Annotated in this window: 90 protein-coding genes, 2 tRNA genes and 2 pseudogenes (1 of these 94 running past the window's edge); 37 read left to right on the plus strand and 57 right to left on the minus strand. The window is 73.2% G+C overall.

What is annotated here, in order from left to right; genetic code table 11:
- Positions 1–478: 478 nt before the first annotated feature.
- From AB0953_RS14330 to AB0953_RS14345, 4 genes are all read right to left on the minus strand, one after another.
- Positions 479–874 carry a hypothetical protein gene (locus tag AB0953_RS14330; protein WP_366859968.1) on the minus strand — a complete coding sequence of 132 codons (396 nt, stop codon included), beginning with the start codon at positions 872–874 and terminating at the stop codon, positions 479–481.
- A 92-nt stretch (positions 875–966) separates the two neighbouring features.
- Positions 967–2094: a glutamate 5-kinase gene (proB, locus tag AB0953_RS14335; RefSeq protein WP_366859765.1), complete on the minus strand. Its 1128-nt coding sequence runs from the start codon at positions 2092–2094 to the stop codon at positions 967–969.
- A 102-nt stretch (positions 2095–2196) separates the two neighbouring features.
- Positions 2197–2622: a GtrA family protein gene (locus AB0953_RS14340; protein WP_366859766.1), complete on the minus strand. Its 426-nt coding sequence runs from the start codon at positions 2620–2622 to the stop codon at positions 2197–2199.
- A 2-nt stretch (positions 2623–2624) separates the two neighbouring features.
- Positions 2625–3674: a glycosyltransferase family 2 protein gene (locus tag AB0953_RS14345; RefSeq protein ID WP_366859767.1), complete on the minus strand. Its 1050-nt coding sequence runs from the start codon at positions 3672–3674 to the stop codon at positions 2625–2627.
- A 158-nt stretch (positions 3675–3832) separates the two neighbouring features.
- Between AB0953_RS14345 and AB0953_RS14350 the strand changes: the two genes are divergently transcribed.
- Together AB0953_RS14350 and AB0953_RS14355 are read left to right on the plus strand one after the other, a co-directional pair.
- Complete coding sequence (locus AB0953_RS14350) at positions 3833–6712, plus strand: bifunctional glycosyltransferase family 2 protein/CDP-glycerol:glycerophosphate glycerophosphotransferase (RefSeq protein WP_366859768.1); 2880 nt, start codon at positions 3833–3835, stop codon at positions 6710–6712.
- A 77-nt stretch (positions 6713–6789) separates the two neighbouring features.
- Complete coding sequence (locus AB0953_RS14355; protein WP_366859969.1) at positions 6790–7926, plus strand: glycosyltransferase; 1137 nt, start codon at positions 6790–6792, stop codon at positions 7924–7926.
- A 112-nt stretch (positions 7927–8038) separates the two neighbouring features.
- On the opposite strand, the gene galE is transcribed toward AB0953_RS14355, so the two are convergent.
- From galE to AB0953_RS14400, 9 genes are all read right to left on the minus strand, one after another.
- Positions 8039–9040, minus strand: coding sequence for a UDP-glucose 4-epimerase GalE (gene galE, locus AB0953_RS14360; protein WP_366859769.1), 1002 nt, complete (start codon positions 9038–9040; stop codon positions 8039–8041).
- A gap of 89 nt (positions 9041–9129) precedes the next feature.
- Positions 9130–10749 carry a glycosyltransferase family 2 protein gene (locus AB0953_RS14365; protein ID WP_366859770.1) on the minus strand — a complete coding sequence of 540 codons (1620 nt, stop codon included), beginning with the start codon at positions 10747–10749 and terminating at the stop codon, positions 9130–9132.
- A gap of 128 nt (positions 10750–10877) precedes the next feature.
- Positions 10878–12323, minus strand: a complete 1446-nt coding sequence (obgE, locus tag AB0953_RS14370) for a GTPase ObgE (protein WP_366859771.1) — start codon at positions 12321–12323, stop codon at positions 10878–10880.
- Between the two features lie 166 nt (positions 12324–12489).
- Complete coding sequence (gene rpmA / locus AB0953_RS14375) at positions 12490–12744, minus strand: 50S ribosomal protein L27 (protein WP_093477705.1); 255 nt, start codon at positions 12742–12744, stop codon at positions 12490–12492.
- A gap of 14 nt (positions 12745–12758) precedes the next feature.
- Positions 12759–13079 carry a 50S ribosomal protein L21 gene (gene rplU / locus AB0953_RS14380; protein WP_017944922.1) on the minus strand — a complete coding sequence of 107 codons (321 nt, stop codon included), beginning with the start codon at positions 13077–13079 and terminating at the stop codon, positions 12759–12761.
- Positions 13080–13238: 159 nt separating this feature from the next.
- The gene (locus AB0953_RS14385; RefSeq protein WP_366859772.1) at positions 13239–13589 is read right to left on the minus strand and encodes a hypothetical protein; all 351 of its coding nucleotides are present in this window, start codon (positions 13587–13589) and stop codon (positions 13239–13241) included.
- Between the two features lie 93 nt (positions 13590–13682).
- A complete protein-coding gene (locus AB0953_RS14390) occupies positions 13683–17582 on the minus strand; it encodes an Rne/Rng family ribonuclease (protein ID WP_366859773.1) in 3900 nt (1299 codons plus the stop codon).
- Between the two features lie 233 nt (positions 17583–17815).
- Complete coding sequence (locus tag AB0953_RS14395; protein WP_366859774.1) at positions 17816–18598, minus strand: TIGR03936 family radical SAM-associated protein; 783 nt, start codon at positions 18596–18598, stop codon at positions 17816–17818.
- Between the two features lie 229 nt (positions 18599–18827).
- Entirely contained in the window at positions 18828–19559 is a 732-nt protein-coding gene (locus AB0953_RS14400) for a hypothetical protein (protein ID WP_366859775.1), read from the minus strand.
- A 164-nt stretch (positions 19560–19723) separates the two neighbouring features.
- Between AB0953_RS14400 and AB0953_RS14405 the strand changes: the two genes are divergently transcribed.
- On the plus strand, positions 19724–21166 hold the full coding sequence (locus tag AB0953_RS14405) for a recombinase family protein (RefSeq protein WP_366859776.1): 1443 nt from the start codon (positions 19724–19726) through the stop codon (positions 21164–21166).
- A 53-nt stretch (positions 21167–21219) separates the two neighbouring features.
- Here the strand turns inward: AB0953_RS14405 and AB0953_RS14410 are convergent, their stop codons facing one another.
- The 10 genes from AB0953_RS14410 to AB0953_RS14455 all read right to left on the minus strand — a co-directional run bounded on the left by AB0953_RS14410 (position 21220) and on the right by AB0953_RS14455 (position 33987).
- Positions 21220–23148: a TIGR03960 family B12-binding radical SAM protein gene (locus AB0953_RS14410; RefSeq protein WP_366859777.1), complete on the minus strand. Its 1929-nt coding sequence runs from the start codon at positions 23146–23148 to the stop codon at positions 21220–21222.
- Between the two features lie 80 nt (positions 23149–23228).
- Positions 23229–24800, minus strand: a complete 1572-nt coding sequence (locus tag AB0953_RS14415) for a CYTH and CHAD domain-containing protein (protein ID WP_366859778.1) — start codon at positions 24798–24800, stop codon at positions 23229–23231.
- A gap of 106 nt (positions 24801–24906) precedes the next feature.
- Positions 24907–26106, minus strand: a complete 1200-nt coding sequence (gene rodA, locus AB0953_RS14420; RefSeq protein WP_366859779.1) for a rod shape-determining protein RodA — start codon at positions 26104–26106, stop codon at positions 24907–24909.
- Positions 26107–26134: 28 nt separating this feature from the next.
- Positions 26135–28315 (minus strand): penicillin-binding protein 2, encoded by a 2181-nt coding sequence (gene mrdA, locus AB0953_RS14425; RefSeq protein WP_366859780.1) that lies wholly within the window; start codon positions 28313–28315, stop codon positions 26135–26137.
- Positions 28316–28328: 13 nt separating this feature from the next.
- Positions 28329–29060, minus strand: coding sequence for a rod shape-determining protein MreD (gene mreD, locus AB0953_RS14430; protein WP_366859781.1), 732 nt, complete (start codon positions 29058–29060; stop codon positions 28329–28331).
- Positions 29061–29072: 12 nt separating this feature from the next.
- Positions 29073–30020 (minus strand): rod shape-determining protein MreC, encoded by a 948-nt coding sequence (gene mreC, locus AB0953_RS14435; RefSeq protein ID WP_366859782.1) that lies wholly within the window; start codon positions 30018–30020, stop codon positions 29073–29075.
- Between the two features lie 177 nt (positions 30021–30197).
- Entirely contained in the window at positions 30198–31217 is a 1020-nt protein-coding gene (locus AB0953_RS14440) for a rod shape-determining protein (RefSeq protein WP_008738981.1), read from the minus strand.
- A 305-nt stretch (positions 31218–31522) separates the two neighbouring features.
- Positions 31523–31933 (minus strand): nucleoside-diphosphate kinase, encoded by a 411-nt coding sequence (gene ndk / locus AB0953_RS14445; protein WP_366859783.1) that lies wholly within the window; start codon positions 31931–31933, stop codon positions 31523–31525.
- A 173-nt stretch (positions 31934–32106) separates the two neighbouring features.
- Positions 32107–32457: a DUF4233 domain-containing protein gene (locus AB0953_RS14450; protein WP_366859784.1), complete on the minus strand. Its 351-nt coding sequence runs from the start codon at positions 32455–32457 to the stop codon at positions 32107–32109.
- A gap of 3 nt (positions 32458–32460) precedes the next feature.
- Complete coding sequence (locus AB0953_RS14455) at positions 32461–33987, minus strand: folylpolyglutamate synthase/dihydrofolate synthase family protein (RefSeq protein ID WP_366859785.1); 1527 nt, start codon at positions 33985–33987, stop codon at positions 32461–32463.
- Positions 33988–34152: 165 nt separating this feature from the next.
- On the opposite strand from AB0953_RS14455, the pseudogene AB0953_RS14460 reads away from it, so the two are divergent.
- Positions 34153–34649: pseudogene (locus AB0953_RS14460) on the plus strand (rod shape-determining protein).
- Positions 34607–34993, plus strand: a pseudogene (locus AB0953_RS14465) (rod shape-determining protein); the annotation flags it as partial. The pseudogenes AB0953_RS14460 and AB0953_RS14465, both read left to right, overlap by 43 nt.
- A gap of 63 nt (positions 34994–35056) precedes the next feature.
- On the opposite strand, the gene AB0953_RS14470 reads toward AB0953_RS14465, so the two are convergent.
- Positions 35057–36205 carry a histidine kinase gene (locus tag AB0953_RS14470; protein ID WP_366859786.1) on the minus strand — a complete coding sequence of 383 codons (1149 nt, stop codon included), beginning with the start codon at positions 36203–36205 and terminating at the stop codon, positions 35057–35059.
- A 163-nt stretch (positions 36206–36368) separates the two neighbouring features.
- Positions 36369–38990 carry a valine--tRNA ligase gene (locus AB0953_RS14475; RefSeq protein ID WP_366859787.1) on the minus strand — a complete coding sequence of 874 codons (2622 nt, stop codon included), beginning with the start codon at positions 38988–38990 and terminating at the stop codon, positions 36369–36371.
- A 306-nt stretch (positions 38991–39296) separates the two neighbouring features.
- Here AB0953_RS14475 and AB0953_RS14480 point away from each other — a divergent pair, with 306 nt between their 5' ends.
- Positions 39297–40079 (plus strand): hypothetical protein, encoded by a 783-nt coding sequence (locus tag AB0953_RS14480; RefSeq protein WP_366859788.1) that lies wholly within the window; start codon positions 39297–39299, stop codon positions 40077–40079.
- Between the two features lie 48 nt (positions 40080–40127).
- On the opposite strand, the gene AB0953_RS14485 is transcribed toward AB0953_RS14480, so the two are convergent.
- The 6 genes from AB0953_RS14485 to AB0953_RS14510 form a co-directional block, all read right to left on the minus strand.
- Positions 40128–40403, minus strand: coding sequence for a hypothetical protein (locus tag AB0953_RS14485; protein ID WP_366859789.1), 276 nt, complete (start codon positions 40401–40403; stop codon positions 40128–40130).
- 185 nt (positions 40404–40588) lie between these two features.
- Positions 40589–41875, minus strand: coding sequence for an ATP-dependent Clp protease ATP-binding subunit ClpX (gene clpX, locus AB0953_RS14490; RefSeq protein ID WP_030297265.1), 1287 nt, complete (start codon positions 41873–41875; stop codon positions 40589–40591).
- Between the two features lie 154 nt (positions 41876–42029).
- Positions 42030–42704 (minus strand): ATP-dependent Clp protease proteolytic subunit, encoded by a 675-nt coding sequence (locus tag AB0953_RS14495; RefSeq protein ID WP_366859790.1) that lies wholly within the window; start codon positions 42702–42704, stop codon positions 42030–42032.
- Positions 42705–42792: 88 nt separating this feature from the next.
- Complete coding sequence (locus AB0953_RS14500; protein WP_366859791.1) at positions 42793–43410, minus strand: ATP-dependent Clp protease proteolytic subunit; 618 nt, start codon at positions 43408–43410, stop codon at positions 42793–42795.
- A 334-nt stretch (positions 43411–43744) separates the two neighbouring features.
- A complete protein-coding gene (tig, locus tag AB0953_RS14505) occupies positions 43745–45136 on the minus strand; it encodes a trigger factor (RefSeq protein ID WP_366859792.1) in 1392 nt (463 codons plus the stop codon).
- A gap of 166 nt (positions 45137–45302) precedes the next feature.
- Positions 45303–45379, minus strand: a tRNA-Pro gene (locus AB0953_RS14510).
- Between the two features lie 175 nt (positions 45380–45554).
- Between AB0953_RS14510 and AB0953_RS14515 the strand changes: the two genes are divergently transcribed.
- Positions 45555–45625, plus strand: a tRNA-Gly gene (locus AB0953_RS14515).
- A gap of 70 nt (positions 45626–45695) precedes the next feature.
- Here AB0953_RS14515 and AB0953_RS14520 read toward each other — a convergent pair.
- The 6 genes from AB0953_RS14520 to AB0953_RS14545 all read right to left on the minus strand — a co-directional run bounded on the left by AB0953_RS14520 (position 45696) and on the right by AB0953_RS14545 (position 51030).
- Entirely contained in the window at positions 45696–47039 is a 1344-nt protein-coding gene (locus tag AB0953_RS14520) for a site-specific integrase (RefSeq protein WP_366859793.1), read from the minus strand.
- 616 nt (positions 47040–47655) lie between these two features.
- Positions 47656–48006: a hypothetical protein gene (locus AB0953_RS14525; RefSeq protein WP_366859794.1), complete on the minus strand. Its 351-nt coding sequence runs from the start codon at positions 48004–48006 to the stop codon at positions 47656–47658.
- A 319-nt stretch (positions 48007–48325) separates the two neighbouring features.
- Positions 48326–48652 carry a hypothetical protein gene (locus AB0953_RS14530; protein ID WP_366859795.1) on the minus strand — a complete coding sequence of 109 codons (327 nt, stop codon included), beginning with the start codon at positions 48650–48652 and terminating at the stop codon, positions 48326–48328.
- A 181-nt stretch (positions 48653–48833) separates the two neighbouring features.
- The gene (locus AB0953_RS14535) at positions 48834–49028 is read right to left on the minus strand and encodes a hypothetical protein (RefSeq protein WP_030159386.1); all 195 of its coding nucleotides are present in this window, start codon (positions 49026–49028) and stop codon (positions 48834–48836) included.
- Between the two features lie 143 nt (positions 49029–49171).
- Positions 49172–49627 carry an HD domain-containing protein gene (locus AB0953_RS14540; protein WP_366859796.1) on the minus strand — a complete coding sequence of 152 codons (456 nt, stop codon included), beginning with the start codon at positions 49625–49627 and terminating at the stop codon, positions 49172–49174.
- Entirely contained in the window at positions 49624–51030 is a 1407-nt protein-coding gene (locus tag AB0953_RS14545; RefSeq protein ID WP_366859797.1) for a pyridoxal-dependent decarboxylase, read from the minus strand. Before AB0953_RS14545 ends, AB0953_RS14540 begins: the two co-directional genes overlap by 4 nt.
- Before the next feature lie 1065 nt (positions 51031–52095).
- Here AB0953_RS14545 and AB0953_RS14550 point away from each other — a divergent pair.
- Positions 52096–52770 (plus strand): DUF4232 domain-containing protein, encoded by a 675-nt coding sequence (locus AB0953_RS14550; RefSeq protein WP_366859798.1) that lies wholly within the window; start codon positions 52096–52098, stop codon positions 52768–52770.
- Entirely contained in the window at positions 52767–53369 is a 603-nt protein-coding gene (locus AB0953_RS14555) for an AAA family ATPase (RefSeq protein WP_366859799.1), read from the plus strand. Before AB0953_RS14550 ends, AB0953_RS14555 begins: the two co-directional genes overlap by 4 nt.
- Before the next feature lie 14 nt (positions 53370–53383).
- Here the strand turns inward: AB0953_RS14555 and AB0953_RS14560 are convergent, their stop codons facing one another.
- The 5 genes from AB0953_RS14560 to AB0953_RS14580 all read right to left on the minus strand — a co-directional run bounded on the left by AB0953_RS14560 (position 53384) and on the right by AB0953_RS14580 (position 59621).
- Positions 53384–55861, minus strand: a complete 2478-nt coding sequence (locus tag AB0953_RS14560) for an ABC transporter permease (RefSeq protein ID WP_366859800.1) — start codon at positions 55859–55861, stop codon at positions 53384–53386.
- Positions 55861–56667, minus strand: coding sequence for an ABC transporter ATP-binding protein (locus AB0953_RS14565; protein ID WP_366859801.1), 807 nt, complete (start codon positions 56665–56667; stop codon positions 55861–55863). Before AB0953_RS14565 ends, AB0953_RS14560 begins: the two co-directional genes overlap by 1 nt.
- Before the next feature lie 138 nt (positions 56668–56805).
- Positions 56806–57948, minus strand: a complete 1143-nt coding sequence (locus AB0953_RS14570; RefSeq protein WP_366859802.1) for a PP2C family protein-serine/threonine phosphatase — start codon at positions 57946–57948, stop codon at positions 56806–56808.
- Between the two features lie 279 nt (positions 57949–58227).
- On the minus strand, positions 58228–59034 hold the full coding sequence (locus tag AB0953_RS14575) for a DNA-formamidopyrimidine glycosylase family protein (RefSeq protein WP_366859803.1): 807 nt from the start codon (positions 59032–59034) through the stop codon (positions 58228–58230).
- Positions 59035–59132: 98 nt separating this feature from the next.
- Positions 59133–59621: a ribose-5-phosphate isomerase gene (locus AB0953_RS14580; RefSeq protein WP_356850596.1), complete on the minus strand. Its 489-nt coding sequence runs from the start codon at positions 59619–59621 to the stop codon at positions 59133–59135.
- Between the two features lie 219 nt (positions 59622–59840).
- Here AB0953_RS14580 and AB0953_RS14585 point away from each other — a divergent pair, with 219 nt between their 5' ends.
- Positions 59841–61307, plus strand: coding sequence for an amino acid permease (locus AB0953_RS14585; protein WP_366859804.1), 1467 nt, complete (start codon positions 59841–59843; stop codon positions 61305–61307).
- 90 nt (positions 61308–61397) lie between these two features.
- Here the strand turns inward: AB0953_RS14585 and AB0953_RS14590 are convergent, their stop codons facing one another.
- Positions 61398–61982 (minus strand): biotin transporter BioY, encoded by a 585-nt coding sequence (locus AB0953_RS14590; RefSeq protein ID WP_366859805.1) that lies wholly within the window; start codon positions 61980–61982, stop codon positions 61398–61400.
- Between the two features lie 287 nt (positions 61983–62269).
- On the opposite strand from AB0953_RS14590, the gene AB0953_RS14595 reads away from it, so the two are divergent.
- The 3 genes from AB0953_RS14595 (at position 62270) to AB0953_RS14605 (ending at position 66030) form a co-directional block, all read left to right on the plus strand.
- The gene (locus AB0953_RS14595; RefSeq protein ID WP_366859806.1) at positions 62270–63682 is read left to right on the plus strand and encodes an amino acid permease; all 1413 of its coding nucleotides are present in this window, start codon (positions 62270–62272) and stop codon (positions 63680–63682) included.
- Positions 63683–63758: 76 nt separating this feature from the next.
- A complete protein-coding gene (locus AB0953_RS14600; protein WP_366859807.1) occupies positions 63759–65201 on the plus strand; it encodes an amino acid permease in 1443 nt (480 codons plus the stop codon).
- Positions 65202–65373: 172 nt separating this feature from the next.
- A complete protein-coding gene (locus AB0953_RS14605) occupies positions 65374–66030 on the plus strand; it encodes a superoxide dismutase (RefSeq protein WP_366859808.1) in 657 nt (218 codons plus the stop codon).
- 132 nt (positions 66031–66162) lie between these two features.
- Here the strand turns inward: AB0953_RS14605 and AB0953_RS14610 are convergent, their stop codons facing one another.
- Positions 66163–66810, minus strand: a complete 648-nt coding sequence (locus tag AB0953_RS14610) for a DsbA family protein (protein ID WP_366859809.1) — start codon at positions 66808–66810, stop codon at positions 66163–66165.
- 125 nt (positions 66811–66935) lie between these two features.
- On the opposite strand from AB0953_RS14610, the gene pepN (AB0953_RS14615) reads away from it, so the two are divergent.
- Entirely contained in the window at positions 66936–69494 is a 2559-nt protein-coding gene (gene pepN, locus AB0953_RS14615) for an aminopeptidase N (RefSeq protein WP_366859810.1), read from the plus strand.
- Positions 69495–69881: 387 nt separating this feature from the next.
- On the plus strand, positions 69882–70841 hold the full coding sequence (locus AB0953_RS14620) for a hypothetical protein (RefSeq protein ID WP_366859811.1): 960 nt from the start codon (positions 69882–69884) through the stop codon (positions 70839–70841).
- Here AB0953_RS14620 and AB0953_RS14625 read toward each other — a convergent pair.
- Positions 70817–71719 carry a pyridoxamine 5'-phosphate oxidase family protein gene (locus tag AB0953_RS14625; RefSeq protein ID WP_366859970.1) on the minus strand — a complete coding sequence of 301 codons (903 nt, stop codon included), beginning with the start codon at positions 71717–71719 and terminating at the stop codon, positions 70817–70819. The genes AB0953_RS14620 and AB0953_RS14625 overlap by 25 nt on opposite strands.
- A gap of 44 nt (positions 71720–71763) precedes the next feature.
- On the minus strand, positions 71764–72222 hold the full coding sequence (locus AB0953_RS14630) for a VOC family protein (RefSeq protein ID WP_366859812.1): 459 nt from the start codon (positions 72220–72222) through the stop codon (positions 71764–71766).
- A gap of 147 nt (positions 72223–72369) precedes the next feature.
- Here AB0953_RS14630 and AB0953_RS14635 point away from each other — a divergent pair, with 147 nt between their 5' ends.
- The 4 genes from AB0953_RS14635 to pepN (AB0953_RS14650) all read left to right on the plus strand — a co-directional run bounded on the left by AB0953_RS14635 (position 72370) and on the right by pepN (AB0953_RS14650) (position 80685).
- The gene (locus AB0953_RS14635) at positions 72370–72936 is read left to right on the plus strand and encodes a CGNR zinc finger domain-containing protein (protein WP_366859813.1); all 567 of its coding nucleotides are present in this window, start codon (positions 72370–72372) and stop codon (positions 72934–72936) included.
- 275 nt (positions 72937–73211) lie between these two features.
- Positions 73212–76547 (plus strand): S8 family serine peptidase, encoded by a 3336-nt coding sequence (locus AB0953_RS14640; RefSeq protein WP_366859814.1) that lies wholly within the window; start codon positions 73212–73214, stop codon positions 76545–76547.
- 312 nt (positions 76548–76859) lie between these two features.
- Positions 76860–77888: an aspartate-semialdehyde dehydrogenase gene (locus tag AB0953_RS14645; RefSeq protein WP_366859815.1), complete on the plus strand. Its 1029-nt coding sequence runs from the start codon at positions 76860–76862 to the stop codon at positions 77886–77888.
- Positions 77889–78084: 196 nt separating this feature from the next.
- Positions 78085–80685 carry an aminopeptidase N gene (pepN, locus tag AB0953_RS14650; RefSeq protein WP_366859816.1) on the plus strand — a complete coding sequence of 867 codons (2601 nt, stop codon included), beginning with the start codon at positions 78085–78087 and terminating at the stop codon, positions 80683–80685.
- Positions 80686–80765: 80 nt separating this feature from the next.
- Here pepN (AB0953_RS14650) and AB0953_RS14655 read toward each other — a convergent pair whose 3' ends face one another.
- From AB0953_RS14655 to AB0953_RS14670, 4 genes are all read right to left on the minus strand, one after another.
- Positions 80766–81674 (minus strand): LysR family transcriptional regulator, encoded by a 909-nt coding sequence (locus AB0953_RS14655; RefSeq protein WP_366859817.1) that lies wholly within the window; start codon positions 81672–81674, stop codon positions 80766–80768.
- A 10-nt stretch (positions 81675–81684) separates the two neighbouring features.
- The gene (locus tag AB0953_RS14660; protein WP_366859971.1) at positions 81685–82611 is read right to left on the minus strand and encodes a DMT family transporter; all 927 of its coding nucleotides are present in this window, start codon (positions 82609–82611) and stop codon (positions 81685–81687) included.
- 106 nt (positions 82612–82717) lie between these two features.
- Positions 82718–83650 carry an EamA family transporter gene (locus AB0953_RS14665; protein ID WP_366859818.1) on the minus strand — a complete coding sequence of 311 codons (933 nt, stop codon included), beginning with the start codon at positions 83648–83650 and terminating at the stop codon, positions 82718–82720.
- Between the two features lie 70 nt (positions 83651–83720).
- Complete coding sequence (locus tag AB0953_RS14670) at positions 83721–85013, minus strand: MFS transporter (protein WP_366859819.1); 1293 nt, start codon at positions 85011–85013, stop codon at positions 83721–83723.
- Between the two features lie 107 nt (positions 85014–85120).
- Between AB0953_RS14670 and AB0953_RS14675 the strand changes: the two genes are divergently transcribed.
- On the plus strand, positions 85121–85615 hold the full coding sequence (locus tag AB0953_RS14675) for a MarR family transcriptional regulator (protein ID WP_366859820.1): 495 nt from the start codon (positions 85121–85123) through the stop codon (positions 85613–85615).
- A gap of 4 nt (positions 85616–85619) precedes the next feature.
- Here AB0953_RS14675 and AB0953_RS14680 read toward each other — a convergent pair whose 3' ends face one another.
- The 4 genes from AB0953_RS14680 to AB0953_RS14695 all read right to left on the minus strand — a co-directional run bounded on the left by AB0953_RS14680 (position 85620) and on the right by AB0953_RS14695 (position 88970).
- Positions 85620–86126: a TspO/MBR family protein gene (locus AB0953_RS14680; protein WP_366859821.1), complete on the minus strand. Its 507-nt coding sequence runs from the start codon at positions 86124–86126 to the stop codon at positions 85620–85622.
- A 293-nt stretch (positions 86127–86419) separates the two neighbouring features.
- Positions 86420–86659, minus strand: a complete 240-nt coding sequence (locus tag AB0953_RS14685) for a hypothetical protein (RefSeq protein ID WP_366859822.1) — start codon at positions 86657–86659, stop codon at positions 86420–86422.
- 20 nt (positions 86660–86679) lie between these two features.
- Positions 86680–88755: a 4-alpha-glucanotransferase gene (locus AB0953_RS14690; protein WP_366859823.1), complete on the minus strand. Its 2076-nt coding sequence runs from the start codon at positions 88753–88755 to the stop codon at positions 86680–86682.
- Between the two features lie 8 nt (positions 88756–88763).
- On the minus strand, positions 88764–88970 hold the full coding sequence (locus AB0953_RS14695; protein WP_366859972.1) for a hypothetical protein: 207 nt from the start codon (positions 88968–88970) through the stop codon (positions 88764–88766).
- A 252-nt stretch (positions 88971–89222) separates the two neighbouring features.
- On the opposite strand from AB0953_RS14695, the gene AB0953_RS14700 reads away from it, so the two are divergent.
- Positions 89223–92258: a beta-N-acetylglucosaminidase domain-containing protein gene (locus AB0953_RS14700; RefSeq protein ID WP_366859973.1), complete on the plus strand. Its 3036-nt coding sequence runs from the start codon at positions 89223–89225 to the stop codon at positions 92256–92258.
- 633 nt (positions 92259–92891) lie between these two features.
- Here the strand turns inward: AB0953_RS14700 and AB0953_RS14705 are convergent.
- Positions 92892–93422, minus strand: a complete 531-nt coding sequence (locus AB0953_RS14705) for an HNH endonuclease (RefSeq protein WP_366859824.1) — start codon at positions 93420–93422, stop codon at positions 92892–92894.
- Between the two features lie 283 nt (positions 93423–93705).
- Between AB0953_RS14705 and AB0953_RS14710 the strand changes: the two genes are divergently transcribed.
- The 13 genes from AB0953_RS14710 to AB0953_RS14770 all read left to right on the plus strand — a co-directional run bounded on the left by AB0953_RS14710 (position 93706) and on the right by AB0953_RS14770 (position 112382).
- Positions 93706–94767, plus strand: coding sequence for a mechanosensitive ion channel family protein (locus AB0953_RS14710; protein WP_366859974.1), 1062 nt, complete (start codon positions 93706–93708; stop codon positions 94765–94767).
- A 1080-nt stretch (positions 94768–95847) separates the two neighbouring features.
- On the plus strand, positions 95848–97206 hold the full coding sequence (locus AB0953_RS14715) for an ABC transporter substrate-binding protein (protein WP_366859826.1): 1359 nt from the start codon (positions 95848–95850) through the stop codon (positions 97204–97206).
- Positions 97207–97211: 5 nt separating this feature from the next.
- The gene (locus AB0953_RS14720) at positions 97212–98225 is read left to right on the plus strand and encodes a sugar ABC transporter permease (protein ID WP_366859827.1); all 1014 of its coding nucleotides are present in this window, start codon (positions 97212–97214) and stop codon (positions 98223–98225) included.
- On the plus strand, positions 98225–99070 hold the full coding sequence (locus AB0953_RS14725) for a carbohydrate ABC transporter permease (RefSeq protein WP_366859828.1): 846 nt from the start codon (positions 98225–98227) through the stop codon (positions 99068–99070). Before AB0953_RS14720 ends, AB0953_RS14725 begins: the two co-directional genes overlap by 1 nt.
- A gap of 12 nt (positions 99071–99082) precedes the next feature.
- A complete protein-coding gene (locus AB0953_RS14730) occupies positions 99083–100390 on the plus strand; it encodes a 6-phospho-beta-glucosidase (RefSeq protein WP_366859975.1) in 1308 nt (435 codons plus the stop codon).
- On the plus strand, positions 100381–101454 hold the full coding sequence (locus AB0953_RS14735; RefSeq protein ID WP_366859829.1) for a BadF/BadG/BcrA/BcrD ATPase family protein: 1074 nt from the start codon (positions 100381–100383) through the stop codon (positions 101452–101454). Before AB0953_RS14730 ends, AB0953_RS14735 begins: the two co-directional genes overlap by 10 nt.
- A 317-nt stretch (positions 101455–101771) precedes the next feature.
- Positions 101772–103064 carry a hypothetical protein gene (locus tag AB0953_RS14740; RefSeq protein ID WP_366859976.1) on the plus strand — a complete coding sequence of 431 codons (1293 nt, stop codon included), beginning with the start codon at positions 101772–101774 and terminating at the stop codon, positions 103062–103064.
- A 134-nt stretch (positions 103065–103198) separates the two neighbouring features.
- Positions 103199–104143 (plus strand): glutamate ABC transporter substrate-binding protein, encoded by a 945-nt coding sequence (locus AB0953_RS14745; protein WP_366859977.1) that lies wholly within the window; start codon positions 103199–103201, stop codon positions 104141–104143.
- A 146-nt stretch (positions 104144–104289) separates the two neighbouring features.
- Positions 104290–105549: a hypothetical protein gene (locus AB0953_RS14750; protein WP_366859978.1), complete on the plus strand. Its 1260-nt coding sequence runs from the start codon at positions 104290–104292 to the stop codon at positions 105547–105549.
- Positions 105546–108281: a tetratricopeptide repeat protein gene (locus AB0953_RS14755; protein ID WP_366859830.1), complete on the plus strand. Its 2736-nt coding sequence runs from the start codon at positions 105546–105548 to the stop codon at positions 108279–108281. The genes AB0953_RS14750 and AB0953_RS14755 overlap by 4 nt, the downstream gene beginning before the upstream one ends.
- 3 nt (positions 108282–108284) lie before the next feature.
- On the plus strand, positions 108285–109829 hold the full coding sequence (locus AB0953_RS14760) for a PP2C family serine/threonine-protein phosphatase (protein WP_366859831.1): 1545 nt from the start codon (positions 108285–108287) through the stop codon (positions 109827–109829).
- 103 nt (positions 109830–109932) lie between these two features.
- Positions 109933–111258: a VWA domain-containing protein gene (locus AB0953_RS14765; RefSeq protein ID WP_366859832.1), complete on the plus strand. Its 1326-nt coding sequence runs from the start codon at positions 109933–109935 to the stop codon at positions 111256–111258.
- A 47-nt stretch (positions 111259–111305) separates the two neighbouring features.
- Positions 111306–112382, plus strand: coding sequence for an FHA domain-containing protein (locus AB0953_RS14770; RefSeq protein WP_366859833.1), 1077 nt, complete (start codon positions 111306–111308; stop codon positions 112380–112382).
- A 35-nt stretch (positions 112383–112417) separates the two neighbouring features.
- Here the strand turns inward: AB0953_RS14770 and AB0953_RS14775 are convergent, their stop codons facing one another.
- On the minus strand, positions 112418–113425 hold the full coding sequence (locus AB0953_RS14775) for a methyltransferase domain-containing protein (RefSeq protein ID WP_366859834.1): 1008 nt from the start codon (positions 113423–113425) through the stop codon (positions 112418–112420).
- Positions 113426–113513: 88 nt separating this feature from the next.
- Between AB0953_RS14775 and AB0953_RS14780 the strand changes: the two genes are divergently transcribed.
- The 3 genes from AB0953_RS14780 to AB0953_RS14790 all read left to right on the plus strand — a co-directional run bounded on the left by AB0953_RS14780 (position 113514) and on the right by AB0953_RS14790 (position 114691).
- Positions 113514–113918, plus strand: a complete 405-nt coding sequence (locus AB0953_RS14780; RefSeq protein ID WP_361914927.1) for a globin — start codon at positions 113514–113516, stop codon at positions 113916–113918.
- A gap of 213 nt (positions 113919–114131) precedes the next feature.
- Positions 114132–114332, plus strand: coding sequence for a hypothetical protein (locus AB0953_RS14785; RefSeq protein WP_366859835.1), 201 nt, complete (start codon positions 114132–114134; stop codon positions 114330–114332).
- Between the two features lie 11 nt (positions 114333–114343).
- Positions 114344–114691: a DUF1036 domain-containing protein gene (locus AB0953_RS14790; RefSeq protein WP_366859836.1), complete on the plus strand. Its 348-nt coding sequence runs from the start codon at positions 114344–114346 to the stop codon at positions 114689–114691.
- A gap of 26 nt (positions 114692–114717) precedes the next feature.
- Here the strand turns inward: AB0953_RS14790 and AB0953_RS14795 are convergent, their stop codons facing one another.
- A protein-coding gene (locus AB0953_RS14795; RefSeq protein ID WP_366859837.1) for a hypothetical protein crosses the window boundary here: on the minus strand, positions 114718–115343 show its 3' portion. It continues 169 nt past the right edge of the window; only the last 626 of its 795 coding nucleotides appear in the window; its start codon lies beyond the right edge, outside the window — the gene reads right to left on this strand; it ends in the stop codon at positions 114718–114720.

Below are 115343 nucleotides of genomic sequence, written 5' to 3' on the forward strand. Positions count from 1 at the left end.
CGGGGCTGCGCCCCCGCACCCCCTTCGGGGGCTCCGCCCCCGCACCCTCCCCCAGCTACCGCTGGGGGTACCCCCAGCGCCTCAAACGCCGGCGGGGCTGGGTTTCCCGCCGGGCGGGGCTGGAATTACCGCGCAGCGGCACAATCCAGCCCGGGCGGCGTTTGAGCGCACCGGGCGCGAAGCGCCCGGGCTTTCAGTCCGCCGGCGCTTGAGGCGGCGGCCCCAGGGCGGAGCCCCGCCCCTCCAGCCCCGCCGGCGTTTGAGGCGGACCGGGTCCGGGCGGGAGCCCGGTTTCGGGAAGGGGCGGGGAGGGGGCTGCTCCGCGCAGCGGCCCCGTACCCGCGGGGGAACGGCCGAGCACGGCCAAGGCCCGGGCCCCGCCCGGCTTCCACCGGACGGAGTCCGGTGCAGCAGGGCGGGGGCGAAGCCCGCAAGGCCGCCCGCGGCCGCGCGGTGCGAGCACCGCATGGAGGAGGGGTCAGTACGGGTGGACGCCCACCGGGTGGGCCGGGGGTGGGCCGTAGCCCTCGGCCACGCGGAGGTGGTACGTCGCGCGGTCGATGACCTCCAGCCCGACGATCTCCCACGGCGGAAGCTGCGCCGAGGAGCGGTGCTCACCCCACAGCCGCAGCGCGACCGCCGCCGCGTCGTGGAGGTCGCGGGCCTCCTCCCAGTACCGGATCTCCGCATGGTCGTCCGCGTACCTGCTGGTCAGCAGGAAGGGGTGGTCGTGGGCCAGCTGCTCCAGCCCGCGCCGCACCTCGCTCAGCGGCGCCGGCTTGCCGGAGACGCTCAGGGTGACGTGCCACAGGCGGGAGACCTCGTCCGGCTCGTCCCCGCCGCCGTTGATGCTGGTCAGGGCTCGTCTCACCAGCCGCCTCCTGTCTGCACCACTGCCTGCGCCGGCGTGTCCGCCCCTCACAGTTGACCAGTCCCGGGCCCGCCGCGCGGCGGTTTTGCAGAACCTCAGCCCTGGAGCAGGACCAGATCGTCCCTGTGGACGACCTCGCGCTCATACTCGGGGCCGAGTTCCCGGGCCAGCTCGCGGGTGGAGCGGCCGAGGAGCTGCGGGAGCTCCTTGGCGTCGAAGTTGACCAGGCCCCGGGCCACGGCGCGCCCGTCGGCCGCCCGCAGCTCGACCGGGTCGCCGGCGACGAAGTCGCCCTCGACGGCCGCGATGCCGGCGGGCAGCAGGGAGCTGCCGCGCTCGGTGACCGCCGCGACGGCGCCGTCGTCCAGCACCAGGTGCCCCTGCGGGGTCGAGGCGTGCTGGAGCCACAGCAGCCGGTCCGCGGAGCGGCGGCCCGTGGCGTGGAAGAAGGTGCCGGTGCCCCGCCCGGCCAGGGCGTCGGCCGCCTGGCTGGCGGAGGTGAGGACGACGGGGATGCCGGCGGCCGCGGCGATCCGGGCCGCCTCGACCTTGGTGACCATGCCGCCGGTGCCGACGCCCGCCTTGCCGGCGCTGCCGATCGAGACGTGGGCGATGTCCTCGGGGCCGCGGACCTCGTCGATGCGGGTGGTGCCGGGCAGCGAGGGGTCGCCGTCGTAGAGGCCGTCCACGTCGGAGAGCAGGACGAGGAGGTCGGCGCGGACGAGGTGGGCGACGAGGGCGGCGAGCCGGTCGTTGTCGCCGAAGCGGATCTCGTCCGTGGCGACGGTGTCGTTCTCGTTGACGACGGGCAGGGCGCCCATGGCCAGCAGTTGGTCCAGGGTCCGGTACGCGTTGCGGTAGTGGGCGCGCCGGCTGGTGTCGTCGGTGGTGAGCAGCACCTGGCCGACGCGGACGCCGTAGCGGGCGAAGGAGGCGGTGTACCGGGCGACGAGCAGGCCCTGTCCGACGCTGGCGGCGGCCTGCTGGCGGGCCAGGTCCTTGGGGCGGCGGGCCAGGCCCAGCGGGGAGAGTCCGGCGGCGATGGCACCGGACGAGACGAGGACGATCTCCTTCTCGCCGCCGCTGCGGGCCTTGGCGAGGACGTCGACCAGGGCGTCCACCCGGTCGGCGTCGAGTCCGCCGGCCGCTGTGGTCAGGGAGGAGGAGCCGACCTTGACCACGATCCTGCGGGCGTCCACGACACCTTGCCTAGCCGCTGACACGTCTGTCCCCTTGCCCCTTGCCGGTATGTCCTGCTGCGCGGGCCGCTGCGCGCGCGTGCCGTCTCAATCTACGGGGTGGGCCGAGACGGCCGCGCGGGGGTTTCAGACCCTGGACTCGGCCGCTTCCGTCCGGTCTTCGGCCGCCGCGGCGCCGCCGCGCCCCGGCACGAGGATCCTGCGGGAGAGCAGGAAGGTGAAGGGGATGGCGACGACCGCCGCGACGAGCGGCGCGATGCGGGTGTCCAGGCCCGCCCACGTCACCAGGGCGTATAGCCCGGCCGACTGGATCACGTAGTTCGTGACGTTGGTCAGCGGGAAGAGCAGGAACTTCTTCCACGTGGGCCGGGTGCGGTAGGTGAAGTAGGTGTTCATGAAGAACGAGCCGACCATCGCCAGCAGGAAGGCGAGGGTGTAGGCGAGGAAGTACGGCATCCACGGGTGCAGGAGCAGGTAGATGCCGAAGAAGGTGCCGGTGTTGACGGCGCCGACGAGGCCGAAGCGGATGATCTGCCCGAGCTGGTCCCTCATGGTCAGCGGGCCTCGCGCTCGGCCGAGACGGTGGTCCTGGACAGGCCGCCCCGCTCGCGCTCCTCGCGCTCCTCGCGCACGTCGGCCGCGCCGCCCACCGCGCCCGCTCCCGGCCGGCCCTGGGCGTCGGCGCCGTGCGCCTCCTTGACCAGGAAGTGCGGCCGGCGCTTGGTCTCGTAGTAGATGCGCCCGATGTACTCGCCGATCAGCCCCAGCATGATCATCTGGAAGCCGCCGATGCCGACGATGATCGCCACGAGGGTGACGTACCCGGGTGCGTCCACCCCGTTGGTCATGGCCGCGACGGCGATCCACACCGCGTACAGGGCGGTAAGCGCCACCAGCGAGACGCCCGCCCAGATCCCGATCCGCAGGGGCCGGTTGTTGAACGAGATGAGCCCGTCCATGGCGTAGTTCAGCAGCGAGCCGAACTTCCACTTGGTCTCGCCGGCCTCGCGCTGCGCGTTGCGGTAGTCGAAGTGGACGGTGTCGAAGCCGATCCAGGAGAAGAGGCCCTTGGAGAAGCGGTTGTACTCCGGCAGCGACAGCAGCGCGTCCACCGCGGGCCGCGACAGCAGGCGGAAGTCGCCCACGCCGTCGGTGAGCTCCACGTCGACCCACCGGTTCACGCCGCGGTAGTAGAGGCGGCTGAGGGCGGAGCGGACCTTCTTGTCGCCCTCGCGGGTGCGGCGGGCGATGATCTGGTCGTGGCCCTGGCGGTAGTAGTCCAGCATGGTCGCGATGAGCTCCGGCGGGTGCTGGAGGTCGGCGTCCATGATCACCACGGCGTCGCCGGTGGCCTCGCGCAGGCCGGCGAGCATGCCGGCCTCCTTGCCGAAGTTGCGGCTGAAGGAGACGTACCGGGTGCGGTCCCCGTGCTCGGCGGCGATCGTGCGGAGCTTGGCGAGGGTGCCGTCGCGGCTGCCGTCGTCGACGTAGCAGACTTCGTACTCGACGGGCAGGGAGTCCAGGACCCTGCGGATCTCGGCGTCGAAGCTGTCGATCACGGCTTCTTCGTTGTAGCAGGGGACTACTACGGACAGCTTCGTCATGAACACTTCCTGCTGGGTCCGAACGGGTGATTGTCGGCGACCGGACCCGCCACACACCTCTTCCTTAGAAGTATGCACGCCGAGCGTCGCACTGCCGGAGCCGAGCGCGACACACGGTAGCTTTGACGGGTTAAGCGGAATGGAACGAAGGGATCGAGGTGCACGTGCCTGACGTCTCCGTGGTCGTCATCGTCTACAACGACGCAGAGCGTCTGCCGACAGCCGTCCGGTCGGTTTTGGACCAGACCCTGCAGGGGGTCGAAGTCGTGATCGTCGACGACTGCAGCAGGGACCGGTCGTACGAGGTCGCCCAGGAGCTCGAAGCCGCGCACCCGGGCCGGGTGCGCGCCTTCCGCCTGCCCGAGAACAGCGGCGGCTGCGGCGCCCCTCGCAACCACGGCATCCAGCAGGCGACCGGCACCTACGTGATGTTCCTGGACAGCGACGACGTGCTCGAGCGCAACGCCTGCCGGAACATGCTCGACGCCGCGGAGCGGACCGGCTCCGACCTGGTCTCCGGCATGTGCGTGCGCGTGCACCTCGACAACCGCTGGGGCAAGACCACCGAGTGGTACCCGTGGATCTACTCCCGCACCCGCACGCTGGAGTCGATCACCGAGTACCCCGACCTGCTGGTCTACGACACGCTCTCCACGAACAAGTGCTACCGGCGCTCCTTCCTGCTGGAGCAGGGCCTGGAGTTCCCGGTCGGCATCCATTACGAGGACCTGCTCTTCTCCGCCCAGGCCTACGTCGCCGCCCGCCGCATCACCCTGATCCCCAACCACGTCTACTACTGGAACGTGGTCGAGAAGGCCGCGGCGAAGTCGATCAGCAACCGGCGCCACGAGATCGCGAACTTCGTCCACCGGATGGAGATCCACCGCCGGGTGGACGAGCTGCTCGCCGCCCACGGCCACACCGACATCAAGACGGCCAAGGACGCCAAGTTCCTCAAGCACGACCTGGTGCTGCACCTGCGCGACCTGCCCCTGCTCGGCGACGCGTACCGCCAGGAGTTCGCCCGCCTCGCCAACGGCTACCTGGCCGGCATCGACCCGGCCGCGTACGACAACGTCACGCACCTCCAGGCGATCTGCGCCTACCTGCTCGGCAAGGAGGACTGGGACAACCTGCTCCCGGCCGCCGACGCGATGACGAACAAGGGCCGGCTGACCTCGCCGCTCGCCGAGCGCGACGGACGCGTCTACTGGTGCGCCGCCCACGTCGACGACCCGGCCGACACCGAGGCCCGCCGCATACTGGACGTCACCGAGCAGGGCTTCCACACCGCCCCGCTCACCTCCCTCGTCCTCGGCAACCGCCTGACCTCCTACGAGGACGACGGCCGCGGCACCGTCACCCTCTCGGGCGCGGTCGTGAACCCGCTGGGCCGGATCACGCCGGACACCGAGCTGAAGGCCACCCTGGAGTTCCGGGCCCGCCGTCAGATCGGCGTGCGCTCCTTCAGCTTCCCGGCGGCAACGGTGCGCCACGCCGGCGACACGATCGAGTGGACCGCCACGGCGGACATCGGCAGCACCGTGCGCCCCCTCGGCATCATCGACGCCGTCTGGGACGTGCGCCTGAAGCTCACCGCGGGCGGCGACCGCCTCACCACCCGCGTCTCGGTCGGCGGCGTCGACCTGGAGTCCGCGGCCCGGCTGCGCGTGCGGCCGCGCCTGACCCGGCTGGTCTCCGACCGCTTCGAGCCGGAGGTGACCAAGAAGGGCAACCTCTCCTACGTCCTGACCGCCGAGGGCGCCGCCGCCGTCCGCACCCAGTCCCTGATCAGCGGCGCCATGCACGGCAAGGCCGCCGGCGTGGTCAAGCGCAGCCTGCGCCGGGCCCTGCGCGCCCGCCGCAACCTGGGCTCGGGCGAGCAGAAGGTGAAGGTCTACCACGAGGTCTTCTCGAAGCTGCCGGTCAAGAAGGGCACGGTCGTCTTCGAGAGCCACATGGGCAAGCAGTACAGCGACAGCCCCAAGGCGATCTACGAGGAGATGGTCCGCCAGGGCGCCCCCTTCGAGGCGGTCTGGTCCTACGCGGGCGCCAAGCCCACCGGCTTCCCCAAGGAAGCCACCCTGGTCAAGCGCTGGAGCTGGCAGTACCTGCGCGCGCTCGCCCAGGCCGAGTACTGGGTCGACAACCAGGGCTTCCCGCTGGCCCTGACCAAGCGCCCCGGCACCACCTACATCCAGACCTGGCACGGCTCCGCGCTCAAGCGGATGGGCTTCCACGAGCCGCGCACCAAGGCCCAGGGGCGCGCCGCCCAGGACCGCTTCCAGGCGGCCGTCAACCGCTTCGACCACTTCCTGGTCCGCTCCGAGCACGACGTGCGCACCCTCGCCAAGGGCTTCCGGCTGCGCGACGAGGTGCTGCTGCGCACCGGCTACCCGCGCAACGACGCCCTCGTCGAGGCGCACCGGGCCGAGGCGCAGAGCGGGGAACGGGTCCGCGGACCGCTCGCCGCCGAGCTGGGCATCGACCCGGACAAGAGGGTCCTGCTGTACGCGCCCACGTTCCGGGCGAGCGCGGACGGCACGGTGGAGGGCTTCGAGTTCCCCTTCGACGTGGAGGAGTTCGCCGACCGGCTCGGCGACCGCTTCACGCTGCTCGTGCGCACCCACTACCTCAACAGCGTCACCCTGCCGCCGTCGGTCGAGGGCCGCGTCATCGACGTGTCCGGGCACCACGACATCACGCCGCTGCTCGCGCTGGCGGACGGACTGGTCACCGACTACTCGTCCGTGATGTTCGACTACGCGGTACTGGACCGGCCGATGCTGTTCTTCGCGTACGACTACGAGAAGTACGCGGGCGACATCCGCGGGACGTACTTCGACCTGAAGGAGAAGGCCCCCGGCCCCGTCGTCGCCACGCCCGACGAACTCTTCCAGGCGGTCGCGGCGTTCGACGAGGCGGACGCGAAGTACGCGGAGGCGCGCCAGCGCTTCCTCGCCGAGTTCGGCGAATACGACCGCGGGGACGCCGCCCGCCAGATCGTCGAGAAGTTCTTCACCAGGAGCGGCAAGTGAGCCAGCAGACCGCCGGGTCCCACGCAGCGGCGGACACCGAACAGCCCCGCGGAGCGGAGCAGCACCGCGGACGCGACATCTTCATCGTCTCCAACAGCGTCGACGAGCTCGGCGGCGTGACGACCTGGTCGCACCAGATGGCCCGGCTCTTCACCGACCGCGGGCACGCGGTGCACCTCGTCGGCATCGCGCCGGTCGCCGAGGAGATCCGGCAGAAGCTGCCGCAGGACCTGCCGTACGCGATGACCACCCTGTACGACACCCACCCGCCCAAGGCGCGCCGCCTGCGCGGAATCAAGGGCCGGCTCAACGCCCCCGAGCGGCGCCGCCAGGCGGCCCGGCGGGCGCTGATGCGGGAGAAGGCGGAGAAGCTGAGCGAGCTGCTGCGCGCGGCCCGGCCCGGCGGCGTCGTGATCGTCACGCAGGTGTGGGCGATGGAGTGGGTGGCGCTCGCCGACACCAAGGGGCTCACCGTCATCGGCATGAGCCACGAGTCCTTCGAGGCCAGCCGCAAGTCCACCCGCGGCGACCGCGTCCGGCGCCACTACGCCCACGTGGACCGGCTGCTGGTGCTCACCCCGGAGGACGCGGACCTGTGGATCCGGGCCGGCATGGAGAACGTCTCCAGCATGCCGAACCCGCTGCCGTTCATGCCGGACTCCCCCGCCCCCCGCACGGAGAAGGTCGTGGCGAGCGTCGGCCGCCTGGCCTTCGAGAAGGGCATGGACCTGCTCCTCGACGCGTGGTCGGAGGCGGCCCCGGCCCACCCCGACTGGGTCCTGCGGATCTACGGCGCGGGCGTGGAGGAGCCGGCGCTGCGGGCCCACTGCACCTCGCTCGGCCTGGACGACTCGGTGGAGTGGATGGGCAGCACCGACGACGTGCTGGGGGCGCTGCGCGGGGCCTCGGTCTTCGCCCAGGCCTCGCGGGCCGAGGGCTTCCCGATCACGCTGCTGGAGGCGATGGCCGCGGGCGTGCCCGTCGCCGCGTTCGACTGCGCGCCGGGCGTACGGGAGATCGTCGAGCACGGCGAGGACGGGCTGCTGGCCCGCCTGGGCAACACGATGGAGCTGGCCGGGCACCTGGACGCGCTGATGTCGGACCGGGAGCTGCGCGACCGGCTCGGCGAGCGGGCCTTCCGCTCCGTGCAGCGGTACTCCGGCAGCGAGATCACCGCCCGCTGGGAGGAGCTGTTCGCGTTCCTCGAGCGCTGAACCGCCGCCGCTGACGCGGTGTGACGCATGTGAAGGAGCCGCCCGCCCGGTCTTGTCCGGGGCGGGCGGCTCCTTCGCGTACGGGGCCCGTCGGCGGCCGAACGGCCTGCCGTCAGCGCTCGGTGTGGTGCACGGCGCCCTTGCGGTTGGCCTCCCAGCCCGCCCAGGCGGAGGTGATCATCTCGCGGACGTCGTGCCGGGCCTTCCAGCCCAGCACGGCGTGGATCCGGTCCGCCGAGGCGACGACCTTCGCCGGGTCGCCCGGGCGGCGCGGCACGACGACCGGCTCGTGGTCGTGCCCGGTGGCCTCGTTCAGCAGCGCGGCCATCTCCCGCACGGAGACGCCCTCGCCGCGGCCGATGTTGACGGTGAGGTCCTTGTAGTCGCCGGCCGCGCCCCACTCGGCGAGCTTGCGGGCCGCCGCGACGTGCGCCTCGGCCAGGTCCTCGACGTGGATGTAGTCGCGGATGCAGGTGCCGTCCGGCGTCGGGTAGTCGTCGCCGAAGATGCGCGCGCCCTCGCCCTTGTCGAAGCGCTCGAAGACCATCGGGACCAGGTTGAAGACCCCGGTGTCCGCGAGCTCGGGGGCGGCGGCGCCCGCCACGTTGAAGTACCGCAGGCAGGCCGTGGAGATGCCGTGCGCCTTGCCGGCTGCGCGGACCAGCCACTCGCCGGCGAGCTTGGTCTCGCCGTACGGGCTCATCGGCGCGCACGGGGTGTCCTCGGTGACCAGCTCCACGTCCGGCATGCCGTACACCGAGGCGGAGGAGGAGAAGAGGAAGTTGCGCACGCCCGCCGCGGCCACCGCCCCGAGCAGGACCTGCAGGCCCTCCACGTTCTCGTGGTAGTAGTACAGCGGCTTCTCGACGGACTCGCCGACCTGCTTCTTGCCCGCCAGGTGGACCACGCCGGTGATCTTGTGCTCCCGGATGGCCTCGTCCAGGACCAGCCGGTCCAGGACCGAGCCGATCACCAGCGGGACGCCCTCCGGTACCCGGTCCTCGTTGCCCGTGGAGAGGTCGTCGAACACGACGACCTTCTCTCCCGCGAGCAGCATCGCGCGGACGACGTGCGAGCCGATGTAGCCGGCGCCACCGGTGATCAGAAATGTCATGCGTTTCTCCCGAGGAGCACCCGCGGACCCGGTCCGAGGGGCTGTCCGTTGATCCTTTCCGACGGCCCGTGAGGGCCGCCGGACCGACTTCATCCCGCCCCTCGGCCTGCCCGGGCCCGGTGGAGGCGGTTGCGTACGAGGCTCAGTGCGCCCGCAGCGCCCGGCGCGAGCCGCAGGGCCAGGGACCCTCCGCCCGTGCGGAACGGCTGCGCCAGCAGCACACCGTACCTGCTGCTGGGCAGCGCCCTGCGGTGCAGCAGCGCGTCGAGGGGGCGCGGGGAGGTGACCAGGGAGCTGCCGTCGGCGAACTCCACCTCCACCTGCACGCCCCACGCCTGCATGCCGCGCCGGCCCTGGCGGCGCCCGGCGGCGGCCACGGCGGTGAGGTGGAACGGCACGTCGCAGCTCCAGGCGTCGCCCTCCGGGGCGGGGCGCAGCTCCACCGGCCGGTCCAGGACGGGTTCGCCCCCCGAGCGCGGCTCGAAGCGGAGGCGGGCGGTGCGCGGTCCGGCCGCGGCGAGCCGCCCGTACAGGTCGTGCAGGCGCAGCCGGAGCCCGCCCGGGCCCGCGGGGCCGGCGTCGACGGTGACGGGCAGCTCGGCGAGCGGCAGCCCGGCCAGGCCGTCGAGGGCGACCGGGAGCTCCGCGCTCCACACGGGCACGGCGTCCGGGCCGGTGGCGTACGGGGGCAGCAGGCGCGGCGGCTCGGCGGCGAAGCGGGTGAGCCGCTCGACGTCGGCGGGCGGGACCGGGCTCGCCTGCAGGACGCGGACGATCCAGCGGGCGTGCGCCCCGGCGGCCTCGATGACGGCGTCGTCGAAGCCGGCGAGGTAGGCGCGGGTCAGGGCCCACCAGGCGGCCTGGTACTCGGGGTCGCGGCCGAGCTCGCGCAGGTACATGCGCAGGTCGTACTCGAGGAACTTCACCTGGCAGGCGCGGCCCAGTTCGGCGGAGGACTCCGCGATGATCCGGGCGGCGGCGCGGTGGGCCTCGATGCGGGAGCGCCAGTTCGAGACGTCCTTGCGGTCCAGGGAGATCGACACCTGGGCGGCGCTGCGGCGCACGTGCCACACGTAGACGAGGTCGCCGATGACGGCGATGCGGGGGGCCGCGGCCAGAACGCGGGCGGTGAAGACGAAGTCCTCGTAGACGAACCGGCCGTCGGGGAAGCGGATCGCGTGCTTCTCCAGGAAGGACCGCTCGTACAGCTTGTTGACGCAGAGGGTGTCGCGGACCAGCTCGGGCCGGTCGGACGGCCGGTCGATGACGTCGCCCGGGGTGTAGAGGCCGGGCATCCAGGGCACGTCGTGGTACTGCGGGAGCTCCCGGCGTACGCAGGCGCCGACGGTCACCGGTGCCCGGTGCTCCTCGGCGGCGCGCACCAGGGCCTCGGCCGCGCCCGGGGGCAGGACGTCGTCGCTGTCGAGGAACAGGACGTACGGGGCCGTGGCGACCGCGATCCCGTCGTTGCGCGGGGTGCCGCATCCGCCGCTGTTCTCCGTGCGGTGGACGACCTTGAGGCGGGGGTGGACGGCGGCCAGCTCGTCCAGGACCCGTGCGGTGCCGTCGGACGAGGCGTCGTTGACGGCGATGACCTCGGCCACGACCGGGCCCTGGGCGAGCGCCGAGGTGACGGCCTCGCCCACGAGCGCGGCGTCGTTGTACGCGATCACGACGACGGAGACGCTGGGAGGAATGGTGCTGCTCACCCGTGGATCCTAGGCGACACGGGTGAACATCACCTCAACTGCGCCGTCCGTGTGAAGGAGCGGTACAGAACCAGGACAAAAGCCGGTCAGGAGCAGGCCGAATCCGACCGCAAGCGGCCGGAAACCGGTCAGAACGGCCGGAACTCGTCGTACTCCTGCTGCGCCGAGTCCTTGCGGCGCGCTTCCTTCTCCTTGCGGCGCTGGGTGGCCGGGCGCGGGGCCTCCATGCGGTGGTCCTCGCCGCGGCGGCCCAGCATCTCGGCGCCGGCCATCATCGAGGGCTCCCAGTCGAAGACGACCGCGTTGTCGTCCGAGCCGATGGCCACGCCGTCGCCGGCGCGGGCGCCGACCTTCAGCAGCTGGTCCTCGACGCCGAGGCGGTTGAGGCGGTCGGCCAGGTACCCGACGGCCTCGTCGTTGTTGAAGTCGGTCTGGCGCACCCAGCGCTCCGGCTTCTCGCCGCGCACGCGGTAGACGTCCTCCGCCTCGTCGTAGGTGACGGTGAAGCCGGTCTCGTCGACCGCCTTCGGGCGGATGACGATGCGGGTCGCCTCCTGCTTCGGCTTGCGGGCGCGCGCCTTGGCGACGACCTCGGCGAGGAAGTAGGAGAGCTCCTTCAGGCCGGTGCGGGCGACCGCGGAGACCTCGAAGACCTTGTAGCCGCGCGCCTCCAGGTCGGGGCGGATCATGTCCGCGAGCTCCTGGCCGTCGGGGATGTCGACCTTGTTGAGCACGACCAGGCGCGGCCGGGTCTCCAGGCCGCCGCCGTACTGCTTGAGCTCCTCCTCGATGACGTCGAGGTCGGAGACGGGGTCGCGGTCGGACTCCAGGGTGGCGGTGTCCAGGACGTGCACCAGCACCGAGCAGCGCTCGACGTGGCGCAGGAACTCCAGGCCCAGGCCCTTGCCCTGGCTGGCGCCCGGGATCAGGCCGGGGACGTCGGCGATCGTGTACACGGTCGAGCCGGCCGTGACCACGCCCAGGTTCGGCACGAGGGTGGTGAACGGGTAGTCCGCGATCTTCGGCTTGGCGGCGGAGAGCACCGAGATCAGCGAGGACTTGCCGGCGCTGGGGAAGCCGACCAGCGCCACGTCCGCGACGGTCTTCAGCTCCAGGACGATGTCGCCGGTGGCGCCGGGCACGCCGAGGAGCGCGAAGCCGGGCGCCTTGCGGCGGGCCGAGGCGAGCGCCGCGTTGCCGAGGCCGCCGCGGCCGCCCTCGGCGGCGACGTAGGTGGTGCCCTGGCCGACGAGGTCGGCGAGCACGTTGCCCTGCTTGTCGAGGACGACGGTGCCGTCCGGGACCGGCAGGACCAGGTCCTGGCCGTCCTTGCCGGAGCGGTTGCCGCCCTCGCCGGGCTTGCCGTTGGTGGCCTTGCGGTGGGGGCTGTGGTGGTAGTCGAGCAGCGTCGTGACCGACTGGTCGACGACCAGGATCACATCGCCGCCGCGGCCGCCGTTGCCGCCGTCCGGGCCGCCGAGCGGCTTGAACTTCTCCCGGTGCACGGAGGCGCAGCCGTGGCCCCCGTTACCCGCGGCGACGTGCAGCTCGACGCGGTCCACGAAGGTGGTCATGGGTGTTCCTCCAGATACAGACGGGATGTCCCGGACAGGCCTTGCTGTCCATTAAACGTGTGTACGTGCAAACGCGCCGAGGGCGGACCTCTCTTCCCGGCCTGCGCCGGGAAGAGCTGAGATCCGCCCTCGGGACGTTACGAACGCTTGATCAGCGGAAGCTGGATCAGGCGGCCGGAACGATGTTCACGACCTTGCGGCCACGGTGCGTGCCGAACTGCACGGCACCGGCCTGCAGCGCGAACAGCGTGTCGTCGCCACCACGGCCGACACCGGCGCCGGGGTGGAAGTGGGTGCCGCGCTGGCGGACCAGGATCTCACCAGCGTTGACGACCTGACCGCCGAAGCGCTTCACGCCGAGCCGCTGGGCATTGGAATCGCGACCGTTCCGGGTGGACGATGCGCCCTTCTTGTGTGCCATTGCTCAGTCCCTCTTTACTTCGCGGCCGTCGGGATAGCGGTGACCTTGATCGCCGTGTACTGCTGACGGTGACCCTGGCGACGGCGGTAGCCGGTCTTGTTCTTGTAGCGCAGGATGTCGATCTTGGCGCCCTTGTGGTGGTCCACGACCTCGGCCTGGACCTTGATGCCGGCCAGGACCCACGGGTCGGAGGTCACGGCGTCGCCGTCGACAACGAGCAGGGTCGAGAGCTCGACCGTGTCGCCAACCTTGGCAGTGGAAATCTTGTCAACCTCAACGATGTCGCCGACAGCAACCTTGTGCTGGCGACCACCGCTGCGCACGATGGCGTACACGCGGATCTCTCTCTCGCTCGATGGGAACCCCTGAAGCCAGCCGTCCCCCGCCGAACGCGAGGCGGCCTCCCCCGCGCCGCGCAGCGGCTCGGGAGGTGAGGTGCTCAGTGGCTGGCGTGCACGTAGACACGCCGACGTGCAAGGTTACGCGGCGGAGGTTTAAGAGGTCAAACCGGGCCCGTCCAGGCCGCGCGCCCACGTCACGGGCCGCCAGGCAGCCAGGTCCAGCGCCGCGGTGGCGAACGCCCCGTCCACGGCCGCGACGACGTCGTACGGCTCCTCGACCAGCGGGGACCCCATCTCGCGCAGGTCCTCGGCCCGCAGGTGGTGCACCCGGCCCCCGCGGGCCCGGAACGCCTCGCTCTGCTCGGCGAACGCGGCGGCGTCGCGCGGCCCGAACACCACCCACGGCGCCACCGGCCGGCCGAGGTCGAACGGCGCGGTCCGCCCGCCCGGCCGGCCCGCACTCCGGCTCCCGCTGTCGAAGCCCTCGACCGGGTAGCGGCCCATGCCGGGTGTGCCTCCCCATGCGCGGGGTGGGTGCGGGTACGGGACTGCCCCGGCCCCGGAGCGGGGCCGGGGCAGTCCCGGTGGTGACGCGGATCAGGCGTCGGCGTCCACGGCGGGCTCCGCCGCGGCGGCCTTCTTGGTCGCCTTCTTCGCCGTCGTCTTCTTCGCCGTCGTCTTCTTGGCGGCGGTCTTCTTGGCCGTCGTCGTCTTCTTCGCGGCGGCCTTCTTCGCCGGGGCCTTCTTGGCGGCCGTCTTGCGGGCCGTCTTCTTGGCCGGGGCCGCCTCCTCCGCCGCCGGGGCCTCGGCCTCGGCGGCCTCGGGGGCCTCCGCGGCCGGGGCGGGCTCCGGCGCCGTCTCGACGACCACCACCGCCGCCTCCGCTCCGGCCGGGGACCCGGCGGGCGCGGTGGCCTTGCGGGTGGCGCGGCGCCGCGGACGGGCCGGGGCGGGCTCGGCGGCGGGGGCCTCGGCGGGTGCCGCGACCTCCTCCACCGCCGGGGCCTCGGCCTCGGGGGCCTCAGGGGCCTCCGCGACCGGCGTGACCGGCTCCGGCTGCGGCTCCGGCTCGGCCTCGGCCGCCGGCTCCACGACGGGCGCGGTCGCCTTGCGCGTGGCACGGCGGCGCGTACGGGCCTTCGGCGCGGCCTCCTCCGCCGCCGGGGCGGGAGCGGCCTCGACCGTCTCCGCCGCGGCCACGGCCTCGGCCACGGCCTCCGCGGCCGGCTCCAGCACCGTGTCGGCGGGCTCGGTCACCGGCTCGGCCGCGATCTCGACCTCGACCGGGACGGCCTCCACGACCGGGGCGGGAGCAGCGGCAGCACGCGGGGCGCCCGCCGCAGCGGTCGCCTTGCGCGTGGCGCGGCGGCGGTTGCGGCGGCTGCTGATGCCCGCCGCGGCCTCCGCCTCGGCGATGCTGCCGTACAGCTCCTCGTCCGGGGAGAACGCCGGCTCGGGCAGCGCCACCGGCGCGGCGAGCTCGGCGGCCACCTCGGCCTCGGTCTCCACCTCGGTCTCGGCGACGGCCTCGGCGCTCTCCACGGCCTCGACGGCCTCGGCTGCCTCCACCTCGTGCTCGTGCTCGTGGCCCCGGCCGCCGCGGCGCTTGGCCCGCTTGCCGCCGTTGCCGGCCGCCGTGGCCGTGTCCATGTGGACGATCACACCGCGCCCGTTGCAGTGGACGCAGGTCTCCGAGAAGGACTCCAGCAGGCCCTGGCCCACCCGCTTGCGGGTCATCTGGACCAGGCCCAGCGAGGTCACCTCGGCGACCTGGTGCTTCGTACGGTCACGGCCCAGGCACTCCAGCATCCGCCGCAGGACCAGGTCGCGATTGGACTCCAGGACCATGTCGATGAAGTCGATGACGACGATGCCGCCCAGGTCGCGCAGCCGCAGCTGGCGCACGATCTCCTCGGCCGCCTCCAGGTTGTTCCGGGTGACGGTCTCCTCGAGGTTGCCGCCCTGACCGGTGAACTTGCCGGTGTTGACGTCGATGACGACCATCGCCTCGGTCTTGTCGATCACGAGGGAGCCGCCGGAGGGCAGCCACACCTTGCGGTCGAGCGCCTTGGCGAGCTGCTCGTCGATCCGGTACGTCGCGAAGACGTCCACCTCGGAGGTCCAGCGCGAGAGCCGGTCGGCCAGGTCGGGGGCGACGTGCGACACGTACCCGTGGATGGTCTCCCAGGCGCTGTCGCCGCTGACGATGACCTTCGAGAAGTCCTCGTTGAAGATGTCGCGCACGACGCGGACGGTCATGTCCGGCTCGCCGTACAGCAGGCTCGGCGACGAGGTCGTGATCTGCTTCGACTTCTTCTGGATGTCCTCCCACTGCGCCTGCAGGCGCTCGACGTCGCGGCGCAGCTCGTCCTCGCTCGCGCCCTCGGCGGCGGTGCGCACGATGACGCCCGCGTCCTCGGGGACGATCTTCTTGAGGATGGTCTTCAGGCGCGCGCGCTCGGTGTCGGGCAGCTTGCGGCTGATGCCGGTCATCGAGCCCTCGGGCACGTAGACCAGGTAGCGGCCGGGCAGCGAGACCTGCGAGGTCAGGCGGGCGCCCTTGTGGCCGATCGGGTCCTTGGTGACCTGGACCAGCACGGACTGGCCGGACTTCAGGGCGGACTCGATGCGGCGCGGCCCGTTGGCCAGGCCAAGCGCCTCGAAGTTGACCTCGCCGGCGTACAGGACGGCGTTGCGGCCCTTGCCGATGTCGATGAACGCGGCCTCCATCGACGGCAGCACGTTCTGGACCTTGCCCAGGTAGACGTTGCCGACGTACGAGGTGGCCTCTTCCTTGTTGACGTAGTGCTCGACGAGCACGTTGTCCTCGAGGACGCCGATCTGGGTGCGCTCGCCGCTCTGGCGGACGACCATCACGCGCTCGACGGCCTCGCGGCGCGCCAGGAACTCGGCCTCGGTGATGATCGGCACGCGGCGGCGGCCCTGCTCGCGGCCCTCGCGGCGGCGCTGCTTCTTCGCCTCCAGACGCGTCGAGCCCTTGATGGACTGGACCTCGTCGGACGATTCGGCCTTCTCGCGCGCCGGGCGCGGCTCGCGGACCTTGACGACGGTACGGACGCCGTCCTCCTCGCCGGCCTCGGCCTCGGCGGCGTCACCGCTACGGCGGCGGCGGCGACGGCGACGGCGGCTGGAGGCGGAGCCCAGGGCGCCGGCCTCACCGGCCTCGTCGCCCTCCTCCTCGTCCTCCTCGGCCTCGGCGCCCTCGTGCTCGGCGGCGGCCTCGGCCTCCTCCTCGGCGGCCTCGTCCAGGTCGGCGGCCTCACCGCGGCGGCGGCGACGGCCACCGCGACGGCGGCGGCGCGAGGGGCGCTCGCCCGACTCGTCGCCCTCTTCGGCCTCTTCCTCCTCCAGCTCGGCGGCCTCGGCCTCGAGCTCCTCCTCCGGCTCGGCGACCGGGGCGGCCTCGACCGCACCGCGGCCGCGGCGACGGCGGCGGCCGGCGGGCTGCGGGGCGGGGGCCTCGGCGGCCTCGGCCTCGAGCTCGGCCTCCTCCTCGGCTTCCTCGGCCTCGGCCTCGGCGGCGGCGGCCGCGGCGGCGAGGGCCGCGGTCTCCGGGGTCTGGAACATCGGCTCGGCGAACACCGGCGCCTGGAACACGGGCACGGCGGGACGCGCGGCGCGGCGGGCGCGGGCCGGGGCGGCGGGCTCCTCGGCCGGGGCCTCGGGCTGCGCGGGGGCGGCCGGGGCAGCCGGGGCGGCGGAGCGGGTGGCACGGCGGCGGCCGCGCTTCGGCGCGTCCACGGCGTCGGCGACGGTGAAGGCCGGCTTCGGGGCCTCCTCGGCCGCGGGCTCGGGGGCAGCGGCAGCGGCAGCGGGCTCGGCGGCAGCGGTCTCGGCGACCGGCGCGGCCGCGGCACGGGTCGCACGGCGGCGGGTACGCGGCGCCGGAGCAGCGGCCTCGGCCGGCTCCTCCACGGCAGCCGGAGCCTCGACCACGACCTCGGCCGCAGCCGGAGCAGCAGCCGCCTCGGCGACCGGCGCGGCCGCGGCACGGGTCGCACGGCGGCGGGTGCGCGGCGCCGGAGCAGCAGCCTCGGCCGGCTCCTCGGCGGCAGCGGGGGCCGGGGCCTCGGTGACGGCCTCGGCGGCGGCCGGGGCGGCAGCGGTCTCGGCGACCGGCGCGGCCGCGGCACGGGTCGCACGACGGCGGGTGCGCGGCGCCGGAGCAGCGGCCTCGGCCGGCTCCTCGGCGGCAGCAGGGGCCTCGACCACGACGGCCTCGGCGGCCGCAGCGGTGGGCGTGGCGACGGCACGGGTGGCACGGCGGCGCGGGCGGGCCGGGGCGGCGCTCGGCGCGGCTTCCTGGGCGGGGGCGGCCGGGGCGGCCTCGGTCACCTCGGCGGCCGGAGCGGCAACGGGCGCGCCGGGCGGGCCCGCGGGCCGCGACGCGGCACGGCGGCGCCTGCGCGGCGGCAGGTTGTCGCTCGGGCTGTCGTTGCCGGCGGCGGTGATGTCGTTCTCGTTGTTGTTGAGCATGCGGGCGGTTCTCCCGTCACGCTCCCGGGCGCCGCGGCTGACGTCCGGTCCGGCGCGGCACCGCGCGATCACGCGGTGCCGGCCTCCGGGGCGCGTTCGCCACTCGGGAGCTGTAGTCCGTGGCCGCCGGTTCCGTACGTCTTTTCCGTACGGCCTGGCGGAAGTCTTCAGGTCAGTGCGCGGCCCGACCCAGGTGGCTCCCGAGTGCCAGGGCTGCGCGGCGGCGACGATCCCTACGCGGCGGGACCTTCCGGCGCCTTCGCGTCGGCGGTCGCGGCGGCCGTGGGTGGGGCGGCCGTGACAGCCTCGCGGTCGGGCGCGAGCGGGTCGGTCACCGTGCCGGACTCCTCGTCGAAGAGCCCCTGCGCCAGCCTGGTCACCGCTGCGGGGACCGGCGGCGCCAGGTCGGCCACAGCTCGGAGACCGGACAGGACGTCGTCGGGTCGGACGGCAGGTGTCAGATGCCGAACAACCAGCCGCAGTATCGCACAGGCATTGTCCAGCGGCCTATCAGCCGGAGCGGGAACCACCTCGAGGGACGCAACGGCCCCCCGGGTGTCGAAGGTGCGCATGCCGTTCTTGGTGCGGCGCTGCACCTCGACCGCCTCGGCCGCGAGGAAGGCCTCCACCGCGCGGGCGGCCTCGGCCGCCTCCACGCCGTCGAGCTTCAGCTCCCACACGGAGGCGGTGAGCCGGTCGGCGAGGCCGGAGGTGCGGGCCTCGACGGCGTCGACGATGTCGAGGCCGATGGGCATGGACTCGTCGAGCAGCTCGCGGAGCTTCTCGGGGTCGCGGGGCGCGGTGAGCGCGATCTCCAGGTACTCGGCCTCGCTTCCGGTGCCGGTGGGCGCCGCGTTCGCGTACGACACGCGCGGGTGCGGGGTGAAGCCGGCCGAGTACGCCATCGGCACCTCGGCGCGGCGCAGGGCGCGCTCGAACGCGCGCTGGAAGTCCCGGTGGCTGGTGAACCGGAGGCGGCCGCGCTTGGTGTAGCGCAGTCGGATGCGCTGTGCCACCGGTGCGGGGGGCGGGCCTTCGGGCTGTCGCTTGCCCAGTGGTTCTTCTCCTTGTGCGGGGCTCCGCGGCTCGCGCGTCGCCCTGAGGTCTGGTGGGCCTGCGGGCCGCGCCGCGCCCTCCGGCTCACCCCTGCGTCCGGCGCAGGGGGCTCTCGGGGGCGGGCGGACGGCCCACGGCTGTCGTACTACCCAGACTACGCGCCCCTGACCTCGCCGGTTCCCGGGGCGGTCACCCGAAGAGGACCCGCCGCACCTCGGCGCGGATCTCGCGGGCTGCGGTCCGCACCGAGCGCCAGACCTCGCGCAGGGCGTGCCCGACGGGGGTCAGCACATACCGGTAGACCCGCGAGCACGGCCACCCCACCAGCGCCCAGGCCACCAGCGAAACCCCTCGCCACACCCACTTCACGATGCGCCCGGCGACGTGCCAGGCCCAGACGAGCACCGCCCCGAGCGGCGCCAGCCCATACCGGTACACCCCCCGCAGAACCCACCCGACGGCGGTCCCCACGGGAACCAGCACCCACCGCCACACCGCTTGCCCCACCGGCGCGATCACATACCGCCAGGCTGCGGAGACCACCCAGGCCACGGCCACCCCAAGGGGCCGGAGCACGTACGCGTACACCGCCCGCCCGAGCGGGGAGAGCAGGTACGCATGAAGAGCACGCCCGACGGGCGCGAGCACGTACCGCCACAACCCGACCCAGGGCCAGACGAACACCAGCTTGAGCAGCACCCCGAGCACCCACCCGATCCCGCGCAGCACGGGGGCGAGCACGCGCACCCAGAGCGGCCCGAGCACATGCCGCTGCACGGCCCGCGCGGCGGCGGTGATCAGCTCCCAGACCACCCGTACGGGCAGTACGACGAGCACCGCCACGATCTTCACGGGGATCCGCAGCACCCCCACGAGGCAGCCGTCGGCCGGGTCGGCGGTGCGCCGCTTGTCGAATTCCATGCAGAGAAGGACACAGGAAAGCCCCAGTCCGTTGCACCGCGGGGCTCGGGCGGAGACGCCCCGCAGCGGGCTCAGCCGCCCGGCCGGACATGGACGCGTGTCGATATGAGGAAACACAGTCCACGCGTCCACATCCGAAACGCCCCCTCGCTCGTTGCCGGGGGGTGAAGGACACCGCGTCAAAAAGGCAGATACCCGACGTCACGTGGAGGAAGGCAGACCTGGCTCTGCTCGATGAACTCCGCCATGCCGAGAGCACGCTTCCCGCCGACGCCCCGCGCGCCCTGATATCGGTGCGGCTCTCCGCTGTCACCGCCGAGACCACGTCGCCCGTACGCCAGGAGCTCGACCTGCGGATCCTGGCCAGGGAGAGGGGCTTCCGCGTGGTCGGCGTGGCCAGGGACCTGAATGTCTCTGCCACCCGCATTCCCCCGTGGAAGCGCAAGGAGCTGGGCCGGTGGCTCAACGAACGGGTGCCGGAGTTCGACGTACTGCTCTTCTGGAAAATGGATCGCTTCGTGCGCCGCGTGTCCGACCTCGGCGTGATGATCGAGTGGTGCTCGGTGCACCGGAAGAACCTCGTCTCGAAGCACGACGTCATCGACCTGGCGACCCCGGTCGGACGGGCCATGGCGGAGATGATCGGCGCTCTGGCAGAGCTCGAAACGGGTGGTACCAGCACCAGGGTGGCGAGCCTCTGGGAATACGCCCGATCGCAACCTGACTGGCTCGTAGGGAAGCCGGCTTACGGCTATTCGACCGACGGGACCGGGAAGCTGGTGATCGACCCGCGAGCACGCCGCGTACTGCGCTGGTGCCACGGCGCCGCGCTGCGGGGAATTTCGGCGCGCCGCATGACCGCGGTCCTCATCCGCGCCCGGATCCCCACCGGGGGCGGCGGCCAGTGGACCGCGAGTACGCTGCTGCGGAGGCTGCGGAACCCGGCACTGATGGGCCTGCGCGTCGCACAGGACGGGAACGGCGGCGTCCGCCGTTCCCGGATCGTCCGTGACCCGAGCGGCCTGCCCGTCCCCGTGGCCGACCCGATCTTCACCGAGGCGGAGTGGCAGGAACTTCAGATCGCCCTGGACAAACGGAGGAGGTCGCAGCCGCATCGGGGCGCAGGAGCGACCGAGTTCCTGGGCGTCCTGCTCTGCTCCGATTGCGGAACGCACATGACGGTCCACAAGACCACTGCGCAAGACCGTACGTACGCCTATCTCCGGTGCAGGAACTGTCCAAGCGGCGGCCTGGGGGCGCCTGACCCCGAAGCTTTGTACCGCCGGCTCGCCGCCGAAGTCGTCGAGGTACTGGGCTCGCATCCGGTGCGGGTGCGGGAGTACGTCCCCTCCGGCCGGAACGGCGCAGAGCAGTCGCCCCGCTGGAACCTGGCCGCCGACGGCGAGACCTTTCGGGACCGCTGGGACCGCAACGGCCGCGAGGTGATGGCCGACGATCTGCGGCGGGCAAAGGTCGTCTGCCACGTCAGCCGTACGAAGATCCCCAAGACCAGAGCCCCGGAAGTGGAGCTTGCCCTGACGGTTCCGCCCGACGTCGTGGAGGGGTTGGTCATCAAACGGGACGCCTTTCCCGCTGTGTTCCGATAGGGGTGGTGTCGGCTCCGTCCCGTGGACGGGACGGAGCCGACACCACCGCAGCGCTACTTGTTGACCACCGACAGCGGGAGAAGCTTCTTGCCGGTCGGTCCGATTTGAATACTGGTCTGCATCTGAGGACAGACGCCGCAGTCGAAGCACGGGGTCCAGCGGCAGTCCTCGACCTCGGTTTCGTCGAGGGCGTCCTGCCAGTCCTCCCAGAGCCAGTCCTTGTCCAGGCCGGAGTCCAGGTGGTCCCAGGGGAGGACCTCCTCGTACGTGCGCTCGCGGGTCGTGTACCAGGCCACGTCCACGCCGTACGCGGGCAGGGTCTTCTCGGCGCACTCCATCCAGCGGTCGTAGCTGAAGTGCTCGCGCCAGCCGTCGAAGCGGCCGCCGTCCTCGTACACCGCCCGGATCACGTCGCCGACGCGGCGGTCGCCGCGGGAGAGGAGGCCCTCGACGATGCCCGGCTTGCCGTCGTGGTACCGGAAGCCGATGGAGCGGCCGTACTTCTTGTCGCCGCGGATCTTGTCGCGCAGCTTCGCCAGGCGGGCGTCCGTCTCCTCCGCCGACAGCTGCGGGGCCCACTGGAACGGGGTGTGCGGCTTGGGGACGAAGCCGCCGATCGACACCGTGCAGCGGATGTCGTTCTGCCCGGAGACCTCGCGGCCCTTGGCGATGACGTTGACCGCCATGTCGCCGATCTGCAGGACGTCCTCGTCGGTCTCGGTCGGCAGGCCGCACATGAAGTACAGCTTCACCTGGCGCCAGCCGTTGCCGTAGGCGGTGGCGACGGTGCGGATCAGGTCCTCTTCCGAGACCATCTTGTTGATGACCTTGCGCATGCGCTCGGAGCCGCCCTCGGGGGCGAAGGTCAGACCGGAGCGACGGCCGTTGCGCGTCAGCTCGTTGGCCAGGTCCACGTTGAACGCGTCCACGCGGGTGGAGGGCAGCGAGAGGCCCACCTTGTCGTCCGCGTACCGGTCCGCGAGGCCCTTGGCGATGTCCGCGATCTCGGTGTGGTCGGCCGAGGAGAGGGACAGCAGGCCCACCTCCTCGAAGCCCGTGGCCTTCAGGCCCTTCTCCACCATCTCGCCGATGCCGGTGATGCTTCGCTCCCGCACGGGGCGCGTGATCATGCCGGCCTGGCAGAAGCGGCAGCCGCGGGTGCACCCGCGGAAGATCTCGACGGACATCCGCTCGTGGACGGTCTCGGCGAGCGGGACCAGCGGCTGCTTGGGGTACGGCCACTCGTCGAGGTCCATGACCGTGTGCTTCGAGACGCGCCACGGCACGCCGGAGCGGTTGGGCACGACCCGGCCGATGCGGCCGTCGGGCAGGTACTCCACGTCGTAGAAGCCCGGCACGTAGACGTTGCCGGTCTTGGCGAGGCGCAGCAGCAGCTCCTCGCGCCCGCCCGGGCGGCCCTCGGCCTTCCAGGCGCGGATGATGTCGGTGATGTCGAGGACGGCCTGCTCGCCGTCGCCGATGACCGCGCAGTCGATGAAGTCCGCGATCGGCTCGGGGTTGAAGGCGGCGTGGCCGCCGGCGAGGACGATCGGGTGGTCCTCGGTGCGGTCGCGGGCCTCCAGGGGGATCCCGGCCAGGTCGAGGGCCGTGAGCATGTTGGTGTAGCCCAGCTCCGTGGAGAAGGACAGGCCGAACACGTCGAAGGCACCGACGGGGCGGTGGCTGTCGACGGTGAACTGCGGCACCTTGTGCTCGCGCATGAGCGCTTCCAGGTCCGGCCACACGCTGTACGTGCGCTCGGCGAGGACGCCCTCGCGCTCGTTGAGCACCTCGTACAGGATCATGACGCCCTGGTTGGGCAGCCCGACCTCGTACGCGTCCGGGTACATGAGCGCCCAGCGGACGTCACACGAATCCCACGGCTTGACGGTGGAGTTCAGTTCACCGCCCACGTACTGGATGGGCTTCTGCACATGCGGGAGCAGAGCTTCGAGCTGTGGGAAGACCGACTCGGACATCACGCGACTTTCGTGAAGCGGGCAGGGGGCGACTCTCAAGCGTAACCCGGACAGCCCCCCGCCCCCACCGCCGTGATCACCGGCTACGGGGTCAGGTCCGCCCGCAGCGCGGGGTCGGAGGCGTTGGCCCATACGTCCGCGAGCTCCCGTTCGCCGGCGGCGGCCAGGGCTTCCTCGCGGGCGTAGAGCACGCCCCAGGTGAAGGCGGAGTCCCCCGCGGCGGTGGCCTGGAGGCCGATGTCGCGCAGGGCCTCGCGGGCGACGACGCTGTCCTGGTGGTCGCCGAGCAGGGTCTGCACCGCCTTCACGGCCTTGGCCTGCCGTGTGGCCGGCTTGCCGAGGGCCTCGGCGGCGGCCTCCGCGGCGTAACGGGCGCGCTTGGCGGCCTTGCGGGCCTCGTGGAGGGCGAGGTCGCGGTCGGTGCCGGGCTCCAGGGCCCGGGCGGCGGCGATGCGGGTGGCGAGGCGGTCGTGGTCGCGCAGGATGGCCTTGGCCAGGACCTTTGCGGCGGGCTTGTCCGCGGCGGCGCGCAGTGGGGGGTCGTCGAGGAGGGCGTCGAGGGCGTCGAGGAGGGCCAGGTAGCGCTTGCTGTCGAGGGCGGCGAGGGCCCGGCGGCGGGTTCCGGCGCGGCGGGCGGCGTGCCAGGTGCGCAGCCGGCTGCGGACGGGGCCCTGCAGCAGGGTGCGCGGGAGTTCTGCGATGCGGTCCAGGATGCGGGCGTGGAGGACTTCCTGGTCGCGGTCGGCGCCGAGCTCGGCGGCGAGCCAGCGCAGTTCGTCGCCGAGGGGGTCGGTGGCGGTGCGGTCGAGGACCTTGCGGAAGGTCTTGAGGGCGCTGCGGGTGCGGCGGCAGGCGACGCGCATCTGGTGGACGGAGTCCGGCAGGCCGCGGCGTACGGCGGGGTCCTGGGCGATCAGGGCGTCGCGCTGGAGGCGCAGGTACGCGAGGACGTGCGCGCCGGCGGTGTCCTCGGCGGGGCCGGGGGCGGGGCGGGGGGCCGGGGCGGTGCCGGTCTCGGCGAGGGCGCGGGCGAGTTTGGAGGGGGCGTCGGAGACGCGGATGCCCGCTGCGCGGAAGGCTTTCTCCACGGCGTCGAGGAGGGCGGGGTCGGTGCCCTCGGCGAGTTCCACCTCGATCTCGGTCCAGGAGGCGGCGGGCCCGGCTGCGGTCTGCCCGGCTGCGGCCCCCGCCGGCCCGGCGCCGGTCTGCCCTGCCTCGGCGCGGACGCGGTCGGTGGAGAGCTCGGCGAGGACGGTGCCCTCGGCGTCGAGGAGGTGGCTGATCGTACGGGAGGAGAGCAGCCGGACCCGGGGTTCGAGGCCGCCGTCGCGGACGCGCGAGCGGAGCAGGGCGGCGAGGGGGCGGGGGACGGTGTCGCTGAGGGGGGCGGCGATCTCGTCGCGGACGCCCGGGGAGACGGGGAGTTTGAGGTGCCAGCCGGCGTCGGCGCCGCCGGTGCGGCGGCGCAGGGTGAGGCCGTCGGCGGCGAGCCGTTGGTCGGGGGTGTCGTAGTAGACGGCGTCGAGTTCGACGGTGCCCCGGTCGGCGACGGCGGCGATGCCTGCCGTGCCGGCGAGGTCGGGGAGGCCGCGCCGGGCCGCCTTCTCCGAACCGAACTCGAATTTCCGCTCGATCTCGCGCTTGGTGTCCGCCATGGATCGAACCTAGTCCTGAAAGGATCACAACGACAGGGTGAACCCCGGGATCGGCCGGCTCCCGGTCGGGAACCGGCCGAAGAGCGCCGTGCGCCGTCGCGGGGCACTAGGCGGACATCGGCCGCTGCACCTTGATCGACTGCAGCAGCCCGACGGCCACCCACACGGCGAACATCGACGATCCTCCGTAGGAGACGAAGGGCAGGGGCAGGCCGGCCACCGGCATGATCCCGAGCGTCATCCCGATGTTCTCGAAGGCCTGGAAGGCGAACCAGGCGATGATCCCGGCGCAGACGATGGTCCCGTAGAGCTCGGTGGTCTCGCGGGCGATCATGCAGGCCCGCCACAGCACGATGCCGAGCAGGACGAGGATCAGGCCGGCGCCGATGAAGCCGAGCTCCTCGCCGGCGACGGTGAAGACGAAGTCGGTCTGCTGCTCGGGCACGAACTGGCCGGTGGTCTGCGAGCCCTTGAAGAGCCCGGAGCCGGTCAACCCCCCGGAGCCGATCGCGATGCGCGCCTGGTTGGTGTTGTAGCCGACGCCGGCGGGGTCGAGCTCGGGGTTGGCGAAGGCCGCGAAGCGGTTGATCTGGTACTCGTCGAGGACGCCGAGCTGCCAGACCAGGACGGCGCCGGCCGCGCCGGAGCCGAGGAGGCCGAGCACCCAGCGGTTGGAGGCGCCGGAGGCGAGCAGGACGCCGAGCACGATGACGACCATGACCATGACGGAGCCGAGGTCGGGCATCAGCATGACGATGCCCATCGGCACGGCGGCCAGGCACAGGGCCTTGACGACGGTGCGGTGGTCGGGGTGGACGAGGTCGCCCGCGTCGACCCGGGCGGCCAGCAGCATCGCCATGCCCAGGATGATCGTGATCTTCACGAACTCGGAGGGCTGGAGGGAGAAGCCGCCGCCGATCACGATCCATGCGTGGGCGCCGTTGATGGTGGCGCCGAGCGGGGTGAGCACGGCGATGATCAGCAGCAGCGAGAGCCCGTACAGGATCGGCACGGCGCCGCGCAGGGTGCGGTGGCCGAGCCAGACGGTGCCGATCATCAGCACGAGGCCGATGCCGGTGTTCATGGCGTGCCGGACGAGGAAGTAGTAGGGGTCGCCCTGGTTGAGCTGGGTGCGGTTGCGGGTCGCGGACCACACCAGCAGGGTGCCCAGGAGGGACAGGGCGAGTGCCGAGAGGAGTATCGGCCAGTCGAGCCGGCGCAGCACCGAGTCGCGCGAGGTCAGTTTGGCCATCGCGGTCGGCCGGGGTGCGTACCGGGATACGGAGAACTTGTTGGCGGTCTGCATGGTCGCTCTTCGGCTCGGTCTCTTCGGCTCAGTCGTGCCCGGCGGGGCGCGTGGCGGGAGGACCGGCCAGTGCGGGCGGCTCGGACTCCTCCGGGGACGGGGGGACGTACGGCTTGATCTCGGGGGCCACGATGGTGCCGTCGGGCTGGACGGTGGGCAGCTTCGCCTCGGGCGCGGGCAGCAGGGCCCGGTCGGCGTCGTAGTTGCCCTCCATGTCGAAGCCGTACATGGCGTTGTAGATGTTGCGCACGGCGGGTCCTGAGGCACCGGATCCGGTGCCTCCCTGGGAAATCGTCATGACGATGACGAAGTCGTCGGTGTACGTCGCCAGCCAGGAGGTGGTCTGCTTGCCGTAGACCTGGGCGGTGCCGGTCTTGGCCCGCAGGGGGACCTTGTCCAGCGGCCAGCCGACGAAGCGCCAGGCGGCGGTGCCGCCGGGTTCGACGACCATGCGCAGGCCCTTGTCGAGGTCGGCGAGGGTCTTGGCGTCGACGGGGAGCCTGCCGTGCGCGGTGGGCCTGATCATGTCGACCCGCTTGCCGTCGGGGCTGATGACGGCCTTGCCGATGGTGGGGTCGAAGAGGGTGCCGCCGTTGCTGATGGCGGCGTAGGCGGTGGCCATCTGGATGGGGGTGACGAGGACGTCGCCCTGGCCGATGGCGAAGTTGATGCTGTCGAAGGCCTTCAGCTGGTTGCCTTCGAGGCAGTTCTCGTAGGCGATCTGCTCGACGTAGGTGCCGCCCTTCTTGCCCTGCTTGCACCAGGCGTCCTTGTTGGCCTTCCAGAAGTTCTTCTTCCACTGGCGGTCGGGGATGCGGCCGGTGACCTCGTTGGGCAGGTCGATGCCGGTCACCGCGCCGAGTCCGAACTCGCGGGCGGTCCGGTAGAACCAGTCGTGGGCGTCCTTCTTTGGCTTGAGGCCGCCGTCGCGCTGCCATTCCTTGTGGCCGAGGGCGTAGAAGACGGTGTTGCAGGAGAACTTCAGGGCCTCGCCGAGGGTGATGGGCCCGTGCCCCTTGGACTCGAAGTTCGCGAAGCTGCGGCCGCCCATGTTGTAGGAGCTGCTGCACTCGTACTTGTTGTCGAAGGGGTAGCCGGCGCGGACGGCGGCGCTCGCCGAGACCACCTTGAAGATGGAGCCCGCGGGGGCCTGGCCCTGGATGGCCCGGTTCAGCAGGGGGTAGTTGGAGTTCTTGCTGGTGAGCTTGGCGTAGTCCTTGCCGGAGATGCCGCCGACCCACGCGTTGGGGTCGTAGTCGGGCTGGGAGGCCATCGCGACGACGCGGCCGGTCTTGGCCTCCATGACGACGACGGCGCCCGAGTCGGCCTCGTACTTGCGGCCGGTGATGTTGTCGGTCTCGTGGCGGACGGTCTTCATCGCCTGCTGGAGCTCGTACTCGGCGACGGCCTGGACCCGGGCGTCGATGCTGGTGACGAGGGTGGAGCCGGGCACGCCCCGGTCGGACTTGGTCTGGCCCATGACCCGGCCGAGGTTGTCGACCTCGTAGGAGGTGACTTCCGCCTTGCCGCGCAGGTACTTGTCGTACGTGCGCTCGATCCCGGAGCGGCCGACCTGGTCGGAGCGCAGGTGCGGCGAGTCGGTGTCCTTCGCCTTCTGGATCTCCTCGTCGGTGACGGGCGAGAGGTAGCCGAGGGCCTGTGCGGTGCGGGCGCCGCCGGGCGCCGGGTAGCGGCGCACGGCGGTGGGTTCGGCGGTGATCCCGGGGTACTCCTCGGGGCGCTCGCGGATCTGGAGGGCCTGCTGGGTGGTTGCTTCGGCCGTGACCGGGATGGGCTGGTAGGGCGAGCCGTTCCAGCAGGGCGGAGGGGTCTTGGAGTCGCAGACGCGGACCTTGGACATGACCTCCTGGGGGGTCATGTCCAGGACTCCGGCGAGCCGGGTCAGGACGCCCTTGCCCTTGTCCTTCATCTTCATCAGCGCCGTGCGGCTGGCGGAGACCACGAGCCGGGTCTCGTTGTCGGCGAGGGCGACGCCGCGGGCGTCGAGGATGGAGCCGCGCACGGCGGGCTGGACCACCCGCTGGACGTGGTTGCTCTTCGCCTCGTCGTAGTACTCGCCGCCGTTGCGGATCTGGAGGTACCACAGTCGCCCGCCGAGCGTGCAGAGCATGGAGAAGACGAGGACCTGCATGATGACGAGCCGGATCTGGACCCGGGGAATGCGGCCGGTCTCGGGAGACTTGGTCACGGGCACCGCCCCTTCACAGCTTCTTGACGCTCTTCACACTCTTCACGCTCTTCATGCCCTTGACGGCCTTGACACCCTTGACGCCCTTTATCCGCCCGGCCCGGTTCGCCCGGTTGCGTGCGGTGATCAGCCGCAGGCCGCCGCGCTGGCTGCCGATGCGCAGGCCGGTGCCGCCGGCGAGCCAGCCGGAGGACGCGTCGGCGGCCTTGGCGGCGCCGCCGTTGGCCTCGACGGCCATCGGGTCGTTCTCGGCGCGCCGGGCGAGGGCCATGACGAACGGGACGGTGAACGGTGCGAGCAGCAGGTCGTAGACGGTGGCGGTGAACAGCAGGCCCGTGAGCCCGACGTGGCGGGCGGCGGTGTCGCCGACGAGGGCGCCGACGCCCGCGTACAGCAGGGTGGAGCCGATCGCGGCGGCGACGACGGTGAGCAGCGGGCCCCAGGCGGAGCGGAAGCGCCCGGAGTCGGGGCGGACCAGTCCGGCGGCGTACCCGATGACGCACAGGACGAGCGCGTACCGCCCGGCGGCGTGGTCGGCGGGCGGGGCCAGGTCGGCGAGGAGGCCGGCGGCGAAGCCGACGAGCGCCCCGCTGACGTGGCCGTAGACCAGGGCGAGGGCGACGACGGTCAGCAGGAGCAGGTCGGGTACGGCGCCGGGCAGTTGCAGGCGGCCGAGGATGCCGACCTGGACGACGAGGGCGACCACGACGAGCGTGGAGGCGAGCAGGATCCGGTTGAAGCGCATGGCGGTCTGCTCCTACTCGTCGGCCGGCTTGGCGGATGCACTGCCGGCGGGGGACGGGGTGACCGTGACCGTGACCGTCGGTGCGGGCTTGGGGGCCTCGGGCTTGGGCGGCAGGACGGTGTCGCGGGGGTCCTCGCGCGGGGGCACGACCACGACGCCGACGATGTCCAGGCGGGAGAAGCCGACGAACGGGCGGACCCACACGGTGCGGGTCAGGTCGCCGCGGGAGGGGTCGACCTTGACCACCTCTCCGATCGGGACGCCGGGCACGAAGGGCTTGTTGCCGCGGGAGCCGAAGGTGACGAGCCGGTCGCCGGGGCCGACCTTGGCCTTGCCGTTGAGCATCTGGACGGACAGGGCGCGGTCGCCCTGGCCGGTGGCGAAGCCGAGTTCGCCGGTCTTCTCCAGCCGGGTGCCGACGGTGAAGTCGGGGTCGTTGGCGAGGACGACCGTGGCGGTGTCGGGGCCGACGGTGGCGACGCGGCCGACGAGGCCGTCGCCGTTGAGGACGGTCATGTCGCGCTCGATGCCGTCCTTGCTGCCGGCGTCGATGGTGACGGTCCAGGAGAAGCCCTGGGCCGCTCCTATGGCGATGACCTCGGCGCCCTTGATGCCGTACTGCCCGGCGCCGGCCCGCTTGAGCATCTCGTCGAGCTCGCGGATGCGGCTGCGGGTCTGGTCGTCGCTGCCGAGCCTGGCCTTCAGGGCGGCGTTCTCGCGCTCCAGGACGGCGATGCGGCTGTGCCGCTCACCGGAGTCCCGTACGGCCCCTATGGCGTGGGCGACCGGGTCGACGGCAGTCGCGACGCCCTTTTCGACGGGGCCGAAGACGGCAGCGGCGGCCCGCCTGGCGCCGTCGACCGGAGACTCCTCGCCTGCCCTGATGTCCACCGTGATCAACGCGAACGCGATGGCGATCAGGAGCACCAGGAGCAGCCGGCTTTCTCGTGTGTCCCTCACGTGCGGCGGCCGTGCCTTCCTCGTAGATATCCGTGCGGCGGAGCCGCTCCGGTGGAACGCCAAGCTGGGGGCGCAGCACCGGTTGTTGCCTGTATATCAACGATCCGCCGCACGGGCGCGGCAGCACCCGTACGGCGGATCCTTGTGTTCCGCACGGCCCCTTTTGCGGGGTTCGTGTCAGCGCCGGGGCTGGGCGTCCAGGACCTGCTGGAGCGCTTCGAACTCCTCGACGCACTTGCCGGATCCGAGCGCGACGGAGTCGAGCGGGTCCTCGGCGATGTGGATCGGCATGCCCGTCTCGCGGCGCAGCCGTTCGTCCAGGCCGCGCAGCAGGGCGCCGCCGCCGGTCAGGACGATGCCGCGGTCCATGATGTCGCCGGAGAGCTCCGGCGGGCACTTGTCGAGGGTGGTCTTGACGGCGTCGACGATGGCGTTGACCGGTTCCTCGATGGCCTTGCGGACCTCCGCGGCCGAGATGACCACGGTCTTGGGCAGGCCCGAGACGAGGTCGCGGCCGCGGATCTCGGTGTGCTCGTCCTTGTCGAGGTCGTACGCCGAGCCGATGGTGATCTTGATCTGCTCGGCGGTCCGCTCACCGAGGAGGAGGCTGTACTCCTTCTTGATGTGCTGGATGATCGCGTTGTCGAGCTCGTCGCCGGCGACCCGGATGGACTGTGCCGTGACGATTCCTCCGAGGGAGATGACCGCGACCTCGGTGGTGCCGCCGCCGATGTCCACGACCATGTTGCCGGTGGCCTCGTGCACGGGCAGGCCCGAGCCGATGGCCGCGGCCATGGGCTCCTCGATGATGTGCACCTGACGGGCGCCGGCCTGGGTGGACGCCTCGATGACGGCGCGGCGCTCCACCCCGGTGATACCGGAGGGGACGCAGACCACGACGCGCGGGCGGGCCAGGTAGCGGCGCTTGTGGATCTTGAGGATGAAGTACCGGAGCATGCGCTCGGTGATCTCGAAGTCGGCGATGACGCCGTCCTTGAGGGGCCTGACGGCGACGATGTTGCCGGGCGTGCGCCCGATCATCTTCTTCGCCTCGGAGCCGACCGCCAGAATGCCACCGGTGTTCGTGTTGATGGCGACCACGGACGGCTCGTTCAGGACGATCCCCCGGCCCCTCACGTACACCAGCGTGTTGGCGGTCCCGAGGTCGATCGCCATGTCACGGCCGATGAACGACATGTTGTTCCCCTTGTTCCCCATGAGGAGCGTCTGGCCTTCCAGTTGATAGCTGCTGCTGTCAGGTCGGCGAGGTGGGTGTGTGGGTGGAGGCCCCATCGTAGTGCCGCAGGTCGGGCATCGCGCGACGGGACTGGCGGCAATCCCGCCGGAACGGAAACCCGTCCCCTTAGTGGTGACGTCGTGTCCTTCCCATGCGTTCCCGCGCGGGTCCCTCTATACCGAAGGGCGACCGAAATTACTTCGGTCGCCCCAGGTCATGAGCGCTATTCGGCTGATGTTACGTCAGGAATGCGCGCGTTAGCCCGTCAGAGGGAGGGGAAGAACAGCTTCAGCTCGCGCTCGGCGGACTCCTGCGAGTCCGAGGCGTGGATGAGGTTCTCGCGGGTGATGGTGCCGAAGTCTCCGCGGATGGATCCGGGCGCCGCGGCGATCGGGTCGGTGGGGCCGGCCAGCTGGCGCACGCCCTCGATCGCGCGTTCGCCTTCGACGACGAGGACGACGACCGGGCCGCTCGCCATGAAGCCCATGAGGGGCTCGTAGAAGGGCTTGCCCTTGTGCTCCCCGTAGTGCGTCTCCAGGGTCTCCTGGTCCAGCGTGCGCAGTTCCATGGCGGGGATGGTCCAGCCGGCCTTCCGCTCGATGCGGCCGATGATCTCGCCCACCAGGCCGCGACGGACCGCGTCGGGCTTCAGGATGACGAGAGTGCGCTGGGTCATGGTCTAACTCCTTGCGGCATACGGGTGCGGTCTGAAGAGGCTACAGGCCGCACCCGGGCCGCCCGGCGGCCGGATCCCGCCCGCCCCCCGCAGACAGCGGGGAGCACGCAACGGCGGAGAGCCGGCGCCGACCGCAAACCGGCAGCGCACCCGGCCCCTGCACCAGGGCAGCCTCAGGCCTTGGCTTCGCTCTCGGGGGCCGCCGCCCAGCGGGCCTTGATCGAGTCGATCTTGCGGCCGTAGTGCACCGAGCACCACCACAGGCCCGCGAAGACCGCACCGAGGAAGAACATCATCGGGACGATGAACCCGCTCGCGATCAGGCCGATCTGCAGCGCCCAGCCGATCTGCACCGCCCCGCGACGCGACAGCATCCCGCACAGCAGCACCGACAGCAGCATGGTGATCCCGCAGACCGTCCACACCTGCGCCTGGGTCAGGTCCGGGTTCTTCATGGCGACCAGCCCCGCGAAGCCGATCACGAAGAACTCGCCGATCAAGGTCGAGGCACACAGCGTGCGCATCCGTCAGCCCCTCTTCAGCAGCAGGCGGGCCTCGCCCACCGTGATCACGGAGCCGGTCACCAGGACCCCGGCCCCTCCGTACTCGGCCTCTTCCTCCGCCAGGGTGATCGCCGCCTCCAGGGCGTCGTCCAGGCGCGGTTCCACCTGCACCCGCTCCGACCCGAAGACCTCGACCGCGATGGCCGCCAGCTCGTCCGCGGACATCGCCCGGTGGCTGGAGTTCTCGGTGACCACGACCTCCGCGAAGATCGGCTCGAAGGCCTCGAAGACCCCCCGCACGTCCTTGCCCTCGCTCGCGCCGACGACGCCGATGAGCCGGCTGAAGCCGAACGCCTCCGTCACCGCCTCCGCCGTGACCTGCGCGCCCGCCGGGTTGTGCGCCGCGTCCAGGATCACCGTGGGGCTGCGGCGGACCACCTCCATCCGGCCCGGCGAGGTCACCGAGGCGAAGGCCCGGCGCACCGTCTCCAGGTCCAGCTCCCGCGACTGCTGCGCGCCGACCCCGAAGAAGGCCTCCACCGCGGCCAGCGCCACCGCCGCGTTGTGCGCCATGTGGGCGCCGTACAGCGGCAGGAAGATCCCCTCGTACTCGCCGCCCACGCCCCGCAGCGTCAGCATCTGCCCGCCGACCGCCACCTCGCGCGAGACGACGCCGAACTCCATGCCCTCGCGGGCCACGGTCGCATCGACCTCGACGGCCTTCTTCAGAAGCACCTGCGCCGCGTCCACCGGCTGCTGCGCCAGGATCACGGTGGCGTCCTGCTTGATGATGCCGCCCTTCTCCTGCGCGATCTCGCCCGGCGTGGAGCCGAGCCGGTCGGTGTGGTCCAGGCTGATCGGGGTGATGACCGCGACCGCCGCGTCGATCACGTTCGTCGCGTCCCAGCTGCCGCCCATGCCGACCTCGACGACCGCCACGTCGACCGGGGCGTCCGCGAACGCGGCGTACGCCATGCCGGTGAGGACCTCGAAGAAGGACAGCCGGTACTCCTCGGAGGCGTCGACCATCTCCACGTACGGCTTGATGTCGTAGTACGTCTCCACGAAGCGCTCGGCGGAGATCGGCGCCCCGTCCAGGCTGATGCGCTCGGTGATCGACTGCACGTGCGGGCTGGTGTACCGGCCGGTGCGCAGCTCGAAGGCGTTCAGCAGGGCCTCGATCATGCGGGAGGTGCTGGTCTTGCCGTTCGTGCCGGTGACGTGGATGGAGGGGTACGCGCGCTGCGGCTCGCCCAGGACGTCCATCAGCGCGGCGATCCGCGAGACGGACGGCTCCAGCTTGGTCTCGCCCCAGCGGGTGGAGAGCTCCTGCTCCACCTCCCGCAGCGCCGCGGCCGTCTCCGGGTCCAGGGGCGCGGGGGCCGGTTCGCCCTGGGGCGGTCCGGCCTGGGCGCGCAGGGTGCGGCTGCCGGCCTCGATCACCGCCAGATCCGGGTCGCGGTCGGACTCTTCCGCCACGATCCGGTCGAACATGTCGAGGGTGTCGTCGTGGTCCTCGGGGCCGTGGCTCTCGGGCTGCTGCTCACTCACAGGGCCAGTCTACGGACGGGGGCCGGGGGGACTTTCGACCCGGCCGGTTCGGGGCCTTCGGCGCGCAGGGCGACCGGATCGTTATGCAAGCCTTGCGGACGGGAGATGGGGGAACAAATGCCGCAGGCCAGCACCAGCAGGACAGCCACGAGCGGGGACCTGGGCATGGATCTGCGGACCGCCAACACCCTCGTCCATGCGCGGGGTCAGGGGATCGTCCTCAATGAGCCGTCCGTGGTCGCGGTCAGGGCGGGCACCACCACGGCCCTCGCCGTCGGGACCGAGGCCAAGGAGACCATCGGCCCGCACCCCCGGCTCCATCACCGCGATCCGCCCCCTGAAGGACGGAGTGATCTGCGACGACGAGGCCGCCGAGGAGGTGATCCGCACTTCGTGCGCAAGGCCGTCCCCGGGCGGCGCGCACGCCCCCGCATGGTGGTCTGCGTGCCGTCCGGCGTCACCGCGTCGAGCGGCGGGCCATCGTCCACGCCTCGACCCGGGCCGGCGCGCGCACGGTGCACCTGATCGAGGAGCCGATGGCGGCGGCGATCGGCGCCGGCCTGACCTTCGCCGAACCGCGCGGCACGCCGGCCTGCCCTTCGCCGAACCGCGCGGCTCGATGGCCGTCGACATCGGCGGCGGCACCTGCGAGGTCGCCGTGATCTCGCTCGGCGGGATCGGCACCTCCCGGTCGCTGCGCGTCGGCGGGGACCGGATGGACGCCGCGGTCACGGACTGGGACCGCAGGGAGCACGGGCTGCTCATCGGCGAGCGCACCGCCGAGGACGCCAAGATCGCCATCGGGTCGGCCTGGCCCGTACCGGACCGGCCGGAGCTGGAGGCGCGCACGTACACCGTGCGCGGCCGCGAGCGGGTGGGCGGCATGCCGAAGACGCTCGAACTGGGCGCGGCGGACGTGCGGGCCGCGCTGGCGGCGCCGATCGAGGCGATCATCGCCGCGGTGCGCACCGCGCTGGAGGACTGCCCGCCGGAACTGTCGGGCGACGTGATGGAGCACGGCATCGTGCTGACCGGCGGCGGGGCCCTGCTGCCGGGCCTGCGAGCGGTCTCAGCCGCGCGGGAGGGTGGCGAGGACCTCGTACGCATCCTCCGTGCGGGTGGCGGTCAGGGTCCCGCCGAGACTGGAGACGCGCTCGGCCATGCTCGCGGTGCCCGATCCCGCCGACACCGGCGCGCGGGCCGGCCCGCGGGCGGGCAGGCCGTTGCTGACCGAGATCCGCAGCTGCGCGCCGTCCGCCTCGATCCGGACGTCGACGGTCTCGCCGCCCGCGTGCTTGGCCGCGTTCGTCAGGCACTCCTGCACCACCCGGTAGACCGCGGCCTGCCTCAGCGGCGACAGCCCGTGCACCTGCGGGTCCAGCGCCAGCCGTACGGGGGTGTCGGCGCGCCCGCTCTCCTGCGCGAGCGCCGGCAGGCCGTCGACGCCCGGCGTCGCGTCGGGGCCGCCGCGCTGGACGATGATCTCGTTGAGGACGAGGTGGGCGCGGCGCGCGGTGTCGGCGAGCTCCTCGAACTCCTTGGCGTACGGGGTCGCCCGCGCCCGTACCGACAGCACCTCGGAGCGGACGGTCAGCAGCGTCAGCTCCCGGCCGACGAAGTCGTGGACGTCGCGGGCGACCGAGGTGCGCTCCTGCTGCACGGCTTGGAGCACGGCCGCCTCGGCCCGCCCGGCGGCGAGTTCGGCCACCAGGTCGTGGCGGTAGGCGGCGATGCCGACGGCCGAGGCGAGGACGCCGATGGGCACGATCAGCCCGAGGAAGGCGCTGAGCGTGGCGGCCTGCGGCTCCGGCCAGCCCGGCAGGCAGAAGACGGCCAGCGCGAAGGCCACGTACCCGGCGGTGGCGAGGACGCCGGCGCGGCGGCCCCGGTAGCGGCCGACCGAGTACAGGGCGAACTGGATCAGCGTCAGCTCGTGCAGCCAGCCGATGAAGAGCAGTGCGGTGGCGTACGCGACCCACGGCGCCCGGCGGCGCACCACGAGGGACGACGCCCCGGCGGCGAGGACGGCGCCGGCCAGGGGGCCGTTCAGGGAGTTGTCCGCGGCGGCCAGGCCGGGCAGGTCCAGCGCCATCAGGGCGAGGCAGCCCAGGGCGGTGAGCACGTCCAGCGCGCGCTGCGAGCCGGCCCAGCGCGCGGAGAGGCGGCGGCCTGCGGCCACGGCCCGGTGGAACGCCGGGAGGACGCGCTTGACGTGCATGCCCTCCATCATCGGGGGTCCGCACCGGTGATCCGATCAGCCATCCCGTCGGACAACGCGACGATCGGCACTCCGCGGCGGCGTGCGGACACCGGGCGCAGGACGGCGCAGGCCCCCGCACCGTCGGTCGGTGTGGGGGCCTGCGGTGGGCCGGGCGGCGCTGCTAGGCGGCGGGCAGCGCGTCCAGCTGGGCCTGGATCCGGGCGATGTCGGCCTCGGCCTTGGCCAGCCGCCCCTTGATCTTGTCCACGACGTTGTCGGGGGCCTTGGCGAGGAAGGCCTCGTTCCCCAGCTTCGCCTCGGCCTGGGCCTTCTCCTTCTCCGCGGCGCCCAGGTCCTTCGTCAGGCGCTTGCGCTCGGCGGCCACGTCGATGGTGCCCGACAGGTCGAGCGCGACGGTGGCCCCGGCGACCGGCAGGGTGGCGGTGGCGCTGAAGCCCTCGCCTTCCGGCTGGAGGCGCAGCAGCTGGCGGATGGCCGCCTCGTGCGCCGCCAGCGGCGTGCCGGACAGGTCGAGGCGGGCCGGGACCTTCTGGCCCGGCTGCAGGCCCTGCTCGGCGCGGAACCGGCGGACCTCGGTGACCACGGCCTGGAGGTTCTCGATCTCGGCCTCGGCGGCCTCGTCGCGGAAGCCGGAGTCCTTCGGCCACTCGGCGACCACGATGGACTCGCGGCCGGTCAGGGTGGTCCACAGGGTCTCGGTGACGAACGGGACGACCGGGTGCAGCAGGCGCATCAGGACGTCGAGGACCTCGCCGAGGACCCGACCGGAGGCCTTGGCGCCCTCGCCGCCCGCGAAGAACGTCGTCTTCGACAGCTCGACGTACCAGTCGAAGACCTCGTCCCACGCGAAGTGGTACAGCGCCTCGCTGAGCTTCGCGAACTGGAAGTCCTCGTAGTACGCGTCGACCTGCGCAACCGTCTTGTTCAGGCGGGACAGGATCCAGCGGTCGGTGGCCGACAGCTGCTCGGCCGGCGGCAGCTCGCCCTCGATCGTGGCGCCGTTCATCAGCGCGAAGCGCGTGGCGTTCCAGATCTTGTTGGCGAAGTTGCGGGAGGCCTGGACCCAGTCCTCGCCGATCGGGACGTCGGTGCCGGGGTTGGCGCCCTTGGCCAGGGTGAAGCGGACGGCGTCGGAGCCGTACTTGTCCATCCAGTCCAGCGGGTCGACGACGTTGCCGAAGGACTTCGACATCTTCTTGCCGCGCTCGTCGCGGACCAGGCCGGTCAGCGCGATGGTCTTGAACGGGACCTCGCCGTCCATCGCGTACAGGCCGAACATCATCATCCGGGCGACCCAGAAGAAGATGATGTCGTGGCCGGTCAGCAGGACGTCGGTGGAGTAGAACTTCGCCAGGTCCGGGGTCTTCTCCGGCCAGCCCAGGGTGGAGAACGGCCACAGGCCGGAGGAGAACCAGGTGTCGAGGACGTCGGTGTCCTGGTGCCAGCCCTCGCCGGTCGGCGGCTGCTCGTCGGGGCCGACGCAGACGATCTCGCCCTCCGGGCCGTACCAGATCGGGATCCGGTGGCCCCACCACAGCTGGCGCGAGATGCACCAGTCGTTCATGTTGTCGACCCAGTCGAAGTAGCGCTTCGACATGTCGGCGGGGTGGATCGCGACGCGGCCGTCGCGGACGGCGTCGCCGGCGGCCTGGGCCAGCGGCTTGACGTTGACCCACCACTGCATCGACAGGCGCGGCTCGACGGTGGTCTTGCAGCGCGAGCAGTGGCCGACGGAGTGCATGTACGGGCGCTTCTCGGCGACGATGCGGCCCTGCGCGCGCAGGGCGCCGACGACCGCCGAGCGGGCCTCGAAGCGGTCCAGGCCGAGGAAGGGGCCGTGGACGGTGATCACGCCGTGCTCGTCCATGATCGTCATGGAGGGCAGGTCGTGGCGCTGGCCGATCGCGAAGTCGTTCGGGTCGTGGGCCGGGGTGACCTTGACGGCACCCGTGCCGAACTCGGGGTCGACGTGCGTGTCGGCGACGACCGGGATGGTCCGGTCGGTCAGCGGCAGCTTGATCCGCTTGCCGACGAGGTGCTTGTAGCGCTCGTCGTCGGGGTGGACGGCGACGGCGGTGTCACCGAGCATCGTCTCGGCGCGGGTCGTGGCGACGACGAGGCTGTCCTCGCCCTCCCCGTACTTGATGGAGACGAGCTCGCCGGCGTCCTCCTGGTACTCCACCTCGATGTCGGAGATGGCGGTCAGGCAGCGCGGACACCAGTTGATGATGCGCTCGGCGCGGTAGATCAGCTCGTCGTCGTAGAGCTTCTTGAAGATCGTCTGGACGGCCCGGGACAGGCCCTCGTCCATGGTGAAGCGCTCGCGCGACCAGTCGACGCCGTCGCCGAGGCGGCGCATCTGCCCGAGGATCTTGCCGCCGTACTCCTCCTTCCACTGCCAGACGCGCTCGACGAACTCCTCGCGGCCCAGGTCGTGGCGGGACTTGCCCTCCTCGGCGAGCTGCTGCTCGACCTTGTTCTGGGTGGCGATGCCGGCGTGGTCCATGCCGGGCAGCCACAGGGACTCGAAGCCCTGCATGCGCTTGCGGCGGGTCAGGGCGTCCATCAGCGTGTGCTGGAAGGCGTGGCCCAGGTGGAGGGAGCCGGTGACGTTCGGCGGCGGGATGACGATGGTGTACGCGGGCTTCTCGGACGCCGCGTCGGCGGTGAAGTACCCACGCTCTACCCAGCGCTCGTAGAGCTCCCCCTCTACCTCGGCCGGCGCGTAGGCGGTCGGCAGTTCGGAGTTGGGGCTGCTGGGTGTCTGCGTGTTCTCGGTCACGGGCACAGTTTAGTGGCGTAACGGTCCGGTACTGAAACCGGTCATGAGGGGGCCCGGCGCCTTGCGCGGGCTGACCTTGGGCCAGGATGTGTGTGACGCATAAACATCCTGAAGGGGGACGCGGGCATGAGCTACAACCAGCCGGGACCTTACGGAGGGCCGCCGCAGCAGCCGGGGCCCTACGGAGGCCCGCCGCCGCAGCAGCCCGCCCCGTACGGGCAGCCCGCCCCCCAGCCCGGCTACGGCTACCCGCAGCAGGCTCCGCCGCCGCCTCCGGGATACCCGCAGCAGCCGCCGACGGCCCCGATGGGCTACCCGCAGCAGCCGACGCCGCCGGCGTACGGCTACCAGCAGCCGGGGATGCCGCCGCAGCCGCCGTACGGCGGGCAGCCGCCGAAGAAGTCCAAGGCCGGCGTCGTCATCGGCGTGATCGTCGCCGTGGCCGTCATCGCGGGCGGCGGCTGGTACCTGGTGGGCGGCGGCTCGTCGGGCTCGGTCGACTCGGCCACCAAGGGCTACAAGCTGGCGTTCCCGGCATCGGTCGACAGCTTCGCCAAGAACGAGAAGGCGGGCGTCCCCGGCAGCGACGCCCCGCTCGTGGGCGAGCACAAGACCAAGGTCGAGGCCATGGGCATCAAGGAAGCGCGCTCGGCGGGGAGCACCCAGTACCTGAACGGCGAGAAGGGCAAGGCCAAGCAGCTGACCGCCAACGGGTACTGGGGCCAGCTCGACGATCCGGCGAAGACCCTCGACGCCTACTTCGCCCAGATCGGCGCACCCAACCCTGAGCTCGACAAGCTCGGCCTGAAGTACGAGAAGGCCGGCTCCCCCAAGGACTTCACGCCGGAGGGATTCAAGGGCGCGCTCATGAAGTGCGTCGACGTCAAGATGACCGCGATGAAGTCCGTCAAGCCCGGAGAGCCGACTTCCGTGGTGGTCCCCTTCTGCGCCTGGGCCGACCACTCGACTCTGGGGGTCGTCAACCAACTGGACCAGGCGGCGATCCTGACCGGCGGCACCCACGGCACGCAGGAGGACGTCGCCAAGCTCGCTGCAAAGCTCTACAACACCTCGCGGACCAAGGTCTGATCCACCGGCAGGGGCCCAGTATGGCACTGGGTCCCTGGTCTGTTGGCCTCAGTCACGCGCGGCCTGGGAGCAAGCCTCATTGGCGTCATCTATCTGCACTGACAGCGAATACAGGATGTTCTGGCAAATGATCTCGCCAGCGAACCCGTTTTCGCCGGTGCTGCATGCCTCCTGCACTCGCGGGCCCACGACGTAGCCCAGGTTTTCCATGTAGCTGGTGCAGTCCGTATACGAGGCCTGCGCGGGCGATGCCGCAAGGACCGGGAGGGCACCCGCCAACGCCGTTGCTGCAACGATCCCCATCGCACGCTTGACCTTGGACACCGCACACTCCCTCGCTTCGACACTTCGCTGCCAGACCAAGATGATCAGGAATGAGGCAGGCAATCCAGTGCATATCGATCATCCGACCGATTTATGTTTGTCTATGGCTGATCACGCACGAGGAGGGGCGCCCCGGACATCCGGGGCGCCCCTCCTCGTTCGCTGCGGTGCGGCGGCGGCAGCCGTTACGCCGACTTCTCCTGCGGGCCCTGGTCCTTCGGGACGATGCGGGGGACCAGGGTCGGGTTCACGTTCGAGCGGACCACGTCGGCCGTGATGACCACGCGGGCCACGTCCTTGCGGGACGGGACCTCGTACATCACCGACATCAGCACCTCCTCCATGATGGCGCGCAGACCGCGCGCGCCCGTCTGGCGGAGGATCGCCTGGTCGGCGATGGCCTCGAGGGCCTCCCGCTCGAAGTCCAGCTCCACGCCATCCAGTTCGAAGAGGCGCTGGTACTGCTTCACCAGGGCGTTGCGCGGCTCCACCAGGATCTGGAGGAGGGCCTCACGGTCCAGGTTGTGGACCGAGGTGATGACGGGCAGACGGCCGATGAACTCCGGGATCATCCCGAACTTCACCAGGTCCTCCGGCATGACCTCCTGGAACTGGTCGCTCGCCTCGATCTCCCGCTTCGAGCGGATCGTCGCGCCGAAGCCGATGCCCTTGGCGCCCGCACGCGACTCGATGATCTTCTCCAGGCCGGCGAAGGCGCCGCCCACGATGAAGAGCACGTTCGTCGTGTCGATCTGGATGAACTCCTGGTGCGGGTGCTTGCGGCCGCCCTGCGGCGGGACCGAGGCGGTGGTGCCCTCCAGGATCTTCAGCAGGGCCTGCTGCACGCCCTCGCCCGAGACGTCGCGCGTGATCGACGGGTTCTCGCTCTTGCGGGCGACCTTGTCGATCTCGTCGATGTAAATGATGCCGGTCTCGGCCTTCTTGACGTCGTAGTCCGCCGCCTGGATCAGCTTCAGCAGGATGTTCTCGACGTCCTCGCCCACATAGCCGGCCTCCGTCAGCGCCGTCGCGTCGGCGATGGCGAACGGCACGTTCAGCATGCGGGCCAGGGTCTGGGCGAGCAGCGTCTTGCCGGAGCCCGTCGGGCCCAGCAACAGGATGTTCGACTTCGCCAGCTCGATGGCGTCGTCGCGGCCCTGCGCGCCGCCGTTCTCGCCGGCCTGGACGCGCTTGTAGTGGTTGTACACCGCCACGGAGAGCGCCTTCTTCGCCGGCTCCTGGCCGACGACGTAGCTCTCCAGGAACTCGTAGATCTCGCGGGGCTTGGGGAGTTCCTCCCACCGGACCTCGCTCGTCTCCGCGAGCTCCTCCTCGATGATCTCGTTGCAGAGGTCGATGCACTCGTCGCAGATGTACACACCGGGTCCTGCGATGAGCTTCTTCACCTGCTTCTGGCTCTTTCCGCAGAACGAGCACTTGAGCAGGTCGCCGCCGTCACCGATGCGTGCCACGAGGTGCTTCCCCTTCGCCTGGGAGACGCTTGGTTCAGCGGCTCCTGGTGCCTCATATCCGACGGTACCTTGCCGGGGGCCCCGTACGGGGCCCCCTTGGCGCGGTTCACACAGCCGAATCCTGCGGCGTGTCCGCGCCAATTGGCGGCAAGGATCAGACCGCGTTCATCTTGCGGGTGGAGACGATCTGGTCGATCAGGCCGTACGCCAGGGCGTCCTCGGCCGTGAGGATCTTGTCGCGCTCGATGTCCTCGCGGATCTTCTCGATCGGCGTGGACGAGTGCTTGGCCAGCATGGTCTCCAGCTGGTCGCGCATGCGCAGGATCTCGTTGGCCGCGATCTCCAGGTCGGAGAGCTGCTCGCGGCCGGTGCCGCCGGACGGCTGGTGGATCAGCACGCGGGCGTTCGGCAGGGCCATGCGCTTGCCCGGGGTGCCGGCGGCGAGCAGGACCGCGGCGGCGGAGGCCGCCTGGCCCATGCAGACCGTCTGGATGTCCGGCTTCACGAACTGCATCGTGTCGTAGATGGCGGTCAGCGCCGTGAAGGAACCGCCGGGGCTGTTGATGTAGATCGAGATGTCGCGGTCGGGGTCCATCGACTCCAGGCACAGCAGCTGCGCCATGACGTCGTTGGCGGAGGCGTCGTCGATCTGCACGCCGAGGAAGATCACGCGCTCCTCGAACAGCTTCGCGTACGGGTCGTACTCGCGCACGCCCTGGGAGGTGCGCTCGACGAAGCGGGGGACGACGTAGCGGTTGTCGACCTGCGGCCCGGTGTAGAGGCCGCTCGCGGGAGAGAGGTTGTTCATGTGCATGTGGGTGTTCACCATCCTGGTGGCGTTCTGCGGGCTGAGGCTTGCCTGGTGCGGGCGGGCGTACGGGTCCCCGTGCGGGCCCCGGCCGCCGCCGGGGCCGGGATCAGGCCCCGGTGCCGCCGCCGCCCGGGACCAGGGACGCGGCGGAGATGATCTCGTCGATGAGGCCGTACTCCTTGGCCTCCTCCGCCGTGAACCAGCGGTCGCGGTCGCCGTCGCGGATGATGGTCTCCACGGTCTGGCCGGAGTGGTGCGCGGTGATCTCCGCCATGCGCTGCTTCGTGCGCAGCAGGTACTGGGCCTGGATCTTGATGTCCGAGGCGGTGCCGCCGATGCCGGCGGAGCCCTGGTGCATCAGGATGTCGGTGTTCGGGAGCGCGAAGCGCTTGCCCGGGGTGCCGCCGGTGAGCAGGAACTGGCCCATGGAGGCCGCCATGCCCATGCCGATGGTGACGACGTCGTTCGGGATGTACTGCATGGTGTCGTAGACCGCCATGCCCGCCGTCACCGAGCCGCCGGGGCTGTTGATGTACAGGAAGATGTCCTTCTCCGGCTCGGCGGCCAGGAGGAGGAGCTGCGCCGTGATCTTGTTAGCGATCTCGTCGTCGACCTGCTGGCCGAGGAAGATGATGCGCTCGCCGAGCAGCCGGTTGTAGACATGGTCGCCGAGGCCGCCACCGATGGACGGCTCACCCGCGGCGTAAGGCTTCAGATTCGTCACGTATCCACCTGCTCGTCTCCGACGGCCACATGCCGTCTCAGCGTCTCGTTCTGGGGCGCGGACCGGCCGGTGCGGAGCTCTCCGCCGGCGTCCGGGTACTCCCGTGCCCTCGTATTCATGGACCCTAACGCGCAGGTCGGACAACGCCATCCCGCTTCCCGAACTGTTCGCTCGGAGCGCAAGGTCCGGGGGCCTTCCGGAGGCCGCGCCGAGGCCGTACGGAGGCCGTACGGAGGCCGTGCCGGCGGCCTTCCGGGGCAGGATGCGGAAGGGGCCCGCACGCCAGGCGTACGGGCCCCTCCGGGGTACTGCTGGTGCCGGTGGCGGCGCGGCCTTACTTGGCCTCGGCGTCGCCCTCGGCGGCGTCGGCCTCGACGGTCTCGGCGGCGGCGTCGCCGGCCTCGGCCTCGTCCTCCTCGTCGGACAGGTCGATGACCTCACCGTTGGTGTCCACGACCTTGGCGGCCTCGACGACCAGCGCCAGCGCCTTGCCGCGGGCGACCTCGCCGACGAGCATCGGGACCTGGCCGCCCTCGACGACCGCCTGGGCGAACTGGTCGGGGGACATGCCGGAGGAGGCGGCGCGGCGCATGAGGTGCTCGGTCAGCTCCTCCTGGTTGACGCCCAGCTTCTCCTTGTTGACCAGGGCGTCCAGGACGAACTGGGTCTTGATGCCCTTGATCGCCTGCTCCTTGGTCTCGGCGTCGAACTCCTCGACCGTCTTGCCCTGGAACTCCAGGTACTTCTCCAGCGTCAGGCCCATCTGGCCGAGCTGGTGGTGCTCCAGGTTGTGCTTGCGGGTGTTGACCTCGTCCTCGAGCAGCTTCTCGGGGATCGGCACCTCGACGAGCTCCAGCAGCTTCTCCAGGACGCGCTCCTGGGCCTGCGTGGCCTGGTCGTACTGCTTCATGTTCTCGAGGCGCTTGCGGCTGTCGGCCTTGAGGTCCTCGAGGGTGTCGAACTCGCTCGCCATCTGCGCGAACTCGTCGTCCAGCTCCGGCAGCTCCTTGGCGGACACCTTGGTGACCTTGACGGTGACCTCGGCGTCCTTGCCCTCGGCGGAGCCGCCCTTCAGCTGCGAGGTGAAGGTGGCCTCGCCGCCGGCCTCGAGGCCCTTGACGGCCTCGTCGATGCCGTCGAGGAGCTCGCCCGAGCCGATGGTGTAGGAGACGTCGGAGGCGACGCCGTCCGGCAGGACCTCGCCGTCGACCTTGGCCTCGAGGTCGATGGTGACGACGTCACCCTCGGCGGCGGCGCGCTCGACGTCCTTGGTGGACGCGAAGCGGTTGCGCAGCTGCTCGACGGACTTCTCGACGTCCTCGTCGGAGACCTCGACCGCGTCGACCTCGACCTCGATGCCGGAGAAGTCCGGGATCTCGATCTCGGGACGCACGTCGACCTCGGCGGTGAAGGCCAGCAGCTCGCCGTCCTTCAGCTCGGTGATGTCGACCTCGGGCTGGCCCAGCGGGTTCAGGTCGGCCTCGTTGACGGCCTCGGTGTAGAACTTCGGGAGGGCGTCGTTGACGGCCTCCTCCAGCACCGCACCGCGGCCGAAGCGCTGGTCGATGACGCGGGCCGGGATCTTGCCCTTGCGGAAGCCCTTCACCGTGACCTGCTGGTTGATCTTCTTGTACGCCGCGTCGAGGCTGTCCTTGAGCTCCTCGAAGGGCACCTCGACAGTGAGCCGAACCCGAGTCGGGTTCAGGGTCTCCACGGCGCTCTTCACGGTTCGGTCTCCTTGTGGCTGACTGCTGGGGTCTGCTGTCGCTGCGATTCAGCGTTTCAGCGGATCGGGCCCGGTACATCAGACACACGGGCACGCAGCTTGCATAGTAACCGCAAGCGGCAATCAGCCCACAACGCGATCTTCGCGATGGCGATGGCGATGGTGGTGGTCGGGGTGGCCGGATTCGAACCGACGACCTTCCGCTCCCAAAGCGGACGCGCTACCAAGCTGCGCCACACCCCGTCGGTGCGACACGTAGGGTACATGGCCGGAGACCCTCCGACACGCGGCGTTTCTCGAAGCTTTCGGGCCGCCCGCCGCTCGGCCCGCGTACGGGCACGCAATGCGGTGTGACTCCCCCGCCCCGACCCGCTAGGATGCTCACCGTGCCGCGGTCCCCGGACCTGCGCGTATGTATGCGGGTGTAGCTCAATGGTAGAGCACTAGTCTTCCAAACTAGCTACGCGGGTTCGATTCCCGTCACCCGCTCAGAATGACTCAGGGCCAGGTCAGAGGATGTTTCCTCCGCCTGGCCCTGAGTCGTTTCCGAAGGCCTGGATCAGCCTGGTGTGTCCCCCGCGTGCGCCTCGGGCTCCGGATCGCGTTCCGTGCCCCCGCGGCTCTTCTCCACCAACCCGCTGCGCGCGCCAGCAATCAGCCGGTCCCGTTCCGCACTGGCGTGCTGGTAGATCAGCGCGGCACGGGCGGTGCTGTGGCCCATGCGCGCCATCAGCTCTCGGGTGCTCGCCCCGGTGGACGCGGCAAGGGTGTTCCCCGTGTGCCGGAGATCGTGGAAGTGCAGCCCGCTGACGCCGGCCTCCCTGCAGGCCTTCCGCCACAGCCGGTTGAAGTGGTTCCGGCGCGGGGTGGCTCTCTTGGCCCCGACGAAGACCCGCCCATCGGCCCCGGGCTCGGCGTACTTCTTCAGGTGCTCCCGAATGTCCTGGACGATCACGCCAGGGATGGAGACCGTCCGCTTGCCCGCGGCACTCTTGGGGGCCTTGATCTCCCGCTGCCCGTTGCCCAGCTCGGCGACGGACCGCCGGACGCGCACCGACCCGTGCTCCAGGTCGACGTCCCGACGGTGCAGCCCGATCAGCTCACCCCACCGCAGGCCGAGGAATCCGGCCATGAGAACGAGGCCGCGGAAACGGGGGTCGACGGCATCGGCCAGGGCGTAGACCTCCTTCACCGTGGCGGTGGGTCGCTCGGGAGTGTGCACCATGCTCGCACCCTTGATCTGGCAAGGGTTCCGCTTGATCAGCTGGTCCGACAGGGCCGTGCCCAGGATGGCGCGCAGGAGGGCGTAGGCCTTGGCCACCGTCGTCGGGCCGGTGCCGGCAGCGAGCTTGTCAGCGCGCCAGCGCCGCACGAGAGGAGCCGAGATGTCTGCAACGTTGACGGCTCCGAACGCCGGCTCCAGGTGGTGCTTGAGCAGCGAGCCGTACAGCTGGCGGGTGGTGCTGGTCAGCTCCCGTTCCTTGACCCAGGCGACGACGTACGACCCGAAGGGGACCTTTCCAGCGTCCGGATCCAGCCAGTCACCCCGCCGCATCTCCGTCTGCTTGTCGGCCAACCAGTCGTCCGCGTCACGCTTGGTCCGAAACGTCTCCGGCGCAGGGCGGAGCTGCCCGTCAGGCCCGACATAGCGCGCCTGGTACCGACCGGACGGCAACTTCCTGACTCGTCCGAACGGACGACGCTTTCCAGCCATCAGGCAGCCACCGCCAGACGACCACGCCGACGCGGTTCCACGGTGTTGGCGGCGATGTACGCCCGTACAGCGCTCCTTGCTGCCGTGCAAGAAAGTCAGATCGGTGGGGGCAGCCGCGTAGACCGCCAGCCGGTCCAGCATGCCAGTCGGATGCGAGATCGAGCGGACAGCAGTGGCAACAGTGGACATCGCCCGAAGGTTCTCCCCTCACACCAATCTGCGCTGGTCACGCGGCCGATGACGCAAGGTCGGCGATATCCACGTTCATGCTCCTCTCGGTCGGCAGCGGCGGGCTGTGTGCCCCTTGAGCTCCCAGGGCGTCCCGGTGCGCCCTTCCTGCTCCTCGGCGCTTCCGACACCTTTGCAAGGAGCGCCCACGTCGGGTGGGCGAGGAGGGGGCGATGTGACGCAACCGAGGTGCGGCGCGGTGACGAAGAGCGGAGGCCGGTGCCGAAACAAGGCGATCATGGGGAGCGGGCAGTGCGCCAAGCATCAAGGGCGCTGGACGCGGCGTGGGATCGCTCAGGTGGAGCAGAGGGAAGCGCAAGCCAAGCTGCGCGAGCTGAGCAAGAAGAAGTGGTCCTGGTGGTGACCGTCCTCTGACATCCATCGTCGACATCAACGAAGACGGCCGACAGGGTGTCGCTGGTGCCAATCCCGCCAGGGCAAACCAAGGGGTCACCTACCGGTTTTGGTAGGTGACCCCTTGTTCCGTGGCCTCGCGCAGGCTCCTGCTAGCTGAACGCTGGTAATCCTTCGTGGGCGGAGTGGGCTGGGCAGAGGAGGCGGTGGCCTCGGCTGGGTGCTATGGGCGCTTATCGGGCCGCCGTATGCCGATGCAGGCCACCAGTGCGCCACCGTCTTCGGTGAGGAAGAACCTGAAGCCCCACGACCCATCGGGGGCTCTGACCAATCCGCTGAGGATCGGCTGGGCGCGCTCGGTGAGGATCTGCGCCGCTCGCTCCACCCCCAGGGTCTCCATGCCCCTTCGCCGCATACCCCGAAGGCGGGTTGTCAAGACTTGGGCATGGGCCTCCGAGGACATGATCCAGTCCCACCAAACGACGTACTCGCCGCCGCCGACGAGGGCCGCCAGAGCAGCCTTGGATGCCGCGTCGTCACCGGCCAGCAGGCGCATCAACTCGTTTCGTTCCATGACCCCTCCCTGGCCGGCATCCTGCGATGTGGCAGTGATGTGCCGCAACCGCGTATACCGCTCGCCACTCTGTCCCCCAGGGGCCGACAGGCCGTGTCCCCCGCGTGCCCAAACGGGAGGGCTTCTGTGGGGAGCCGCGGGGAATGGCGGGGAGGCGGCGGGGACGTGCCGGTCAGGGGCTTGGCTGGTCAAGCCGCAGGCGCGTACGCGATCTTCCAAATTAGCTACGCGGGTTCGATTCCCGTCACCCGCTCCAGATCGGCTCAGGGCCAGGTCGGAGGGCGTTTCCTCCGCCTGGCCCTGAGCCGTTCCGGTCCGCTCAGTGCATGACCTGGGTGCAGTGGACGGTGGTCTTGCCGTCGGCCGTCTTGACCACATACGTGCTTCCGCTCAGGCCGCCGACGTCGAACCGCCCCGAGGTGTCGGTGGGGACGGAACCCGAGGCGGATCCGGAGTAGGTCACGGTGGTGCCGGCGGGGAATTGCTCGCCCCACAGGTGGTATTTGCCGGCTGAATCCACCTCGACGTTGCACTTCGCGGCGGCGGGGGCCTCGAGGGTCGAGGCGTGTGCGGCGAGGGCCGGGCCCACCGCGAGCGCGGGGGCCGCGAGGAGCGCGAGGGCTGCAAGACGGCGCGTGCGGTTCATCGTTCAACCTGCCTTGGAGAGGGTGCCGGTACGGCCGGTGAGGCGTGACGGCTCCGATGCCCGCGGCAGGGTCGTACGGGACGCCGAGGGGAGACTCTCGGTCCGCTACGCCGTACTGATGCCGTTTTCAGCCTATCTTCCGGTGCGTCCCACGGCATCTCGCCGTCCCGCTGCTGCCGGGCTAGAGCTTGATGCCGGCGATGGTGTCCGCGAGGGAGTTCAGGAAGCGGTTGACGTCCGGGGCGATGGAGCTGGACGCCAGGAAGAACCCGAAGAGGACGGCGACGATCGCGGGGCCGGCCTTGATGTGGTTGCCGCGGATCAGCACCACCAGGATGACCGCCAAAAGAACCACCACTGACAGCGAAATGGCCACTACTGATCACACCTTCGGTCGTCCCCGGCTCGGCCTGGGGCGCACGGCCGCGCACACCCCCGTACGGACCATCCTCCCACCAACGGGGCCCGGCTATCCGCCCGCTGAGCGTCCGTCGGCGACGGTTTTCCGCCAGCGGCGCGTCACGGCGTGGGCAGGCCGAGGAGGGAGCGCACGCGGGCGTACTTCGCCGCGAGGCGCTCGCGGGTGGGCGCGTCCAGGGCGGACAGGCGTACGGGATCGGCGTTGTGGGCCAGGTCCGCCTCCTTGACCAGCAGGGCTCCCGGGGTGGCGAGGATGCGGGCCGCGTACTCCTCGACCGGCTCCCCCGGGCGCTTGGTGACCGCCAGGACCATGTCCTTCACCGCCTGCGGGAGAGCAGCGGAATCCAGCCAGGCCAGGCTGAGGGCCTCGTCCTCGACGGCGTCGTGCAGCCAGGCCGCCGCCTGCTGCTCCGCGCTGCCGCCGCGGGAGCGGACGCCCTCCGCCACCGCCGCGAGGTGCTCCGCGTACGGCCGGCCGGCCTTGTCGGTCTGCCCCTCGTGCGCGGCGCGCGCCAGGGCCTCGACCTCCGCGAGGGTGAGCGACTGCCGTGTCATGCGGTTCCCTTCGCCGTCCCGTGCGCCGCTGCCCGCAGGGCCCGTGCCGCGCGGCGCACATCCGCCTGGGTGGTGCGCCAGTTGGAGAACGCCGCGCGCAGCGCGGGGGTTCCCGCGTACACGGTCGGGGTGACGAACACCTCGCCTGCCGCGGCCTCCCGCAGGGCCGTGAGCCGGGCCGGGTCGGGGGCGTCGCCGGCGAGGGTGAAGCAGACGACGTTGAGGCGGACCGGGGCGAGGAGGCGGAAGGCCGGGTCCTGTTCCAGCTCCGCGCCGAGGGCCCGGGCGCAGGCGATGTCGCGCTCGACGATCTCCCGGTGGCCCTCCCTGCCGTACGCGCGCAGCGTGAACCAGGCGGCGAGGGCGCGCAGCCGGTGGGAGTTCTCGGGGGTGAGGTGGACCAGGTCGGGGTGCTCGCCGAGCGGGCCGAGGTAGGCGGCGGCGTTCTGGTAGACGCGCGCCTGGAGGTCGGGGCGGCGGGTGAACTGGACGGCGCTGTCGTAGGGGACGTTGAGCCACTTGTGGAGGTCGATGCAGACGGAGTCGGAGGCGTCGAGGCCGTCGACGAGGTGGGCGTGCTGCGGGGAGAGCGCGGCGAAGGCGCCGAAGGCGGCGTCGGTGTGCAGCCAGAAGTCGTGGCGGTCCTTCAGGGCGGCGACGGCGCGCAGGTCGTCGAAGTCGACGGTGTTGACGGTGCCCGCGTTGGCCACGACGACGGCGGGGCCGTGGGTGTCCGCGAGCGCGCGGTCGAGGGCGGCGGGGTCGACGGCCTCGCGGCCGGGGAGGGTGGGCACCTGTACCAGGCTGGTGCGGCCGAGACCCAGGACGGACAGGGCCTTGGCGATGGAGGAGTGCGGAGCGCCGGAGAGCACGCGGACGGGGCCGAGGGCGGCGGCCCCGTACTCGGCCGGGGAGACCCCGAGGCGCTCGCCGAGCCATTCGCGGGCGATGGCGAGTCCGGTGGTGTTGGACTGGGTGGCTCCGCTGACGAAGGTGCCGCTGTGCGCGGCGCCGAGGCCGAACAGCTCGCGGAGCCAGCCGGCGGTCTCGCGCTCCAGGTCCTGGCCGGCGCCGTCGAGGGCGGAGTTGGAGTTCTGGTCGTGGGCGGCGGTCAGCCAGTCACCGGCGAGGGCGGCCGGGGTGGCGCCGCCGGTGACGAAGCCGAGGTAGCGGGGGCCGGCCGAGGCCGACAGGCGGGGCGCCCAGCGCCGGGCGAAGGCGTCGAGGGCGGCCTCGGTGCCGGCGGCCCGCTCCGGGAGCGGCTCGGGGGCCGGCGGGTGCGCCGGGGGCGGCGGTACGACGGGACGCTCGCCGAGGGCTGCGAGGGCGTCGGCGGCGGCGCGGCGGGTGGCCTCCAGCAGCTCGGGGAGGCGGGCGAGGTCGGCGGCGAGGGTGCGGTCCATGCGGGGCACGGTAGGGGCCCGGCGGGCGGCGGCGGACGGGCCAATCCGGAAAGAGTGGCCGGTCCCCGGCTCACGTCCCGACCAGCCGGCGCGACTCCGCCCCCGGCCCGGGCGGGCGGAACCGGGGAGGCCATCAGACCGGACCGGGCGGGGTCGAGCTGGGCCGAACGGGGCGGGTCCGGGCCGGGCGGGGTCGAGCTGGGCCGCACGGGGCGGGTCGGTTCCGGCGGGGCGGGCCGGGAGGGCCGGGCGAGGCGGGCAGGACAGGGCCGGACGGGGCCGGGCCGGGCGGGCCGGGCAGGGGTCTGGCCGGGCGGAGCAGGGCGGGCAGGGAGGGGCGAGCGGTGCGGCCCGGACACGGCGGGCAGGGAGGGGCGGGCCGGGGAGGTGTCTGGCCGGGCGAGCAGGGTGGGCCGGTAGGGGCGGGCCCGGTCGGGCAGCGCGGGGCGGGGGCAGGGCGGGCACGCGGGCGGGCCGGTCGGGGGCCAGGGCGGGCGCGTCCGGCGCGGCGGGGCCGGGCCTGAGCGGGCCGGTCGGGTCGGGGCAGGGACGGACGGGCGGATCCGGGCAGGGCGGGCCGGGAGGGGCAGGCAGGACAGGCCCAGCGGGGCGGGTCCGGGCGGTCAGGGCCGGGCTCGCCTGAGCGGGCCGGGCGGGTGGGGGCGGGGCCGGGCCGGGCGGCCTGAGCGGCCGGTCGGGGCGGGCCGGGCGGAGCTGGGCCGGGCAGGGAAGGCCGGGCGGGTCAGGGCGGGGTCGGGCACGACAGGGCCGGACGGGGCGAGGTCGGGCGGGGCAGGGCCGGGAGGGCCGGGCCGGGAGGGCCGGGCGGGACGGGCGGGTCAGGGCGGGGCCGGGCGAGGCGGGCAGGACGGGGCCGGGCAGGCCGGGGCCGGGCCGGGAGGGCGGGGGCCGGTCGGGCCGGGCAGGCTGGGCCGGGCGGGCCCGGGCAGGCCGGGGCCGGGCGGGCAGCGCGGGGTGGGAGGGGTAGGGCGGGTGGGCCGGGGGGCGCCACGCCGGGGGGCCACGGGGCGGGTGGTGTTGGGGTGGGTGGCGTACGGTCGGCGGATGGGTGCCATACGCAGGACAGCAGGACTGGTGGGAGCCGCGGCGGCCGTGGCGGTGCTCGCGGGATGCAGTACGCCGCCCGCCCCGGCGGCCGCACCGGGGCCGAGCGCGGCGGCGCAGCCGGGCGGCGGCCCGGGCGCTGCGCGGCCGGAGTCCCCCGCCGGCGGACCGGCCCTGGCGGCACCGCCGGCACCGCCGGCCCCGTCGGCCCCCTCGGCACCGGCGTCCGCCGGGGCGTGCCCCGAGGGCGGGGTGCGGGTGCTCGAAAGCGGCGGGGATTCCGCGATGGGGCTGCGGATCGCGAGCGTGCAGCTGGTCAACTGCGGCACGGCGCCGTACGAGCTCGACGGCTATCCGCAGATCAGGCTGCTGGACAGGAAGCGGGCGCCGGTGGAGGCGGAGGTCGGGCACGGCTCGGCCGGCGTCGCCTCGGGCGTGCCGAGCATGGACGCGCCCGCCGAGCGGGTGACGCTCCAGCCGGGGCAGGCGGCGTCCTTCGGGATGCTGTGGCGCAACCTGGTGACCCGGTCCGACGTGGCCGCCGTCGAGGGCTGGGCGGTGGAGGTGACGCCCAAGCCGGGCGCACCCCGGGTCACCGCGGAGCTGACGGCGCCGGTGGACCTCGGCAACACCGGCAGGCTGGGCATCAGCCCCTGGTCGGCGGTGGCCCGGTGATCGTCTGGCTCAACGGGCCCTTCGGGGGCGGGAAGACGCAGACCGCGTACGAGCTGCACCGGCGGCTGCCGGGCAGTGTGGTGTGCGATCCGGAGCACGTGGGCTTCGGGCTGCACCGGATGCTGCCGGCGCCGCTGCGCGGGGACTTCCAGGACCTGTCGGCGTGGCGGCAGGGCGTGTTCGAGGTACTGGATCTGGCCGCGCGGCGGCATCCGGGGCCGGTGCTGGTGCCGATGACGGTCACCGAGCCGCGGTACCTGGAGGAGACCGTGGGGCGGCTGCGGGAGGCGGGCCACGACGTACGGCACTTCGCGCTGCTGGCCGAGCGGGAGACCGTACTGCGCCGGCTGCGCGAGCGCGGTCTCGGGCGCGGCCTGAAGCGGGAGGGCTTCGCGGTGTCCCGGCTGGACGGCTGCCTGGAGGCGCTGCGCGGGCCGGAGTTCGCCGACCAGCTGGCCACCGACCGCCTGACCGTGTCCCAGGTGGCGGGCCGGGTCGCGGAGCTGTCGGGGCTGCGGGCCGCGCCGGACACCGACGGGGCGCTGCGCGGGCGGTTGCGGCGCGCGCTGGTCGGTGTCCGGCACATCCGCTTCGACTGACGGGCCGCCCGGGGTCAGGGCCGGGCCGTGGTCCGCAGGGCCCAGCGGCCCGGGATCAGCGTCGCGGCCAGACCGAGGCCGAGCACGGCCGCCGCGAGGGAGGCGTAGAGCAGCGGCGGGATGTGCGGGGGCGCCCCGGTGACGGCCTTGGCCAGCGGGAACAGGGTGGCCAGGGCGATCGCGGTGCCGAGGGCGGTGCCCGCGCCGCCGATGAGCAGGGCCTCCCAGCGCAGCATGCGCAGCACCTGGCGGCGGGTGGAGCCGACGAGGCGCAGCATCCGCAGTTCGCGGCGGCGGTCGAGGACGGTCATGACCAGGGTGTTGGCCGCGGCGACGGCCGCGAAGCCGCCGAGGACGGCCGCCATGGCGGTGTTGGCCCAGGCGTTGAGCTCCCGGTCCTGGCTCTGCCGGGCGGTCCACTGCGCGGCCGGGATCGCGGCGCCCGCGGCGGCGGCCGGGACCGGCCCGCGGAGCAGGAGTTCCGTGGGGCGCCCGGCGGTGGTGCGGCCGGCGAGGTCCGTGGCCGGCAGGGTGACCTGGCCGAGGCCGAGGCCGCGGGTGTAGACGGCGACGACCTCGGGGGCGGCCGGTGTCCCGTCGGGCAGGCGCAGGGCGATGCGGTCGCCGACTCCGGCGCGCGCGGCGTCGGCGAGGGTGCGGTCGAGGGCGACGGTGCCGGGGCGCAGGCGGGCGAGGCTGCCCTCGCGGACGCCGAGGTCCTGGACGGCGGCGAGGCCGGCGCCGGAGGGGACGCCCTGGGCGGTTGCGCTCTCCAGGCGGCGGTCGCCCCCGGTGCCGACCTCGGCGAGGACCGCGGTACGGGTGACCGGCACCCCGGCTCCGGCGCCGAGCGCGGCCGGGTCCGCTGCGGCCGGGTCCGCTGCGGCCGGGTCCACTGCGGCCGCGCCCGGATCGGGGACGACGTGGTCGGCGAGCAGGCCCGCCTCCTGCTGCTGCCGGACGGCCCGCTCCTCGCTCGTGTGCAGGAAGAGCAGGGTCGAGGAGAAGGCCGTGGCGAGCACGATCGGGGTGATCGCGGAGGCGAGCCGGCGGGCGTGGGTGCGGGAGTTGGCGGCGGCCAGCGACCCCGAGGCCCCGCCGGCGCGCAGCGGGAGGCCGAGGACGGCGGTGCAGGCGCGGGCGATCAGCGGGCCGAGCAGGGCCACGGCGAGCATGAACAGCATGACGACGCCCAGTGCGGCATTGGCGGCGTCATCGCCGCTGCCGGTGGCGGCGAGGCCGGCGCAGGCGGTTCCGCCGGCGAGTGCGGCGAGGCCGAGCGGCGTACGGATCCACCCGGGGCGCAGGCGTTCGACCGCGGCGGCGGCGAGGGCCTGGCCCGGGCGGATGCGGGCGGGGCGGCGGGCGGCGGCCCAGCCGGCGACGAGGGCGGTGACGAGGCCGAGGGCGACGGCCGAGGCGAGGGGGATCCAGGAGACGGCGAGGTCGACGCCGGCCGGGATCGCGCCCTTCTGCTTCAGCTGCCCGAACCACCAGGCGGCCAGCGCGGTGCCGGGTATGCAGCCGAGCGCGCCGGCAGCCGGTGCGACGAGCAGGGCTTCGGTGGCGATGGTGCGGCGGATCTGCCGCGGGGTGGCTCCGAGGGCGCGCAGCAGGGCGAACTCGCGGGAGCGCTGGCCGACGGAGAGCGCGACCGTCGCGGCGGCGGTGAAGACGGCGACGAGGGTGGCGGTGCCGCCGAAGGAGCCGCCGATGCCGGACAGGAGCTGCTTGGCCCCGTCGAGCTGCGGGTCCACGGCGCGGGCGGCGCCGGTGAGGACCCGGGCGCGCCCGTCGAGGGCGGCGCGGGCCCGGTCGGCGAGGGCCTCGGGGTCGCCGGGGCCGAGCAGGACGACGGCGTCGAGGGCGTCGGGGTGACCGGAGAGGGCCCGGGCCTCGGCGTCGGAGAACCACACGCCGGGGCCGTCGGCCCGCCCGACGACCCGGAACTCGCGCGGGCCGGCGGGGGTCTCCAGGGCGATCCGCTCGCCGCGGGCCCCGAGCGCCCCGGCCCCGGCCGTGCCGAGGACGACCTCCCCGGCGGCCTGCGGGGCCCGTCCTTCGCGCAGCGCGGCCCCGGTGAAGGCGGTGGCCCCCCACCCGCCGGCCTCGGTGTCGGGTCCGCCGGGGGCTCCCGGCCCCGCGGCCGCCCGTACGGGGAACACCACGTCCGGCACCGCCCGCCCCAGCGGGGCGAGGCGGTCGAGCAGGGCGGCGTCGAGGCGGGCGCGGTCGGGGACGCGGGCGGTGGTCTCGTAGGCGCCGTCGCCGCGGCCGACCCGCAGCCGGACCTGCTGGTCGGCGGCGACGACCACCGGTGCGGCGGCGTACCGGGTGGGCTCCGAGCGGGCCCGTTCCCCGGTCTCCAGCAGGATCCCGCAGGCGGCGGTGACGGCGACGGTCATGAGCAGGGCGATGAAGGTGCCGGCGAACGCGGCGGGGCGCAGGCGCACCGCCGCGCGCGCCAGGCCGTTGGGGCGGTGGAGCGGCATCAGGCGGCCGCTCCCGTGTACGCCGGTGCGGTGAGGGCGGTCATCCGGGCGGCGATGGTGGCGGCGGAGCTGTTCGGGAGCCGGTCGGCGATGAGTCCGTCGGCGAGGAAGAGCACCTGGTCGGCGTGGGCGGCGGCGGCCGGGTCGTGGGTGACCATGACGACGGTGGCGCCGAGGGAGTCGACGGCGGCCCGCAGCAGGCCGAGGACCTCGGCGGCGGTGGTGGTGTCCAGGGCGCCGGTGGGCTCGTCGGCGAAGACCACGTCGGGCCGGGTGATCAGGGCGCGGGCGATGGCGACGCGCTGCTGCTGGCCGCCGGAGAGCTCGGCGGGGCGGCGGTGGCCCTTGCCGTCGAGGCCGACGCGGGCGAGCAGGTCGGCGGCCCGGGCGCGGTCCTGGCGGGCGCCGGCGAGGCGCATCGGGAGCAGCACGTTCTGCTCGACGGTGAGGGAGGGCAGCAGGTTGAAGGCCTGGAAGACGAAGCCGAGGCGGCTGCGGCGGAGCTCGGTGAGCTCGTTCTCGTTCATGCCGGTGATCTCGGTGCCGCCGAGGCGGACGGAGCCTGCGGTCGGCACGTCGAGTCCGGCGGCGCACTGCAGGAAGGTGGACTTGCCGGAGCCGGAGGGCCCCATGACGGCGGTGAAGCTGCCGCGCGGCAGGCTGAGGTCGATGCCGCGCAGCGCGTGGACGGTGGCGGCGCCGCGCCCGTACGCGCGCCGCACTCCGCGCAGTTCGACGGCGGCCGTGGTGCCCTGCGCCGCCCCCTGCCCGCTCTCCCGCTGCCGCCTGCTGCTCCGGAACCCCATGGGTCAACCGCCTCCGCCGTGTGGTCGTCTCGCGTACGTTCGTGTGCGCGTCCCGACGCTATGGAGCGGGGCCGGGCGGCGGCCATGGCGGAGCCCGGCGTATCGGGGGTGGGGAGAACCCCACCCATGGGCCGGCGGCTACGGGGCGCGGCGGATCAGCAGCAGGGCCCGGTCGTCGTTGACGTCCTTGGCGACCTTCTCGATGAGGTGCCAGGCGGCGCCCTCCCAGCCGGCGGCCACGTACCGGTCGGCCTCGCCGGTGAGGCGGTCGATGCCCTCGCTGATGTCGCGGTCGGCGGTCTCGACGAGCCCGTCGGTGAAGAGCATCAGGACGTCGCCGCGGCGCAGGTTGCCGCGGGTGGGTTCGAACTCGGCGCCGTCGTAGACGCCGAGCAGCGGGCCGTCGCCGGCCTTCTCCTGCCAGCGGCCGGTTCCGGCGGAGAGCTGGAGGGCGGGCAGGTGGCCGGCGGAGAGGAGTTCGTAGTCGCCGGTCTCCAGGTCCAGGACGAGGTGGATGGAGGTGGCGAAGCCCTCGTCCCAGTCCTGGCGCAGGAGGTAGCCGTTGGCGGCGGGCAGGAAGCCGTGCGGCGGCAGGGCGCCGAGGAGGCCGCCGAAGGCGCCGGACAGGAGCAGGGCGCGGGAGCCGGCCTCCATGCCCTTGCCGGAGACGTCGGTCAGGACGATCTCCAGGGTGCGGCCGCCGTTGGTGCGGGCGGCGACGACGAAGTCGCCGGAGAAGGACTGGCCGCCGGCGGGGCGCAGGGCCATCTCGCGGTGCCAGCCGCGGGGCAGGGCGGGCAGCTTGCTCTGGACCCGGATGCGTTCGCGCAGGTCGAAGAGCATGGTGCCGCCGCGCCGCCAGGGCACCCCGACGCGGCTGCGGAACTGGGCGATGACCAGCCCGAAGAATCCACAGGCGGCCACGACCAGGACGGTTCCGGGGGTGACCCGGGCCGGGCCCTCGGTGTAGGGGCCGAGGACGAGGGCCTCGACGATCAGGGCGGCCGCGGAGGCCGCGTAGAGGGCGAGGAGGCTGGCGGGGCGCAGGAGCAGGCCGCCCGCGACGATGGGGAGGACGAGCGCGGCGGGCGAGAACCACACCGGGAGCATGAGCGTGCCGCAGGCGATGGCGGGTACGGTCGCGAGCAGCCCGGCGAAGGCCAGCCAGTCGGAGGCGTCGCCGCGGAAGTAGTCGACGGCGGATTTGCGCAGGGCGGTGCGTGCCCGGTGCGACAGCATGCGCGCCCGGGCCATGAGCGTCTCCACACGTGCTCCGGCCATGTCTTTCGGACCCTATCCATCCTGGCTGTGCCCGCGCAGGGGGACCCCCGGACCGGAGGGGCCGTTGTCGGCCGGGCGGCGGTCCGGGGTGTCCGAAAACGCCGGGTACGCGGTGACCGCGCGGCCGGGCGACGCACGGACAGCACCCGCCGGGGTGACAAACCGGCCACCGCGTTGACGCCTCCGGGGCACCCGGCTCCGCCGGGCACCGGTGCGACGCGGGTCAGGGGCGCCGGCTCGGTGGCGCCGGCACAGTGGCGCCGGCTCGGTGGCGCCGGCTCAGCGGGACTGGCAGGTGGGGCACCAGAAGAGGTTGCGGGCCGCGAGGTCGGCGGTACGGATCCCGTCCCCGCAGATGTGGCAGGGCTGGTGCGCCCGCCGGTAGACGTAGACCTCGCCCCCGTGGTCGTCGACCCGCGGCGGCCGGCCCATCGCCTCCGGCAGGTGCTCGTCGCGGACCGTGTCGATCCGGTTCTTGCGCACGCCCTCGCGCATGAGCACGGCGAGGTCCGCCCACATGGCCTCCCACTCCGTGCGCAGCAGGTCCCTGCCCTGGCGGTACGGGTCGATGCCGTGCCGGAAGAGCACCTCGGCCCGGTAGACGTTGCCGACGCCCGCGACGACCTTCTGGTCCATCAGCAGCGCGGCGACGGTGGTCCGGGAGCGGGAGATCCTCTTCCATGCGCGGTCCGGATCGTCGCCGGCCCGCAGCGGGTCGGGGCCGAGCCGGTCGTGTATCGCCTTCTTCTCCGCCTCGCCGATCAGCGCGCAGGCGGTCGGCCCGCGCAGATCGGCGTAGTGCTCCTCGTTCAGCAGCCGCAGCCGCACCGTGTCCGCCGCGGGCGGCGCCGGGGCGGGGCCGAAGCCGAGCTTGCCGAAGAGGCCGAGGTGGATGTGGATCCAGGCGTCGCCGAGCTCGAGGAACAGGTGCTTGCCGTGCGCCTCGGCACTCTCCAGCTCACGCCCGTCGAGCAGCGCGGCACTCTCGGCGAACCGGCCCTGCGGGCTGCTCACCCGGACCGGCCGGGCGGCGAACCGCTCGGTGTGGTCCTGGGCGAGGCGGTGGATCGTATGCCCCTCGGGCACGGCTGCTCTCCTCGGGTCTGCCGCCGCCGGCGGTTGCCGGGGCGGCCGCGGGAACGGCAGTGCCGCCGGACCCCGCGGGTCCGGCGGCACGGGGCGTCCTACTGGTCCTGCGGGTGGTGGGCCGGGATCGGGGGGAGCTCGCCGGTCTGCTCGTACGCGGAGAGCATGTCGATGCGGCGGGTGTGGCGCTCCTCGCCGGAGTACGGGGTCGCCAGGAAGGCCTCGATGAAGGAGGTGGCCTCGTCCTGGGTGTGCATCCGGCCGCCGACGGAGATCACGTTGGCGTTGTTGTGCTCGCGGCCGAGCTTGGCGGTCTCGACGCTCCAGGCCAGGACGGCACGGACGCCCTTGACCTTGTTGGCGGCGATCTGCTCGCCGTTGCCGGAGCCGCCGATCACGATGCCGAGGCTGTCGGCGTCCGCGGCGGTCTTCTCCGCGGCGCGCAGGCAGAACGGCGGGTAGTCGTCCACGGCGTCGTAGATGTGGGGCCCGCAGTCGACGGGCTCGTGGCCGTTGTTCTTGAGCCAGTCCACCAGGTGGTTCTTGAGCTCAAAGCCGGCATGGTCGGATCCGAGGTACACGCGCATGCCCCGAGTGTGTCACGACGGGGCCGGGCAGATCACGGCAGGGTGTCGCGTAAGTCACTTCTAAAGCTCAAGTAAACCCAAAGAGTGCAGATGAGACACGGTGGGACCAAGGTCCGGGACCTTGGTCCTTCGCAACGATCCGGACGCGGGTCTTCCGACCGGCGCGAATCTCGGGTTTGAATGCCGGAACTCGCAATCCGAGAACCTAAGGATTCGTCCATGAGCACCACGACGACCCTTCAGAAGGCAGGCGACCCGGCCGGTAACCCCGGCAACGCCACGCCCAACGATGGTCTCAAGGCCGGTCTCAAGAACCGCCACCTTTCCATGATCGCCATTGGCGGTGTCATCGGCGCCGGCCTGTTCGTCGGCTCCGGCGGCGGTATCGCCAAGGCCGGTCCCGCCATCCTGATCTCGTACCTCCTCGTCGGCGCGATGGTCGTCTTCGTGATGCGCATGCTCGGCGAGATGGCCGCCGCCAGCCCGAACTCGGGCTCCTTCTCGGCCTACGCCGACCGGGCGCTGGGCCGCTGGGCCGGCTTCTCCATCGGCTGGCTGTACTGGTTCTTCTGGGTCGTGGTGCTCGCCGTGGAGGCGACCGCCGGCGCGAAGATCCTCGAGGGCTGGGTCCCGGCGGTCCCGCAGTGGGCCTGGGCCCTGATCGTGATGGTGGTCCTCACGGCCACCAACCTCGGCTCCGTCGCCTCCTACGGCGAGTTCGAGTTCTGGTTCGCCGGCATCAAGGTCGTCGCCATCGGCGCCTTCGTGGTCGTCGGCATGCTCGCCGTCTTCGGCGTGCTGCCGGGCTCGGACAACCCGGGCGCGGGCTTCGCCCACCTCACCGACGCCGGCGGCTTCATGCCGAACGGCTGGGGCTCGGTCCTCACCGGTGTGCTGATGGTCGTCTTCTCCTTCATGGGCAGCGAGATCGTCACGCTCGCCGCCGGCGAGTCCGAGGACCCGCGCCGCGCCGTCACCAAGGCCACCAACTCGGTCATCTGGCGCATCGGCGTCTTCTACCTGGGCTCGATCTTCATCGTCCTGACCCTGCTGCCGTGGAACGACAAGTCGATCGTGGAGAAGGGCTCCTACGTGGCCGCCCTCGACTCCATCGGCATCGCGCACGCCGGCCAGATCATGAACGTGATCGTCCTGACCGCCGTGCTGTCCTGCCTGAACTCGGGCCTGTACACCGCTTCGCGCATGGCGTTCTCGCTGGGCGAGCGCGGTGACGCGCCCAAGGCCTTCGCGAAGACCAGCAAGAACGGCGTGCCCACGGCCGCCATCCTGGGCTCGGTGGTGTTCGGCTTCATCGCCGTCTACTTCAACTACACCTCCCCGGACACGGTCTTCAGCTTCCTGCTGAACTCCTCCGGCGCGATCGCGCTCTTCGTGTGGCTGGTCATCTGCCTGACTCAGCTGCGGATGCGAAAGATCCTGGTCCGCGAGGTCCCGGAGAAGCTGACGGTGAAGATGTGGTTCTTCCCGTACCTGACCTGGGCCACCGCCGCGATGATCACCTTCGTCCTCGGCTACATGCTGTACGACAAGGACAACCGCGAGACGGTGCTGTACTCGCTGCTCGTCGCGGCCGTCGTGATCGTGATCGGCGTGGTGCGCAACGCCCGCCGCAAGGGCGAGGCCGCGGTCGACACCGCTGCCGAGGCCGCGGTCGACGCCGCCTGACCGGCCCCCGCAGACGGCAGCAGCCCCGGACCGCCCGCTCGCGGTCCGGGGCTGCTGTGCAGGCGCCGGCAGGGGAAGTGGCGTACGGGGTCAGCCGCGGCGCCCCGCCAGCTTCCAGGCAGCCGGCAGCGCGCCCATGGCCAGCGCCGCCTTGAGGGCGTCGCCGATCAGGAACGGGGTCAGACCGGCCGCGACGGCCGCGCCGAAGGACATCCCGGTGGACAGTGCCAGGTACGGCACACCCACCGCGTAGATCACGGCGGAGCCGAGCGCCATCGCGCCGGCGGTGCGCAGCACCGACCGGTCGGCGCCGCGCCGGGCCAGGGCGCCGACGATGCCCGAGGCGAGCACCATGCCGAGGACGTAGCCGAAGGAGGCGCCGCCCGCGCCGGAGGTGCCGTGCGCGAACCAGGGCATGCCGGCCGCGCCGAGCAGGGCGTACAGCGCGAGCGAAAGCACGCCGCGGCGGGCGCCGAGGGCGGTGCCGACGAGCAGCGCCGCGAAGGTCTGGCCGGTGACCGGGACCGGGGAGCCGGGGACGGGCACGGAGAGTTGCGCGGCCAGACCGGTCAGGGCGGCTCCGCCGACGACGAGCGCGGCGTCGCGGACACGGCTCGCGGGCAGCAGGTCGGCCAGGACGGCGCCGGGGCGGACGGTGACGGAAGCAGTGCTCATGGAAGGCTCCGCGTGGGACGGGGGGTGACGGACGATCACCGACGCTAGTGCGCGCCCCCGCCCGGCCCCACCGCTGCCCGACACAAAGCCCTACTCCCGGGTTTCGTTGGGAGTGAACAAAGTCCTCGGTTACACCTCGAGGCACCGTGATCCGCATCACGAGTCAGATCAGACCACACGTCCGTTTTGCGCGGATGGGCGCCGACCGGTGAGACTGTAGGGTCCCGCCAATTCCCCTGCGGAGCCCCCACCGCCGCTGCCGAGCACGAGAGTACGAGCATCCACTCATGCGCGACCGTCTGCCCGACGCACCTCCCCGCGAGCCAGAGCTGCCCGCGGAACCCCTCAGCCACGGCCTCAAGCAGCGCCACCTGACCATGCTGGGCCTCGGCGGCGTGATCGGCGCCGGGCTGTTCGTCGGCTCCGGCGCCGGCATCGGCATCGCCGGACCGGCCATCATCTGCTCGTACCTGCTGGCCGGCGCACTGGCCATGCTGGTCATGCGGGCGCTCGGCGAGATGTCGGCGGCGATGCCCGCCTCCGGCTCCTTCTCGGTGTACGCGGAGCGGGCGCTGGGCCGCTGGGCCGGCTTCTCGGCGGGCTGGCTGTACTGGTTCCTGCTGGTCGTGGTGCTGGCCGTGGAGGCCACCGGCGCCGCGAAGATCGCGCACGGCTGGGTGCCGGCGGTGGACCAGTGGCTGTGGGTGCTGGTGTTCATGGTGGTCTTCACCGTCAGCAACCTGGCCGCGGTCAAGAACTTCGGCGAGTTCGAGTTCTGGTTCGCCGCCCTCAAGGTCGGCGCGATCGTCCTGTTCCTGGTCCTGGGCACCCTCGCGGTCTTCGGGCTGCTGCCGGACACCGACCCGGTCGGAATGGCCAACCTGACCGGCCAGGGCGGCTTCTTCCCCCGGGGCGCCGGCGGGGTGGTCGCGGGCATGCTCGCCGTCGTCTTCGCCTTCGGCGGCCTGGAGGTCGTCACCATCGCGGCCGCCGAGTCCGACGATCCGGCGCGCTCGGTGTCCCGCGCGGTGCGCAGCGCCGTGTGGCGCATCCTCTTCTTCTACGTCGGCTCGATGCTGGTCATCGTGACGCTGCTGCCGTGGGACTCGCTGGAGCCCGGGCAGAGCCCGTACGTCGCCGTCCTGGACTCCATCGGCATCCCGGCGGCCGGGCAGATCATGAACATCGTGGTGTTCGTGGCGCTGCTGTCGGCGCTCAACGCCAACCTGTACGGGTCCTCGCGCATGGTGTTCTCGCTCGCGGAGCGGGGGGAGGCGCCCGCCGGGCTGCTGAAGGTGTCGGCCGGCGGGGTGCCGCGGCGGGCGGTGTTCGCCTCGGTGGCCTTCGGCTTCGTGTCCGTGGTGCTGAACCTGCTGTGGCCGGACACGGTGTTCCTCTACATGCTCAACGCCGTCGGCGCCGTGCTGCTGTTCGTGTGGGTGCTGATCGCGGTGTCGCAGCTGCGGCTGCGGCGCGTGCTGGAGCGGGACATGCCGGAGCGGCTGACGCTGCCGATGTGGTGCTTCCCGTACCTGACGTGGGCGGCACTGCTGGGGATGGCGGCGGTGCTGGTGCTGATGCTGTTCGACGACTCGGCGCGGCCGCAGCTGCTGTGGTCCTCGGGCGCGGCGGCCGTGGTGCTGGTGGTGGCCTGGGTGCGGGAGATCCGGGCACGGCGGGCCCCTGCTGCGGGCGCCTGATCACAGCGGGTGAGGGGGGCGTCCGGATTTCGGACGCTTAGCGTCCGATAACCGGACGGTCGGCAGACTGGCCCGCATGAGTCAGAGCACCGCCCCCACCCCTCCCGACCAGCAGCAACAGGCCTCGCAGCGGCAGCACCGGGCCGCGGCAGCGCAGCCCGGCGCCGGGTCCCCGCTCAGTACCGGCCTCAAGCAGCGCCACCTGTCGATGATCGCCCTCGGCGGGGTCATCGGCGCCGGGCTCTTCGTGGGTTCCGGCGCCGGCGTCGCCGCCGCGGGCCCCTCGATCGTGCTCGCGTACGCCGTCTCCGGGGTGCTCGTGATGTTCGTGATGCGGATGCTCGGCGAGATGTCCGCCGCGAACCCCGCCTCCGGCTCCTTCTCCGTGCACGCGGAGCGGGCGATCGGGCCGTGGGCCGGGTTCACGGCCGGCTGGATGTTCTGGACCCTGCTGTGCGTCGGGGTCGCCATCGAGGCGATCGGCGCGGCGCACATCATGACGGGATGGTTCCCCGGCACCCCCTCCTGGGCGTGGGTGCTGGCCTTCATGGCGCTGTTCTGCGCGAGCAACCTGGGGGCGGTCTCCCGCTTCGGCGAGTTCGAGTTCTGGTTCGCCGCCCTGAAGATCGGGGCGATCGGGCTGTTCCTGGGCCTCGGCGTGCTCGCCGTCGCGGGCCTGCTGCCCGGCACCTCCTCCCCCGGCGCCGCCCACCTGGTGCACGACGGCGGCTTCCTGCCCAACGGCGTGGACGGCCTGCTCGTGGGCGTACTGGCCTCGGTGGTCGCGTACGGCGGCCTGGAGACGGTGACCATCGCGGCCGCGGAGTCCGCGGACCCGGCCCGGGGTGTGGCGCGGGCCGTGAAGACCGCCATGTGGCGGATCGCGGTCGTCTACGTCGGCTCGATGCTGGTCGTGGTCACCCTGCTGCCGTGGAACGATCCGGCGGTGACCGAGCGGGGCCCGTACGCGGCCGCCCTGGACCACCTGGGCATCCCGGCCGCGGGCCAGGTCATGAACGCGGTCGTCCTGATCGCCCTGTTGTCCGCGATGAACGCCAACATCTACGGCTCCTCCCGCATGGCCCACTCCCTCGTGACCCGCGGCCAGGGCCCGCGGGCGCTGGCCGCGGTGAGCGGCGGGGTGCCGCGCCGGGCGGTGCTGGCCTCCAGCGGCTTCGGTTTCGTCACCGTGCTGCTGTCGTACCGGTACCCGGACACCCTGTTCGCCTGGCTGCTGAACATGGTCGGCGGGGTCATCCTCGTCGTCTGGGGCTTCACCGCCGTCTCGCAGTTCGTGCTGCGGCGCCGGCTGGAGCGGGAGGCCCCGCACCGGCTGGTCGTGCGGATGTGGGGCTTCCCGTACCTGACCTGGGTGGCGCTGGCCGGCGTGGCGGGGGTGCTGGCCCTGATGGCCCGGGATCCCGACACGCGAGTGCAGGTGCTGTTCACCGGCGGGCTGACCGTCTTCCTCGCCGGCACCGGATATCTGATGCAGCGTCGCCGCGTCGCCGCGGCCTGACGGCGCGCCGCATCCGGTCACCGCATCCCCGAGGCGGGCCCCGTGCACACGCACGGGGCCCGCCTGTGCATGTACGGGGGCACCCCTTACAGGCACACCGGAATAGATACTGCTAGCGTGCAGTTGCGCATTGATTGCAATAAGCAGTTGGCACGCCGAGGGGACCACACGCATGGCCATCTACACGCTTCCCGAGCTTCCGTACGAGTACTCGGCTCTCGAGCCGGTGATCAATCCGGAGATCATCGAGCTGCACCACGACAAGCACCACGCGGCCTACGTCAAGGGCGCCAACGACACGCTGGAGCAGCTGGAGGAGGCGCGCGACAAGGAGAACTGGGGCGCCTTGAACGGGCTGGAGAAGAACCTCGCGTTCCACCTCTCCGGCCACATCCTCCACAGCATCTACTGGCACAACATGGCCAGCCCCAAGACCGGCGAGGGCGGCGGCGAGCCGACGGCCGCCGACGGCGTGGGCGAGCTCGCGGACGCGATCACCGAGTCCTTCGGCTCCTTCGCGAAGTTCAAGAAGCAGCTGACGTTCGCCTCCTCCGCCACCCAGGGATCCGGCTGGGGCGTGCTCGCGTACGAGCCGATCAGCGGCCGCCTGATCGTGGAGCAGGTCTACGACCACCAGGGCAACGTCGGCCAGGCCTCGGTGCCGATCCTGGTCTTCGACGCCTGGGAGCACGCCTTCTACCTGCAGTACAAGAACCAGAAGGTGGACTTCATCGAGGCGATGTGGAACGTCGTCAACTGGCAGGACGTCGCCAGGCGCTACGCCGACGCCAAGGCCAACACCCCGCTGCTGGTCCCCGCCAAGGGCTGACCGCAGCCGCCTGCCCGCCCGCCCCGTGATCGTCTTCTCAGCCTTCGCGTGCGGGCGTGTCCAGCGGAAGACCCCCGTGAGGACGTGACTCACGGGGGTCTTCTGTGCGCGCGATCAGCAGGGGGCAGGGGACTACTCGAAGGACGGGCCCTTGTCGCGGGTCCGCTTGATCTCGTAGAAGCCCGGCGTGGAGGCGACCAGCAGGGTGCCGTCCCACAGGCGGGCGGCGGCCTCGCCGCGCGGCGTCGGGGTGACGACCGGGCCGAAGAAGGCCACGTCCGAGCCGTCGGCGCCCGGCACGGAGATCACCGGCGTGCCGACCTCCTGGCCGACGCGCTCGATGCCGTTGTTGTGGGACGCGCGCAGCACCTCGTCGTACTCGTCGGAGTCGGCGTAGCGGATCAGCTCGGCCGGCAGGCCGACCTCCTCCAGCGCGGCGGCGATGACCTCGCGCGTCGCCCCCAGGTCCTCGTTGTGGATGCGGGTGCCGAGCGCGGTGTAGAGCTTGCCGGTGACCTCGTCGCCGTGCTTCTGCTGGGCGGCGATCACGACGCGGACGGGCCCCCAGCCCTTGGGGCCGAGCAGTTCGCGGTAGCGCTCGGGCAGCTCGTCCAGCTTGTTCTCGTTGAGGACGGCGAGGCTCATCACGTGCCAGCGGACCTCGACGTCACGGACCTTCTCGACCTCCAGCATCCAGCGGGAGGTCATCCAGGCCCAGGGGCAGAGCGGGTCGAACCAGAAGTCGACCGGGGTCTTCTCGCGCACCTGGGTGTCGGCCATGTCTCTCCTTGCGTCACGTAAAGGCATGTCTGGTCGTGTTCCTCACGGCCAACCGGTCCGGGCCCGCGCGCATTCCCCCGTGGGAGGATTCGATCAGTATCGCGACCCCGCACGAAGGAGTGCACGTGCCCGGAGAGAACCTGTCCCGCGACGAGGCCCGCGAACGGGCCGAACTGCTGTCCGTCGACGGGTACGAAGTGGTGCTCGACCTGCGCTCGGCCGTCGACGAGGCCGAGCCGGCGGAGGGCCCGCGGACGTTCCGCTCGGTGACCACGATCCGCTTCCGGGCCGCCGCGCCGGGCGCCTCGACGTTCGCGGACCTGATCGCGCCCTCGGTGAACTCCGTCACCCTCAACGGGCGGGAGCTGGACCCGGCGGCCGTCTTCGACGGGGCGCGGATCGCGCTGGACGGCCTGGCCTCCGAGAACGTCCTCGTCGTGGACGCGAACTGCGCCTACAGCCGGACCGGCGAGGGCATGCACCGCTTCGTGGACCCCGAGGACGGCGAGGTCTACCTCTACACCCAGTACGAGCCGGCCGACGCCCGGCGGGTCTACGCCAACTTCGAGCAGCCGGACCTGAAGGCGCCGTACCGCTTCGAGGTGACCGCGCCCGAGGGCTGGCAGGTGTGGAGCAACGGCGCGGAGGAGTCCCGGGAGGGCCAGACCCGGCGCTTCGCCGAGACGGCGCCGATCTCGACGTACATCACCTGCGTGGTGGCGGGCCCGTACCACTACGTGACGGACACCTACACCCGCGGGGACCTGACGATCCCGCTGGGTGCGATGTGCCGCAAGGGGCTCGCCAAGCACTTCGACGCCGAGGACGTCTTCCTCGTCACCAAGCAGGGCTTCGACTTCTTCCACGAGCACTTCGACTACCCGTACCCGTTCGGCAAGTACGACCAGGCCTTCGTGCCCGAGTACAACCTGGGCGCCATGGAGAACCCGGGGATGGTGACCTTCCGCGAGGAGTACATCTTCCGCGGCAAGGTCACCCGGGCGGCGTACGAGCGGCGCTGCAACACGATCCTGCACGAGATGGCCCACATGTGGTTCGGCGACCTCGTCACCATGAAGTGGTGGGACGACCTGTGGCTGAAGGAGTCCTTCGCGGACTTCATGGGCTCCTTCTCGCAGGTGGAGGCGACCCGCTTCGACCAGGCGTGGGTCACCTTCGCCAACAACCGCAAGGCGTGGGCCTACCGGGCCGACCAGCTGCCGTCCACCCACCCGATCACGGCCGACATCCGCGATCTGGAGGCCGCCAAGCTCAACTTCGACGGCATCACGTACTCCAAGGGCGCGGCCGTCCTCAAGCAGCTCGTCGCGTACGTGGGCCGGGAGGCGTTCCTGGAGGGCGCGCGGCGCTACTTCAAGGCCAACGCGTACGGCAACACCACCCTGGACCACCTGCTGTCGGTGCTCGGGGAGGTCTCCGGGCGGGACATGGCCGAGTGGTCGCGGGCCTGGCTGCAGACGGCCGGCGTGAACGTGCTGACGCCGGCGGTGGCGTACGGCGCCGACGGGCGGATCACCGAGCTGGCCGTGCTCCAGGAGGGCGACGAGCTGCGCCCGCACCGGATCGCGGTCGGCCTCTACCGGCTGCAGGACGGGTCGCTGGTCCGCTATGCGCAGGCCGAGGCGGACGTGGCGGGCGCGCGCACGGCCGTGGCGGAGCTGGCCGGGCAGGAGCGGCCCGACCTGGTGCTCGTCAACGACGACGACCTGACCTACTGCAAGATCCGCTTCGACGGGCGCTCGCTGGAGACCCTGCGGGCGCGGCTCGGGGACGTCACCGACCCGCTGGCGCGGGCGCTGTGCTGGTCGGCGCTGTGGAACCTGACCCGGGACGGGCTGATGCCGGCCCGGGACTTCGTCTCCCTCGTACTGGCCCACGCCGGGCGGGAGAGCGATGTCGGCGTGCTGCAGATGCTGCACGCGCAGGCGCTCACCGCGGTCACCCACTACGCGGCGCCCGCCTGGCGCGAGCAGGGCGGCCGGGAGCTGGCGGCAGGCGCCCTGCAGGAGCTGCGGCGGGCCGAGCCGGGCTCCGAGCACCAGCTGACGTGGGCCCGGTTCTTCGCCGCGGGCGCGGCGAGCGAGGGCGACTTCCAGCTGCTGCTCGGGCTGCTCGACGGATCGGCGCGGATCGACGGCCTGGAGGTCGACCAGGAGCTGCGCTGGGACTTCCTGCTGCCGCTGGCCGCGCACGGCGCGGTGGACGAGGCCGTGCTGAACGCGGAGCTGGCGCGCGACGACACGGCGTCGGGCAAGCGGCACCAGGTGCGGTGCCTGGCGGCGCGGCCGTCGCAGGCGGTCAAGGACCAGGCGTGGGCGGCGGTCGTCGAATCGGACGCCCTGTCGAACGCGCTGGTGGAGGCGACGATCGCGGGCATGCAGCAGCCGTCGCAGCGGGGGCTGCTGTCCGCGTACGCCGACCGCTACTTCGAGGTGATCGAGCGGATCTGGGCGGAGCGGTCGATCCAGATCGGGATGCACGTGGTGCGGGGGATGTACCCGGCGCTGCAGGACGATCCGCGGACGCTGGAGGCCACCGATGCGTGGCTGGCGGCGCACGCGGATGCGGCCCCGGCCCTTCGCCGCCTGGTCCTGGAGGCCCGTGACGACCTGGCCCGCGCCCTGCGCGCCCAGTCCTGCGACGCCGCGGCCGCCACGGCCTGACCCCGCGGGACGGGGGGCGGCTGCCGCTGCGCGGAGCCGTTCCCCCACCCCGCCCCTTCCCGAAACGCCTCAATCGCCGGCCCGGCTGGAAGATCCAGCCCACGCGGCGTTTGAGCGCACCGGGCGCGCAGCGCACGGAACGGGGTCCCCCGCGCCGTCGCCACGGGCGGAGCCCGGTTCGGGAAGGGGCGGGGTGGGGAAAGGCTCCGCGCAGCGGCAGCCCGCCACCGGCACGGTTCGCCGGGGCGCGGACCCGACGGGGACCGGCGGAGGCGAACGGCGGTATCGGTCATCGAACGCCCGTACTTTAGCCCCGTCTTGTCCGGATTTGTCGACGGGACGGTAACAGCGGTTAGGGAGCCGCCCTAGGGCGGGAATCTCCGCGGCATGAACCACAACGCACCCCTCCCCCTCGCCCACCTCGCCGACAGCCGCCCCCGCGTGCTGACCCTCGCGCAGCTGCGCGAGCACGGCGTCAGCGCCGCCGACGCCGCGGACCGCTCCTGGCAGGAGATCCTCCCGGGCGTCTTCCTCCTGCACCCCGGCGTCGCGACGACCGAGGAGCGGCTGCACGCCTCCCTGCTGTACGCGGCCCGCCGCGGCGGCGAGGCCATGATCACCGGGCTGGCGGCGCTCGCGCTCTACCGGTTCGCCTCCGCCCCCGCCCTGCTCTCCCTCCCGCAGATCGACGTGCTCGTGCCGCACACCCGCCGCCTGCGCTCCGTCGGCACGGTCCGGATCGTCCGGACGCACACCCCGCCCCGCCCGCTGGAGGTGACGGGGCTGCCCGTCGCCCCGGTCGCCCGGGCCCTGGCCGATGCGGTGGACCGGCTCTCCGACGCCGGCACCGTACGGCGCCTGCTCAGCGAGGCCGTCCGCGCCGGGCACTGCGAACCGGCCGCCGTCGTACGGGAGCTGACGGTGGCCCGGCTGCTGAACCGGCCGCACGTGGTGGACGCCGTCGAGTCCCTCCTCGCCGAGGGCCGGGCCATCGCCGAGGACCGGCTGTACCGGCTGGTGCGCGGCTTCGAGCTCCCCGAGCCGGTCTGGAACGTCGACCTGCGCCTGCCCGGCGGCCCGCACCTGGGCGGGGTGGACGCGTACTGGCCGGAGCAGGCCGTCGCCGTGGAGATCGACACCCGGGCGCCCCGGCAGGGCGAGGACGAGGAGTGGTCCGAGGCGGTGCGCAAGCGGGAGGCGCTGGAGCGGCTCGGGGTGACCGTCCTGCACGTCACCCCGCGCAAGCTCCGCGACTGGCCCGAGCAGCAGGCCGCGGTCATCCGCACCGCCCTGACCGCCTCGGGCGGGCGGGAGCCCGCCGCCTACCTGGTGGTGCTGCCGCGGTGAGAGGGCAGCGCCGGGTTCGCCGGCGAGTACTCCGGGGCGCTCCAGCGCAGCCGCCCGGGGTGCAGGGCCTCCACCACGGACTCGATGCGGAAGCGGACGCTGCGGCTGCCGTCGGCGGCGAACTCCGTCCGGGCCCGGCCGCTGAGCTGGAGCACCGCCCCGGTCTCCCAGTGCGGGAAGAGCAGCGCGGCCCGCGGATCGGCGGCCAGGTTCCCCAGGGTGAGGAACATGGCGTTGCCCGGGTAGTCGGGCCAGGCCAGCTCGGCCGGCGAGAGCACCTCCACGAATCCGGGCAGCCCGCCGCGGTGGCTGGCGTCCGTACCGTCCTCGGCGGTGGTCGCGACGAAGAAGGTGTCGGCGGCCCGCACGGCCCGCTGCTGGCCGGCGGTGAGCGCGTCCCCGCGCCGCACGACCCCGGGCCCCTCGGCGGCGAGCTCCAGCGGCTGCCGCTTCTGGAGGTACTTGGGGCAGTTGGCGAAGACCTGCTCGGCCGCCACCTCGAACCCGCCGGGGGCCGGTTCCAGGGTTCCGTTGAGCCGCATCCGGCGCCGGGTGCGCGGGTCGAGGGCGATGGTCCCGACGCGGGTGCCGGCGGTGGCGAGCGCCCCGGCCAGGGGGTCGCCGGCCGGGAGCCCTCCGGTCACCGCGATCCGGTCGGCGCCGGTGGCCCGGACGAAGCCGGGCGGGCCGGTGAGCAGCGAGGCCCACAGCCGCCCGGCCGCGTCGGCGGCGCCGACGACCAGGTGCGGCTGGCGGGCGAGGAAGTCGGCGGCGACGTCCTTGATGCCCGCGCCGATCGAGCGGCCGACGTGCTCGGCGAGCTCGCGTACGCCGACCCGTTCCTGCACGGCCAGCGAGCCCTGGTGGTAGCGGTCCACACGGTCCACGGTGACCTCCTGTCGGGGATGCGGCTTACGAGGGTTTAGAAGAAGCCGCAGGTGGGAGCCCCCGCCGTGGGGGCGGAGGCACCTTCGGCGCCCTTGGGTACGGAGATCTCCAGACGGGTGCCGTCGGGGTCGTGGAAGAAGATCCCGCCGGAGGCGGAGCCCTCCCTGTGGGCGACGACGCCGTCGTAGGCGAAGGCGACGCCGAGGTCGCGCAGCCGCGCCTCGTAGGCCTCGACCTCGTCGATCCCGCCGGCGGTGAACGCCAGGTGGTGCAGCCCGGCCGCGGTCGGCACGTACGCGCCCTCGGCCTGCTGCCAGAGGGTGAGGACGAGCTCGCCGTCCCGCCCGAGGAAGGAAAAGCGGCGGCCCTCCTCCGTGCCCTCGCCGAGCAGCTCGAAGCCCAGGGCGTCGCGGTAGAAGGCGAGCGAGCGGGCGAGGTCGGTGACGTTAAGGCCGATGTGGCCGGTGCGCAGCGCGGTGATGACAGCCGTCATGGCTGCCCCCCTTCGAGTTCGGGTTGCTTCTCTAACCGTCTAAATTCACGTTAGGGGTTAGAGGTGAGCCCGTCAACCGGCGACGTACCCTTGAGGGGTTAGCAAGGTGGCCAAGGCGGTACGGACAGGGCGCGAAGGAGCGGCGAGATGGCGACCGAGGCGACGGACCCCCGCCCCCTGACCGGCGAGCCGATCGCCCTGGACCTGCTGAACACGCGCTGGATGCGCGAAGGCGAGCTCACCGACCTCTTCGCCGGCGCCTTCGGCCTCACCCGGATGGAGGGCCTCGCCCTCTGGCTGCGCAGCGTCGGGCTGGAGCGCCGCTTCCGCGCGGACGCACCGACCCTGGTCCACCTGCTGACCGCCCGCGAGGCCCTGGCCCGGGCGGTCGCCGACCCGGCCGACGACAGTGCGCGCACCCTGGTGGACGCCGTACTGGAGCACGGACGCATCCGGGCCACCCTGACCGCCGAGGGCCCGGGCGAGCGGGCCGAGTTCGACGACCCGTCGTGGGGGCCCGCCTGGACGGCCGCACGCAACTACCTGGAGCTGCTGCGGTCTTCGCCCGAGCGGATCCGCAAGTGCGCCTGGGAGACCTGCGTGCTGCACTTCCACGACACCTCGCGCAACGGCACGCGGCGCTGGTGCTCGATGGCCGTGTGCGGAAACCGGGCGAAGGCCTCGCGCCACTACGCGCGCACGCGCGAGCGCTGAGACGCCGAAAGTTGTCACACCCCGGCGCGCCCGCCGTCGGCGGCTCACACGTGTCACGAGGCCGGTAAGTCGACAAAGCAACTCATCAGCCGCTGGGTTTCGCGGCGGTATGCCCTGGTACGCCCCCGGTGGCGCACACCGTGATCTGGCGGGTGTCCGCCATGTCAGGTCTCGGTCAATGACAAGGCTCCCCAAACCCCTGTCACGTGCGCAAAGCTGACCGGTCATCCGGCACCGAAATCCGGACCGTATCTTTCACTTATCCAGGGATGCTGATGACCTTCGAATCCCCCAGTTCGATATCCGGGGCCCGGCGCGTCGCGCGCGTCGCGGCTGCGGCCGGTCTGGTGGCCGCTCTCGCGACCGCGGGCGCCGTGCCCGTGTTCGCGGCAACGGGCACCGGCACCGGCACCGGCACGCCGGGCACCGGGCCGGCCGTCAAGTCGGCCGACCAGAAGCTCGGTTCGACCGACGCCGAACTGCTGCAGGAGGCCAAGGCCAAGGGCGACGCGACCGTCACCGTCATGGTGGCCACCGCCCCCGGCCAGACCAAGCAGGTCGCCGACCAGCTCACCGCGGTCCAGGGCGCTTCGGTCGGCCTGACCAACGACAAGCTCGGCTACGTCCGCGCCACCCTGCCCACCGGCAAGGCCGAGGCCGCGCTGAAGGCGGCCGCCAAGCTGTCCTCCGTGCACGCCCTGGACCTCAAGCACGAGATCCAGCTCCCCGACCCGCGCCCCGATGCGGGCAAGGAGTCCGGCCAGGCGCAGAAGACCGCCGCCGAGAGCTACCCGGCGCCGGACGAGAACACCCCGGCGAAGAACCCGTACAACCCGTCCTTCGAGACCGGTGCGGTGGACTTCGTCGCGAAGAACCCGCAGGCCGACGGCCGCGGCGTGACCATCGGCATCCTGGACTCCGGCGTCGACATCGCCCACCCGGCGCTGCAGAAGACCACCACCGGCGAGCGCAAGATCGTCGACTGGGTGACCGCGACCGACCCGATCGCCGACAACGACGGCACGTGGCGCGCGCAGATCACCCCGGTCACCCCCTCGGGCGGCTCCTTCACCGCGGGCGGCCAGAGCTGGAAGGCGCCCGAGGGCAGCTTCCAGTGGAGCCGCTTCAGCGAGTCGATCACCGCCAACGGTGACATGAAGGGCGACGTCAACCGCGACGGCGACACCACCGACAAGTTCGGCATGCTCTACGACCCGGCCGCCGGGACCGTCCGCGTCGACACCGACCAGGACAACGACTTCACCAACAACGAGCCGATGAAGCCGTACAAGGACGGCTTCCAGATCGGCTACTTCGGAACGGACAACCCGGCGACCGACGTCGTCGAGCGCATCCCGTTCACGATCCAGATCCGCAAGGACGTCCCGATGGACCCGCTCGGCGGGGACTGGGTCGGCAAGAAGGCCGACTTCGTCAACATCGGCATCATCGAGTCCGAACACGGCACGCACGTCGCCGGCATCACCGCCGCCAACAGCCTCTTCGGCGGCAAGATGAACGGCGAGGCGCCCGGCGCGAAGATCGTCTCCTCGCGCGCCTGCTCCTGGTCGGGCGGCTGCACCAACATCGCGCTGACCGAGGGCATGATCGACCTCGTCGTCAACCGCGGCGTGGACATCGTCAACATGTCCATCGGCGGCCTGCCGGCGCTGAACGACGGCAACAACGCCCGCGCCGAGCTCTACAAGAACCTCATCGACACCTACGGCGTCCAGCTCGTCATCTCGGCGGGCAACGAGGGCCCGGGCGTCAACACCATCGGCGACCCCGGCCTCGCGGACAAGGTCATCTCCGTGGGTGCCGCCGTCTCCAAGGAGACGTGGGCCGCCAACTACGGCTCCGGCGTGACCAAGAAGTACAACATGTTCCCGTTCTCCTCGCGCGGTCCGCGTGAGGACGGCGGCTTCACGCCGACCATCACCGCCCCCGGCGCGGCCATCAACACCACGCAGACCTGGCTGCCCGGTTCGCCGGTGAAGGAGGCGGGCTACAGCCTGCCGGCCGGCTACTCGATGCTCCAGGGCACCTCGATGTCCTCGCCGCAGGCGGCGGGCGCCGGCGCCCTGCTGATCTCGGCCGCCAAGCAGCAGAACATCAAGCTGACCCCGGCGAGCCTGCGCGTGGCGCTCACCAGCACCGCCAAGAAGATCGAGGACGTCCCGGCGCACGCCCAGGGCGCGGGCCTGATCGACGTCAACGGCGCGTGGGAGTCCATCCAGCGCGGCGCCAAGGCCAACGAGTTCACCGTCAAGGCACCGGTCGACACCGCGATCGACCAGTTCCTGAAGACCCCGGGCTTCGGCACCGGCATCTACGACCGCGAGGGCGGCCTCAAGGTCGGCCAGAAGAAGGTCTACGACGTCGTCGTCACCCGCACCACCGGCGTCAAGTACGGCACCCGCCACAACCTGAGCTGGCGCAACAACGACGGCACCTTCAAGGTCGTCGGCGGCTACGACTACGTCACCCTGCCGCTGAACAAGCCCGTCACCATCAAGGTCGAGGCGAACGCCAAGACCGCCGGCGTGCACAGCGGCATCCTGCAGCTGGACGACGAGACCACCGAGGGCATCGACAAGCAGATCCTGTCGACCGTCGTCGTCTCCGCCCCGCTGGCGAAGCCGTCGTTCACCCTGTCGGACACCTCGTCCGTGCAGCGCAACAGCCACAAGTCGTACTTCGTCACCGTGCCGCAGGGTGCGAAGTCCCTCGAGGTCGCCCTCGGCGGTCTCGCGGCGGGCAGCCAGACGCGCTTCATCTCGATCCACCCGTACGGCGTGGGCGTCGAGGACAGCGCCACCACCCAGTGCTACCCGAACTACGACAACCCGGCCAACAAGTGCCGCCCCGACCTGCGCTCGTACGAGAACCCGACGCCGGGCGTCTGGGAGATCGAGGTCGAGTCGCGCCGCACCTCGCCGCTGCTCGACAACCCGTTCAAGCTGGACGTCTCCGTCCTCGGCGCGGGCTTCGACCCGGCGGTCAAGGTCCTGCCCGAGGTCAAGCAGGGCACCCCGGCCCCGGTCCAGTGGACCGTGAAGAACGACGGCGCCGCCATCTCCGGCGGCAAGCTCCAGGGCGGCCCGCTCGGCTCCGCGAAGGTCGCCAAGCCGACCATCGCCAACGGCGAGACCCAGACGACCACCGTCACCATCGGTGAGGGCGTCTCCCGCCTGGACGTGGCCATCGGCGGCGTCTCCGACACCGGTGCCGACCTGGACCTGACCGTCCTCAAGGACGGCGTGAAGGTCGGCTCCTCCGCCGACGGCGACTCCGAGGAGGCCGTGACCCTGCTCAACCCGGCCGCCGGCACGTACACCATCGAGGTGGCCGGCTACGCGGTTCCCTCCGGCTCCACCACCTACGACTACCGCGACGTGTACTACTCCTCGGCCCTGGGCTCCGTCCAGGTCGACGAGGCCGCCGCGGTGAACCTGGCCAACGGCGCCTCGGCGGCGGTCGCGGCCAACGTCGTCGCGAACAGCCCGGCTCCCGAGGGCCGGCAGTTCTTCGGCGAGATCAAGCTGCTCAACGGCCGCGGCACCGCCGCCGGCACCGGCAGCGTGCAGATCGAGAAGGTCGTCCAGTAACAGGCTGACCGCGTGACGAAGGGGCGGGTGCCACCGGGCACCCGCCCCTTCCGCGTGCACGGTGATCCCCCGGCGTTCGCATGGCGGAGCGCGCGCCCGGATAGCGGACGGCGGCAGAATGGACCGTAACCCCCCTCGACCAGGCAAAAGGGGTGTTCAGGGGCGGCGCAGCGCGGCCGCCGCGGATGCGCCGCACGGGTCCGCCATGGGAAGCCGGTCCGCTCCTCGGACAATGGATTGGACAAGCCTCGTGGGGTCGAACGCATGATGGCTTCACGCGCGCCCGCGTCGTACGCACCAGAAGGAGTCACCGTGAGGGTAGGAATCGTCGGAGCCACCGGCCAGGTCGGCGGAGTCATGCGCAGCATCCTCGCCGAGCGCAAGTTCCCGGTGGACGAGCTGCGGCTGTTCGCCTCCGCCCGTTCCGCCGGCTCCACCCTGGAGTGGGAGGGCAAGGAGATCACCGTCGAGGACGCCGCCACGGCCGACTACACCGGCCTGGACATCGTGCTGTTCTCCGCGGGCGGCGCCACCTCCAAGGCCCTCGCCGAGAAGGTCGCCTCCCAGGGCGCCGTCGTGATCGACAACTCCTCCGCCTGGCGCCGCGACCCCGAGGTCCCCCTCGTGGTCTCCGAGGTCAACCCCCACGCGATCAAGGACCGCCCCAAGGGCATCATCGCCAACCCGAACTGCACCACCATGGCCGCCATGCCCGTGCTGCGCCCGCTGCACGAGGAGGCCGGGCTGCTCTCCATGGTCGCCACGACCTACCAGGCCGTCTCCGGCTCCGGCCTGGCCGGTGTCGCCGAGCTGCGCACCCAGGCCTGCGCCGTGGCGGAGCAGGCGGACCAGCTGGCCTTCGACGGCGAGGCCGTCGAGTTCCCCGAGCCCGGCGTCTACAAGCGCCCCATCGCCTTCAACGTGCTGCCGCTGGCCGGCTCGATCGTCGACGACGGCTCGTTCGAGACCGACGAGGAGCAGAAGCTCCGCAACGAGTCCCGCAAGATCCTCGAGATCCCGGAGCTCAAGGTCTCCGGCACCTGCGTCCGGGTGCCCGTCTTCTCGGGCCACTCGCTCCAGGTCAACGCCCGTTTCGCCCGTCCGATCAGCGTGGAGCGCGCGTACGAGCTGCTGAAGGACGCCCCGGGCGTCGAGCTGTCGGAGATCCCGACCCCCCTGCAGGCGGCCGGCAAGGACGCCTCGTACGTGGGCCGCATCCGCGTCGACGAGACCGTGGAGCACGGCCTGGCGCTGTTCCTCTCGAACGACAACCTCCGCAAGGGCGCGGCCCTGAACGCCGTGCAGATCGCCGAGCTGGTCGCCGAAGAGCTCCGCGGCTGAGCCCCGCTCGCACCCACCGGGGGCGGCGCCGTTCGACGGTGCCGCCCCCGGTGGCGTTCGGGGCCGTGTGCGGCGCCGGGCCGGCGCGCCGGTCCGTTCGGCGAAGGCTCGCGTTCGCCCTCGGGTTACACCGGCGCGGTGATCGGACCCGCGTGCAAGGATGGCCGGGAACGTCACCATCGAAGGAGATGAACGCGTGCCTGGCACGAATCTGACCCGTGAAGAGGCTCGGCAGCGGGCGCAGCTGCTGACCGTCGACTCGTACGAGATCGACCTCGACCTGAGCGGGGCGCAGGAGGGCGGTACGTACCCCTCCGTGACCACCGTGCGCTTCCGGTCCGCCGAGGCCGGCGCCGAGACCTTCATCGACCTGGTCGCTCCGGCCGTGCACGAGGTCGTCCTCAACGGCACGCCGCTGGACGTGGGCGCGGTGTTCCGGGACTCGCGCATCGCGCTGGCGGGCCTGCAGGCCGGGGACAACGAGCTCAAGGTCGTCGCGGACTGTGCCTACACCAACACGGGCGAGGGCCTGCACCGCTTCGTCGACCCGGTCGACCAGCAGGCGTACCTGTACACCCAGTTCGAGGTGCCGGACGCGCGGCGCGTGTTCGCCAGCTTCGAGCAGCCCGACCTGAAGGCGACGTTCCGGTTCACCGTGACCGCCCCCGAGGGGTGGACCGTCATCTCGAACTCCCCGCGGGAGCTTCCCGAGGGGGCCGATCCGGCCGAGGTCAAGGACAACGTCTGGCGCTTCGCGCCGACGCCGCGCATCTCGACGTACGTCACCGCGCTGATCGTCGGCCCGTACCACTCCGTGCACAGCACCTACGAGGGCAAGGACGGCCAGGTCGTTCCGCTCGGCATCTACTGCCGGCCCTCGCTGGCCGAGTTCCTCGACGCCGACGCCGTCTTCGACGTGACCCGCCAGGGCTTCGACTGGTTCCAGGAGAAGTTCGACTACGACTACCCGTTCGCCAAGTACGACCAGCTCTTCGTGCCGGAGTTCAACGCGGGCGCGATGGAGAACGCGGGCGCGGTCACCATCCGCGACCAGTACGTCTTCCGCTCGAAGGTGACGGACGCGGCGTACGAGGGCCGCGCCGAGACCATCCTGCACGAGCTGGCGCACATGTGGTTCGGCGACCTGGTCACCATGGAGTGGTGGAACGACCTCTGGCTGAACGAGTCGTTCGCGACGTACACCTCGATCGCCTGCCAGGCCTACGCCGAGGGCACGAAGTGGCCGCACGCCTGGACCACGTTCGCCAACTCGATGAAGACCTGGGCGTACCGGCAGGACCAGCTGCCGTCCACGCATCCGATCATGGCGGACATCCGCGACCTGGACGACGTCCTGGTCAACTTCGACGGCATCACGTACGCCAAGGGCGCCTCGGTGCTCAAGCAGCTCGTGGCCTACGTCGGCATGGACGCCTTCTTCAAGGGCGTGCAGGCGTACTTCAAGGCGCACGCGTTCGGCAACACGCGCCTGTCGGACCTGCTGGGCGCGCTGGAGGAGACCTCCGGCCGCGACCTGACCGCCTGGTCCAAGGCCTGGCTCGAGACCGCCGGCATCAACGTGCTGCGCCCGCGGATCGAGACCGGCGCCGACGGCACCATCACCGCGTTCGCGGTGGCCCAGGAGGCCCCGGCCCTGCCGGCGGGCGCCCAGGGCGAGCCGACGCTGCGCCCGCACCGCATCGCGATCGGCCTGTACGACCTCGACGGCGGCCGGCTCGTGCGCACCGACCGGATCGAGCTGGACATCGACGGCGAGCTGACGGAGGTGCCGGAGCTGGTCGGCCGGACCCGCCCGGCGGTCGTGCTGCTGAACGACGACGACCTGTCGTACGCGAAGGTCCGCCTGGACGAGACCTCGCTGGCCAACGTCACCGCGCACCTCGGCGACTTCACCGAGTCGCTGCCGCGGGCGCTGTGCTGGGCGTCGGCGTGGGACATGACGCGCGACGGCGAGCTGGCCACGCGCGACTACCTCTCCCTCGTCCTGTCGGGCATCGGCAAGGAGTCCGACATCGGCGTGGTGCAGTCGCTGCACCGCCAGGTGAAGCTGGCCCTGGACCTGTACGCCGACCCGGCGTGGCGGGAGCAGGGCCTGGCGGCCTGGACCGAGGCCACCCTGGAGCACCTGCGCGGCGCCGAGCCGGGCAGCGACCACCAGCTGGCGTGGGCCCGCGCCTTCGCGGCGACGGCACGCACCGAGGCCCAGCTGACCTACCTGGCGGCGCTGCTGGACGGCTCGGCCGAGATCGAGGGCCTGGTGGTGGACACCGAGCTGCGCTGGGCGTTCCTGGAGCGCCTGGCCGCGACGGGCCGCGCCGACGAGGCCGCCATCGCGGCGGAGCTGGAGCGCGACCGGACCGCGGCGGGCGAGCGCCACGCGGCCACGGCGCGGGCGGCGCGCCCGACGGCCGAGGCGAAGGCCGCGGCGTGGGCCTCGGTGGTGGAGTCCGCGGACCTGCCGAACGCGGTGCAGGAGGCCGTGATCGGCGGCTTCGTCCAGACCGACCAGCGCGAGCTGCTGGCTCCGTACACGGAGAAGTACTTCGCGATGGTCAAGGGCATCTGGGAGAGCCGCAGCCACGAGATCGCCCAGCAGATCGCGGTCGGCCTCTACCCCTCGCTCCAGGTGTCCCGCGAGACGCTGGACGCGACGGACGCCTGGCTGGCCTCGGCCGAGCCGAACGCGGCTCTGCGCCGCCTGGTGTCGGAGTCCCGCTCGGGCGTCGAGCGCGCCCTGAAGGCCCAGGCCGCGGACGCCGCCGCCGGCCGCGCCTGACCCGCTCAGGGCCCGCCCGTCCCCCAGAGGGCCGGGCGGGCCCGCCCGGGGGGCCCGAACCCGGCCGGGGCCGGAGCCGGCTACGGCCCGACCCGGTCGGCGGCGACCCTGCGCAGGGCCGCGAGGACGTGGGTGACGGCCGGAGCCGATTCGGCGCCGCGGCGGGTCGCGGCGATGACGTGCCGGGTCGGGCGGTCGTGGGCGAGTTCGCACACGGCCACGCCCGAGGCGCGGCCGGAGACCATGCGCGGGACCAGGGCCACGCCCATGCCCGCCTGGACCATGGCGAGGATCGCCGTCCAGCCGGCCGCGGCGTGGGCCTGTTCGGGGACGAAGCCCGCCGCCTCGCAGGCGCTGCGGGCGATCTCCTGCCAGGGGCCGCTGCCCCCGTAGATCCACGGCTCGCCGGAGAGGTCCGCCAGCCGCAGGTCCGGCTCCCCAGCCAGCGGGTGGCCCGGCGGCAGGGCCACGTCGAGGGGGTCCTCCAGCAGCACCATCCGGGTGAAGCGGGTGTCGCGGGCGGTCGGGGCGTGGGCGGCCAGCGACAGGGCCAGGTCGACCATCCCGGCGGAGAGCAGCTCGTAGGACTCGGCGGCCTCGGTCTCCCGGACCCGCACCTCCACCTGCGGGTGGGTCCGCCGCAGGGCCGCGACCGCGGGGACGACCAGCACCGGCACGGCGGTGGAGAAGGCCCCGACCCGCACCTGGCCGACGTCCCCGGCCCGGTATCCGGCGAGTTCGGCGTCCGCCCGCTCCAGCTGGGCGAAGACCGCGTCGGCGTGCCGCAGGACGAGGTGCGCGGCGTCCGTGAGGCGGACCCGGCGGCCGTGCGCCTCCAGCAGGACGACGCCGAGCTGCCGGGCGAGGTTGGTCAGCTGCTGCGACACGGCCGAGGGCGTCATGTGCAGCGCCTCGGCCGTGGCGGTCACGGTGCCCCGTTCGGCGAGGGTCCGCAGGATCCGCAGCTTCTTGATGTCCCACTCGGTCATGGGGCCGAACCTACCGCCGGGCCCCCAGGCCCACGCCGCCCAGGATCAGCGCCATGCACAGCAGCTGGGCGGGGCCGGTGCGCTCGCCGAGGAGCAGCAGGCCGAGTCCGGCGACGCACACCGGCTGGAGGTAGTAGACGACTCCGGCGCGGGCCGCGCCGATCAGCGCGACGGCCTTGTTCCAGGCGAAGAAGGCGACCGCGGAGGACATGACCCCGACGTAGAGCAGCATGCCCGCCGTGCCGGCCGTGGCCTCGAAGCCGCCCTGCAGGTGCAGGGAGAGGGCGTACGCGGGGGCCAGCATCAGCGCGCCGAGCACGAAGGTGGTCAGCAGGAAGGCCAGGCCGCCGAGTTCCGCGGGCTTGCGCCTGAGCAGGGCGCTGTACGTGGCGAAGCAGAGGGCGGCGGCGAACATCCACAGGTCCCCGGCGCCGAAGTCGAAGCCGATCGAGCCGTCTCCGACGAGGAGCAGCACCCCGAAGGCGGCGGTCAGCAGGCCCAGCGTCCGCCGGGCGCCGAGGCGCTCGCCGCCGAGACGGGCGTACAGCGCCATGACCACCGGGGAGGCGGCCATGATCATGCCCATGTTGGAGGCGGAGGTGGTCAGGCCGGCCTGGTGCACCAGCGTGTTGTACAGGGCCACACCGAACAGCGAGGCGAGGGCGGTGTAGCCGAGGTGGCGGCGGATCAGCGCCCGCTGCCGCCAGGCCTGCCGGGCGGCGAACGGGGCGACCGCGACGGCGGCGATGACCCACCGCCAGAAGACGGCCTGGACGGGCGGGACGGTGTCGGCCATGCCCCGGGTGGCGACGAAGCTGCCCGACCAGACCACCGTGGCGACCAGGGCGAGGAGCACGCCGAGTCCGGCGGCGGCTCCCTTCTTCCCGCTGGTGGCGGTGGTGCCGGTGCGGTGGGCGGCGGTGCGGACCCGGTCCATGACGGCCACGGTGTGTCTCCCCCTCGGGGTGGGTGTTCGGCTGGGACGTCCCTACCGTCGCAGGCCGTCGTACATCAGGTCCATCGAAACGTTTCGATGGTTCTTTTCAGGACAACTGAACAGTGCGGCGGTCGGCCACACCGGGAGCCGCAGGTTCCGGGCCGGCGGGCTCGGCGGCCGCGGCGGCCTTGGCGGCGAACAGCTGCCCCGTGACGGTGGCCCCGAAGGCGGTTGCCATCCCGAGCAGCTGGACGGGCGTCAGGTCCTGCCCCAGCGCGGCCCAGCCGATGACGGCGGCGGTGAGCGGGGAGAGCGGGCCGAGCAGGGTGACCGAGGTGGCGCTGAGCTTGCCGATGCCGCGGAACCAGAGCCAGTACGCGATCCCGGTGTTGATCAGCATCATGTAGCCGTAGCCGAGCAGGGCGTCCCCGTCGAGCGCGGGCGGCGCCCCTTCCACGAGGGCCGCGACGGGGATGATGACCAGCCCGCCGGCGGTGAGCTGCCAGCCCGTCACGGCCAGCGGGCCGACGCCCTCGGGCCGCCCCCAGCGCTTGGTCATGACGGTGCCGGCGGCCATGGAGGCGGAGGAGACGAGCCCGGCGGCGATGCCGACGGCGTCCAGCCGGGCCTGGGCGGTGAGGACGACCATGCTCACGCCGAACGCGGCGGTCACGGAGGCGAGCACGGTCCGCAGCTGCGCCCGCTCGCCGAGCAGGAGGGCGGCGAGCCCGACGACGAACAGCGGTCCGGCGGAGCCGAGGACGGCGGCGACACCGCCGGGCAGCCGGTAGGCGGAGAGGAACAGCAGCGGGAAGAAGGCGCCGATGTTGAGCGTGCCGAGGACGGCGGACTTCCACCACCACTTCCCGGTGGGCAGCGTCCGGGAGAGGGCGGTGAGCAGCAGCCCGGCGGGCAGGGCCCGCATCACGCCGGTGAACAGCGGCCGGTCGGGCGGCAGGAGTTCCGTGGCGACGGCGTAGGTGGTGCCCCAGGAGACGGGGGCGAGGGCGGTCAGGGCGACGGTGGCCAGGCGCTTCATGGCGGGTGACTCCTCGGAAGAGCGGTGAGGAACGGTGCGGGGCGGCGGGCCGCGCGGGGCGGCGTGCGGGTCAGGCGGCGGTCGGCGTGCGCGGGGCGCTCGGGGCGGCGGCCCGGCCCGCGGCCACCGCGGCGGCGGGCGGCTCGGCGTACACGGCCTCGGCGGGCAGGTGCCGCTCCAGGCGGAGCAGGGCGAGGGCCGCGCCGGCCGCGGCGAGGGCGAGGACGGCCCAGGGCAGGCGGCCGTCGACGGACAGCAGGGAGGTGAAGAGGGAGGGGGCGAGGGCGGTGGCCAGCGAGTAGGAGAGCTGGTAGGTGGCCAGGTAGCGGCCGCGGACGGCTTCGGGGGCGGCGGAGACGGACAGGGCGCCGCCGGAGGGGCTGTGCACCAGCTCGCCGAGGGTGTAGACGACGACGATGGCCAGCAGGGCGACCAGGGTGGCGGTCTGCCCGGGGCGGACGGTGCCGAGGACGACCTGCGCGACGAAGGCGGCGGCGAAGAGCAGCGAGCCGAGGGCCGCGGAGCGCGTGCGGCGGGCCCCGGAGCGGCGGACCCGGCCGGCGACCAGGACGCCGATCCCGGCGCACAGGGCGGTGTTGACGGTGAACGCGGCGCCGGTGACGGAGTCGGGCGCGTGCAGCCAGGTCGCGATGTAGAGCGGGAAGAGCACGGACAGGGCCGCGTAGCCGAGGGCGGCGAGGAAGTTGGTGGCGGTCAGCCCGAGGAAGGGCCGGTCCTGCAGCACCATCCGGTAGCCGGCCTGCGGCCGCGCCGCCCCGGCCGGCTGCTCCCCGCGCACCGCACGGACCCGGGAGACGAGCAGCCCGGCGAGGGCGAAGGCCAGCGCGTTGCCCCCGGCGGTGTAGGTGAACGCGCCGGTCCCCCACAGCGCCAGCACCCCGGAGACCAGCAGGGCGCCCGCGCCCATCCCGGCGTTCTGCAGGGCCCGCAGGGAGGCCTGGAGCCGGTCGCGGGCGGCGCCGCGCGCCACCTCCCCGATCAGCGACTGCTGGACCACCGGGAACGACCGGTCGGCGAGGGCCGTGACCAGCGCGACCGCGGCGAAGGCGGGCAGCGAGTGGGCGAGGGGGTAGAGCGCGAAGCCGAGGACGCGGACCCCGTACAGCAGCAGGTTGACCCGCTTGGCGCCGAACCGGTCGACGGCCGAGCCGGCGAGCGGCATGAACGCGAGTCCGGCGAGGCCGGTCACGGTCAGGACCAGGCCGACGAGGGCGAAGGAGAGGCCGGTGACCTGGTGGAAGAAGACGAGCGAGAACGGCACGTACATGCCGATCCCGACCGCGCTGATGCCGATGCCGACGAGCAGCGGCCGCTCGCCCTGCACCCGGTCCGGTGCCTTCATGTCGGACTCCCCCCGAAGTAGGTTGATAGCAAGTAGCTTACTCCTAAGCTACTTTTCGTCAAGCAACTTTCTTGCGAACGTTCGAGGGGAATCGGGATACTGCCGCCATGAACGAGGCCAACAAGGACGACGTCGACGCGATCATCGAGCAGTGGGCCGCGGTCCGGCCGGACCTGGACACCGCTCCCATGGAGCTCTTCGGGCGCATCTACCGGATCGGCAAGGCCATGGGCGACGCCATGGAGAAGGCCTACGCCCGCTACGGGATCTCACGCGGCGAGTTCGACGTCGTCGCCACGCTGCGCCGCTCGGGCGCGCCGTACACGCTCTCGCCCCGCCAGCTGTCGGCCACGCTGATGCTGACCACGGGCGGTATGACCGGCCGTCTGGACAAGCTGGAGAAGGCCGGGCTGCTGTGCCGCAGGCCGGACCCGCACGACCGGCGCGGCCTCCAGGTCACCCTCACCGACCGCGGGCTCGCCCTCATCGACGAGGCCGTCACGGCCGGGCTCGAAGTGCAGCGGGCCGCGCTGACCGGGCTGAGCGAGGAGGAGGTCGCCGTCCTGACCGCCCTCCTGCGCAAGCTGCTGGCCGCCGTCTAGCCGGTCAGGGGTTGCGCCGGGAGATCGAGGCGTTCAGGGCGGTCGCGAAGGCGCACCAGGCCGCGTAGGGAAGGAGCACGCGCGCCGCCGTCGGGTCGGTGCGCGCGGTACGGCGGATCAGTCCGGCGTTGCCGAGGTCCAGGAGCAGGATGCCGGCCAGGGCCGCCCTCGGGCTGCGGCAGCCGAAGAAGAGCCAGCTCCATCCCGCGTTGAGCGCCAGGTTCGCGGCGAACCCGGCGACCGTCTTCGCCCGTTCGGGCCCCCGCGACCGGCCGAGTGCGTGTCCGAAGGCGAAGGCGAGCGAGGCGTACAGCGGGGTCCAGACCGCCGCGAACGCCCACTGCGGGGGCTGCCAGGGGGGCTTGCGCAGGTTCCGGTACCAGGCACCGTCGGGATCGACCGCCACCGAGCCCGCCGTGGCGGCCGCCGCCACGGCAGCGGCCGCCGCGGCATACCGGCGCCACGGTCCGGGCCCCGCGTGGGCCCCGTGGCCCTTGCTGATCGGCATCATGCAGAGGGCTGTTCCCCCGCAGGCCCCCTTCGGACACCGCGTCACCCGACCGGGTCGCCCCCTGCCCGCCGCGCCTCACCCGGCCGGAGCACCCCCGCGCGCACCGAACCGCGCCGCCCGGCCGGAGAGGCCGGAGCCCGGAGAGGCCGGAGACCCGAGAGGCCGGAGAGCACGACGGGGCGCCGGAGGTCCGCCCCACGGCCGATGGATGCGGCCCGCGGACCTCCGGCGCCCCGGAAGCCATGTGAAAGGTGCTGAGAACGCCGGAACGGTGCAGCCGCCCCGGCGGCGGGTCAGCCCTGCTTCGGCTGCTTGCGCGACTTGTCGCCGGCGATCACGAGACCCGAGATGACCAGGAACACCACGAGCGGCAGGGCCACGTACAGGCCGAGCGTCTCGCCCACGCTTATCCCCGTGCCCGGGTCGTCGCCGTCGTCGCGGATCACCGCGAGCGCGGGAGACGTCATCAGCAGCATCATCAGCGCAGATCCGGCCGTGACGGCGCCGGCGCGCAGAGCGTTCTTCTTGTCCACGGTGCAAACGTAGCGAACCCCTAAACGAGGCGCGCGCCCGGGGGTGCCGTACGGGGGCTCGCACCCTCCCGCACCGCGCCCAGCAGGGCGTTCGCCCGGGGCGAGGCCGTCAGCGCCTCCAGGGTCAGGGGCCGGCCCGCCGCGTCCGCGAGCGGGAGCCGCCAGTTGGGGTACTGGTCCCAGGTGCCCGGCAGGTTCTGCGGCCGCCGGTCCCCCACCGCGTCCGGCAGCCACACGCCGACCAGCCGGGCCGGGGTGCGCAGCAGGAAGCCGTACAGCGCGGCCACGGCGGCCTCCTCGCCCTTGGTCTCGAAGCCGAGCCCCGCCAGCACGTCCAGCCACTCGGCGGTGTCGGCGGCGTCCTCGGCGCGCTCCCGGTCGAGCGGGCGGGTCAGCAGCCCGAGCCGGTCGCGCAGCTCCACGTGGGCGCCCGCCAGCTTGGCCGCGGTGGGCGGCAGGTCGTGGGTGGTGGCGGTGGCCAGGCAGTCGGCCCGCCAGCGGCCGGGGGCCAGGGGCCGGCCGTCGCCCGCCCAGTCCCGTTCGAACCACAGCACGGAGGTGCCCAGCACCCCGCGCCGGGCCAGCGCCCGGCGCACCCTCGGCTCCACCGTCCCGAGGTCCTCGCCGATGACGAGGGCGCCGGCCCGGTGCGCCTCCAGGACCAGGACCGCCAGCATCGCCTCGCCGTCGTACGCGACGTACGCGCCCTCGGCGGGCGGCACGCCCTCCGGGATCCACCACAGCCGGAACAGGCCCATCACGTGGTCGATGCGCAGGGCCCCCGCGTAGCGGAACACCCCGCGCAGCAGCGCCCGGAACGGCGCGTACCGGGTGGCCGCGAGCCGGTCGGGCCGCCACGGCGGCAGGCTCCAGTCCTGGCCGCGGGCGTTGAAGGCGTCGGGCGGGGCGCCGATGCTGGCGCCCGCGGCGTACAGGGGGGCTCCGCAGAGGGCCGAGCCCTGCGGGTGCACCCCGACGGCGAGGTCGTGCACGATGCCGACGGCCATGCCGGCCGCGCGGGCGGCCTCCTGGGCGGCGGCGAGCTGGCCGACGGTGAGCCAGACCAGCCAGCGGTGGAAGTCGGCGCGCTCCTTCGGGTCCTCCCCGGCGTGCCCGGCGCACCAGTCGGCGTGCACGTCCAGCTCCGGGCCCTGCTCGGCGCAGAACTCCCGGTAGGCCGCCTCCCGTTCGGCAGTGCGGGGGACGGCGTACAGCAGGTCCAGCGCGGCCCGCTTGAGCTCCCAGACGGCGTCCCGGTCGATCAGCGCACCCTTCTCCAGCACGGCGCGGCGCAGTTCGGCGCCGCGGGAGGCGAGGCCGGCGAGGGCCTCGGCATCGGGACAGTCGGCGTACTCGGGGACGTCCTCGATCCGCAGGTGGACGGGGTCGGGGAAGCGGCGGGTGGACGGCCGGTACGGGGAGGGGTCGGTCGGCTCCCCTGGCACGGCGGCGTGCAGCGGATTGACCTGGATGAACCCGGCGCCGTGGGTGCGGCCGGCCCACCGGGCGAGGTCGGCGAGGTCGCCGAGGTCGCCCATGCCCCAGGAGCGCTCCGACAGCAGGGAGTAGAGCTGGACGAGCAGCCCGTGGGCCCGCTCGGGTCCGGCCGGGGCCCGCTCGGGGGCCACGATCAGCGTGGCGGTGCCGGCGCGGCCGTCGGGGGTGCGGGCATGCAGCGTGTGGACGCCGAGCGGCGGGACGGTGCGCGGGTCCCAGTCGGCGCAGGCTGCCGGGGCGGCCTCGTCCGCCGGACCGGCCGCGGCCGGATCCGCCGGATTGCAGGGCGCCGACGGGTCGGAGTCCGTCATCTCGTCCGGCTCCAGCCGCAGGCGGGTGCCCGGCGGCAGCGCGGCCAGTGCGGCGGGGGGCGCCGAGGCGGCCCAGTGGACCAGGACCGGCGGCAGTAGGCGCTCCGCGACGGCCGCTTCCGCCCGGGCCAGCTCGGCCCGCACGTCCTCGGGGGTGTCGGTGCACACCCCCAGCTGCCCGAGCACCGCGGCGACCGTCGCCCGCGGGACCGGGACGCTGACGCCCTCGGCGGGCTCGTAGGTGGTGGCGACGCCGTGCAGGGCCGCGAGCCGGGCCAGTTCGTCCATGTGTGTCCCTAGTGTCCCTGGGTCTGGTCGCCTGCGGCGGCCGCCGCGGCGGAGGGGGTGGGCTCGCTCGTCAGCGGAAGCCCGTCGGCGAGCGGCGGCTCGCTGGTCAGCGGCGCATGGGCCGACCCGGCGAGCGGGGGCTCGCTGGTCAGCGGCCCTTCCCCGGGCCCGGCCTGGGCGGGCAGGTGGGCGAGGAGCGGGGTGCGGTCGGTCACTGCGGTGTCCACTGCGGCGTCGGCTTCCACGGGGGATTGGCTCCTTCGTCGGTACGGGGTTTGAGGGTGGGTCAGGTGGGCCAGTGCCCATGGAACACCGCCGGTCGACATCGCAGCCATACCCAGCGCACCGCCCGGCATTCCTGGCGGTTCCGGGTCAGAACACCCGCCCGCATTGACACTCCGGCCGCACGGGTGGTGGGCTCGGGCTCATTCGTACGAGCGGGTGACACCTCGGCACGAGGAGGCTTGGTGCAGCTCAGGGGCAGGAAGTTGGCCACGGCTGCGGCCGCTGCCGTGATCGGGACGCTGCTGAGCGGGTCGTCGGTGGTCACCGGTCCTCCCGGGGCCCTCACCTCCCCGACCGCGCCGGATCCGGCCGGCGGGCCCGCCTCCGGGTCCCCTGCTGCCGCGGGGGCCTCCGGCGCCGCGGCGGCTCCGCTGCTCGACCCCGGGGCGCTCGCGCCGCGGACCGCCGCCGAGGGCCCCGCCGTGTGGCCGCGCCCGCAGTCCATGGCCGCCGACGCGGCGCGCGAGGTCCCGCTGGGCGGGCAGGCCGTGCTCGTCGCCGCCCCGGACGCCGACCCGTACGCGGTCGGGCTGGTCCGCACCGCCCTGCGCGCCGCCGGCGTACGGACCCTGCACGAGCCCGCGCCCGGTGCGCCGCTGCCCGAGCACGGCACCGTCGTACGACTCCAGGGCCCCGGAGCCGAGGAGGCGCTGCGCGCGCTGGGCGCCGCCCCGGCCGGGGACCTGCCGAACGGCGGCTACCGGCTGGCCGTCGGCAAGGCCGCCGGGCGGGACACGGTCGCGCTGTCCGGCACCGGCGAGGACGGGCTGTTCCACGGCGCGCAGACACTGCGCCAGCTGCTGGCCGCGGGCGCGGGCAAGGTGCCCGGGGTGCTCGTGCGGGACTGGCCGGCCGCCCCGGTGCGCGGGATCACCGAGGGGTTCTACGGGCAGCCCTGGACCCAGGAGCAGCGGCTCGCGCAGCTGGACTTCATGGGCCGCACCAAGCAGAACCGGCTGCTGCTCGCCCCCGGCAACGACCCGTACCGCACCACCGAATGGCGGGCGGAGTACCCCCAGGAGCAGCAGGAGGAGTTCCGGGCGCTGGCCGAACGGGCCCGCGCCAACCGGGTCGTGCTCGCCTGGGCCGTGGCGCCCGGCCAGTCGATGTGCCTGGCCTCGGCGGCCGACCGGGCGGCGCTCGCGCGCAAGCTCGACGCGATGTGGGACCTCGGCTTCCGCGCCTTCCAGGTGCAGTTCCAGGACGTGAGCTACAGCGAGTGGGGGTGCCGGGCGGACCGCGTGCGGTACGGCAAGGGCCCCGCGGCCGCCGCGAAGGCGCACGCCGAGGTCGCGGGCGAACTGGCCGCCCACCTCGCCGAGCGGCATCCGGGCGCGGCACCGCTGTCGCTGCTGCCGACCGAGTACCACCAGAACGGCGCGACCACGTACCGCACGGCGCTGGCCGAGCGGCTGGACCGGCGGGTGGAGGTCGCCTGGACCGGCGTGGGCGTCGTGCCCCGCACCATCACCGGGAGGGAACTCGCCGGGGCGCGGGGCGCCTTCGGCGAGCACCGGCTCGTCACCATGGACAACTACCCGGTCAACGACTGGGACCCGGGTCGGATCTTCCTCGGCCCGTACACCGGCCGGGAGCCGGCGGTCGCCGGCGGCTCGGCGGCCCTGCTGGCCAACGCGATGCCGCAGGCCGAGCTGTCGCGCATCCCGCTGTTCACCGCGGCCGACTTCGCCTGGAACCCGGGCGGCTACCGGGCCGGCGACTCGTGGGCCGCCGCCGTCGCCGAGCTGGCCGGGCCGGACCAGGCCACCCGGCGGTCCCTGGCCGCGCTGGCCGGGAACACCGCCTCCTCCGGCCTGGCCCAGCAGGAGTCCGGGTACCTGCGGCCGCTGATGGAGGAGTTCTGGCGCGGGCGGGCCGCGGGGGACGCCGCCGCCGGGGAGCGGCTGCGGGCCGCCTTCACGGCCATGCGGGAGGCGCCCGAGCGGCTGGCCGGCCTGTCCGGGGTCTCCGACGAGGCCGGGCCGTGGCTGGCGCGGCTCTCGGCGTACGGGACGGCCGGGGAGCTGGCGGTGGACCTGCTGCGCGCCCAGACCCGCGGGGACGGGGCGGCGGCCTGGCGCAGCGCCCGGGCGCTGGCCGAGGCGCGCCGCAGGCTCGCGGCTCCGGGCGACTCGGCGCCGGGCGGCTCGGCCCGGGTGGACGCGTCCGTCCTGGACCCCTTCCTCGCGAGGGCCGTCGCCGAGGCGGACGCGTGGACGGGCGCCGCCCGGGCGGCGGGCACCGTCTCCCACGAGCCGGGCGCCTGGACGGTGAAGCTGGACGGGGTGCGCCCGCTGTCGGCGGTGACCGTGATGACGGACCCGCTGCCGGCGGGGGTGCGGGGCGCGGCGGTGGAGGCCCGGGTGCCGGGCGAGGGCTGGCGGAAGGTGGCCGACGCGGCCCCGTCCGGCTGGACCCAGGTCGACGTCGGCGGGCTCGGCGCGGACGCGGTCCGGCTGTCCTGGGCCGGGGAGGCGCCGGTCGTCCACCAGGTGGTGGCCTGGCCGGCGGACGGGCCGGAGGCGTCCTTCGAGCTGCCGGATGCGGTGGACGTGGAGATCGGCGGGCCCGCGCGCACGGTCTCGGCGGAGCTGTCCGCGCTGCGGCCCGGCGAGGTCCGGGGGCCGCTGGCCGCGGCCGCGCCGGCCGGGGTGGAGGTGCGGCTGCCGGGCGAGGTGCGGGCGCCGCGGGGGACGCGGGTGACGGTGCCGGTGTCGGTGAGGGTGCCCGCGGGCACGGCGGCCGGCAGCTATCGCGTACCGGTGGCGTTCGCCGGGCAGACGCGGACGCTGACGGTGCGGGCCGTGCCGAAGACGGGCGGGCCGGACCTGTTCCGCTCGGCGCGGGCCTCGTCCTCCGGGGACGAGACGCGGTCCTTCCCCGCCTCGGCGGCCATCGACGGCTCGGCCACGACCCGGTGGTCGTCCCCGCCGGTGGACGGCGCCTGGTGGCAGGCGGAGCTGGCCGCTCCGGCCCGGGTCGGGCTGCTGGTGCTGCACTGGCAGGAGGCGTACCCGTCGGCGTACCGGGTGGAGACGTCCGCGGACGGCGTGACGTGGCGTCGCGCGGCCACGGTGACGGGCAGCCGGGGCGGCCAGGAGTCCGTCCGCCTGGACGCGGCGGAGCCGGCCCGGTACGTCCGCATCACCTGCGAGCGGCGGGCTACGCGGTACGGCTGCAGCCTCTTCTCGGCGGAGGCCTACGCGGTGACCCCCTGACCGTGCCGCCCCGACGGCCCCTGGGGCGGGGGCCGTCGCCTCAATCGCCGGCGGGGCTGGGCGGGTGCCCCCCCGGCCGGGGCCCGTCCAGCCGGCCGCGGCTCCGCGTCGCCTCAAGCGCCGGCGGGGCTGGGCGGTGTCCCCAGGCTCGGGGGTGCCGCCGTCCGGCTGCGGCTTCGGGGCGCCTCAAGCGCCGGCGGGGCTGGCGGCGGCCCCCGGGCCGGGGTCCGCCCGGTCGGCTGCGGCTCCACGGCGCCTCAAGCGCCGGCGGGGCTGGGGGTGGTGCCCTGGGGCGGGGTCGGTTCGGTGGGTGGGGCGCGGCCACTCCGGAGGTTCGTCTCGGCTCGCGGATCCTGGCCGCATCCGGTACGCCCCCGGCGGTGACCGCTCATCCTCGACTCACCACCGCAGTGTCCACACCCCACCCGCCCAGCCGACCGGCCCCGCGCGGCCCCAGGCGAAGCCAGCACCCAGCCCACGCGCGCATCCGGGCTCAACCACCCCCACCCGGCGAAGCCAGCCCCGCCAGCGGTCGAGGCGAAGCGGGGTCGGCGCCCCCAGGCCGACCCAGGCCCGGAGGCCACTGCCAGCCCCGCCGGCGATTGAGGCGGCGTGGCCCGTGGACGCGGAGCGTCAGGAGGCGGCGGTGCGGGCGAGGGCGTCCTGGGCGCCGTAGGGTTCGAGGTACGGCATCCACCGGGGGTCCCGGTGCCCCGTGCCGATGATCCGCCAGGCCAGCCCGGACGGCGGAGCCGGCTGGTGGCGCAGGCGCCAGCCCAGATCGACCAGGTGCCGGTCGGCCTTGACGTGGTTGCACCGGCGGCACGCCGCGACCACGTTGTCCCACACGTGCTGCCCACCCCGGCTGCGCGGGATCACGTGGTCGACGCTCGTGGCGACGCCGCCGCAGTACATGCAGCGGCCGCCGTCGCGGGCGAACAGCGCGCGGCGGGTGAGCGGAACGGGCCCCCGGTAGGGGACCCGCACGAAGCGCTTGAGCCGTACCACGCTGGGCGCGGGGACGACCCGTGTCGCGCTGTGCAGAAAGGCGCCGGATTCCTCCAGGGAGACCGCTTTGTTCTCCAGGACGAGGACGAGCGCGCGGCGGAGCGGTACGACGCCGAGAGGCTCGTACGACGCGTTGAGGACCAGGACGTGCGGCACGGACTGCCTCCTTGTACGCCGGCGGCGCGTGGCTCGCGCCGGGACGATCTGCTCTCAGTCTCTCCTTACGGCTGGTCGAAGCGCCACCACGCGCCCGTAACGGGTCGGAGGTGTTTTCAACCACACTCCCTTCATCCCCAGGTGAGCCTGGTCTCTCCCTCGAACACGACAACGGGGTCACACGAATGCCCCGTTAGTGTGGTTGGTCTGCCCCGCACTTCCGTCCGCGAGCAGACCGCTACACCTGGAGGTACCCGCCGTGTCCTGGCCGCCCGCCGTCCTGCTGCCCCTGGCCGCCGACGCCCCGGACCCCACCGCGTCGGTGAAGGAGGCTCACGAGAGCGTCACGAACGCCGCCAGTTTCATCGAGGAGAACTGGGCCGGATGGCTGTACCTGGGCCTGCGGATCCTGCTGATCGTGGTGATCGCGGCCGCGCTCCGCTCGGTGGTGCGCAAGTCGCTGACCAAGCTGATAGGACGGATGAACCGCGGCGCCGAGGCGGTCGAGGGCACGGCGCTGGGCGGGCTGCTCGTCAACGCCGAGCGGCGCCGGCAGCGCTCGGAGGCGATCGGCTCGGTGCTGCGCTCGGTGGCCTCGTTCCTGATCCTCGGCACGGCGAGCCTGATGGTGCTCGGGGCCCTGGACATCAACCTCGGCCCGCTCCTGGCGAGTGCCGGTGTGGCCGGTGTGGCGATCGGTTTCGGTGCGCGGAACCTGGTGACGGACTTCCTGTCCGGCGTGTTCATGATCCTCGAGGACCAGTACGGCGTCGGGGACAAGATCGACGCCGGGGTGGCCTCGGGCGAGGTCGTCGAGGTCGGCCTGCGCGTCACGAAGCTGCGCGGCGACAACGGTGAGATCTGGTACGTCCGCAACGGCGAGATCAAGCGGATCGGCAACCTCAGCCAGGGCTGGGCGACGGCGGGCGTGGACGTCCAGGTCAAGCCGTCCGAGAGCCTCGACCGGATCCGCGAGGTGGTCAAGGACGTCGCCGACGGCATGGCCAAGGAGACCCCGTGGGCCGAGCGCCTGTGGGGCCCGGTGGAGGTGCTGGGCCTGGAGGAGGTGCTGCTGGCCTCGATGACGGTGAAGGTGTCGGCCAAGACGATGCCGGGCCAGCAGTTCGCGGTGGAGCGGGAGCTGCGCTGGCGGCTGAAGGAGGCCTTCGACGAGGCCGGGATCGGGATCATCGGCGGGCCGGCCGCGGCCGCCGATGAGGAGGAGGCCCCGGCCGATGCGGCGGCCGGCGTGGCCGCGCCGTCGGCCCTGGCGAACCCGTCCTCCCCGCAGTCGCAGGCCGTGGCCCCGATACCGCAGCCCGCCTCGCCCCGTATCACCAAGTAGGCCGGTTTTCTCTTTCTGCCCCGCTGCCCCCGCAGGTTCTTTCCTGCGGGGGCAGCGCCATTGACAGCGCCCGATAACTGAAAGGAAACTTACCTAATAGTTTGCTTGTGCCCCGCACGCGTCGCCGAGAGGACGGAGTGCCCGCATGGCCGCCGGTACCACCCCGGGGACACCCGGTCGCCCGCGCGCCCTCGCCGACCGCCCCGCACCGGACGTGCCGGCGAGCGGGGTGCGGGAGAGGGGGCCGGGCGCGGGCATGGAGCCGCCGGTGCCGCTGCGCACGCCGACGCCCCGGGCCGCGGCGGCCTCCCGCGGCCCGGCCGCGGCACCGGGCCCGGCGCCGCCCGCGACTGCTCCTCCCCGCTCGGCCGGGGAGGAGCAGGTCGACCGGGCCGCGGCGCTGCTCCGGCGGGCCGCCGCCCGGCCGGAGGGGGCGGCCCTGCGGCTGCTGCGCGGGCGCGGCCACGCCACCGCGCCGGCGCCCGGCCCCGCCTCGCCGGTGTCCGTACCCGCCGCCGCCGGAGCCCCTGGCCCTCTCCGCCGCGGCGACCGACGCCTGCGGGAACGTCCGGCGCGGGCTGGTCGAACCCGAGCCAGCCCCACCCGGCCCCGTCCCGCCCGCGCCCGGTGTCCGGGACGCTACGCGAACGGCCCGTGCTGCGCGGGGCCCCGGAAAGCGCCCCCCTCACCACCACCCGGGACGGCCTCTTCGCCACGTCGACTCCCCGCACCCCCGCCCTCGCCTGGGCCTGGCCTCCGACAGCCCCGGCCCGAGGCCGGCCTCCGATAGCCGCCGGCCGGGCCGCGGGCTCGACGGGGCCGCCGCGGGCCGGGGTCGGCAGCCCCTGCCGCGGGTTCGGCCCGCGCCTCGGTGCCCGGTCGCTTCCGGTCGGCAGCTTCCGGCTCGCCGGGGGCTCCGGGCCCGCCGGCCCTTCCAGCCCCCCCGGGCGATTGAGGCGCGGGGGGCCGGGGCGGCGCCCCGGAACCGGCTCCGGGGCCCACCCCGTACCGCCCGCACACCGGTACCACCCGCTCCCCCGTTCCGCCGCGCACGCGCCCCCGCAGAGAGCGAGTCCCGCCATGCCGAAGCACCGCCCGCACCGCCGTCCCCGCGCCGCTGCCGCCGCCTCCGCCCTGGCCGCCCTGTCCGCGCTGTCCGTGCTCGCCACCGCCTGCACGGGCCAGAGCCGCACCGCCGCCGACGACGACCCGTCCAAGGAGGTCACGCTCACCTTCTGGCACGGCTGGTCCGCGCCCGGCGAGACCAAGGCGATCGAGGAGGGCATCGCCCGCTTCGAGCGGGCCCATCCGAACATCAAGGTCAGGGCCACCGGCAACATGACCGACGACAAGATCAACCAGGCGCTGCGCGCAGGCGGCGACAAGGCCCCCGACGTGGTCTCCTCCTTCACCACCGACAGCGTCGGGAAGTTTTGCAACTCGGGCGCCTTCGCCGACCTGAACCCCTTCCTGCAGAAGTCCGGCGTCGACAAGGCCAAGGTCTTCCCCGCGACGCTGCTGGAGTACACGCAGTTCAGGGGCAACCAGTGCACGCTGCCGCTGCTGAGCGACGCGTACGGCCTCGTCTACAACAAGGACGCCTTCAAGGCGGCCGGCATCACGGAACCGCCGAGGACCTGGAGCCGCTTCGTCGAGGTCGCGCAGAAGCTGACCCGGGCCGACGGGGACTCCTACGCGCAGCTCGGCATCATGCCCACCTACCACGGCTACGAGACCAAGCCCATGCGCCTGGCCGCCCAGTGGAGCCCGACGTACTTCGGCCCGGACGGCAGCTCCAACCTGGCGAAGGACCCGGCCTTCGCCAGGATGCTGACCGCGCAGAAGGAGCTGGTCGCGGCGCTCGGCGGCTACGAGCGGCTGGAGAAGTACCGCAGCACCTTCGGCGACGAGTGGAGCGCCGAGCACCCCTTCCACCGGGGCAAGGTGGCCATGCAGGTCGACGGCGAGTGGCGGGCCGCGATGGCGAAGGAGGCCGGCGTCCCGTTCGAGATCGGTACCGCGCCCCTCCCGGTCCCCGACGAGCAGGCCGCCGACTACGGCAAGGGCTACCTCTCGGGCACGGTCGTGGGCATCGCCTCGGGCAGCCGGAAGCAGAACGCGGCCTGGGAGCTCGTGAAGTACCTGACCACCGACACGGAGGCGGTCGTGGCGTTCGCCAACGCCATCCACAACGTGCCCTCCACGCTGGCCTCGCTGGAGTCCCCGAAGCTGGAGGTGACCCCGGAGTTCAGGACGTTCATCGACATCGCCCGGCACCCGAAGTCGAACACCACTCCGGCCCAGGCCGACGGCGGCACCTACCAGCTGACCTTCGAGGAGTTCGCGTACGGGGTCGAGAAGGGCGCGGTGGCGGACGTCCCGGCCGGCCTGGCCAGGACCGCCCGGCAGATCGACACGGACATCGCGAAGGCGAAGTGACCCCGATGGCCCTGCCTCCGCCCCCGGACCCGCACGCGCCGCCGCACCCGCACCCGCACCCGCACCCGCCGTACCCGCCCTCCCGCGCCCTGCGGGCCAGGCGCCGCCGGGCCGCGCTGCGGACCGGCGCCTTCCTGTCGCCCTGGCTGATCGGGTTCGGCGTGTTCTTCGCCTACCCGCTCCTGTCCACCGTGTACTTCGCCTTCACCCGCTACGACGGCTTCCGACCGCCGGCGTTCAACGGCGCGGACAACTGGACGTACGTGTTCACGGACTACCCGCTGTTCTGGCCGGCCCTGCGCAACACCCTGTGGCTGGTCGGGGTGACGGTGGCCTGCCGGGTCGTCTTCGGCCTCGGCATCGGCCTGCTCGCCACCCGGATCAAGAGGGGCGCCGGTCTGCTGCGCACCCTCTTCTACCTGCCCTACCTGGCGCCGCCGGTGGCCGCGACCCTGGCCTTCGTCTTCCTCCTCAACCCCGGCACCGGCCCGGTCAACGACCTGCTGGAGGGTGCGGGGCTGCCCGCGCCCGGCTGGTTCACCGACCCCGACTGGTCCAAGCCCGCACTCACCCTGCTCGCCCTGTGGGGGGTGGGCGACCTGATGGTCGTCTTCACGGCCGCGCTGCTCGACGTGCCGAAGGAGCAGTACGAGGCCGCCGAGCTGGACGGCGCCGGGCCCTGGCAGCGGTTCCGGCACATCACCCTGCCGAACATCGCGCCGATCGTGCTGTTCGCGGTCGTCACCGGGATCATCCAGGCCATGCAGTACTACACGCAGCCGCTGGTGGCCGGAAAGGTCGCGGCCGGGGTCATCGGCGGCTCGGGACAGCAGTTCGAGCCGGGCTATCCGGACCGGTCGACGCTGACCCTGCCGCAGGTCGTCTACAACCTCGGCTTCCAGCGCTTCGACTACGGGGCCGCCTGCGTCGTCGCGCTCGTGCTGTTCGCCCTGTCCATGGCCTTCACCGCCCTGCTGATGCGCCGCGGCAGCGGGCTGCTCGGGGCGGGTGGGCACTGATGGACCGAGCCGTGACGGCCCGCACCGCCGTGCTGCGGTGGATCGCCGTCCACTCCCTCGCCGTCGCCGCGGCCCTCTTCTTCGTCCTGCCCTTCGTCTTCCTCCTGCTGACCTCCCTGATGGGCGACCAGCAGGCGCTGACCCGCGACCTGGTCCCCCGTACGTGGGAATGGGGCAACTACGCGAAGGTGTGGCACACCCCCGGGTTCCTGACGTGGTGGCGCAACACCCTGCTCTACGCGGGCCTGGGCACGCTGCTGACCGTCGTCTCCTCGGTGCCCGTCGCGTACGCCCTCGCCGTCTTCCGCTTCCGCGGGCGGCGGCCGGCGCTGCTGCTGGTCATCGCCATGATGATGCTGCCGCCGCAGGTCGTCGTGGTCCCGATGTACCTGTTCTGGGCCAGGCAGCTCGACCTGTCCGGCACCCTGTGGCCGCTGATCGTGCCGATGGCCTTCGGCGACGCCTTCTCCGTGTTCCTGCTGCGCCAGTTCCTGCTGACCATCCCCCGGGCGTACCTCGACGCGGCCCGGGTCGACGGCTGCGGGGAGCTGCGGACCCTGCTGCGGGTCGTGGTGCCCATGGCGCGGCCGGGGATCGCGGCCGTCGCCCTGTTCCAGTTCTTCGCCGCCTGGAACGACTACTTCGGCCCGCAGATCTACGCCTCGGACAACCCCGCCGCCTGGACGCTCAGTTACGGACTGGAGTCCTTCAAGGGGGCGCACCACACCAACTGGAACCTCACCACGGCGGCCACCGTGCTCGTCATGGCCCCCGTGATCGTCCTGTTCTTCCTCGCCCAGAAGGCCTTCGTCGAAGGCGTCACCCTGACCGGAGTGAAAGGCTAGCGACCCGTGACCATGAAACTCGCCGTGGTGGGGGGCGGTTCCACCTACACCCCCGAACTGATCGACGGCTTCGCCCGGCTCAGCGACAGCCTCCCGGTCGGCGAACTGGTGCTGATCGACCCCGCCGCCGAGCGCCTGGAGACCATCGGCGCGCTGGCCCGGCGCATCCTCGCCCGGCAGGGCCACCCGGCCCGCGTCACCACCACCGCCGACGTCGACGCGGGCGTGGCCGGCGCCGACGCCGTCCTGCTCCAGCTGCGCGTCGGCGGGCAGGCCGCCCGGCTGCGCGACGAGACCTGGCCGCTGGAGTGCGGCTGCATCGGGCAGGAGACCACCGGCGCCGGCGGGCTGGCCAAGGCGCTGCGCACGGTCCCGGTCGTACTGGACATCGCCGAACGGGTCCGGCGCACCAACCCGGACGCCTGGATCATCGACTTCACCAACCCCGTCGGGATCGTCACCCGGGCCCTGCTGCGGGCCGGGCACAAGGCCGTCGGCCTGTGCAACGTCGCCATCGGGCTCCAGCGGAAGTTCGCCCGGCTGCTCGGCTGCGCGCCGGGCGAACTCCACCTGGACCACGTGGGCCTGAACCACCTCACCTGGGAGCTGGGCGTGCGCCGGGGCGGGCCGGGCGGCGAGGACCTGCTGCCGCGGCTGCTCGCCGAGCACGCGGACGCCGTCGCCGCGGAGCTGCGGCTGCCGCGGGCGGTGCTGGACCGGCTGGGGGTGGTGCCCTCGTACTACCTGAGGTACTTCTACGCCCACGACGAGGTGGTGCGGGAGCTTGGCGAGAAGCCGTCCCGGGCCGCCGAGGTGGCCGCCATGGAGCAGGAGCTGCTCGCCCTGTACGAGGACCCGGCGCTGGACGAGAAGCCGCAGCTGCTGGCGAAGCGGGGCGGGGCCTTCTACTCGGAGGCGGCCGTGGACCTGGCCGCGGCGCTGCTGGGGAGCGGCTCCGGGGGCGCGGGGACGGGCGCGGACGCGGGCGGGCGCGGCGGGCCGTCCGTGCAGGTGGTCAACACGCTGAACAACGGGACCCTGCCGTTCCTCCCGGACGACGCGGTGGTCGAGGTGCAGGCCCGGGTCGACCGGGCCGGGCCCGTGCCGCTGGCCGTGCCGCGCCCGGCGCCGCTGTACGCGGGGCTGATCGGGCACGTGGCGGCGTACGAGGACCTCGCGCTGGACGCCGCCCTGCGCGGGGGGCGCGAGCGGGTCTTCCGGGCCCTGCTGGCGCACCCGCTGGTCGGCCAGATCGACGCGGCCGAGGGGCTGACGGACCGGCTCCTGGCGCACAACAAGGAGTACCTGCCATGGGCGTGAGCGCGCCCGTGCGCCCGGCCCGGCAGGCCCGGCCGACCCGGCCCGCCGTGCTCGCCGTCGACGCGGGCAACAGCAAGACGGACGCCGCGCTGATCTCGGCGGACGGCTCGGTGCTCGGCACCGGGCGCTCCGGCGGCTTCCAGCCGCACCGCACCGGCATCGGGGCGGCCGTGGACGTCCTGGCGCAGGCGGTGGAGGAGGCCGCGGCGGCGGCCGGGCTGGCGCCCTGCGCCCCCGGGGACCCGTACGCCGACCAGGTGGTGGCCTGCCTGGCCAATGCCGACTTCCCGGTGGAGGAACAGCGGCTCGCCGAGGCGCTGGGCGCGCGCGGCTGGGGTGCGGCCACCCTGGTCCGCAACGACACCTTCGCGATCCTGCGGGCCGGGCTGGCGGCGGCGGAGCGGGCGCAGGAGGTTCAAGGGCGACCCGGGGGGAGGGGGCCGCGGGGGGTCGCGGTGGTGTGCGGGGCGGGGATCAACTGCGTGGGCATGCTGCCCGACGGGCGCACGGCCCGCTTCCCCTCGGTCGGGACGATCTCCGGCGACTGGGGCGGCGGCGGCCACCTCGCGGCGCAGGCCCTGTGGTGGGCCGCCCGGGCCGAGGACGGCCGCGGCGGGCCCACCGGGCTGGCGGCGGCGCTGCCGGGGCACTTCGGGCTCGGCTCCATGGCGGCGCTGATCGAGGCGCTGCACCTGGGGCACATCGCGGCGGCGCGGACGCACGAGCTGGTCCCGGTGCTGTTCGCGGTGGCCGCGGAGGGCGATCCGGTCGCCGCGGCCCTCGTGGAGCGGCAGGCGGACGAGGTGGTGGCGCTGGCGTCGGTGGCGCTGGCCCGGCTGGAGCTGCTGGACGAGGAGGCCCCGGTGCTGCTGGGCGGCGGGGTGCTCACGGCCGGGCACGCCCGGCTGGACGCGCGGATCGCGGCGGGGCTCGCCCAGCGGGCACCCCTGGCCCGGGTGTCGGTGGTGTCGGCGCCGCCGGTGCTGGGCGCGGCGCTGCTGGGGCTGGACGCGCTGGGAGCACCGTCGGATGCGCAGGCGAGGCTGTGTGACCGGTTCGGGTGAACCTGCCCGGGGCGGCCGCGCGTCGGGAACCGCGGCGGGGCGCGGGGGCGTATTGACGGTGAAGGGGTGGCGGGCTGCCGCGGGGCGGTGGATCTTCCGGATCCGGCACCGGGTGCTGTGGTCGGCCGCCGCTCCGGCCATACTGCTGCGATGGGGGTAGCTCCCGGCCACGGCCGGGGGACGTCAGGTGCTAGGGGGAGGTCACGGTGGCCGTCACATCACGCGCGCCCGCGCCCGGCGGGGTCGCCGGGCCGCCGGCGGCCCCGGCGGGGTCGCTGCCGGGCCCGCCGCGGCCCGCCACGGCCTGGGCCGAGGGCGTGGAGCGGCTGCGCGCGGCGGCCACCACCGAGCCGGGCCGGCTGCGCATCATCGGCGCGGTCCTGGCCGCCCTGGTGCTGCTGTTCGGCGCGGTGACGGTGTGGCAGATCGCGGACCGGGTCGGCGCCGCGGAGGACGTGGTGGGCCGCAGCCAGCCGCTGAGCGCGGACGCGGCGAGCATCTACCGTTCGCTGGCCGACGCCGACACGGCCTCCTCCAGCGGTTTCCTCGCCGGCGGGGACGAGCCGCGCGAGGTCCGCCAGCGGTACGAGAAGGACATCGCCAACGCCTCGCGGCTCCTGGTGAACGCGGCCGCCAACACCCGCGCCGACGAGGAGTCCCGCAAGCAGATCGCCCTGCTGGGCGAGCAGCTGCCCCGCTACACCGGCCTCATCGAGCAGGCGCGGGCCACGAACAGGCAGGGCCTGCCGCTCGGCGGCGCCTACCTGCGGTACGCCAACGAGCAGATGAGCACCCAGCTGCTGCCCGCGGCGCAGCGGCTCTACGAGGCGGAGACGAGCCGGCTCTACACGGACTACGACGACGCCCGCTCCCTGCCGCTGGCCTCGCTCGGCGCCGGGCTGCTCGCCCTGGCCGCGCTGGCCTGGGCACAGCGGCGCAACTACCACCGCACGAACCGGGTCCTCAACCACGGCCTGCTCGCGGCGACGGCGGCCGCGACGGTGGTCCTGCTGTGGCTGGCCGTGGGGCACGCGGTCGCGCGGTCGGACCTGGCCGAGGCGCGCGCCGGCGGGCAGGAGTCGCTGAAGGTGCTCAACGACGCCCGGATCGCCTCGCTCCAGGCGCGGGCCAACGAGAACCTGACGCTGATCGCCAGGGGCGCCGTCCTCGCCGCGGACAAGAAGTCGGACAAGTACGACGTGGACTTCGCGGCCGACATGAAGGACCTGGACGCGGGCCTGGCGAAGGCGCTGCGGCTCGCCGACGACGACAGCGGGCGCGAGCCGGTCGCCCGCGCGGCGGACGGCGTACGGCAGTGGAAGCAGCGCCATGCGGCCGCCCGCGAGACGGACCTGAAGGGCGACTACCAGGACGCGCTGCACCAGGTCGTCGGGGACAAGGACCACAAGGACAGCAGCGGGGCCTCGTTCGACACCGTGGACGCCTCGCTGGAGCAGGCGCTGGCCCACGAGCAGAAGGAGTTCACCGGTGCGGCCCGGGACGGGCTGGGCGCGCTGGGTGGCTTGGAGACGGGTTCGGCGGCCCTGGCGGTCGTCGGCGCCGCGGCGGCGCTGCTCGGCATCGGGCGCCGGCTTTCGGAGTACAGGTGACAGCGATGCGGATACGCGTGGGGCGCGAGGACGGACACCGCGGCGCCGGGGACGGCGGGGCCGGCGAGGAGGCCCGCCCGTCGGGGCTGCGCCGGATCGCGGGGCGGCTGCGCGGCTGGGGCGGGGTCAGCGCGATGGCCGCCGCCTGCGCGGTGACGGCGGCGGCGGTCCTGCTGCCGCTGGCCCAGGCCGCCCCGGAGGCCGGGCGGCCGGCCGTGGTCCACGAGCCCGGGGCGGTGGCGGTGGCCCCGCAGACGCCGTGGACCCTCACCGACACCTGCCAGGACCCTGAGGCGAGCCTGCGCCCCTCCGCGGTGGACGGCCCGACGATCGAGCGGATCCGCAAGGCGGGCAAGCTCGTCGCGGGCGTGGACCAGAACAGCTTCAAGTGGGGGTACCGCAACCCGGTCGACGGCCGCCTCGACGGTTTCGACATCGCCCTGGTCAAGGCCATCGCCAAGGACATCCTGGGCGACGAGAACGCGGTCATCTACCGCGCCATCCCGACCAGCCAGCGCGTCCCCGCCCTCCAGGACGGCCGCGTCGACGTCGTCGTGCGCACCATGACGATCAACTGCAAGCGCCTGGAGGACGTCGCCTTCTCCACGGCGTACTTCGAGGCCGGACAGCAGGTCCTCGCCCCCAAGGGCTCCCCGATCACCGGGTACGACGCCTCGCTGAAGGGCCGCCGGATCTGCACCGCGGCGGGCTCCACGGCCGAGACGGCCCTGAAGGCCCAGTCGTACGGGGCGGTCGCGGTCAGCGTCCCCAACCAGCTGGACTGCCTGGTGCGGCTCCAGCTGGGCGAGGTCGACGGCATCATCACCGACAACGCGCTCGCGGCCGGGCAGGCCGCGCAGGACCCGTCGGTGCGCCTCGTCGGCTCCCCGTTCACCAGGGAGTTCTACGGGGTCGCCATGAACAAGGAGGCCACCGACCTGGTGCGGCGCGTCAACAAGGTACTGGAGAACTACCGGGCCGGCGGCGACGCCAGCCCCTGGATGCAGGCGTACACCACCCACCTCAAGCCCGTGCTGCCCGGCGTGGCCGGGCCGCCCGCACCCAAGTACCGGGACTGAGCCGGGTGGTGCGGGCACGGCCGGTGTGCGGGGCAGAATCGGGGGCCGGTGTCGGGGAACCCGATCCGGAGGACGGGACAGCGGAGGCGGGGCCGGTGGAGGCACGGTCGTACGAGGCGCAGTCGTGGGAGGCGCGCCCGGCGGTGATGGACCGGGACGAGGTCGACCGCGCCCTGGCCCGGCTGGGCGCGGAGCACGAGGCCGTCGAGACCTCGCTGCTCGCGCTGCAGGACCACGCCGGCCGCCGGCTGCTGGAGGGCGCGGAGCTGACCGGGGTCACCGCGCAGCGGTGGAGTGCCGCCGACGCCGCCATCACCCGCCTGTGGAGGTACTTCGAGGCCTACAGCGGGGCGCTGGAGGCCGCCCGGGAGATCCGTGAGCGCCGCCGCCGGCCCTCCCGCGAGGACCTGGCCGAGCTGACCGAGCGGCTGCGCGGGCCCGGCGTGCTGATCGCCGGAGCCGCGGCGGAGGGCGGGGCGCTGGCCGAGCGGCTCTCCCTCGCCGATCTGGTGGCCCGGATGAACGAGCTGTACGCGAGCTCGCTGGACGTGGTGGTGGCCGCCGACTCCGTGTGGTCGGCGCTGCCCGCCCGCATCGACCTGCTCGCCGCCGAGCTGCGCCGCACCCGCTCCCTGGCGCATTCGGTGGGCGTCCGCCCCGGCGAGCACCCCTCCGGGGACGTCCTGGAGGCCGTCACCGCCGAGCTGGCGGAGCTGCGGGCGCAGGTGATCGCGGATCCGCTGGCGTTCTGGCAGCCCGTCTCGGGCAGTTCGGCGCCCGGCGGGGGCCGTCCGGACACCGCCCGCTACGACCGGGCCGCGCTGGCGCTGGAGGACGTACGCCGCGAGATCGAGGCGGTGCTGGCGGTGCGGCAGGACGCCGAGCAGCGGCTGATCGGCCTGCGGGACGTGCTCTCGCGGGCCGACCGCACGCTGGCCGAGGCGCGGGCGGCGCGCACCGAGGTGCTGGCGAAGATCGCCGCGTCCGAGGTGCCCGCGGTCAGCGGCCCGCCGACCGCGCTGCAGGAGCAGCTGGCCCTGGCCGCCGACCACCGGCGCAACGCCCGGTGGCACCGGCTGTCGCCGCTGCTGGAGGCGCTGGAGGTGCGGGCCGAGGAGGAACTGCGCCGGGCCCGCGAGTCGTTGACCGCGGTGACGGCGCCGCTGGCAGTCCGTGCCGAGCTGCGGGGCCGGCTGGACGCGTACCGGGCGAAGGTGGTCCGGCACGGGCTGGCGGAGGACCCGCTGCTCGTCGAGCGGTACGACGCGGCCCGCCGGATGCTGTGGAGCGCCCCGTGCGATCTGCGGGCCGCCGAACAGGCCGTGCTGCGCTACCAGCAGGCGGCCGCCGAGGCACTGGCCCCGCAGCAGGACCGGCCCGCGGGGCCGGGGAAGGAGGACGCATGAGCCTGGTCGGAAGCGCGTGCGTTCGCCCCGGCTGCCCGGGGGCGTACGAGGACATGGGCGGCGGCGAGGTGTACTGCGACACCTGCGGCCTGGCCCCGGTCGGGGCCGTCTCGGCGGGGGCGCAGGAGCTGGTGTCGCCGCCGACGGGGATGACGAGCCCGGCGCGCCACACGGACCCGCGGGGCTCGCAGGGCTCCCGGGGATCCGGGCGGTCGGGGCCGTCGTCGGCGGCCTCGGCGTCGGGGCGCTCCTCCCGGTCCTCGCGCTCCTCCCGCTCCTCCTCCTCGCGGCGCTCGGTGTCGGGCCGGCTGGCGGGCGTGTCCTCCACGCGGTCGGTGTCGGTGCGCAGTTCGGGTTCGGCGGCCGGCGGCTCCGGCCGCAGCCGGCTGGGGGCCGGGCTGGTCAACGTACCGGAGGTGCCGCGCCCGGATCCGTCCGCGGCGGTGCTGGTGAACCCGGAGGTGCCCGAGCGCAAGCGGTTCTGCTCGCGCGCGGACTGCGGGGCCCCGGTGGGGCGGGCGCGCGGGGACCGGCCGGGCCGGACGGAAGGGTTCTGCACCAAGTGCGGGCACCCCTACTCCTTCGTGCCCAAGCTGCGGCCCGGCGAGGTCGTGCACGGCCAGTACGAGGTCGCGGGCTGCCTGGCGCACGGCGGCCTCGGCTGGGTGTACCTGGCGGTGGACCGGGCGGTCTCCGACCGGTGGGTGGTCCTCAAGGGCCTGCTGGACACCGGCGACCAGGACGCGATGGCCGCGGCGATCTCCGAGCGGCGCTTCCTCGCGGAGATCGAGCACTCCAACATCGTGCGGATCTACAACTTCGTGGAGCACCTGGACCAGCGGACCGGTTCGCTGGACGGGTACATCGTCATGGAGTACGTCGGCGGCAAGTCGCTGAAAGAGATCGCCAACGAGCGGCGGCGCCCGGACGGCCGCCGCGACCCGCTGCCGGTGGAGCAAGCCTGCGCGTACGGGATCGAGGCGCTGGAGGCGCTCGGGCACCTGCACAGCAGGCACCTGCTGTACTGCGACTTCAAGGTCGACAACGCGATCCAGCAGCAGGACCAGCTGAAGCTGATCGACATGGGCGCGGTGCGCCGGATGGACGACGACGAGTCGGCCATCTACGGCACGGTCGGCTACCAGGCGCCGGAGGTGGCCGAGCTGGGCCCGTCGGTCGCCTCCGACCTGTACACGGTGGCGCGGACCCTGGCCGTGCTCACCTTCGACTTCCAGGGCTACACCACGGTGTTCGCGGATTCGCTGCCGGACCCGGAGCACATCGAGGTGTTCCGGCGGTACGAGTCCTTCTACCGGCTGCTGGTCCGGGCCACCGACCCGGACCCGGGGCGGCGGTTCTCCTCCGCGCAGGAGATGGCCGACCAGCTGACGGGCGTGCTGCGGGAGGTCGTGGCGCTGCAGACCGGCCTGCCGCGGCCGCAGATCTCCACGCTCTTCGGGCCGGAGGTGCGGGTCCCCGACACCCGGCTGTTCGCCGACACCGGCGGTGCGGAGGTCTCCCGCCTGGGGGCGCGCGCGGTGCCGGCGACCGGGGCGGCGGGGCTGCTGCCGGGCCGGTTCCGCCGGTTCGGCGCGCTCGGAGCGCGCGGCCGGTCCTGCGGCGCCGCGGCTGCGGCCGCTGCGGCTGCGGCCCCTGTGGCACTGGGCCCGGCAGCGGGTCCGGCGGGGGCTGTGCAGGCCCCGGCAGCCCCTCACGTACCCGCACCGCGCCCGGCCGCGGGGGCGGGGGCGGTGGCGCTGGCGGGGGCGGTGGCGGCGGCGGCTGCCCCGGCGGAGCGGCGCACCCGGCTGGCTCCGCTCGACACCCGGGACATGGCGCTGGCCCTGCCGGTGCCGCTGGTCGATGCGGGCGACCCCAACGCCGGGTTCCTGGCGGGCCTGCTCGCCTCCGCGCCCGCCGACCTGCTGGGCGCGCTCGGCACGGCTCCCGCCGACTCGGCCGAGCTGCGGCTGCGGGAGCTGCGGGCCCGGCTGGAGCTGGGCGAACTGGACGCGGCCTGTGCGGTCCTGACGGACCTGGAGGCGCAGCACTCCGACGACTGGCGGGTGGTGTGGGCCCGCGGGATCGCCTCGCTGGCCACCGGGGACGACGGGATCGCGGCGCTGTCGTTCGACGCGATCTACGACGCCTTCCCCGGCGAGCCCGCGCCGAAGCTGGCCCTCGGGCTGTGCGCGGAGGTGCTGGGGCAGTTGGACAACGCCGCCGAGTACTACCGCCTCGTGTGGAGCACCGATCCCGGGTTCGTGAGCGCGGCGTTCGGCCTGGCCCGGGTCCAGCTCGCCGTCGGCGACCGCGATGCGGCGGTGCGCACGCTGGAGTCGGTGCCCGAGGCCTCCATCCACTACACCGCCGCACGGGTGGCGGCCGTACGGGCACGTCTGCGCGACCGCTCTCCCGAGGAGGCCCTGCTGCCCGACCTGACGGCGGCTGCCGCGCAGGTGGAGGCGCTGGAGCGGTTCGGGCTGGACGCCGTGCGGCACGAGCGGCTGTCGACCGAGGTTCTGGGCTCGGCCCTGGACTGGGTACTGTCGGGTAGCCGGGGCAGTGACCCCGGCAGGACCACGCTGCTCGGCAGTCAACTGGACGAGCGGGGCCTGCGCTTCGGGTTGGAGCGCTCGTACCGCGTACTCGCCCGGCTCGCGCAGCGCGGTGAGGACAGGATCGAACTGGTGGAGCGGGCAAACCGTTTCCGCCCCCGGACGTGGGTGTGAGTGATGTCGATGCATCGGCCGTCTGGCTGCCCCGGCTGCGCGGAGCCCCTTGAGGAGGGTGACCGCTTCTGCGGCGTCTGCGGCTCCCCCGTCTGCGCCTTCCCCCCTCCCCTCCAGGAGGAGGACCCCACCCTCCCGATCCCCACGGCATCCGCCCGCGCGGCCGCCGCGCCCGGGCCGCCGCGCCCGGGCGCCGCGCGGGCCGCAGAGGCCGCCGGCGCGACCGGCGCTGCCGCGGGTGTGCCGGCTCCGGCCGGCCGCCCGGGAGCGGCCGTTGACGAGTATCCGCTGGCCGAGCCCGCCCCCGCACGGGCGGCGGACGGGGTCGCGGCCGGCGGCTGGTCCGCCCCGGCGCAGGCGGCCCCCCAGGCCGCGTACGGCGGCGGCGAGACGCGGCACGACCGGCCCGGCGGCGCCGCCCCGGGCGAGGCCGAAGCCCCGTACGGCGGCACGGCCGCGGCCCCGGGCCACGAGGCCCCGTACGGAGGTGCCGTCCCGGTCCAGGGGCACGAACCCCCGTACGGCAACGACCCGCAGGCGAGCGCCACCCCGCAGGGCGGCGGGGGCAAGACCTGCGTCGCCTGCCGGGCCGGGCGGGTCGACACCGACGGCTACTGCGAGCACTGCGGGCACGCCCAGCCCCGCGAGCGCGACCACCTCGAGGAGGAGCTCGGCAGCGTCGCCGCCGTCAGCGACCGCGGGCTGCGCCACCACCGCAACGAGGACTCCTTCGCCGTGGCGGCCACCGCCCTGGCCGACGGCTCCACCGCGACCGTGGCGATCGTCTGCGACGGCGTCTCCTCCGCCAGCCGCCCCGACGAGGCCTCCGCCGCCGCCGCGGCCGCCGCCAACGAGTCCCTGCTGGAGGCCCTGCCCCGCGGCACCCACCCCCAGGAGGCCATGCACGAGGCCATCCTGGCCGCCGCGGCCGCCGTGACCGCCCTGGCCCCGGAGGTTCCCGGCGCCCAGAACGCCCCGGCCTGCACCCTGGTCGGCGCCGTCGTCAGCGGCGGCCTGCTCACCATCGGCTGGGTCGGCGACAGCCGCGCGTACTGGGTCCCGGACGACCGCGAGGCGCTCGCGCGCCGACTGACCGAGGACGACTCCTGGGCGGCCCAGATGGTCGCCGCGGGCCTGATGGGCGAGGCCGAGGCCTACGCCGACGTCCGCGCCCACGCCATCACCGGCTGGCTCGGGGCCGATGCCTACGACCTGGAGCCGCACACCGCCACCTTCAAGCCGGACCACGCGGGCGTGGTGGTCGTCTGCACCGACGGCCTGTGGAACTACGCCGAGTCCGCGCCCGAGATGGCCCAGGTGCTGCCCGCGGACGCCGCCGTCCGGCCCCTGCACAGCGCGCAGGTCCTGGTGGGCCACGCCCTGGACGGCGGCGGGCACGACAACGTGACGGTGGCCGTGGTGCCGTTCGCCGCTCCGCCCGGCGGGGACGGCGAGCGGGCGCAGGACCGGGCGCAGCCGCAGACGGAAGCGGAACCGGAGAAGGAAGCGGAAGCGGAGACGGAAGCAGCAGCACGCCCCCGGGCCTGACCCGACACCCCGTCCGGTCCGTGCGGCCCCGCCCCCCGCCCCCGGACCGGGACCGCCCTGCACTGCCCTGCCATGCCCCTACCTCGCCCTAGGAGTCGCACCGATGGCGAACTTCGCCAAGCCGAGCGCCCCGCGCTTCACCGTGGAGGTGTACCAGAACGAGTTCCTCCCCGAGGGCGGGAGCGAGGTGCACGCCATCGTCACGGTCACCTCCACCGGCGGCGCCACCGCCACCCGCGCGGCAGCCTCCGGCGGCCCGGCCGCCGTCGTGATCATGGTGGACTGCTCCGGCTCCATGGAGCACCCGCCGGACAAGATGCGCGGCGCCCGCGAAGCCACCGCCGCCGCCATCGACACGCTGCGCGACGGCACCTCGTTCGCCGTCATCGCCGGCACCCACGTGGCCCGGGAGGTCTACCCGGGCCAGGGCCGCCTCGCCGTCGCGGATCCCGCCACCCGCGCCCAGGCGAAGCAGGCCCTGCAGGGCGTCACCGCGGGCGGCGGCACCGCCATCGGCACCTGGCTGCGCCTCGCCGACGGCCTGCTGCGCCAGTCCTCCGCCGCCATCCGGCACGGCATCCTGCTCACCGACGGCCGCAACGAGCACGAGGACCCGGCCGTCCTGCGCGCCACCCTCGACGCCTGCGCGGGCCGCTTCACCTGCGACGCCCGCGGCGTGGGCACCGACTGGGAGGTCAAGGAGGTCACCGGCATCGCGGACGCCCTGCTCGGCTCCGCCGACATCGTGGCCGATCCGGCGCACCTCACCGAGGACTTCACGCGCATGATGGAGAAGGCCATGGGCAAGGAGGTCGCGGACGTCGCCCTGCGCCTGTGGACCCCGGTCGGCGCGGAGGTCCGGTACGTCAAGCAGGTCGCACCCTCCGTCCTGGACCTCAGCGACCGCCGCACCGAGGCCGGCCCCCGCGCCGGGGACTACCCGACGGGCTCCTGGGGCGACGAGTCCCGCGACTACCACGTGTGCGTACGGGTGCCTTCGGCAGCGGTGGGGCAGGAGATGCTCGCCGCCCGGGCCACGCTCGTCCTGCCGGGGCCGCCCGGCGAGCCCCCGACGACCCTGGGCCAGGGGCTGGTCCGGGCGGTGTGGACGGCCGACCTGGCGGCGTCCACCGCCATCAACCCGCAGGTCGCGCACTACACCGGACAGGCGGAGCTCGCGCAGGCTATCCAACAGGGCCTGGAAGCGCGCAAACTGGGCGATGTCGACGGCGCCACGGCCAAGCTCGGCCGTGCCGTGCAGCTGGCGAGTGCCTCCGGGAACGCGGACACGGCCAAACTGCTCGCGAAGGTGGTGGATGTCGTCGACGCCGCGGCGGGTACTGTGCGGCTGAAGGCCAGGGTCGCGGACGCCGACGAGATGACCCTCGAAACGCGTTCGACCCAGACCGTCCGAGTGAAGAAGACCTGAGCAGACCTGCCGCGACGGCGACGCAGGCCGAAGGGGGAAGAGCCGCCATGCCGACCTGCCCGAACGGGCACCAGTCCGCCTCCGACGACTGGTGCGAGGTCTGCGGCCACCGCATGGGTGCCGCCGCGGCCGCGCCCGCCGCGAGCTCCTACGGCTACCCTCCCACCACCGGTGAGCCGACGGCCCAGGCCGAGCTCTGCCCGCAGTGCCGGACCCCGCGCGAGGCCATGGCCCCGTTCTGCGAGGAGTGCCGCTACAACTTCCTGACGCGCTCGGCGACCTCGTACGCCCCGGTCGGCCAGGAGGTGCGCGCGCCCGCGAACGGCCACGGGAGCGGTGCCGCGGCGCCGAGCGCGGCCGTGACCGCGACGGGCACCGGTGCGGGGACCGCGCCGCCCCCGCCCCCGCCCGTGGCGGCATCCGCGCCTTTCTCCCAGGACCACTTCGAGTACCAGGGCTCGCGCCCCTCCCGGGTGAACCGCCCGGCCGAGCCGCTGCAGAGCGACGACGACTGGCTGCTGCCGCCGCCGGTGCAGGAGCAGGCGCAGGAGCAGCAGGAACTGGAGTACCGGCAGGCGCCCGCCCCGCAGGAGTTCGCCCCGCAGCAGGACTACCGGCAGCCCCAACCCCAGCCGCACTCCCGGCCCGAACCGCAGCCGCAGCCCCAGCCGGAACCGGAGCCGCAGCCGCAGCCGCACCAGGCCTTCCCCTCGCAACACGGCACCTGGACGGCGACGATCGGCCCCGACCGCTCGTACTTCATGGCGATGATGCAGCGCAGCGGCCCCGAGGCGGCCGGGCTCAACCTGCCCGCGTACTCCCCCGAGCAGCACCTGCCGCTCTCCGGCGCGACGATCACCATCGGCCGCCGCCGCGCCTCGACGGGCGAGTCCCCGGACATCGACCTGTCGGTGCCGCCGGAGGACCCGGGCGTCTCCCACCAGCACGCCGTGCTCATCCAGCAGTCCGACTTCAGCTGGGCCGTCGTCGACCAGAACTCCACCAACGGCACCACCATCAACGGCGGCGAGGAGCCCATCCAGCCCTACGTGCCGGTCCCGCTCGCCGACGGCGACCGCGTCCACGTGGGCGCCTGGACCACGATCACCATCCGCCGCGGCTGACCGCCGCGGCGCGTGCCCGCGCCCCTGGGCGGCGGTCAGCCGCCGCCCCGCTGCTCCTCCTCCCCCAGCGGCCACACGTACGGCCCCTGGGGGTCGTCGAGCCACGACCACTGCCCCTCCGCGCTGACCGTCACGCCGAACCGCTCCCGGCCCGGCCGCCCCTCGCTCCGCCACAGGTCCAAGGCCTCCCGCGGGTGCAGGGCTCCCGCGGTCAGCAGCAGCATGAACTGGAACCGCTCGTTCTCCACCAGCTCGTACGGAAGCCCGTACTCCTGCCCGGGCCGGTCGGCGGACGACCCCGCGGCCCCGCGCAGCGGTACGAAGTACGCCGCGGTGTGCAGGAAGCGGCCCTCCGCGAAGGCGGCGTCGCGCACCCGGAGCGCGAGCAGGCCGGTCGACAGCGGGGCCAGGATCCGGGCACCCGGCCGGCACTGGCCGAGCCAGGCGAGCGGGATCCGCGGCAGGGTGCAGGTGGCCAGGATCCGGTCGAAGGGGGCGCGGGCGGGGCAGCCGCGCGCCCCGTCCCCGGTGACCACGGCGGGCCGGTAGCCGAGCCGGGCCAGGTGCGCCCGGGCGGACTCGGTGATCTCCTCGTCGAGGTCGACGGTGGTGACGTGCTCGTCGCCGAGGCGGTGGCAGAGCAGGGCGGCGTTGTAGCCGGTGCCGGCGCCGATCTCCAGCACGTCGTGCCCGTCGTGCACGTCCAGGGCGGTGAGCATCTTGGCCATCAGGGACGGCTGGCTGCTGGAGGAGACCAGCTCGCCGTCGCGCAGCCGGGTCGCGAGCGGGGCGTCGGAGTAGACCCCGCGCAGCCAGCGCGCGCGCCGGGCCGGGTCGGGGTCCTCGCCCCACAGCCGCTCGTACCCGGCGCCCCGGCCGGTGAAGAACCACGGGACGAACTCGTGCCGGGGCACCGCCGCGAACGCCTTCCGCCAGGCCGGGTCCTCCAGCACCCCGGCGGCGGTCAGCTCGCGCACCTGGGCGGCGTGCGCGGTCTCCCGCAGGTCGCGCCGCTCGACGTGCTCCGTGTGGTGTGCGCCCATGGCTCCACTGTCCTGCGCCCGACCGCCCGGGGCGAACGGTGGTCCTAAGACCTCCGTCCTCCGTCCGGGTGTCTGAGACGATGGTCGGGTGAATGAGATTCCGCGGGGCACGCTTCAGGAGCAGACCTTTTACGAGCAGGTCGGCGGCGAGGAGACCTTCCGCCGTCTGGTGCGGCGTTTCTACGAGGGGGTGGCGCAGGACCCGCTGCTGCGCCCGATGTACCCGGAGGAGGACCTCGGCCCGGCCGAGGAGCGGTTCGCACTCTTCCTCATGCAGTACTGGGGCGGCCCGAACACCTACAGCGAGAACCGCGGGCACCCGCGCCTGCGGATGCGGCACGCCCCGTTCCAGGTGGACGCCGCGGCGCACGACGCGTGGCTGGGCCACATGCGGGTCGCGGTGGACGAGCTGGGCCTGGCGCCGGAGCACGAGGCCCAGCTGTGGCGCTACCTGACGTACGCGGCAGCCTCGATGATCAACACCGCGGGGTAGCCCTCCCGTCGGGGCCTGCACGGCCGCCCCGGGCCGGCGCTCGTCCGGGGGAATCCGCCGTGCAAGGGCCCCTGCAAGCGGCCGCACGAGTCCCCTCGGACGGGCGGCCGGCCCGGGCCCGTACGGGGTACCGACCGGATGCCCCGCGGTACGCGGCTCCCCCTCCCGGGAACCTCTTCCGTCGCCCATGAACCGACGGGAACAGGAGGTTCCATGTCACAGGACACCGCAAGCGCCGCCGACCCGAGGACGGATGCGGACGCGGAGGCGCTGGACCGCGCCCTCGCCTCGGGCCGCTCCGCCGCCGAACCAGGCCGCGAGGAGAGTACGAGCGCATCCCAACCGGCCCGCGGGCCGGCGCCCGCCCATCCCGACGGCGGCACGGCCGTCCGCCGGCAGCCGGACTCGGAATAGGGGGGCGCGCCATGTCCCTGCGGTTCCAGAACAACTACCACCGCGAGATCTGGACGATGGTCGAGCGGTACCAGCCGAACTGCTCCGACGGCAGCAACTGGGTGAAGGAGGGCTGGTGGAAGATCGGCCCCGGCCAGAGCGCGGTCGTCTACGGCGGTGACGTCCGCGCCGTCAACCAGATCTGGTACTGCTACGCCTACTCCGGCGATGGTGTCGAGTGGCGGGACCGGTTTCGGGAGACGGTCCCGCACCGCGCCTTCGAATGGTGTGCGAACACCTCGGACTCCGACTCGCGGACGATCCTCATGAACGAGTTCGCCGTGAGCCGGCCGGACCACGTGCACTCGTTCAACCCGTAACACCCGCCGGAGCGGTGCTCGGGCCGCTACCGGACCGGCCGGACCTGGAGCGCGCCCAGGCCGGCGACGGCTCCGGGGCGGCGCAGGGCGATCGAGCCGTACGGGGTCCGCAGCCGCAGCCAGCCGCCGGAGGCGAGCAGTGCCACGGCCGCATCCGGGGCCCCTGCGGCGGGGCCCGCGGCGGCGGAGCCCGCGGCGGCGGAGCCCGCGGCGGCGGAGCCCGCGGCGGCGGACGCGGCCGCCTCCGCCGGGCCGGCGGGCACGGTGGCGCGGGCGGGCCGCAGGAAGCCGAGGGAGTGCGCGGCGTGCACGGCGCGCAGCGGCAGGTCGGTGTCGCCCAGGGTCCGGGACCAGATCTCGCGGCCGATGCGGTCCCGCTGGGAGCGGGTCCGGTGCTGCGGGGGCAGGGCCTCGTCGCGGGCCCGGAACTCGGCGACGGCACCGGCCACGGCGGCCCCGATCGCCGCGGGGCCGGGCAGCCCCGGAACCTGCTGCCAGCCGCCGCGCGGCGGGAGCACCCCGGCCCACGGCGGGCCGGTGACGGCAGCGGGCACGAGGGCGGCCGCGGCCTCCTCGTCCACGGATTCCAGCAGCTCGCCGGCGGACACGGTCACGTCCAGCGGCATCGCGGCCGGCTCGGCGAGCCGCACGG

The organism is Streptomyces sp. NPDC046866 (genome assembly GCF_040704625.1).
Taxonomy (GTDB): Bacteria; Actinomycetota; Actinomycetes; order Streptomycetales; family Streptomycetaceae; genus Streptomyces.

Coding starts and splice junctions, on each gene's coding strand:
- AB0953_RS14340 (WP_366859766.1), bottom strand. CDS start 2,622: ATGAGGGACCAGCTCGGGCAGATCATCCGCTTCGGCCTCGTCGGCGCC.
- AB0953_RS14345 (WP_366859767.1), bottom strand. CDS start 3,674: ATGACGAAGCTGTCCGTAGTAGTCCCCTGCTACAACGAAGAAGCCGTG.
- galE (WP_366859769.1), bottom strand. CDS start 9,040: ATGACATTTCTGATCACCGGTGGCGCCGGCTACATCGGCTCGCACGTC.
- obgE (WP_366859771.1), bottom strand. CDS start 12,323: ATGACCACCTTCGTGGACCGCGTCGAGCTGCACGTCGCCGCGGGTAAC.
- rpmA (WP_093477705.1), bottom strand. CDS start 12,744: ATGGCACACAAGAAGGGCGCATCGTCCACCCGGAACGGTCGCGATTCC.
- AB0953_RS14385 (WP_366859772.1), bottom strand. CDS start 13,589: ATGGGCCGCTACCCGGTCGAGGGCTTCGACAGCGGGAGCCGGAGTGCG.
- AB0953_RS14390 (WP_366859773.1), bottom strand. CDS start 17,582: ATGCTCAACAACAACGAGAACGACATCACCGCCGCCGGCAACGACAGC.
- AB0953_RS14400 (WP_366859775.1), bottom strand. CDS start 19,559: ATGGAATTCGACAAGCGGCGCACCGCCGACCCGGCCGACGGCTGCCTC.
- AB0953_RS14415 (WP_366859778.1), bottom strand. CDS start 24,800: ATGGCGGACACCAAGCGCGAGATCGAGCGGAAATTCGAGTTCGGTTCG.
- rodA (WP_366859779.1), bottom strand. CDS start 26,106: ATGCAGACCGCCAACAAGTTCTCCGTATCCCGGTACGCACCCCGGCCG.
- mreD (WP_366859781.1), bottom strand. CDS start 29,060: ATGCGCTTCAACCGGATCCTGCTCGCCTCCACGCTCGTCGTGGTCGCC.
- AB0953_RS14440 (WP_008738981.1), bottom strand. CDS start 31,217: ATGTCGTTCATCGGCCGTGACATGGCGATCGACCTCGGGACCGCCAAC.
- ndk (WP_366859783.1), bottom strand. CDS start 31,933: ATGACCCAGCGCACTCTCGTCATCCTGAAGCCCGACGCGGTCCGTCGC.
- AB0953_RS14450 (WP_366859784.1), bottom strand. CDS start 32,457: ATGCGCACGCTGTGTGCCTCGACCTTGATCGGCGAGTTCTTCGTGATC.
- AB0953_RS14470 (WP_366859786.1), bottom strand. CDS start 36,205: ATGCACGTCAAGCGCGTCCTCCCGGCGTTCCACCGGGCCGTGGCCGCA.
- AB0953_RS14480 (WP_366859788.1), top strand. CDS start 39,297: ATGGGCTACCCGCAGCAGCCGACGCCGCCGGCGTACGGCTACCAGCAG.
- AB0953_RS14495 (WP_366859790.1), bottom strand. CDS start 42,704: ATGGTGAACACCCACATGCACATGAACAACCTCTCTCCCGCGAGCGGC.
- AB0953_RS14520 (WP_366859793.1), bottom strand. CDS start 47,039: ATGTCCACTGTTGCCACTGCTGTCCGCTCGATCTCGCATCCGACTGGC.
- AB0953_RS14525 (WP_366859794.1), bottom strand. CDS start 48,006: ATGGAACGAAACGAGTTGATGCGCCTGCTGGCCGGTGACGACGCGGCA.
- AB0953_RS14530 (WP_366859795.1), bottom strand. CDS start 48,652: ATGAACCGCACGCGCCGTCTTGCAGCCCTCGCGCTCCTCGCGGCCCCC.
- AB0953_RS14540 (WP_366859796.1), bottom strand. CDS start 49,627: ATGACACGGCAGTCGCTCACCCTCGCGGAGGTCGAGGCCCTGGCGCGC.
- AB0953_RS14545 (WP_366859797.1), bottom strand. CDS start 51,030: ATGGACCGCACCCTCGCCGCCGACCTCGCCCGCCTCCCCGAGCTGCTG.
- AB0953_RS14550 (WP_366859798.1), top strand. CDS start 52,096: ATGGGTGCCATACGCAGGACAGCAGGACTGGTGGGAGCCGCGGCGGCC.
- AB0953_RS14560 (WP_366859800.1), bottom strand. CDS start 55,861: ATGCCGCTCCACCGCCCCAACGGCCTGGCGCGCGCGGCGGTGCGCCTG.
- AB0953_RS14565 (WP_366859801.1), bottom strand. CDS start 56,667: ATGGGGTTCCGGAGCAGCAGGCGGCAGCGGGAGAGCGGGCAGGGGGCG.
- AB0953_RS14570 (WP_366859802.1), bottom strand. CDS start 57,948: ATGGCCGGAGCACGTGTGGAGACGCTCATGGCCCGGGCGCGCATGCTG.
- AB0953_RS14580 (WP_356850596.1), bottom strand. CDS start 59,621: ATGCGCGTGTACCTCGGATCCGACCATGCCGGCTTTGAGCTCAAGAAC.
- AB0953_RS14585 (WP_366859804.1), top strand. CDS start 59,841: ATGAGCACCACGACGACCCTTCAGAAGGCAGGCGACCCGGCCGGTAAC.
- AB0953_RS14590 (WP_366859805.1), bottom strand. CDS start 61,982: ATGAGCACTGCTTCCGTCACCGTCCGCCCCGGCGCCGTCCTGGCCGAC.
- AB0953_RS14595 (WP_366859806.1), top strand. CDS start 62,270: ATGCGCGACCGTCTGCCCGACGCACCTCCCCGCGAGCCAGAGCTGCCC.
- AB0953_RS14600 (WP_366859807.1), top strand. CDS start 63,759: ATGAGTCAGAGCACCGCCCCCACCCCTCCCGACCAGCAGCAACAGGCC.
- AB0953_RS14605 (WP_366859808.1), top strand. CDS start 65,374: ATGGCCATCTACACGCTTCCCGAGCTTCCGTACGAGTACTCGGCTCTC.
- AB0953_RS14610 (WP_366859809.1), bottom strand. CDS start 66,810: ATGGCCGACACCCAGGTGCGCGAGAAGACCCCGGTCGACTTCTGGTTC.
- AB0953_RS14620 (WP_366859811.1), top strand. CDS start 69,882: ATGAACCACAACGCACCCCTCCCCCTCGCCCACCTCGCCGACAGCCGC.
- AB0953_RS14630 (WP_366859812.1), bottom strand. CDS start 72,222: ATGACGGCTGTCATCACCGCGCTGCGCACCGGCCACATCGGCCTTAAC.
- AB0953_RS14635 (WP_366859813.1), top strand. CDS start 72,370: ATGGCGACCGAGGCGACGGACCCCCGCCCCCTGACCGGCGAGCCGATC.
- AB0953_RS14640 (WP_366859814.1), top strand. CDS start 73,212: ATGACCTTCGAATCCCCCAGTTCGATATCCGGGGCCCGGCGCGTCGCG.
- AB0953_RS14655 (WP_366859817.1), bottom strand. CDS start 81,674: ATGACCGAGTGGGACATCAAGAAGCTGCGGATCCTGCGGACCCTCGCC.
- AB0953_RS14660 (WP_366859971.1), bottom strand. CDS start 82,611: ATGGACCGGGTCCGCACCGCCGCCCACCGCACCGGCACCACCGCCACC.
- AB0953_RS14665 (WP_366859818.1), bottom strand. CDS start 83,650: ATGAAGCGCCTGGCCACCGTCGCCCTGACCGCCCTCGCCCCCGTCTCC.
- AB0953_RS14670 (WP_366859819.1), bottom strand. CDS start 85,013: ATGAAGGCACCGGACCGGGTGCAGGGCGAGCGGCCGCTGCTCGTCGGC.
- AB0953_RS14675 (WP_366859820.1), top strand. CDS start 85,121: ATGAACGAGGCCAACAAGGACGACGTCGACGCGATCATCGAGCAGTGG.
- AB0953_RS14680 (WP_366859821.1), bottom strand. CDS start 86,126: ATGATGCCGATCAGCAAGGGCCACGGGGCCCACGCGGGGCCCGGACCG.
- AB0953_RS14690 (WP_366859823.1), bottom strand. CDS start 88,755: ATGGACGAACTGGCCCGGCTCGCGGCCCTGCACGGCGTCGCCACCACC.
- AB0953_RS14715 (WP_366859826.1), top strand. CDS start 95,848: ATGCCGAAGCACCGCCCGCACCGCCGTCCCCGCGCCGCTGCCGCCGCC.
- AB0953_RS14720 (WP_366859827.1), top strand. CDS start 97,212: ATGGCCCTGCCTCCGCCCCCGGACCCGCACGCGCCGCCGCACCCGCAC.
- AB0953_RS14725 (WP_366859828.1), top strand. CDS start 98,225: ATGGACCGAGCCGTGACGGCCCGCACCGCCGTGCTGCGGTGGATCGCC.
- AB0953_RS14730 (WP_366859975.1), top strand. CDS start 99,083: ATGAAACTCGCCGTGGTGGGGGGCGGTTCCACCTACACCCCCGAACTG.
- AB0953_RS14735 (WP_366859829.1), top strand. CDS start 100,381: ATGGGCGTGAGCGCGCCCGTGCGCCCGGCCCGGCAGGCCCGGCCGACC.
- AB0953_RS14745 (WP_366859977.1), top strand. CDS start 103,199: ATGGCCGCCGCCTGCGCGGTGACGGCGGCGGCGGTCCTGCTGCCGCTG.
- AB0953_RS14750 (WP_366859978.1), top strand. CDS start 104,290: ATGGACCGGGACGAGGTCGACCGCGCCCTGGCCCGGCTGGGCGCGGAG.
- AB0953_RS14755 (WP_366859830.1), top strand. CDS start 105,546: ATGAGCCTGGTCGGAAGCGCGTGCGTTCGCCCCGGCTGCCCGGGGGCG.
- AB0953_RS14760 (WP_366859831.1), top strand. CDS start 108,285: ATGTCGATGCATCGGCCGTCTGGCTGCCCCGGCTGCGCGGAGCCCCTT.
- AB0953_RS14765 (WP_366859832.1), top strand. CDS start 109,933: ATGGCGAACTTCGCCAAGCCGAGCGCCCCGCGCTTCACCGTGGAGGTG.
- AB0953_RS14770 (WP_366859833.1), top strand. CDS start 111,306: ATGCCGACCTGCCCGAACGGGCACCAGTCCGCCTCCGACGACTGGTGC.
- AB0953_RS14775 (WP_366859834.1), bottom strand. CDS start 113,425: ATGGGCGCACACCACACGGAGCACGTCGAGCGGCGCGACCTGCGGGAG.
- AB0953_RS14785 (WP_366859835.1), top strand. CDS start 114,132: ATGTCACAGGACACCGCAAGCGCCGCCGACCCGAGGACGGATGCGGAC.
- AB0953_RS14790 (WP_366859836.1), top strand. CDS start 114,344: ATGTCCCTGCGGTTCCAGAACAACTACCACCGCGAGATCTGGACGATG.